Raw genomic sequence first — 115,343 nt, forward strand, 5'->3', positions numbered from 1 at the left:
CTAACAGGTAGCGGTTGTCCACCTGTAACTGCTCCATAAACACCGAAGCAGAAGTATTTTCCATCGCTCCCGAAACAAAGTCGCGCACAACTACCTGCGAGTATTTATCCCATGGATACGGATAGTCCAGCAGGTTGGAGAAAAATTCCATCATTTCGGGCGTGCGACCAAAAATGGCACGTGCATAAGGCGCATATTCAGGTTCAACATAGTAGCTCACTTCTTTATCGCGCCACTTGTCTTTAATAACGGCATATTTGCCAATGGCCATCATAAACAGATAAGGCGCATGAGGCTTATCATGTTTCCAGTGGTCGGTACGCGTACCGTCTTTGTTGATTTTGGAACTTATCAGGCGGCCGTTGCTCAGGCTGACAAAGGCCGAATCTACCGTGATGAAGATTTCCTGCGTAGTTTTTACGTTAGGTGCGTCAAAGGTCGGGAACCAGCACGAACTGGCTTCTGTTTCGCCTTGTGTCCAGATTTGCTGCGGCTTATTGGGCTCTTCGCCTGTGGGGTTAATGAAATACAGTCCGCGGCGGTCGGTAATGGCAGCGCTGCCTTGTGTTTGCAGCTCGTTGGGTTTGGCAGTGTATCGGATGCGTAGTGTCAGTTCCTCGTTGCGGGTGTAGGTTTTGTTCAACCCGATGCGAATTTGGTTGCCGTCGTAAGAATAGCCCAGTGGTTGGTTGATTTTGCCCGTCAGTTGGATTTCGTGGAGGTCAAAACCTTTGGCATCCAGAATGACGCTGTCCTGCGGGAAGAAATACGGCTGCATGGTAAGCGTGGCTATTCCGTTGAGATGTTGCTTTTGCCAATTAAAAGAAACCTCCAACTTGGTATGCTTCAACTTAAAATGCCGTGTGCGCTCGGGATTATACTTCCAGCGCGTAGGCGCCCATACCCCTGCCGAGCGCGACCACACCTTCATCAGGCTGTCCTCGAAAGCTGCATCGGGGTCGCCCCCATCGCTGACTACTTGCTCTGCCTTGACTGTGTTTCCCGGTTGTGTGATTTTAGGTTGGCAGGCATAGATGAAAAACACCGCTACAAGTCCTGCCAAACTTAACCTTACAGGTTGAATACTCATCATCATCATGTTTTTGTTATGCGCTAAATAAAAAAAGCCCTCAAAAGGGCTTTTGTGTTAATGTTTTGTTAATTACTGACTAACCGTGCAACATCTGTACCATTCCAACGTTAATCAGTTTGTTTTCATTTTCATATTTACTGTTGAGAAAACCCTATCGGTTTCCGATAGGGCTTTTTGTTGTTTGTTGGCTAAGGCTTGTAAACCTTTAACCGAAGTATTTTCACATTTACCGGTGAGAGCAATAAGTTTTTCAAATATAGCCACAATACCCAAAGATGCAAAACAGCCGTGAGGTAAATATAATGCCACTGTTATGAAAAAAATGTTAAAAACAGCGGTTGTATTGCAGAGTTATTGATAGTCGCTTGCCGGTACTAAAAAGTTTTCAATGGAAAGAATCTTTTTTTGTGAATCATCTAAATTTTTGCTTTTCTAAAAAAAGATGCAACCATTGGTCAGTAGCTCAAAGCGTTGCCTTTTGATGATTGAACATCCGGCTCTCGCACAAATCCGTTGATAATCAGATAACGCACTTTGCCGTTCTCCGCAAGCACAAGGTCGGGGTTTTGCTCCATACTGACCGCATCGTCAGGGCGGGTGTGGTTGCCTCGCAGCAGGTTAAAGGGAATATCTGCCGGAACGTCTTTTTCCTGCCAATCCTGCCCTTTGTAGCGCAAAGCAGTGTAGCCTTCCGCCAGTAAGCGGCTGAAATTCAGTTTCCTGATTTGGTCTAAACTGTACATTTCTTCGGGATAAACCTTGCCGAAACTCACCTGTAAATTGGTACAGTCTATTTCGCGATAGCCGTACAAGGTGCTCAAATCGCCGATGTCGTCCACAAAGCATTGGTAATAGAAACTGCGCCCGTCGGCTTTCATGCGCTCACGGATGTCAAAAGAGATATCGGCGCGGTAGGCTGTTCCGTTGAAATCCAGCAAAGCATTGCGCAGCACCAAATGGCGCAGTTGTGTGCGGTTTTCGGGAATCGCCCAATATTGCTCGGTTGTATGATGCTCATATTCTTTTTGCGCAATGGCATAAAGCGCCGAAAGAATGGCAATAAAATTCAATTGGCGGATATAAAATTTTTCAGGGTCATCGGGGTAGCCGCCGGACTCTATTAACACGGTGCTTGTGCCCCATTTTTGGATGTTATCACCAAAGGCACGCGGCTCAAATTCATCGTTATATTTGGCAACCTGCCCGGGGATGATGCTTTGCAGGTCGTCGTTCATGGCCGCAATGAGGCGCATGGCACGTTCTCGCACGGGATTTACCTCTTTGGCTACGTTATAGGCAGGCGCAAGGAATGAAATAGTGGCCGGCTTGGGCGTATAGTAGGCCGTGTAGCGCGTATGTTGGTCGTGCAGGTTAAACCCGAAATCGGCGTTCAGTTCATCGCGCAGGCCTTTGAGCAACCGCGACTCGGGATTGACTAACCGCAGGGCATCGCGGTTCATGTCTATGTCTAATGCTGTGCGTCGTTTGAACACCTCCGCCCCATCGGGGTTGAGCATCGGCACAAAGTGCAGGCTCAGGTTGTCTAATATAACCTTGCGGTAGCTGTCCAACTCATCGGAAGCGCTGAAAAAACGGAAAATATCGAACAGCGCCATAGTCGCCGTGGCTTCGTCGCCGTGCATTTGCGACCAGAGCATCACTTTGGTGGTGCCTTTGCCCAATCGGATGTGATGAATCACGCGCTTTTCGGTAGAAAGCCCCAACTCTTTTACCGAAAAACCTTTGTCGGGTGAAAGTGCAGCTATCAGCGGCTGAATATCAGCGTGTTTGAATCGGCGATAGGTAAAATAGGGTTCGCGGTAGGTTTCATATTGCCGTTGCAGGGCAGCAACAAACGCTTTTCTGTTCATGGTTCTTTTTTGGGCAAAAATGGAGGCGCTCAGGCAAAAGCACAAGCATAGAGGGAGGAGAAAGCGGTTAGTCTGCATTTTTAGTACACGGATTATAAGAACAAATTAAACTTATATCCGCTAATATATGCAACTGCTCTTGCAGGAAGCTAACCGTGCCGCGCAGGTGTGCGATTTCCTCTTTGAGTTGGGTGATAGTATTAATATGGCGCTCGTAGCGTTCACTGCGTTAAAGAATATTCTTCATCAAAATTCAGGTCTTCTAAAAAATTTTTTTAAAAAACGGGAACGTTTGTCGTTTAGCGATATTAAACCGTGAAGACAGACAAACTTTACGATTATTTTGATTTTTAACGCTGATTTATTTCCCACCAAATGATGACCGAAGAATTAAAAGGCTATTTCAAAAATCTTTATCGCATGATGCTGAGCGATGATGACATTCATGAACAGGAACTGTCAATGCTATATCAATTAGCTATTGATAAGGGATTTACCGAACAGGATATTGATAGTTTCCTTGGAGAGCCGATTGAGAGTGATGAAATGTTTGCGCCCCATGACACACTTATTAAAATAGAATACCTGTATGATTTGGCAAGGATGGCTTGGGCAGACGGAAATATAGACGACAGAGAGAAGGATACCCTTTTGCGCTTTTGTACCGCGTTTGGATTTGCAGAGGAGAATATTCCACTCATCATAGAATTCCTATTGGAAGAAGCCAAGCGTGGCGCAAGCAAGCAATCTGTTATGGAACAAGTCAAACAAAACCTATAAAAATTATGGCGAAGCTGTTTAAAGGAATTTTTAATACAAACGCTGCACAAGCACCTACACAGACCGTTGCATCTGACATAACAACAGGTATATCAAATCATATACCTGCAACATCTCACACACCTTTTGACAAAGAAGACCATCATCAGGAGGGCAAAAGAAAAGGTGAAAGCCTTCGTGGTTCTCATGTAGGTTTAAAAGTATGCCTTCAAAGGATAGCAGCCAAGCTTGTTGAACGTGCAGGTATAGACAAAACAGCACAGGAAAAGCACATGGCAGACCTCCGTGAAAAACTAAGCGGGCTTAAAGAAAAAACTAAGCATTTGCATGAGGAAAAGAATGAAATCATTAACCAAAAAATTCCTCAGATAAATGCCGCAATAGACAAATTGGAGCATGAAATCATTGAAATTAAGAAAGACCCTACACCATACCTTGAAGAAAAAGCAAGCAAATTGGGATTGTACATTGGAGCAGGAATTCTGTTTTTCCTCACGGTATATCTATTCGTCTTTTACAGTTCTGCCAGCTACTCTGCCTTTTTTAAAGAGTTTCAAGTTACCGATGACATAACCATTTCGCAGCAATTATTTGATGCACAGGCAGTTGTTCGGGCATATCACGATGGTATAACCGAACTCGTGCTGATTCTTACCATTCCTTTCGTTTTTCTTGGATTAGGCTATTTGATTCATAAGTTTCAGGAAGGCAGTGGGGCAAAGATGTACTTTAAAGTTGCAATGCTCATTATAACTACGTTTTTGTATGATACCCTGCTGGCTTACGGCATTACAGAAAAAATATACGACATTAAAAGACAAGGAGGATTTAATGATATGCCTCCTTACAGTTTCACACTGGCTTTTCAGGATGTGCATTTTTGGACAATTATTTTTTCGGGCTTCCTTGTGTACATCATCTGGGGTTTCATCTTCGACTTCACAATGGCATCTTATCAGGCATTAGACAAGATTAAACTGCTGATACAAGCCCGAAGAGAGCAGATAGCACTCAAAGAATACGACCGAAGAAAATTAGAAGAAAGAATCCAACAGATTCAGCAGGAAATCAACGGAATAGCCATTGACATAACGCATCTGGAGGAAAAAATTAAACATCCTTCTGTTACTATCAACATAAAAGAACTCGAGCACATCGTGATGCAATTTCTGAACGGATGGCTGGAATACATGACCTATGCCAAGATACCCTCACAGGAACAGGAAGAAGCTCATAAAATTGCTAAAGAATTTATTGAAAAATATCGCACCGTTAATTTGACCCAATTCAATTTAACTCACTAACCCTAATCCAAGATGAAACGCACTATTTTGTTCACTCTTGCATCTATGCTGTTTTTTGCTTCTTGCGGCAGTAGCGAGCAAAAGCAAGAGACAAGCGATACACAACCGTCTGCCGCGCCTAAAGACAAGCAATACAACATTACCATATTGCTTGACTTGTCTAACCGACTTATCAGATCTGTACAACCTTCTCAAAAAGAGCGTGATATAGAAGCTGTGAAACAGATTTTAGGAGTTATGCGCTCACATTTGTCCGGCAAAGGAACTTACAAATCCAAGGATAAAATACGAGTTATTTTCAGTCCTGCACCTGCTGACCCTAACATTAATAGTTTGGCAAAAAAACTCAGTGTGGATTTTTCTAAATTGGATAATGGCAGCAAGCGCGATGCTTACAAGAGCATGGAAGATAATTTCGCCACCTCGCTTTCAGAGATTTATGATTTAACCCTTCAAAGCCAAAAATGGGTAGGTTCTGATATCTGGCGATTTTTTAAATATGATGTCCGCGAATTGTGCATCGACAGAAATCCCGATTATGAAAATATTTTAGTTGTTATAACCGATGGCTACCTGTATCATGTCCAGTCCAAAGACCGAGTGAATAATCGCACAGCTTACATCCCCGACTGGTTTTTGAAAAAAGAAGGATTAAGCAACAATCCGAAATGGGAGCAAAAATTCAAAGAACAAGATTACGGGTTAATTAGCATCAATCAGAAATTGGACAACCTGTCTATTCTTATGCTGGAAGTAAATCCTGTAGATAGCCAGAAAAATGATGAGGATATCATTAGGGCATATATTGCCAAGTGGTTTGATGAAATGCAGGTGAGCAGATACAGCATCTATAACACCGATTTGCCACAAAACACCGCTAATCGGATAGAAAATTTCTTTCGTTAATTCAACGCTCTAAATTCAAACATCATGTATCATTTCCTCTTTTTCCTATTAGGAAGCCTGCTGACTATTTCCATAGCTCAGGCTCAATCGGCAGAACTGCGCATTAAGAATACTTCTGACAGAATGCTAACTGTTAAAGTCATGAACTCAAATAATGGCAGACTCTTTAAAAAATTTATCGTTTATCCACGCGCGAGTTATACCGAGTACTTTGCAACAACGGGTAGTTTTTTCCTCAAAACAAAGGCTGAATATCCGGGGCGTGAACCAGTCTATGAGAAAGGAAATCCGTTTAGAGTTTATGTCGGCACCGACGGCTATTCCGTACTGACCATTACGTATGCCATTCAAGAAAGCAATGTAGCCAATCCGTTGGAAGGCAAAAGTATCTCCCGACAAGAGTTTGAGCGCGATAACTGATTTATCTTGAATTTTATCATCTCCTAACCTTCATAAGAAGAATGGCGAGATGATAGAATTTCTTTCCTCCTCCGACATCCTTTTGTCGCATCGGGCTTGCCGAAAAGCACAGGGATTGAAGGGGCTGTCGGGTGCCTTGATTTGTTGATGCGGTTTGAACCTTCAATCAGTCAAAAAACAGCCAATTGATGCCCAGTTCTAACGAGCGTGGTTGGGCATAGTAACGGGGCGTGTTGAAATAAGCCTTGCCTGCGATATCTTGCAACAGATTAGTAACCTTGACGAACAACAGCGCTTTGCTGATTTTGAAATTAAAAAACAGGTCTAATACGGGAAATCCGTCGGTCAGATAGCGGTCATTCAGGATGAACTGTTGGGTAGAAGGCATAAAAGCATTGGCATAAAAAGCTGATTTCCAGTGAAAATCAACACCAAACTGCCCATCCAGCTCGTCCCTGAAAAACTTTTTCTGTACAAACAACTGTGAATTAATCAGCAAGGGTGGTACGCGGAACACATCTTCTCCCATGTTGTAGCTGTACATAATTTGCGTGAGCCATTGCAAATAATTCCACCGCGCTCTCAAATGCACACCTGCATGGAGGATACGTACCCCTTCGGTTGTTTGGCGGGCAATGCCGGCGGTGTCGTAATAAACCATATTTTGGATGTTCTCAAAGCCGGCAAACCGCGAAAATGACAGGTATTTTTTGATGAAGGGAACAGGAATGAAGTCTGTTTCATAGTTTAGGCGGTCGGAAACAGTACGGTAAAAATCAGCATTATCCCACTTGAAAAAGCTGCCGAATACGTGGCGTTGCGTCAAGTCGGGGCTGAATACCGTGCGCAGCCAAGTGCCTCTGAACCACTTGTTGATATACACCAATTTGGCGCGATAGTCGCGCATGGGCAGTTGCAGTTCGCCCTCTGCCTCTAACTTGTGATGTTTGTAAACGGGAATATTGGCGGCAAATCCTGCAAACCACTCCGGAGCAATATTCACCCGCTTAACGGAATCGGCAAGCGTGCTTACGTCTGTATAATTGGCTTCAAAGCCATACAAGCGGCTGCGCAAATAGGCGCGATAACGCAAGGCGTTCCACTGTCCTTTGATGCCTGCCCGATTGTCCAACTGTTGATAATCTGTCAGATAGGTGAGTTGTTGCCCGCGAAAACGGTTGATGTCAAAAGGAAGACGGCGGTAGAAAGTAGCAACATTGCCGGCAAGGTTTTCATCGGTGTATTCATTGATTTGGCGCAGCCACTCCAACTGATGGAACAACTGCGTCGTTAATTTCGCCTGTTGGGTAGAGTCTTTTTTCAGGTCAAACTGTTGATAGAGATGAAAGGTGCGCACTTTCTCACGACTGACAACCTCTTCTAAACTGTAAGCCAACTCCTGCGGACTAAGGTTGGCGAGCGTTTCCGAATTGGCAGGAGAAAGTTCGTCGGTATTGTATCCGCCGTTTTCCTGCACGGCATGTTCCGAATAAAGAAAATGCGCCAACAACTTGTAGCGCAAATCCTTTGAGAAAAAGCGGGTCATTGCGCCATAGTTTTGGATGCTCAGCAGCGGATCGTTGCGGCGCGAATTTCTGCCCAGAATTTTATTGGCTTCTTGCCGTTGAAAAAAGATAGCCGCGCTTGCATCGGGCGTAATGCTGCGGGCGTGCGTAACGCGCAGGCGGGTGCGCCCTTTACCGCCCTGAATATAGTCCAAATCGGTAACGGGCGAGTAGCTGTCAAAATAGCGCACTTCATCCCGTTGCAGGCGATAAGGAGCGAGCGCATTATAGCCCAAACGCGTGCCGATTTGTTCTGGCTCCCGATAAAAAATGGGTTGGGTTGCCGTACCAAAAATCCCCAAGTCTTGCCAAGTGTTGCCATTGCGTTGCACCATATTATACCTGTGGCGATTGGCATAGGTGGTGTCAATGTACAGCGTATCGGTAATGTTGTTGTAGAGCGTGTGCCAGTAGTAATAGCGGGTCGTATTCGGCCCGTAGCGGATAGAGTCTTTTTTGGCGGGGGGTGTATTGCTATTGTTAGGGGTGTCTTGTGCCCATGCGCCGGATATTGCAAGCAGGAAAACTGCCAAACCAATAAATATTGTTGGAAAAGACTTTTTTGGATGGTAATTTGCCGCCTGCAATGTGCTCATTAGCGATGGATTCATACTTTTTGCGGCTGCAAAGCTATGTAAAAAAGCCTATTGAAGCTGTGAAGAGTTGTTAAATGCCGCATAGCAGCCATTTATCGTCAATAAATTTTATATTGTTTCATTATTTTACCCCTCATGCAGAGCTTAGGCTTTAGGCTGTTTTTGTTCTTCCTCCTCGCAGATGTGGCACTTTTTGCCATGTTGGTGATGCCGGAAGATTATTACACGCCTACGCCTGCCGTTATTGTTTCAGAAGCTCCTCCAAAGGCTACCGAAAGAGGATTTATTTCTGCTGCGCCTTCGCCCAATGCACGCCAAACCGCAATATCTGCCGATACAACACGGCCTGCCATTCGCTATCGGGAGCCTGCGAAGTAGCTTTTTTGCTAAGCAACACCTTACCAATAATTTCAATCATATGAAAAGAATCACTTGCTTTCTGATGGGTTGCATGGCGATAATGACAGCCTATGCACAAGATTTTGCTATTGCGCAATTAGAAAAATCGCCGCGCCACCACGAATGGGTTGAGGTAAAATACGGCAACCGCACGGTACATTGCTTTGTGGCCTTCCCCGAATCGCCCGTGAATACGCCTGCTGTGGTGGTTATCCACGAAAACCGAGGGCTGACCGACTGGGTGCGCAGTTTTACCGACCAACTCGCTGCCGAGGGCTACTTAGCCATTGCCCCTGACCTGCTGTCAGGATTTTCGGAAGATAAAAAGCGCACCTCGGACTTTGCCAACTCCGATGATGCACGTACTGCACTTTCGCAACTGAAACCCGAACAAGTAAGTGCAGACCTTGCGGCCGTGCAAGCGTATATTGCCAAAGCCCCATCTTGCAACGGAAAAACGGCTATCATCGGCTTTTGTTGGGGCGGCGGCCAGTGTTTCCGTGCCGCAACCAATATCCCCTCTATTCAGGCAGCGTTGGTTTTCTACGGCGGTGCACCCGAAAGCGCTGAGGAGGTAGCCCGTATCAAAGCACCTGTGTACGGTTTCTATGCTGAAAATGACCAGCGCATCAATGCCGGCATTCCAAAAATTGAAAGCCTGATGAAAGAAGCGAACAAGCCGTTTGCCTACGAAATTTACAAAGGAGCAGGCCATGCCTTTATGCGCATTGGCGATGACCCCGCGGGCAGTGCCGAAAACAAGCAAGCCCGCGCCGACTCATGGGTACGCATCCGCAAGATTCTGGCGGAGTTGAAGTAAGAAATGTTATCTTTGTTCATATCAATGCCAATAGGGGAAAATCATGACGGCGTCGGCAATAAATAATGAAATGATATGCTTTCAGCTTCGCAACAACTTGTATCACTCGCTGGATGAGGGGCTGCGAACTGCGTTAGACAAAGTTTCCCAAAAAATTGAAAGACGATTGCTTCTGGTCAATCAGGGAAGGGCAGAGATAACAAGCGAAGGTATTTTAGCGGAGTTATTCAGTCTGCGTCTCAAAGCATTTCAATGGCTGACCCATAAGGCTGATTTTGACTACTTACATGCTATTGAACAGGTGGTTCCGCAAGTAGAATTATGGAAAGCAAATGAGAGGATGCGGGAGTTTGCAGAAAATATTCTATTTGCGCTGCGTTGCAATCAACGGGTTGCATATGCATTGGCCAAACAAGGAAGTTTTACCGGAGAGCAAATGGCAAATCAGGCGCAACAAGCAGCCCATATCAGTTACAGACAGTTTGTTACGGCACTGCACGTTGCGTTAGCCCCGGAGACAGCGCAAAAAATAGCCGACCTTACTCGGGCATCGCTCCAAATAGAATTGGTGATGCTTGCATTTGATATTATCGCTGATAAAAAAACGGAATTATCTGATAGAACCATCCGTAAGCTAAGTTTTCTTGCCGCAGATGCCGGACAAGAGTATATGGCCACGGCTCTTGATTTAGGTATTATCAAACGACGCTCAAAACCTATGGATTTCAATCAGATGTGCGTACCCGAACCATCTGATATAGCAGAAGAGCACAAGCTGGCAAATCTTGATTTGGAAGCATCGGCAGACTTGTCTTGATTATCTATGCAATCGGCATTCACCAAAAGCGATATTTTGCTCGTAAATTTCGGTCAACCGCCGACAGAGATAAAGGGACATGAGCAGGGCTATGAACGCCCTTGTATTGTCATCAAATCTCTGAATCATTTACAACTTGCAATTGTAGTCCCCTTAACAACCAAAGAGCCGGCCTACTTGGGTTATTCAACCGTAAAGATTGCCAAAGGTACATCTGTATTGCATCAGGATAGCTATGTTTTGTGTCATCAAATCAAGACCATTTCCTTTCAACGCATTACCAAAAAATTAGGCAGTATAGAACGCAAAACCCAACTCAAAATTGAGGCAGTACTGATAGATTTATTGGAATTGTGAAAAATACACCACTTCAAATCGCCTTGCTGAATTGTGCTTGGGCTTCGTTGCGGTACAGGTAGGCATCAAAAGCAGCGCAAATGTGCCGCACCAACAGTCTTCCTTTGGGCAATACCTCTATGGTGTTGCCCATTATTTTTACAAGCCCGTCGGCAGCGAAGGCGGCAAGTTTGTTGCCGATGTGCTCGGCAAAATCGGCACTGAAATCTTCGGGTGCAAAGTTGGTGCGGTCGGTACACATCAAATCCAAAATATGGCGACGGATGCGCAGGTCTTCCTCGCTAAGCAAATGCCCGCCAACTAAGGGCAAACGCCCTTCGGTAAGGGCTTGTTGGTAGCCTTCTACGGTTTTATCGTTTTGGGCAAAGGCTGTCCACGTGTCGCTGATGGAAGATGCGCCCAGCCCGATGACCAATTTGTGGTTGGTGGTGGTGTAGCCCATGAAATTGCGGTGCAGTGTGCCGCTGTGATAGGCTTTCAGCAACTTGTCGGAAGGCAGCGCGAAGTGATCCATGCCGATAGCTTCGTAGCCCATGGCGGTCAGCAGGCGGTTGCCAAGGCTGTACATGCTGATTTTTTCATCGGCTTGCGGCACGTCTTCGTCGGTGTATCGGCGTTGTCCTTTGCTTTTCCAAGGCACATGCGCGTAGGAATAAAACGCGATGCGGTCGGGTTTGAACTCTGCCAGCCTGCCGATGGTCATTTCAATGCTATGCAGGGTTTGTTTGGGCAGCCCGTACACCAAGTCCACATTAACGCTTTCATAGCCCAATGCCCGCGCCCAAGCTACCACCCGTGCGGTTTGTTCAAAGGTTTGCGGGCGGTTGATGATGTACTGCACTTGCTGGTCAAAATCCTGTACGCCAAGGCTGATGCGGTTAAACCCGACTTCTGCCAAGGCTTGCAGATGCGCCTCGGTGGTGTAGTTAGGGTGTACTTCTACGCTGAACTCGTGGTCGGCAGCGCGCTCGGCATGTTGCATGATGCCCTCAATTAGCCGTTGCAGGTTTTGCGGGGAAAAGAATGTGGGCGTTCCCCCGCCCAAGTGAATTTCTTTGATAACAGGCTTTGCCTCAAAGAGTTGCAGGTACATTTGCCACTCCTGCAATACGCTTTCCAGATAAGGCGTTTCTACGGCGTGATTTTTTGTAATGCGCTTGTTGCAGGCGCAGTAAGTACACAATTCTTCACAAAAAGGCAGGTGAATATAGAGGCAAACTGTTCGGTTTTCTGCCGTGAATCGCTCCCGAACGGATGCAGCCCATAGTTGCGGCATAAGGCTTGCATGGTTCCAATAAGGTACGGTCGGGTAGCTCGTGTAGCGGGGCAGCGCCACATCGTAGCGATGCAGCAGCGCCTTAAGTTCGGCTTCGTTCATGGCAGCGGTTTGTCTGTTGTGATGCAAAGATAGTTTTGCAAACCGTTTTTACTGTAAAGAGAACATCGCTCTTTACTCATAAATCTCTCTGCGATGCCCCACAGCAATTACTTCAACCGTGAGCACATCATCAAAAACGTCATAAATAACGCGATAATCACTTATGCGAATGCGGTATCCGGCTCTGCCTCTAAGTTTTTTGCAACCGGGCGGACGCGGGTCATTTGCAAGCTCATAAATAGCAGCTTTTATCTTGGTATAATAAGGTTCGCGGACAGTTTCAAGTGTTTTGATGACCTGCTTTTTTAAGACAACCTGATAGGGCATCACTTATTGCGGTTTGCTTCAATTATTTTAAAAGCCTCATCAATGGGAATAGACGGCTCATCGGACTGTTTTGCCTCGTCATAAAGCCTGATGTCTTCAAGTTCTTCAAGTTCTTCCATGATTGCCTCAAAATCTTTCATGGAAAGCACGACAGAGAGCTTGTTACCCTCACTGTCGGTGATATACTGCGGTTGAATCGTAAGCATGGCACACTTTGTTCAATAGTACAAAAATATACGTTAATCGGTTGATTATTTGCGCCTTGTGCCGCCGTTTTTTTACACGGCAGCACCCACCACCACCACAATTTCACCTTTCACGGCTTTTTCGCTAAAATGGGCAAGCAGTTCGGCGACTGTGCCGCGGGCGATTTCCTCGTGCAGTTTGGTCAGTTCGCGGGCGACGCATACGGGGCGCTCGGCTCCACAGTGTTCTTTGAGCTCTTCCAGCAGTTTGAGCAAGCGGTGTGGCGATTCGTAAAGCACAACGGTATGCTCCGAAGCGGCTATTTGCGCAAGTTGGGTTTGTCTGCCTTTTTTGTGCGGCAAAAATCCCCAGAAGGTGAAAGTATCGCAGGGCAGCCCCGAAGCCACCAACGCAGGGACAAAAGCCGTCGGGCCGGGCAGGCACTCCACTGCAATGCCTTCGCGCACGCAGGCACGAATGAGCAAAAAACCCGGGTCGGAAATGCCGGGCGTGCCTGCATCGCTGACCAATGCGCCCTTTTGCCCCTGTTGCAGGCGGGCAACAATGCCTTCTACGGCTTTGTGTTCGTTGGCTGTGTGAAAGCTCAGCAGCGGCTTTTTGATATCAAAATGTTTGAGCAGGTTGCCCGAAACGCGGGTGTCTTCCGCTACAACAAAATCAGCCTCGCGCAACACGCGCAAGGCTCGCAGGGTAATATCTTCCAAATTGCCGATGGGCGTAGGTACAACGGTGAGCATGGCGGGTTACAGGTTTTCCCCCAATTCCAACACCTCCCACGTGTGGTCGGCAAGCAGGTGTACTTTGGCAATAAATTTTGTGTATTTGCGGCTGCGTCCCCATTCGTGCGGCGCAACCAAGGAAAGGGTATCTCTTTGCCCTTCGCGCTCGTAGAGGTAGTAGATGCGCCCAATGAGCGGATTAAAGCGCATTTCTGCCTGATAGATGCGCTCCGATACCCAAATGCGCTCCTGAATTTGGCGTGCCTGTTTTGCCAACGTTTGCATTTGCTCGTAGAGTTGCCCCATTTGTGCACTGGTTTGTTGGCGCATGGCTTCCAGCGCATTGGCTTTGATGCTTCCTTCATCTTCGGGCTTGATGACAGCACCGCCTACTGTGTGCGCATAGGGCAACAGACCCGGGTTAGCGGCTATTTTCTCCCGCATTTTTTCCAAGTCTATGCTGTTTACGTCAATGGCTTTTCCGATATGTTCGTTTTGCGGTTCGGGCATGTTTGGCAATCAGGTTAAAACACTGCACACGCTCAAAAGCATGTGCTACATCATTAACAAAAAAATCGGGTGTTTGTTCACACCGCCACCGGTGCTTTGATAGCCGGGTGCGGGTCGTAGTTCAAAAGTTGAAAATCTTCGTATTTGAACGCAAAAATATCCTTTACCGAAGGGTTTATCAGCATTTGCGGCAGCGGGCGTGGCTCGCGGCTGAGTTGCAAGTTTACTTGTTCCAAATGGTTCAGGTAGATATGCACATCGCCGAAGGTGTGGATAAACTCGCCCGGTTGCAGGTCGCAAACCTGTGCAATCATCATTGTGAGCAGCGCATATGACGCAATGTTGAACGGCACGCCCAAGAAAACATCCGCACTGCGCTGGTATAGTTGGCAGGAAAGTTTGCCTTCCGCCACATAAAACTGAAACAGCACATGGCAAGGCGGCAGCGCCATGCGGTCAATATCGGCTACGTTCCACGCACTCACCATCAGGCGGCGCGAATCGGGGTTGCGTTTGATTTGGTCAATCAGTTGCGATATTTGGTCAATCGTGCGCCCGTCAGGGGCTTGCCAACTGCGCCACTGCTTGCCGTACACGGGTCCTAACTCGCCGTCGGGGGCTGCCCACTCGTCCCAGATGCTTACGCCATTAGCTTTCAGGTAGGCGATGTTGGTGCTGCCTTGCAAAAACCACAACAATTCATGAATAATGGATTTGAGGTGCACTTTCTTGGTTGTAACCAAAGGAAAGCCCGCGGCAAGGTCAAATCGCATCTGATAGCCAAAAATGCTGATTGTACCCGTTCCCGTGCGGTCGGTTTTGCGCACCCCGTGCGTTAAGATGTGCCTAAGCAGGTCGTGGTATTGTTGCATGGTGCAAAGTTAGCAAAACCCGTCCCTACCGCAATTAGAAATCTGCCCGAATTTTGCACGGTAATAGCAATGCAGTGCAGTTGCAATCCATTGAATATATGTAATAAATTGCCTGTGCCAACGTTCATTCATGAACGCCATTACTCCAAATCATCCGCTTATTATTGTCAAAAGTCTTACGTTACCAAGTTTTTGGAGTGGTGCTATCGTTTGTAAATCCGCATATACTTTTTGCAAAACAGATATCGGCAATACTGTTTTGTGGAACTTGCTGCCTGTTGAGTCATGCGGCAAGTGCTCAAAAGCGCTGGTGGGGAAAAGTAGTGCAGGATACCTCATATATTCAGAGCTACTATAACCATTGGTGCATAACAGCATCGGGCACGGCCAATAATGCACTGCTGAATTTTATTGCATTGCGCAGCGGCAATCGGGCAACCTACCAAACCGATATACCGATTTCCGGTGGTTTGAGCATTGACTACAAATGGTTTACCTTGGGCTTCAACAGCAACCTGACGTATATCAATCTCTACACGGAAGGTGCGGAAAAAGGCATCAGCACGCATAGGAGCTTGCAGGCAGGCATCACAGGCAAGCGGTTGTGGTTGCAATCTTCTTTACAAGAGTATGACGGTTTCTACTTGATTGACGTAAGAAGCAACAACGGCTATCAGTTGCCGCGGGTAGAAAGCCGCAGCGACGTACAAGTTCGTGCACTTTTTTCTTCGGTGCAGTATGTATTTAACCCGCATCGCTATTCGCATGTAGCCACATTGTGGCAGTTGGACAGGCAAATCAGAAGTGCGGGAACGCCTACGGTGGGCATTCTGGTAAACTACTACACGACTTCTGCCGACTCTTCACTGGCTCCCCGCGCCATTCGCTTTGCATTTCCGCGCAGGCAGCAAGGGTTTCGCAGAAGTTTTATCAATGCTTTTGTTACCGCAGGCTATACCTACACCTTTGCATTGCCCCATTCCTGCTTTCTCAATGTGGGTTCGTGGATTGGTTTAGGCATTCAGCGCATCAGCAATGACCCTTCACCCGATGATATGGCCATCAGCTTGGAAAACAACCTGACACTGGGCTACAACGGCAAGCGCATGTATTCCGGTTTGCAGCTAAACGGTAAAGCCTTTGTGGATAACATACTGTCGGGAGAGCCTTATAACCACATTTTCGGGCAAGCAAGGATATTTGTAGGCTATCGTCTGCCCAAAAAAAGCCTTAACCGATGATTGCCGCATCCTCTGTTGCACCGCTACGCACAAGCCTAAAAATGCCTACATTTGAACTGTTTCCAAGCTATTACAACAGTGGCAGTCAAAAAATTATTGCAGGTTTTCAGGCAACGTCTTACCAATCTTTCAGGCAACAATCGTTCGTTGATACTCACGCGGCTGTACATAGGCCAACATATTGATTTACAGCAATATGACTTTGTGCTTGGGAAGCCTGCATTTGATATTGTCCGCCAACTGTTAGCCCATAAGTCGTGGATTCCGCTTTGTCAAATAACCGATGCCCGCGATGCTGCCAATAATCGGGTGAGCTACCTGACGCGGCAACTATACCGCACCACGCAGTCTGTTTTAGAGGAACAAGGGGCTGAAAACCTCTGTGTCGGTTATCCATTTGTGCAGGGCAAACTGAATAACGACACCCTCATCCGCTGCCCGCTGTTGTTTTTTCCTGTTCGTTTGGCCATGCGCAACGACAAATGGGGGCTTGTGCTGCGCGAAGACGTGCCCGTTTCGTTCAACAAAACCTTTCTGCTGGCCTATGCGCACCACAACGGGCAAGCACTCAATCAGTTGCTGAACGAATGGACGTTAGAAAATCCTGCGGAAGATGTTACGGTATTTCTTACGGCACTCTATCGGTTGCTGGAAAACGCCGCGCTGGAAGTGCACTTTAATGCAGAACAGTTTGGTGAGCAGTTGCAGCCTTTTACCTCATTTACCAGAAAAGAACTGGATGCAGTTACGGCTACGGGCAAACTGAAACTTGTACCGGAGGCCGTTCTGGGGCAGTTCCCACAGGCCGACTCTTACTTAGCTCCCGACTACGACGTACTGCTGGCAGATGAGCAGGTGGCAGACTTAGAGATGTTTTTTAACAAAGCGACCGTGCGGCAAGCACCGCGTGAAGAAGAGATAGTAACGCCCTACGAGATAGACGCTGCACAGGAAAAGGCTCTGCGACTGATTAAAAGCGGGCAGTCGCTGGTAGTGCAAGGCCCGCCGGGTACGGGCAAGTCGCAACTGATTGTCAATCTGATTGCCGATGCCATTGCTTCGGGGAAGCGCGTGCTGGTGGTTTGTCAGAAAAAAGCCGCCTTAGATGTCGTTTACAACCGTTTGCAGGAGAAGGAGTTGCACCATTTTGCAGCCTTAGTGCACGATTTTCAGCAAGACCGCGCCCGCATTTACGCCAACATTGCCCGTCAGATTCAGCAGGTGCAGGAAAGGCACGAGCAGCGCGTAGATGTAGAAACCCTGCAAAACGAGCAGCAATTTCTGCAACTGGCACGTCAAATCACACTGCAAGAGCGCGAACTGGAAGATTTCCGCAAAGCATTATTTGATGAGAGTGTGTGCGGCATCAGTGCAAAAAATCTCTACCTGACAAGTTCGCTGCAACAAAAACACATAGCGCTGCCCGATGCTATCCGCGACTATTTTCATGCGGAGAAGGCACAGGCATTTTTGCTTACTTTACAACGCTACATCGCTTATGCGAAGCATACCGATGCGGCAGTTTCGCTGTGGCGCAACCGGTTATCATTTGCCAATCACTCCATCCGCGAGCAGCAGCAAATCCGCCAACTATTGCCGCTTGTACCCGGGCAAATAGCCGCCATTAAGCAATCACTTGCCGAAAAACCGTTGGCGACCTCCTTTGTGCAGAACACATGGGCTACGGTCAATCGCTTGTGCGAGGCTGCAAACGAACTTCGGCAGGAACTTATGCCCCAAACCGATTGTACGCAGTGGGAGGCTTTCAATCGCATTGCTGCCCAATGGATAGGCGAAAGTAAGGCCAAACTGTTTGATGAATGGCATTCGCACGCAACCCATGCGGTTGCTGCTGCGGCAGCATTAGTCCCTCAGCAATTGGAAGAAAACAGCATCCCCCAAGCAAAAGCATTGCTGCAAACCTATCTGCAAGACCATCAAAGCTGGACAGGAAAAATCAAGTGGCTGTTTTCAGGCAAAAAGAAACAAATCGGGGCGTGGCTGGCGCTTTATGGGTTGCCGTTTACCCCCGAGGGCATAACGGCCATGCTGCATCAACTCAATTATTATGAACAATGGCAACGGAGCAAAGCCGCTATGCAATCCCTGTTGCCGTTTTTGCCCTATCCCGAATCGTTCAGAGGAGATGCGTGGGCAGCATTTTTAGTCCAAGCTACGGCTTATCGGCGTTTCCTTCAATCGTGGAAAAAATTTGCCGAACAATGGCTGCCCGATTTTGATGTAAAAAATACTGACTGGCAGCAATTGCCGCTTCTATGGGAACGGCTGGCAAGCGTTTTGACGCAAATCAGAACCTTGCAAACCGCATGGCAGCCTTTCCTTGCACCCGCACAACAGGAGTGGCTATGGGCATACCCCGAAGAAGCCGCCGAGATGCTCCGACAAGCAGAGGAGTGGTTTGAAGACCTTTGTGCGTTGGATGCACTCAAAGAACAATTGAGTGCGGAGGAGCGGCAAACCATTGACTTATTAACTGCCGAAGCCCCCGAACAGTGGGACAGTTGGGCAGCTGTTTTTGATAATTCGTGGCGGCTGGCATGGTTGATGGCATTAGAAAACCGATTTCCCGTGCTGCGGAAAGCAAGCGGCCAGTCCTTATTGCAAACGGCTGCCGAACTCCGCCAAAACGTGGTGCAAAAACAACAACTCAGCCTGCAAATTGCACAGTCGCGGGCATGGGAACGTGCTTTCAGCAATTTGGAATACAACCGCCTGCAAAATCTGGTGAGCTACCGCGATTTGCTCCATCAGGTGAGCAAAAAACGCGGCATTTGGCCGCTGCGCAAGCTCATTGCCACTCACTGGGAAGAATTGGCCAATCTGGTACCTTGTTGGCTGGTATCGCCCGAGTCCGCATCGGCACTTTTTCCCATGCAAGAGTTATTTGACATGGTCATTTTTGATGAGGCTTCGCAGTGCTTTGCCGAAAAAGGCATCCCTGCCATGTACAGAGGCCGACAGGCAGTCATTGTCGGCGATGATAAGCAACTTGCCCCCTTCGATTTGTACCGTCCGCGCTGGGAGGAAGTAAACCCCGAAGAAGAAATTGCCACCGAATTAGAGGTGGAATCGCTGCTCGACTTAGGCAAGCGCTACCTGCCGCAGATGATGCTAACGGGGCACTACCGAAGTCGTTACCCCGAACTCATCGGTTTTTCCAATCGCTATTTCTATCAGGAAAAATTACAAATGTTGCCCTACAAAACCGACTGGCAACCGCAGCAAAGTGCTATCCGCTTTGTCAAGGTAGAGGGCATCTGGGAAGATAAAACCAATCGGATAGAAGCTGAAACCGTTGTACAAACCATCCGCAAACAACTTGCCCGGCAACCCGACAAAAGCATCGGCATTATCACTTTCAATATTCACCAGCAGCAACTCATCATGGATTTGCTGGAACAGAGCGATATAGTTCTGCCCGAATCACTTTTTGTCAAAAATATTGAAAATGTGCAGGGCGATGAGCGCGATTGCATCATTTTTTCGGTGGGATATGCCCCGACCGCTTCGGGCAGAATGCAACTCAACTTTGGCAGCCTGAGTCAGGCAAAAGGTGAAAACCGCCTGAACGTGGCCGTTACGCGTGCCCGCGAGCAAATTGTAGTAATAAGCAGTATTTACCCGCAACAATTACAGGTAGAAAACACCGCCAACGAAGGCGCCCGTCTGCTGCGGGCTTATCTGGAATATGCCTTTGCTGTATCGCAACAAGGCTTTCATGCCAACCAAGTATGGAATGCCGCCACCCGACCTACCTCTGCCCCTACACTTGCACAACGTTTGCAGGCAGCCGATGAGCGTTTGCGACCGGGACATCCCTTTGCCGACCTCATCGCAATTGATACGGGCGAACATCCGACAGAGATGATTATGACCGATGATTTGACACTTTATCGGGCTGTTTCTGCACGAAGTGTATTTGTTTATCAACCGCTGCACTTTACCCGCAAGCTGTGGCAGTATCGGTATGTATTTAGCAGAAATTGGTGGAAAAATAATTAAATTATTTGCAAATATTCGCCTAATTGGTATTTTTAACACAATAACCGACCTAATCCTTCTTTTACTACTCTCTTATTTGCAAAACAGGGGTAATGGTGAAGGTGAGTGTCGAATGAACCTTGTACAAACATCTATGTCAGCAGATTTGGTATCATTGCTTACCCCTCGTGAAAGAGAGGTATTAAAACTTATTGCCCAAGGTATGCGAAACAAGCAAATTGGCGAAAAATTAGATATATCTGAGCAAACCGTAGAGACACATCGCAAGCATATCAAACGGAAACTGCAAGCTAAACATACTACCGATTTGGTGAAAATGGCAGAATATTTGGGTTGAGCGGTTCGCTGAACTTAACCCGTAAAAATCAGGAATGTTTTATGCAAAAAGCCACCTCACGCATACTGAGGTGGCTTTTTGCATTACTCCTGCAAAGGAAGATTACGTTTTTTATACTCTTACCAATTCAAAAGTATATTCGGGTTCTGTTTTATCCACATTGCGAGGCAATTTGAAGCGGATACGCAGGCTGTTCTCGGTAGATTCCAGCACGGTCAGCGTGATTTCATTGGGTGTACCTCTGTCCAAAATAATCTGGGTATTATTGGCTCCCAGCGCCCAAGTGCCGGTATTGGCCGGATTAATGTTGGGGCGGGCAGGTGCGTTGCCGGGGATTACGTTGTAATTGGTCGGATTGCCGGATGCACTTTGGAAGGTAATGCGAAATGCCGTATAGTTACCTGTATTGTCGGGGTTACCGTTCAACAAAACTCTTGATACGCGCCATGTTCCGGAAATAAGTTCCAGAGGTGTTTTTGCAGTTGCACCACCCCCGCCACATTTGGACGACATGAACACTAAGCCGGCGAACATCAACAAGAGTGTCAGAAAAGAAGCATGTTTTTTCATCATAATCGGACAAAGGTCATTAGTAAACAAATATACTGAAATATCACTTAAAATCTGCAATAGCGAGCGAATCTGTACAAAGCTCTATTTCTGCGGGCAGATTGGATGCTATGATAATCGTGCGATGCTGTTGTGTCGCAATTTGTTCTTGAAACCACCGCGTATTGGCTGCATCAAAGTTGGTTGTCGGCTCGTCCAGCAATAGTACAGGCGTGCGGCTGAACAGTGCCAGTGCCAGTTTGAGTTTTTGTTTCATGCCCGACGACAGAAAACGAACCTCCCGATTGCGTGCTTTTTCAAGTTGAGTAATTGCCAGCAATTCATCAGCTTGTACGCTCAAAGGTTTTAACAGATGGTGAAGCCGAATGGTTTCTGCAACGGAAAATTCTTCTATCAGCTCCATGTAAGGAGCGGCAAAAGCAATCTGCCGAAAAATATTTTCTTCGCTTGTTGCCCCGTAGCTCACGGTTCCTTCCGAGGCAGGGATGATACCTGCCAATATTTTCATCAAAGTGGATTTCCCGCTGCCGTTGGCGCCTATTATCGCATAGGACTGCCCTGAGCGAAAAGTGGTTGTCAGGCGGCGGAAAATCCACTCAAAGCCAAAGCGTTTGCCTAAGTTGTCGGTGGTAATCTGCATGGCTATTCGTCCGAATCGCCGGAGGTGCTTTTAGCCAATCCTTTCATAAGCCCGCGTGTGGCGTTTTTAACAAACGCCAGCACTTCATCGCGCTCGGCGGAAGGGGCTATTTCTTGCTCAATGGCAGCAATGGCGCGGGAATTGTTCAATCCACTCAGGTAGAGCAGGCGATACACGTCCTGAATATCGCTAATTTGCTCAGGGGTAAAGCCGCGGCGGCGCAACCCAATGGAGTTGATGCCAATGTAACTCAAAGGTTCACGACCGGCTTTGGTATATGGCGGTACATCTTTGCGTACGAGCGAGCCGCCCGAAATCATGGCGTGTTTGCCGATTTTGACGAACTGATGAACGGCACTTGTACCGCCGATAACGGCATAGTCGCCAATTTCAACATGCCCTGCCAATTGTACTGAATTGGCTATCACGCAGTTGTTGCCCACAATGCAGTCGTGGGCAACGTGTACATATGCCATCAGCAGGCAGTTGCTGCCGACAATGGTGGTGTATTTATCTTTTGTACCGCGGCTGACAGTTACACACTCGCGGATGGTGGTGTTGTCGCCAATAACGGCGGTGGTTTCTTCGCCCTCAAATTTGAGGTCTTGCGGTATGCCTGCAATCACTGCACCGGGAAAAATCCGGCAGTTTTTGCCAATTCTTGCACCGGGAAAAATAACCGCATGAGAGCCAATCCACGAACCTTCGCCAATTTCAGTATTATCATGGATGACAGCAAAGGGTTCAATGGTTACGTTCTCGGCTATTTTGGCACCCGGATGAATATAAGCCAAAGGTTGATTCATAAGGAGCTATTGGAAATTCAAAAGTAGTAAGTTTTTATACTTCGCGGGCATCTTTCTTGAAAAGGCTGGCTGTCAGTACGGCTTCGCACACAAGGTTGCCGGCCACAAATGCCTGTCCTTTCATTTTGAAGATACCGCGTTTGATAGGTGCAGTCAGCTCGCAGCGGATGACAAGCGTATCGCCGGGAAGCACCATTTTCTTAAATCGGCACTCGTCTATGCCTAAGAAATAAGTCCAGTAATTGTTGGGGTCATCTACGGTGCTGAGCGCAAAAATGCCACCTGTTTGTGCCATCGCTTCAATTTGGAGCACGCCCGGCATAACAGGGTTGCCCGGGAAGTGCCCTTGGAAGAACGATTCGTTCATTGTGATGTTTTTTACGCCGATAACAGATTTGTCGTCCAAGTGGATGATTTTGTCTATCAGCAGCATGGGGTAGCGATGCGGCAGTTTTTGAGTAATCTGATTGATGTTCAGGATAGGTGTGGTGGCAGGGTCGTAAGCAGGTGCTTGGTCGGGCTGTATTTTCTTCATTGCCCGCTTAATCTTGCGTGCAAATGCCACATTTGCTGCATGTCCGGGGCGCGCAGCAAGGATCTGTGCACGGAGCGGCTTGCCTACCAGCGCCAAATCGCCTACCAAATCCAACAGTTTGTGGCGGGCAGGTTCGTTTTTGTAGCGCAGTTCAATATTGTTCAGGATGCCTTCCTGTTTTACTTCTACTTTTTCTTTGTTGAACAGTTTGGCCAAGTGCTCCAACTCCTCATCTTTTACTACTCTGTCCACAATCACGATGGCATTGTTCAGGTCGCCGCCTTTGATGAGGTTGTTTTTGTGCAGCATCTCGAGCTCGTGCAGGAAGCAGAACGTGCGACAAGAAGCGATTTCATCGGCAAACTGGCTGATATCGTTCAGGTAGGCGTGTTGGCTGCCCAGTACGGGAGAGTTGTAATCAACCATTACCGTCAGGCGGTAGTCGTTCAGCGGCAGGGCTGCCAGTTCAACATTGCGCTCCGGCTCGGAATAAAAAATACCGCTTGGCACATCAAAGAAATCGCGCATGACGTTCTGTTCTTCCAGACCTGCCTCGCGCAGTTGCTCGATGAACTGAATAGAGCTGCCGTCCATAATTGGTGGCTCGGGGCCATCTATCTGAATCAGCACGTTGTCTATTTGCATACCTACCAAAGCTGCCAGCGTATGCTCAACGGTATTAATACGTGCTCCGCTTTGCTCTATGGTTGTACCACGCGATACGTCTACCACAAGGTCTGCATCTGCATCTACGGTGGGCATCCCGGGCAGGTCGGTTCGCTGGAATTTGATACCGTGCCCAGGCCTTGCAGGAAGGAAGGTCATATTAGACACAACACCTGTGTGCAGCCCAACACCTGAAACAGTTACTGATTTTTTAATCGTATGTTGTCTGGTTTCCATTTGATTTATTCCTGAGACTTATTGGCAATTGTTTTTTCTATCGCATCTAATCGCTTAACCATTTCAGGCAGCTTTTTGAATACGGCAAAAGAACGCATGTAGTCTTTTACGTCTATCACCGGCGAGCCTACCAATACCTGATTTTCTTCTTTGATGCTTTTGATGATGCCGGCTTGCGCGCCTATGTTCGTGCGGTTAGCAACCTTAATATGGCCTGCAAAGCCGACCTGACCTGCTATCATACAGCTTTCGCCGATTTCGGTAGAACCGGAAATGCCTGTGAGTGCAGCAATGACTGTATTTTTGCCGATTTTTACGTTGTGTGCCACCTGAATCAGGTTGTCGAGTTTCACACCGCTGTGGATGATGGTTTCGCCCATTGTGGCGCGGTCTATCACTGTATTTGCGCCAATATCCACATTGTCTTCAATCACAACGCTGCCTACTTGCGGAACGGCTACATAGGTGCCGTCGGCCTGTGGAGCAAAACCGAAACCGTCGCTGCCGATAACTGCGCCCGAGTGGATGGTGCAGTTGTTGCCGATGGTGCAGTTGTGATAAATTTTCACCCCTGCGTAAATGGTGGTATTATCGCCTATAACGGTGTTGTCTCCAATATGCACCTGCGGGTAGATTTTCACATTCCTGCCGATTTTTACACCATGCCCGATGTAGGCAAATGCACCTACGTACACATCGCTGCCTATTTGTGCGGAAGGGGCAATGTAGCTGGGTTGTTCAATACCTATCTTCACGCCTGCGGCCTGCATCAGTTTTTGATATTCGCTCAAAAGTTGGCTGAATGCCACATAGGCATCATCTACGCGAATAAGTGTAGCACTGATTTCCTTTTTAGGGACAAAATCTTTATTGACTATGATGGCAGCGGCTTCGGTAGTGTAGGCATAAGGCTCATAGAGCATGTTAGCTAAAAATACAATGTCGGTTGCGGTGGCTTCCTGTATTTTGGCTAATCCTTTGATGATGCGCCGGCTATCGCCTTCTATCTCTCCGTTCAATAATCCGGCTACTTGTTGTACCGTGAATTCCATTTACATTCAGACACTTAGATGTGTGCTTTAAAAAAAATTTTACAAAGATAAACTTTTATTTAGGATGGCATAAAAAGTACTTCTTAACAATTTTCGAGAGAGCCTTAATGTTGGGTAAATCGGAGGCTTCGGCAACGTCTTTCAGTTCGCCGCGCCTTGTGGCAATCAGAATCCCCTCGTCTTTGGGTTGGTAAGCTGCATTGGTCAGTCTGCCGTAGGTAACAAAGTATTCCGCATCGGCAAGGCTGATGCCCAATTCCTGTGCCCATTTTTTGCGCTCGGCTTTAATTTCTGCTTCGGGGATTTTCTCATCGCCCATGCGCACTTTGTACAGTTTGCGGTTGAGCAGCATGTTGCTCAGGCGCGAAAGCACGGCATCGGATTCATACTGCCACATTTTAATACAAGCCCAGATGTCGTGGTCGTCCAGTAGGGCAAAGGCTTCTGCATATTTTTCATGGCTTATGAATACTTCCCAACTGACGCTTGTTTCAAAAAACAGCCGCAGCGCAGGGCTCGCAAATACGGGCTTGCCTTCTGCAAACAATTTTCGGGCACGGCGGATGGCTTGGATGAGCATTTGCTCGGTGCTGACAGTGGTTTTGTGCAAATACACCTGCCAATACATCAGCCGACGCGCTACCAGAAAGTTCTCGATGCTGTAAATGCCTTTTTCCGCCACTACGAGCTTGTCGTCTGCCACATCAAGCATTTTGATGATGCGTTCGGGATTGATAGCGCCTTCCTGCACGCCCGTAAAGAAACTGTCGCGTTGCAAGTAGTCCAGTCTGTCCATATCTAACTGGCTGGAAACCAGTTGATGGAAGAACTTGCGCGGATAAGAACCTTTAAATATTTGGAGCGCCAGCGAAAGTGCACCGTCCATCTGTTCATTGAGGCGCTCAATCATGAGCAGGGAGATGTCTTCGTGGTGTACTTTTTCCAGCAAGGCGGTTTCTAATGCGTGCGAAAACGGCCCATGCCCGATGTCGTGCAGCAGGATAGCTGCCAGTGCGGCTTCGTATTCTGCATCCCAGATGTAGTGCCCTTTGGCGCGGAGGTTGTCTAAGGCAAGTGTCATCAGGTGCATAGCGCCCAGTGCATGATGGAAGCGGGTATGAATGGCGCCGGGATAGACCTGTTCGGTCAGCCCTAATTGTTTGATACGGCGCAGGCGCTGAAACCACGGATGGTTGATTAAGTCAAATACCAACCTGTTGGGGATGGTAATAAACCCGTGTACAGGGTCGTTGATGATGGTTTTGCGGCGTAGTTGTGCTGTCATTGACCGTCTTTATCGTCTTTGAGGCGGGCTTTCAGTTCTGCCAGTTCGTTGGCGAAGGGTGCATTTGCATCCGGTTCGGCCTGTGGGTTGAGCGGGCGCTCGGGCGTAGCCTGTACCTGCGATTTGAGCCTTTGGAGGTCGTTATGTACAGAGCCTTTGCTGTCTAAGCCCAAAATGCGGTCAATTTCGGCATCCAGGGAGGTTTGGCTGTTGGACAACTGATGGTAGGCATCTGCCATGGCTTCCTGCTCGGTTACTTTTTCTTTGAGGTTGTCTAACAAGGCAAGCGTACCTTGTGTGTCGGTGCGGGAGAGGCGCTCTTGCAGCGAGCGTGTTGCCTGACTTACCTGTGCCCGTGCTTTGAGTGTTTTTACTTCACCTTCCCACTGGTCTATCTGCATTTTGAGCTGCATGGTCTGCTTCTCCAATTGCTTAACCATTTGCTCGTAGGTTTGCAGCCCTTTTTCGCCTGCCTGCACCCGACGCATGATTTCGTCTTTCTTCATCAGCGCTTGGGTTGCCAACCGGTCGGCTTCGGCTTCTGTTATCAGGCCGTCGCGGGCTTTTTCCAGCAAAAGAATGGCTTTGCGCTCATATTCGTTGGCAACGCGCTTTTGGGCATCGCTTTCATGTTTGGCGCGGATGTAAATAGCTTTTACTTCTGCAAGGCTTTTCAGGCTTTCGCTCAGGTCGCCTTTCAGGTCGCGTATATTTTGCTCTGCGAGCAGGATGGGGTCTTCTGCCTGTTCAACTTTTTTCCCTACAAGGGCTTTTATCACGCGGATGATGCGGGCTAACAGTTCATTCATTTGCCAAATTTTTTCTCGAAGTAGCTGTATGCAATATTAATGCGTTGTGTGATTTGTATGGCAGTTTTTTGTTTGTCCGGTTCGTTAGGGAAGCGGTCGGGGTGATATTTTTTTACCATTAGTTTGTAGGCAGCCTTAATTTGCTCAAAAGTAGCCCCGGGTTGTACTTCCAGCGCCTGATAGTAGCCCAATTCTTCGGCAGAGTAGGCAGGTGGCGGAGGGGTTTGCTCATAAGCAGGTTCGGCGGCCGCTTTCCGCATTTGTTCTTGGTATTGTCTGTACAGTTCGCGCTCCAGCGAGTCCATCTGCGGCTCTTGCGACAGGGCATCTCCTATATTGGCGCGAATGATTTTAAAAATGCGGTCAAACATGGGTTGAATTTTTTAAGTGAGCATATTTCTATCGCTGTTTTACTGAATCTCCTCCTCATCTGTCGGAATGTATATCCGGCTGTCGCGGTAAGGGATAACAGATTTATCTTTCTGTTTGGATTTACGACGTTTCTTTCCAAAAAGTTCCGATACGTGGTTGAAACTTCGGGTGTACATCATGCTTGCGCCTGTGGTGGCGTTTGCACCCAGCAGTGCAGCATTGAACGTATTGGAAATATTGCGGCGATACATTTTCATGCGCACCCTGCCGTCTTGTGTGAGCAGGTATTCTACCGTCCAGTCGCCGGCGATGCTGCTGATGTTGGCCTGATTTTGCACGTTGGTAAAACTGCCGTCGCGGGTGATGCGCATCCGACCGTTCAGGAAGCTGTACGATAATCGCAATTGCATGGTATTCAGTGCATTGGCATCAAATCCGTTGAGGTCTATGTCCACCTCCAAGTTGTCATCTACTTGCGACATCCACGCGCTTAGTTGGTTGGTAATCAGTTCGCTGAGGCTGTTGCCCGCCGACTGCCCAATGCCTTCAAAGGCATTTTCGGGCAATAGTTTCCGCAACATTAACAGGCTGAATACCTGCTTTTGGAGTTCCTGCTCATCGCCTGCCAGCCTTGCCTTAAATGCGGCGATATAGGTTTCTAATGAAATAGGAACGCCACCGGCAACGATAGTGCGCGGATAGTCAAAAAATACGACATCGTATTTGATGAGGGGTTTCAGCAATTCGCCTGTCAGGAACAAATCTACCCGCACGGGATAGCGACGTTTCAGCTCGGGGCGGTTCAGCGTGGCACTGTCTAACTGTGCACCCGATAGAATGGGAGCAAGCGCTACTTTTTGGTCGTAGGAAGCAGTGATGTTCATTTTACCCTTAAACGGGTCGCCGTTCCATGCAATACTGCTGCCCTGATTGATGTCAAAAGACTTATTGAACAGGTTTTGGAAAGTGAATGTGTAAGACCCCTTCACAATTTCCACGTCGCCAAACATGGTGAAGTCACCTTTGGTATCTAAGTCCATCTTCAACTTGCCTCGTGCATTGCCGCGTATAATGTCGCCTGCTTTGCGGTCAAGGATAATTTCCATGTAGGCATCGGGGGTAATGTCCAAATTGAGGGTAATTACCAATTTGGACAAATCCAGCGCGCGTTGGGTTTGCAGTTCGGCCACTACGGTATCTTGTGTTGCCGTGTCGGGTTTTAGCGATACAAAGCGGATGAAGTTTTTTTCCTCGGCGCTTGCATAGCCGTCTAAGGGCATAAAAATGCGCGTTCCCCGTTCACTGGTTGCATTTACGGTAATTTTCAGGTTTTCGGGCGGCCCGAAAATTTCCATTCTGCCCGTTCCGATGGCTGTTCCGTAGTATAGCGCATCTTCGGTCTGTTGGGTGTCCAATACTTTAAAGCGACGAAAATCGCTTGTTACGTCTATGATAAAATTCGTAAAGCCGTAGTGGTAAACACCGCCGTCTACAAATGCTACGTTTTGTTCGTCATCGCGCAGGCGCAGTCGCTTTACGGCAATGCGGTCGTCATCAAACAGGATTCTGTCATCAAAAAAATAGGTAGTGTTCAGGTAATTAACCTTAAATCGGCCGCCCGTAACAAATACCTCTCCCGAAATCTGTGGTGCATCTGCCTGCCCGTACACGCGTAGTTTGCCTTCTGCTCTGCCGCCAAATTGGGAGGCAATTTCCGAAAGGAATGATTCCAATACGTTGATTTCGGTTTGTTTCAGGTCAATATTCAAGTCCAGTTCATTGTCGGACTGCTTGTAGGTGCCGTTGAGCAACAAAACTTCGCGGCTGTCGCGCAGTATCCGCGATTCCATGGCAAGCGATTGTGCCTCCTGATTCCACTTTACAAAGTTGCGGATTTCGCCCAAGAGGAATCCTTCCATTTTAACGTTGTGCGCAAATACAAATCCGTTGGCCTGAATTTGATGGTAGAGGTCTTTCAAAAACACTTTGCCATCGGCTTCGCCCTCTATTTTTTTGCCGACAAAGTTGCTGAGCAGTTCTATGCCTATGCGCCTGATTTCTACTTCCAGAGTAGTTTCCGGGTCTTCCGAAATGCCACCTTTTACGCTGATAAAGCGCTGGCCGTCAGAAAAGTAAAAATCCTTAACGGCTATTTCGCGCCCCTGAATGGTAACGGTTGCCGTGTCGGTATTTTCCCATTTGCGGTTGCTGAGTATGGCAAAAGACGGGTGAAACGCTGCCATGTAGCGTTTTTCGGGAAGGAAGCGGAAATCGCCGCTGATAGCGCCGTGGTCATCGGAATGGGCAGCCTTTGCCGATAGCGTATAGGCTATTTTGTCGCGCAGCCATTCGGCATCTGTCCACAAATTTTGCAACAGTGTATCTGTTTGTCCGCGCTCGGCCGTTTGGTTAAGGTAGGCGGCCTGTATGTTCAGCTTGGCGTTGATTTGGTTAGCGTCCGCAACTTTTACCGTTTGGTAGGCTGCGGCTATTTTCTTTAAAAAGTAGCTGCCGTAGCGCAAGGTGTCGGTAGAAAGCAAAACATCAAAATCTTTGGTTTCGCCGCTGCGAAATTGACCTTTCAGTTCTGTGTTGCGGGCAATGTAAAAATCAGGTACGAAAATTTGTATAAACGGGCTCAGATTTTTAACGCGAATCAGGTAATCTACCGCATAAGGCGTTTCAACAATCGGCTTGCGGGCTTTGAGTTTCTTTGCCAGTTTTTCGCTGTAATATTTTTCTATTACCTCGCGGTCGTTGCCGATGTAGAGCATGTATTCATCTATCAGTTTGCTCAGGTCATCAATGGTGGTCGAGGGTCTAAAATTACCCTCCGACTCGAGGTCTATCAGGTCGGAGCGGATGTAGAAAGTGCGCATTGCGCCATTGCGTTCCGAGTGGAAGTTGAGCGTATCAAAAAGAATGTCCTTTTTGTCGTAGGCAAAGTAGAAACTGTCGAGCCTGATATCACCCGTGAGGTTGTCTAAGGTAAGGCCTTTGAAATTGCAGTCTATACCGGCGCGAGTAACGGAGGGCTTGTCGGTAAAGTTGAGTTTTTCTAAATCTGCTTTTTCCAATGAGGCTTTCAGGCGAATTACACTGTCTTTCAGATTCACCTCTCCCGAGCCGTCAAAAGTAAAGTTGGGGTCATTTACTTTCAGATAACCTTCGGCAATGCCTTTTTTGAGGAAAACATCGGTTTGAATGTTTTTGTAGTTGTAACCGCGAAGCCCCAGCCGACCGATTCGTCCTGCAATGTCGGTTTCCATTTCGTCAATGGAAAAACCTTTCCCTTTGATGCTCACATCCGCATCTATCAGCCCCAGCAGAGAAACCTCCGCCACCTGCCCCAAATGGAAGCCTTCCGTGATAATCTGCCCGCTATATGACTTTTGGTCTAATTTCAGGTTAATATCGGGTTTAATAATACCCAAGGCAGTTTCAAACTGACCGCGTGCCACAAAATCGTTTACATAGCCAACAAATTGCCCGTTGAAGCGCACATCCCCGAATTTTTGCACCGTAGCAAAGTTTTCTTCCGACAGAAACGGCTTTACGTCGTTCATATCCAGCCGCGATTGCCGGAACTGAAACTGCATCAGGGTTTGGTCGGTTTCGGGCAGTCCGTCAAAAGAAAGGTTGCCGTTGATATTGGTGTTCTGTCCGAAATACAGGCGCATATTGCGCACGTTCAGGCGGCTGACATGTCCGTCAATGCTGCCGCTGATATTGGCGCTGATGTCCCAACTTTTCAGTGAAGGGGCAAAATGTGCGATATCGTCCGTATGCAATGTAGTAGAGTCCAGCTCGGCATTGATTCGCACCCGATTGTTAAAGTCGTCCATTGCATCGGGGGTGTCGTAGGTAAGCGATATACGGCGGCGCAAATAACTTTTCCCGATGCGCATATCCAAGTCATCAAAGAAAATACCCTTGTCGCAATAGAGAAAAGAGGTATTGAAGCGGTGAATAGGCCAGTCCAAAGCCAATTCATGAGCCGATAAGTCTTTGATTTGCAACAGAATAGAGTCTTGCACGCTGACAAAATCGCGCACTTCGCCGTTGATTTTGTCTAAGACAAAGTGGTAATAATCAAACTCGTCTTTGCCTATGCCGGCATCTTTTTGCGGGCGGTTATAGCCAAAAGTGCAGTTGTTCAAAACAGCTCTTTCAATAATAAACTTGGCCGTAGAAGGCGTTGTATCGGGCTTGCCGCTGCTGAAAGCATCAATCAATTCGTTGATATTCAGTTCGCCGTCTTTGCCGTCCGAAATCAGATGGAAGGCTACGCTGTCTAATCGGGCGCGGTTCAATACAATGTCTTTGCCTTCTATCAGTGCCATTAAGTCGTAGTCCACTCCTAACTCGGAGGCTGCAATCATTACAGCACCGGCACGGTCTTTCACAAGCACGCCGCGCAGTACCACATTGTCTAACCAACGGATAGCCAAGCGATTGATGCGCATTTCAAAACCTGTCATATCGCTCAGGTAGCGCGTAGCATGGCCACCCAGCCATGTTTGCACAGTGGGGAACTGCAAACCCAGCAAAAGCAGCAATACCAAACTGACCAATGTAAAAAAAGCACTTACCGTGCCTCTCAATACACGGCGCAACAGGCTTTCTCTCGGTGTTTCGGGTACTGCCGACTCGGGCAATATGTCTTTATTGACCTCCATTATTTATGTTTCCATCACTTTTGCCACCGCAAATGTCAAGATTTTTACTCTTGAACCCTTTGCTTAGGTTTACTATACCTGCCAGTTGCGCGGCTGTATGAATTGCCACGCCTGTTCGTTATCGGTCTGTTGTGTTACAACTTCCATTAGCACAGCGCTGTCTGCCGACAACTGAGGCAGCAATTCGGCAAAACGCTCTTTATTATTTACGTAAAGATACGTAAAACCCGCGTCTTCGGCTGCGGAACGTGCGGAAAGCGCCTGCCGCGTTACGAAATATTCGTCGGTTTCGGCGAGCCCGCGTGGCCCGTCTATCATGCGGAAAATACCGCCGCCGCCGTTGTTCAACACGACGATGCGCAAGTTGGGCAGCGCGTAGTTGTGCCATAGCGCATTGCGGTCGTACATGAAGGCAATATCGCCAACCAGCAGCACGTGCAGTTTATCGGGTGAGGCCAGCGCATGTCCCACGGCGGTGCTTACACAACCGTCTATGCCGCTTGTTCCGCGATTGCAGAAAACTTCTACTGCCTGCCAACGTTGCAAACCTACGGCTTGTGCATAGCGTACAGCCATGGAGTTGGCAAGGTGCAACGTTGTGCCCTGCGGCAAAACCTGCATTAACCGATACACAACGGCGGGCTCATTCAATGCGGCCGTTTGCCACAGTTCCTCAAATTGGCGGTCGCCTTTGTGCATATCCACAGGCGGGAAGGGTTGCCATGCCGTTGCTTTTTGTACAAAGGCAGATTTTTCGGCAAGTGTTTGGAAAAACAATAACGGAGATGTTCTGATAATCCGCGTTAAAGACTGGAACACATCGGGAACGCTGCCTGACTCCTGAATGTGCCAATGCTCTTGCGGCGGAAATTTGCGCAGTCGGTTTTTCAGAGCTTTGGATAAAACGGATTGTCCGAAAGTAATCAACAAATCAGGGGGTTGCCATTCGGCCAAATTATTTTCGGTCAGTTGCAAACCTGCCTCATAGCGAAAAACGGCATTGGTTGCGGTGTGAATATTAGAAAAAATATCCCCAAACAGCGGAAAAGGCAGGCGATTGAGCGCTTCTATCAGCGGTTTTTCCATGCGATTTTGCCCTGCTACAAGTAATATTTTTTCTGTTTTTGACAATTTTTCAACAATTGAACACCATGAAGCCTCCGATAATTGCATAGAGCCGCGTTCTTCCGAAAAAATTTTTACGTCTTCATCAAAAGCAATTTCATGCTCGGGTTTGGGGTAAAAAGGCTCGCGAAAGGGCATATTTACATGCACTGCACCGGGCGGAAAAGCAGTGGCGGTATGTATAGCCTCGCTCATTGTGCGATAGATAGCCCACACCGAATCGGGGTGCGAATAGTCTGCGGGGATTTCGTAAGCTGCCTTGCAGTGTTTGCCGTACATATCGCGCTGGCGGATGGTCTGCCCGTCTGCTTGGTCTATCCATTCGGGCGGGCGGTCGGCGGTCAGCAACAGCAGCGGCGCCCTGCTGAAAAAGGCCTCAGCCACAGCAGGCGCATAATTCAACCCTGCCGAGCCCGAAGTGCAAATCAAAGCCACAGGTGCACCCGACTGTTGTGCCATACCCAAAGCAATGAAGGCGGCAGCACGCTCATCGCTAACGCTGTAACATTGTATATCAGGGTGGCGGGCAAAAGCAATGGTCAGCGGCGCATTGCGCGAACCCGGTGAAATAACTGCACGGGTTACACCCAAACGGGCACAAACGGCGGCAATATTAATAATGGGGTAATGAGAATATCGCATGTGCTTTGTTAAATAGTTTCGGGCTTTCTTGCAAAGCTATTTTGTTGATTCAATTACAGATGTAAGACAATAGGCGGATTTCCATGAAATATTTCGCGCTTTTAGCGGTTATTTGTTTGTAACAACTCAGACAAGAATATCACGAGGAGTTACAGAACCGTTTGTCTCATCAAAACTACATTTTATTATGATAACGGAAGTTACCCAAGGCGTTAAAGTATCTGTCAGAACGGAGTATAAGAGTGAGTATTCACGCCCGATGCAAAATCATCACGTATTCACGTATCATATCACGATTGAGAACAACAGTGATTACACCGTGCAACTGATGCGTCGCCATTGGGAAATTTATGACGGAAACGGTACGGTAGCAGAGGTAGATGGCGATGGCGTAATTGGTGAGCAGCCTGTTTTGGCACCCGGTGAAGTGCATGAATATGCTTCCGGTTGTCATCTGAAAAGCGGCATCGGCAAAATGCTGGGCTACTATACCATGGAACGCATCATGGATGGGCAGGAGTTTCCGGTAGCTATCCCTGAGTTTTCGCTGATAGCACCTTATTTGTGCAACTAAATCGGGTGGAAGCGGCTTAATTTGCGCTCAATTCTTTGTCGCTATGTTAAGCTATCTGCATTACTTGATTTCAGCTAAAACCCTGCACGATATTCATTCACCTTTTGTATTCAAACTACATAACGAGGTAACCCTTGCAAGTAAGCACTACTACGACTTTGACGAAATCGAAAGATTTTTTCACCCACTAATAACAGATAAATCTATGGTAAGCAACTTAGGCGCGGTTCACGCGTCTAAGTTTTTTTTTCGCCCTACCGTGGCGCAGATTATCCGAAATTTTGAGCCTTCGCAGCAGATAGCGCACCTGCTCTATAAATTGGCTGATTTCTTTCACCCACAAACGATTGCCGTTATGGGGGGCAATGTAGGTTTGGCAACGCGCTACTTGGCCAAAGGCTGGCATAAAAGCCGCCTTGTGAGCATTGAACCTTGCAAAGACTTGGCACAAATCTCCGACAGCACTGCTCAGGGCTTGCCGCAGTTACGGATTGTGAACACCGACTGGCAATCGGGGGCAGCGGCTATTACAAAAGTTTTCCCGCAGTTAGATTTTTTATGGCTAAACACGCGTCATGCAGACAGCATGTACACCGCATGGCAAAGTTGCCTGCCTGCGCTGCACAGCGGGAGTGTGGCAGTATTCCATTTGCGCTATCGGAGCAGCACCATGGAACAAATGTGGCAAAAGGTCATTGCCGATGAGCGCGTGCGTTTCAGCATTGACCTTTGGGAAACAGGCTTGGTTTTTATGGACGAAAAGCAGCCTAAGCAACATTTTGTTTTGCGTCGGTAATCAACCGAACAAGTCGGGGTCGCGTTCCAGCAAAAGGATGGCGTGTTGCGGTACGATGAAATAGCGCTGCCCGCCATACATAACCTCATAAGCCGATTTTTGCAAAAAGATGGCCAAGTCGCCTTCTTTGGCTTGCAACGGAATGTATTTAACTTTTTCCCCGGGTTCTTTCCATGGTTCGTCTTCATCGGTAGGCAGCGGAATAGGGATGCCGGGGCCTACTTTCATAACATAACCGCTTTGCACGCGTTCGTTCTCCTGTACGCTTGGCGGCAGGTAAAGGCCGCTTTCAGTACGGTCGGCAGGCGATTTGGGTTTAATCAGCACACGGTCGCCTACTACAATGATTTTATCTAAGTTTACTTCCGCCGTTGTCATAGAAGGGGTTGGGGCGATATTTGTTAAGTCAATCATTGGTTGTATAATTATACTTTTGAACACCAATTGCGTTCCTGACTGATTGAAAAACTGTTTTTGATGCGATTGGTTTTCTAACCACAATAATACCACAACCCGCAAACTGACAAAAAGTCATATGACAGAGCCGCTTTTGGAATGTATCCCTAATTTTTCGGAAGGGCGCGATGAACAAGTGATTCGCGCTATTGCAGCTTCTATCACTTCGGTAGCGGCAGTAAAATTATTGGAAATAGATTCGGGTTATGATGCCAATCGGACGGTAATGACTTTTGTAGGCACTCCCGAAGCAGTTTGTGAAGCGGCTTTTCGGGCAATGGCAACGGCAGCCAACCTGATAGATATGCGCCGCCATCGCGGAGCGCACCCACGCATAGGCGCTACGGACGTATGCCCGCTGGTGCCGTTGCACCATGTGAGCATGGAAGAAACCGTACAGTTAGCGCACCGACTTGCCCGACGAGTGGGCAGCGAACTGCAAATTCCGGTGTATTGCTATGAGTATGCGGCCACATCGGAAGAACGCCGCAGCCTGCCGTTTTTGCGCAAAGGAGAATATGAAGGGCTGGCGCGCCGCATGTTGCATTTTAAACCCGACTTCGGCCCTAAAACGTTTCAGCCCAAACCGGGGGCTACGGTAATCGGTGCGCGCAAAATTCTGGTGGCGTGGAATTGCAACCTTGCAACCAAAGATATAGCCATTGCCAAATCAATTGCGGCCGAGGTGCGCACTTCGGGGCGCAAGTTACCCGGCAACTCTTATCCCGAAAAGCAGTTTATTCCGGGCAGGTTGCCCGCCGTGCGTGCCATTGGCTGGCTGATGCCCGAATACGACTGTGTACAGGTTTCTACCAATCTGATAGATATTGATGTTACGCCCATTCATACGGCTTATGAAGAAATCAGCAAAACGGCACTTCGCTACGGCACAAGAGTTACAGGCTCCGAATTGGTGGGGCTGATTCCCTTGAAAGCTATGCTGGAAGCAGGCCGTTACTTTTTTGCGAAGGACAAACAGCCTGTACCCAACGATGAAGGCGCACTCATTGCCAAAGCCGTACAAAGTATGGGGCTGGATGAACTGCGGCCTTTTGAACCCGACAAGAAGATTATTGAGTATGCCATGAAACGTTAGCAGCCTATGCGCCCTTTCTACGATTCATTTTTTCAACCATAAAACAACTTTGCGCCCCATCAGAAACTTGGCCAAGAGGGTTAGCTGCGGCCAATTGATTCCCAACAGGCGGATGGCTTGCAACATATAGCGGATGCTGTCTCTGTAACGGTGGTCTAAGTAGCTGTGAATGGCACAGAATCGGTAGGTGTTGCCCCACAGAAGTGCTTTTTCCTGCTCACTGAGCGTTGTTTGGGAAATAATAAACTCCGTAGCTGCTATACGTCCGGCGATAACGTGGCTGTGGTTGGTCATGGAGCGGTTGTTATGCACAACTACCACATTGGTAACTTCATCTATCAGCAGCAATTGGCGACGGCGGTAGTTCAAAAGGTGAAAAATCCAGTCTTCGCAAAAGTTGAACTGCGGCGGAAAGAGGTGAATATCAGGGCATTCTTTTCGCACGCACACAAATATACCTACCGGATTGCCGCTCAGAAATAGGCGGTAGTCATACCTCCCCCCTGCCAGTTGATTGATTTCATCTTCTGCAATGCCTTCATCGGTTTGCAGCACAAATTTGGTAGCCAGAAAGCACACATCGGGGTTTTCGGTAATGGCACGGGCAAGCGTTGCCAAGTGGTTGGGCTTCATCAGGTCGTCCGAATCATGAAAAACCACGTAGCGACCTTTGGCCAGCAAGAAGCCCGTATTGCGGGCAATAGAGCGTTCTTCATTTTTCTTGCGATGGTAGCGGATGCGCTCATCACGCCGCAACCACTGCTGCATTAGCTGCAGGGTATCGTCAGTACTGCCGTCATCTATCAGTAAAAGTTCAAAATCTGCATAGGTTTGCGCCAGAATGGTTTCCAACACCTGCGGCAAAAAGTCGGCACGGTTATAAGCCGGTATCACAACGGAAAAAAGTGGGGTTGGAGCAGGCATGTCCGTCAGTTATTTTCTTATGGGTTAATTTTCCGAAGGATTTCCGTTACTCTCTCTGCACTGATGCCGACCTGTGAGGCAATTTCGTCTGTTGTTTTCCCTTCTTTACGTAGATTAAACACTTGGAGAACAATCTCAATACCTTGTTCAACCCCCTCTTCCCTTGTCGTATCCAGAGAGTTTTTTAAATCTCTGTACGATTTCAAGCTGTCTTCGTAAGCCTCTGCCTCTTGGCGGCTGAATCGTGCGATTTCGGCTAATTCAAACAGTTTCAGGAAAACCCCCTCACGCAACTCATCAGGCACTCTGTTGAGTTTATTCAAGTTCCGAAGTACATACATCCACTTATCAAAGCGCGTAGTCAGCTCCGTTAGCGGCTTGCTGAATTTGGGCATTTCCAAATAAATAAACGTGAGTTTATCATAAAATACTTTGCACGTTTCTATGTCGGTAAGTTTGACATCATAACGGAATTTATCCGGTTCGGCTTTGTCTTCATCAAACACAAAGTCAAGAATGGCAACGGTATAAACAGCATTGAGTTCAAAATTCCAGTCAGAACCGCGCTGTGCCTGTTCGCGGATGGGGAAGGTGGAGTAGTAAACTGTTCGGTCTTTGAAAAACTTCTGCTTGGTTTTTTGCAGTTCTACGATGAACTTTTCGCCGCGCTCGTTTTCGCAATACAAGTCAAATATCGCCCGCCTGTCGTCTTCGCTGCCGCCTAATCGGTCAGATTTCAAGTAGGTAAGACTTACGATTCTGCCTTGTTCCTGCTTCAACAATTCATTGAGAAAATCCAGCAACAACTCCTTGCTCGGCTCTTCGCCAAAGAGTCGCTTGAAACCGTAATCGGTAAACGGATTGACATATTTTTCTGCAAATTCCATTGTATCTTCCACGGAAAAGAATGGTCAAACGTTGTCCATCAGCAATATTTGAGTAGTTTTTCAGACTTGGTCAGTCATTTGATGTATGTTTGACCGGCCAACGAACGCATAACAAAGTTTCAAAATAATTTTAAGATATGCTACGAATCTATTGCCTCATTGCGCTGCTCTTATTTGGGCATACAACTTTTGCCCGGCAAAGACTCTACACCCGTGCCGATACGCTTCGCGGAACATTGCTGCCCGAGCGCGCCTGCTACGATGTAACCTATTACGACCTAAACCTGAAAGTAAAACCCGCGGAGAAGGCCATTGCAGGCTATAATGCGATTACCTTCCGCGCCGTGCAAGATTTCAGTATCATGCAAGTGGACTTGGCTGCCAATATGGTAATTGACCGCATTTTATACGAGGAATATCAGGTGCGGTTTCGTCGTGATGGCAATGCGATATTTATCAATCTGAATAAGACTGTTCCGGCAGGTAAAACAGGCACAGTAAAAATTTACTATCAGGGGCAGCCTCGCATAGCACCCAACCCACCGTGGGACGGCGGCTTTTCATGGGAAAAAGATAAACAAGGGCGCCCTTGGATTGGTGTGAGTTGCGAGGGCTTAGGGGCAAGCACTTGGTGGCCTTGCAAAGACCACCCCTCCGACGAGCCGGACAGTATGCGCATCTACTGCGAAGTACCCGAGCCGCTTATGTGCGTAGCTAACGGCAATCTTTCGGGAGTGGTAAGTGCGCCGGGCAATTACAAAGGGTATGACTGGCGCGTCAGCTATCCTATCAACAACTATAACGTAACACTGAACATTGCCCACTACGCGCATTTGGAGGATGAATATACGGCTGCCGACGGAGAAAAATTGGCAGTGGATTATTACATCTTGGACTATAACAAGGACAAAGCAAAAAAGCATTTTGAACAGGTAAAACCCATGCTCGCCTGTTTTGAAAAACGTTTTGGCAAATATCCCTTCTGGCGCGATGGCTTTGCATTAGTGGAAACCCCTTACTGGGGCATGGAGCATCAGAGTGCTGTGGCTTACGGCAATAATTATCGCAATAATGAGTTTGACTTTGACTTTATCATTATTCACGAAAGCGCACATGAGTATTTTGGCAACAGCCTGAGCGCAAAAGACCACGCAGAGTTATGGATTCACGAATCGTTTACTACCTACGCCGAGGTACTCTATCTGGAATGTTTGACGGGCAGCACCGAAAAAACGATTGAATACCTCAAAAAGCAGCGCATCCGCATCCGCAACTTAGACCCGATGGTAGGGCAGTTTGGCATTAACTACAACTACTGGCGCGATTCCGACATTTACTTTAAAGGCACTTGGATGTTACATTCTATCCGCCACACCATCGCCAACGATACACTTTGGTACAATACCATCTACGACTTTGCGCAACAATTCCGCATTCAGAGTCTTTCTACCGATGAAGTGATTGCGTTTTTCAACAAGCGTACCCGCAAGAATCTGACCCCGATTTTCCGTCAGTATCTGTTCCATACACAGGTGCCGCAGTTAGAGTACAAGTGGGAGCAGAAGGGTAAAAAAACAATCCTCAGCTACCGATGGAATGCGGCAGAAAAGGATTTTAACATGCCGGTATGGGTGCGCACCAACAAGGCCGCCGATTGGGTGAAAATATTCCCCAAGGCTCAATGGCAAACCCTGACCGATAGGAAAAACAAACAGCCCGACCTGCAATTCAATACCGACTTGATGTATTTCAAGCCGGTAGAAGCAGTCAGCAGATAAAATGGCAACATTCAGCGCTGTCGTTGCTCGGCGGCGCTGATGTTTTCAATGCCTTTGAGCAGTGCATCGGGCGTGAATGAAATACTGTCAATGCCTTGCTCTACCAAAAACTGCGCAAAGGCGGGGTAGTCGCTTGGGGCTTGCCCGCAAAGCCCGATTTTGCGTCCGGCAGCCTTGGCCGCCTGAATTACGGAGGCAAGCATCGCCCTGACGGCCTCGTTGTTTTCGTCAAATAAATCGTTGATGATGGCAGAGTCGCGGTCTATGCCTAAGGTCAATTGTGTCAGGTCATTAGAGCCGATGGAAAACCCGTCAAATATTTCGGCAAACTCCCGTGCCAAAATCACATTGCTGGGGATTTCTGCCATCACATAAACTTCCAGCCCGTTTTTACCGCGCTCCAAACCGTAGGACTGCATTGTTTCCAATACCTTTTTGCCTTCGGCTATGGTGCGGCAGAACGGAATCATCAGTTTAACGTTGGTCAGTCCCATTTCGTCTCGGACAATGCGCATGGCTTCGCACTCCAGCCCGAAGCCTTCGCGGTAACGCTCGTGGTAGTAGCGCGACGCCCCCCGAAAGCCCAGCATTGGGTTTTCTTCTTCGGGTTCAAAAGGTTTTCCGCCGATGAGTTGCGCATATTCGTTGCTTTTGAAGTCGCTCATGCGCACAATCACATCTTTGGGATAAAATGCCGCTGCCACCATCGCCACCGCTTCGGAAAGTTTTTCAATAAAATACTTTTTCTTATCGCTGTATTGTGCCGTGATGGCCTCAATGGCTTTTTTGTCGTTAAAACTTGCCAGTTCATGGAATTTGACCAAGGCCATCGGGTGAACGCGGATGCTGTTGGAGATGATGAACTCCATGCGGAGCAACCCCACACCTTTGTTGGGATAGCGCGCCAAGTGGAACGCGCGGTTGGGGTCTGCCAAAATGAACATTGGCTCGGTACACGTTTCAGGAATTTGCTGAAAATCAATCACTTTTTCTTCCCATTCCAATTGACCGTCGTACACGTAGCCCTCGTCGCCTTCGGCACAGGAAACAGTAACAATTTGTCCGTCGTGCAGTTTATGGGTAGCATCGCCCGTCCCTACCACGGCATGGATGCCCAATTCGCGGGCAACAATAGAGGCATGGCTGGTTCTGCCGCCTTTGTTGGTAACAATGCAAATGGCTTTGCGCAGCAGGGCGTTCCAATCGGGATTGGTAATGTCGGCCACAATGATGTCGCCCTGTCGTATTTTGCCTGCATCTGCCAGCGAGTGTACGATACATACTCTGCCGCTTGCAATAGCACTTCCTACGGCTTTTCCTTTGCAAAGCGGTTTGGCCTTGGCGCGCAGCTTGTATTCTTTGATGTTGATGGCCTGTTTTTGTGCGTGTACGGTTTCGGGGCGTGCCTGAACGATGAACAATTCGCCGGTAATACCATCCTTTGCCCATTCTATGTCCATCGGCATTTGGTAGTGTTGCTCAATGGCATAGCACCAGCGCCCCAGCATTTCCACATCGGCATTGCTGATGGAATACACGCCGCGCTCCTGTGGTGAGGTTTCTACGTTGGTGATGGGGCGTTCAGTTCCCCGCGAATAAATCATCTTGTTTTCCTTTGCGCCTAACTTTCTGCTAATCAGCGCATTTTTACCCTGCGCAACGGAAGGTTTAAATATGTAAAATTCATCGGGATTGACTGCCCCCTGTACAATATTTTCGCCCAATCCCCAAGCAGAAGTAATATAAATCACCTTGTCAAAACCGCTTTCGGGGTCTAAGGTGAAAGCAACGCCTGCGCTGCCTTTGTCGGAGCGAACCATGCGCTGCACGCCTACCGAAAGAGCCACGTGCATATGTTCAAAGCCGTTGTCCACGCGATATTTGATGGCGCGGTCGTTAAAAAGCGAAACATAACAGCGGTGAACGGCTGCTATAACGGCCTCTTCGCCTTGCATGTTTAGAAAACTGTCGTGTTGGCCGGCAAAACTTGCCGTAGGCAGGTCTTCGGCGGTGGCGCTGCTCCGAACAGCAAACGATAACTCTTCACTACTGCCGAGCGCATTCAGCGAGTGCCGCACTTGCTGTGCAACTGCATCGGGTATTTTACCTAAGGCTACCAACTCGCGGCACTTCTGCCCTACCTCGGACAAGTTTTCAAGATGTGCCGTATCTAATTGTGCCAGTGTTTGCGCAAGTTTTTCTTTCAGGCCGTTTTGCTCTATAAAATACCAATAGGCCTCTGCCGTAACGGCAAAACCGTCGGGAATTTGAATACCCAGCGGCGCGAGTTGATTGAACATTTCACCCAAAGAGGCATTTTTACCTCCGACCAGTGCCACATCGGTATTGCGGATGCGGCTGAATGGAATGCAAAAAGTCATAATTGTTCCGTATCGTTTGTTTGTTGGTGAATAAAGCTATAAAAAGTACGGCTGTTGCCCAAATTTTCACGGAAACTTAATCATTATCAAGGCTTTGCGCTTCGGTAGTTTTGACGTACCTTTGCGCCTCAATTGAGGGCAAAGCCCTTGTGTATCATTTAGTTTCTTATGCAAAACATCCGCAACATCGCCATTATTGCCCACGTTGACCACGGCAAAACAACTCTGGTGGATAAAATTATTCACACCTGTCAGGTCTTCCGCGAAAACCAGCAAACCGGCGAACTTATTCTGGACAACAACGATTTGGAACGCGAGCGAGGCATTACCATTGTTGCCAAAAATGTATCGGTGCGCTACAAAGGCGTAAAAATTAACATCATAGACACTCCGGGGCACGCCGACTTTGGCGGTGAGGTAGAGCGTGTGCTGAAAATGGCAGACGGCGTATTGTTGTTGGTGGATGCGTTTGAAGGGCCGATGCCGCAAACCCGCTTTGTATTGAGCAAGGCCATTGGCTTAGGATTAAAACCGATTGTAGTAATCAATAAGGTAGATAAAGAAAACTGCCGCCCCGACGAAGTGCACGAGTCGGTGTTTGACCTGATGTTTAACCTTGGCGCAACCGAAGAGCAGTTAGATTTCCAAACGCTGTACGGTTCTTCTAAGCAAGGTTGGATGAGCCACGACTGGAAGGTGAAAACAGACAGCATTTTGCCGCTGTTGGACACTATCTTGGAGGTTATTCCTCCGGCACCTGCACCCGACGGTATTCCGCAAATGCAGGTAACATCGCTGGACTATTCGGCTTACGTAGGCCGCATAGCCATCGGTCGCGTATTCCGCGGCGTGCTGCGCGAAAATACGCCGATGGCACTTTGCAAACGCGACGGCAGCATCCAGAAAGTGCGCATCAAAGAGTTGTTCGTATTTGAAGGCTTGGGTCGCGAAAAAGTGAGCGAAGTACGCGCCGGCGATATCTGCGGCGTCATTGGTCTGGAAGATTTTGAAATCGGCGACACGCTCACCGATGCGGAAAATCCCGAGCCCTTGCCACGCATTGCCATTGACGAGCCAACCATCAGCATGGTGTTCAGCATTAACAACTCTCCTTTCTTCGGCAAAGAAGGCAAGTTTGTTACCTCACGCCACCTGCGCGACCGCCTGATGAAAGAAACCGAGAAGAACCTCGCACTGCGCGTAAAACCGACCGATTCGGAAGACCGCTTTTTAGTCTATGGTCGCGGCATTCTCCACTTGTCGGTGCTGATTGAAACCATGCGCCGCGAAGGTTACGAGTTGCAAGTAGGCCAGCCGCAGGTAGTATTTAAGGAAATTGACGGACAACGCCACGAGCCTATGGAAACATTGGTTGTGGACGTTCCCGAAGAGTTTGCCGGTAAGGTAATTGAACTGGTAACGCAGCGCAAAGGCGAACTGCTGATTATGGAGCCCAAAGGCGACTTGCAGCATTTGGAGTTCAATATTCCGGCACGCGGCCTGATTGGCTTGCGCAGCAATATGCTGACCGCCACACAAGGAGAAGCCATTATTTCACATCGTTTCAATGGCTACGAACCTTTCCGAGGCCCTATCCCCGAGCGCATCAACGGTTCGCTGATTTCTATGGACAACGGCCCGGGTACGGCTTATTCCATTGATAAATTGCAAGACAGAGGTATCTTCTTTGTTGACCCGGGCGAGGAAGTGTATGCAGGGCAGGTAATCGGTGAGCACAACCGCCCCAGCGACCTGATTATCAACATACAAAAAGGAAAAAAACTGACCAACATGCGCGCTTCCGGCTCCGATGATAACGTACGTATTGCCCCTAAGCGCCAGTTCTCGTTGGAGGAAGCCATGGAGTATATCCAGAAAGATGAGTATGTGGAAGTTACGCCGCTCAGTATCCGCATGAGAAAAATCATTCTGGATGAGAATGAGCGCAAACGTCAGGAAAAACGCGAACTTGAAACCGCTTAATGCATATCCACAGCACGCCCGAATGGATGCACCGTTGGTTTAGCGGATTTACTTGGCGCAAACCAACCGACCGAAAGGTGCTTTATATCACCTTTGACGACGGCCCTATTACCATGACAGAGTGGATATTGGACGTGCTGCGCGATTACAACGCAAAAGCCACTTTCTTTTGTGTCGGTGAAAATGTGATGCGCAATCCGCAAATTTTTCGCCGCACGCTTGCCGAAGGGCACGCCGTAGGCAATCATACATACAATCATTTAAGCGGTTGGACAAACTCTTTTGACCGCTACATGGCCAATGCAGCCCTCTGCCTTTCCGAAATGGAGAAGCACGGGGCTGTTTGCCGTTTATTTCGCCCACCCTACGGGCGCATTACTTCGCAAAAAGCAGCAGCCCTGCGCAATCGTTACGAAATTATCATGTGGGATGTGCTTACTTGCGACTACAGCCCAAGCATTCGCCCCGAGGACTGCCTGAACAACTCTATCGCCGTTACTCGTCCCGGTTCCATTGCGGTATTCCACGACAACCTCAAAGCAGATAGAAATATCCGCTATGCCCTGCCCCGTTACTTAGCACATTTCGCCGATTTGGGTTTCACTTTTGAGGCATTGTAATAACAGGTATCTGCCAAACCATTTGGGTATTGCAACATTCATTTGGCAGATATTACGAGGAAAAATCGGGGATATGTACCTCATCATCGGTAAGCCCGAGGCAACGGTGGGCTTTCCCGATATTTTCCACAGTGTCGGACAAAATGATGAGTTTATCGCCGGCCTGCAACTGCGTAGAGCCATTGGGGATAATAAACTTTCCTTCGCGCTTAATCATGGCAATAATAGCCGCATGAGGGAATTTCAAATCTACTATCTTTTTGCCTACGGCATACCCGTCGGGTGCAAGCACGGTTTCATCTATAATGGTTTTGGCCGTTTCCGAAAGGAATAAATTGAGCGGGCTGCGAGGCTTGACCTTTTCGGGTAAGGCCACACGCAGCCAGTGCGCTACAAGTGAAAGAGATGAGCCTTGTATCAGCACAGAAGTAAGGGTAATGAAGAATACGATGTTGAAAATCATGTGCGATTTTTCAATCCCTGCCAGCATAGGGTAAGTGGCAAACACAATCGGCACAGCACCGCGCAAACCTACCCATGAAATATACAGCCGCTTGCGAATGTGCACCCTAAAAAATACTAATGCAGCAAACACTCCCAAAGGTCGGGCAACCAACATCAAAAACAGCGAAATGACAATACCTACGCCCATAATCGGGATGATTTGAGAAGGGAAAACCAGCAGTCCCAATGTCAGGAATAAGATAATCTGCATCAGCCACGCCAGCCCGTCAAACATCTTCATGATGGTATTCTTATGGATTAAGTCCTGATTGCCCAGATACACGGCACACAGATACACGGCCAGAAACCCGTTGCCTCCTATCAAATCGGTTGTTGAAAAGGTGAGAAACATGATTGCAATCACCAGCACGGGGTAAAGTCCTTCAAAATCCAGTTTGATGCTGTTGATTATCCATTTGCCAAGCCGCCCGAATAACAAACCGCTGATACCGCCAAAGGTCATTTGGCGCAACAGCATAATGATGATGGAAAAAATATCGGTTGAGGGGTTTGTTACCATCCCTAAAAAGGCCAGCGTCAGCACGTAGGCCATGGGGTCGTTGCTGCCACTTTCCATTTCCAGCACAGGGCGCAGGTTGCCTTTCAGTGCCAAGTTTTTAGAGCGTAAAATAGAAAAAACGGCCGCCGCATCGGTAGATGAAACCACTGCCCCCAGCAGTAGCCCTTCGTAAATGGTAAAGTCGGTAATTTGGGTAACAAAAAGCCCTACCAAAACGGCGGTGAATAAAACGCCAATGGTTGAAAGAGAGATGCCTTGCCAAAGCACAGGGCGAATGGCTTTCCAGTCGGTATCCAGCCCGCCGGAGAACAAGATGAAGCAGAGCGATACAATGCCGATAAACTGCGCCACGCGGGCATCGTCAAAATAGATGCCGCCGATAGATTCCGAGCCTGCCAGCATACCAATCAGCAAAAACAACAACAAAGTAGGTATGCCTAATTTGAAAGAGGTTTTGCCTGCCAAAATGCTGATAAGCAGCAAGACAGCGCTAATCAACAAGCTGTTTTCTATGGTGAAGTTCATGGTCTATCGGAATTATCGGTGAAAATAAAATTGCATGGCAAAAGTTATGTTTTGCCATGCAATTAGACGAATGTAACCAAAATTATTTACCCAATATTTTGCGGAATCGGGCAGGGTCTTTAAACAGTGCAAGTGCTGCCTGAATATCGGGGTCGTCGTCAAAAGAGGCTTCCATGCTGCCTTTTTCCAGATAGTAGCGCGAAACAATTTCACGCTCGAGCAATTCGGCAATTTCGGATTTGAATTTGATTAAATCTTGTTCTTTGTTGTGCGAAACTTTGCTGCGCAAATTGTCCAACTGTGGCTTAATGTCTTCATAATATTTTTCGGCTTTCGCGGTTTTGGCCAATTCGTCAATGGTTTTTTCTACTTGTGTGGTGTAGTCATAGTCTTTACCGGCAAGCCATTTAACAAAGTCGCCATATGCGGCATCTGTTAGCTTGAAGTTTCGCGGAGAAGGAAGCGTAGGGTTCTTCTGACGATAGAAGGAAGCATAATCAAAGATAAACCCTTTGTTGAGCAGGCTACGTGTAATGGGAGCGTAGTTGGGCTTTTCTACCTCTACATCGGGTTTTACGCCGCCGCCATCGTAAACGGTGCGTCCGCCCGCTGTTTTAAATTCCCTGCGCAACGAATCGGGTATTTTACCCACGCTGCCGTCGGGGTTGCGGTGGCTGTAATCAATGGCCTGAATGCACCTGCCGCTTGGGATGTAGTATTTGGCAACGGTTACTTTCAGTTTTGAATTATGAGAAAGGGAGCGCGTAGCCTGCACCAAGCCTTTACCGAAACTGTTTTGCCCTACAATTACGCCTCGGTCATAGTCCTGAATCACGCCGGAAACAATTTCTGCTGCCGATGCGCTGGTGCTGCTGGTCAGTACGATTAACGGAATCTCCGTATCGTCGGGGTTGTTAAGGGCAACATAGGTTTTGTTCCATTCTTTCACCTTGCCTTTGGTGCTTACTACATCCTTTCCTTTGGGAACAAATATATTGGATACGTTCACCGCCTCGCTCAAAAGCCCTCCGGGGTTGCCGCGCAAGTCCAAAATGATGTTTTTGGCTCCCTGCTCTTTGAGTTTATTCAATGCATCCCGCACCTCCTTGCCTGCATTCTGCGTAAAGTCAGACAACTGAATCATGCCGACTTCGGGCGTAACCATGCCGTAGTAAGGCACATTGGAAATGGTAATTTTTTCACGCTTAATGGCAAATTCCAGCGGCTTATCTACTCCTACGCGTCTGATGGCAAGTTTGATGGTGGTACCTGCCTGACCTTTGAGCAGTTGGCTTACTTCTTCGCTGTCCTTGTTTTCAATATTGATGTCATCAATTTTGATGATTTCGTCGCCAATGAGCAAGCCTGCTTTGTGGGCAGGAAATCCTTCCATCGGCATCATGATAACGGCTTTTTCTTTTTTGGTAACAGGGTCTGTTCGCGTGCCTACGTTAGCGCCAATGCCGCCGTATTGCCCTGTGGTCATTACGCGGTAGTCTTCTATCTGTTCTTCGGGGATGTAGTTGGTGTAAGGGTCTAAGTTGTTGAGCATAGACTCTATACCCTGTTGAATGAGTTCCTGCGGGCTGACCTCGTCCACATAAAACATGTTGATTTCCTTGAACAGACTGGCAAATATTTCAAGGTTTTTGGCTATCTCAAAATATTTTTCGTCGGGATTGGTAAAGGCGAATGTTAGCACCAAAAGAGAGCCGACACCTGCGAAGATGGCTTTTTTGCGAATACTCATAAGCAATTCATATTGAGAATAAGCGATTTAAGAAGCAAGTAGTAGCTTACACAGTTATTCAGTAAACAAGCAAAACAAAACAGCATGTCAGTATTCGGATTTACGATTTCGGATTGAAGAAATCCGCGAAAACCATATCTCATCCGCAACAATCCGCGTACTTGTGTCATGCGTTTTTAATTGCTCAACTGCTTGCAATCTTTTTACAGAACGCAAAAAGGCTGAGATTAGTTTAGCGGCGGAAACTTTGTCCGACAAACTTTAATCCTTCAATCAGATAAGTGCGCCAGTAAGTCCATGTATGAGCGCCGTCGTGTATGCGGTATTCATGCGGAATGTTCATATCGCGCATGGTGGTGTGCAGTGCATCGTTGCCTTTGTAAAGAAAGTCATCGTCGCCGCAGTCAATGTACCACCGCACCGATTTGAGCTTTTCGGCAGGAACGGTTTTCATCAAGTCCAACACACTGTATTTGCGCCAATGGTCAGTCAGGCGTTCTTTGCCTTCGCCCGGCCCGTAAATCCACGCAAAAGTCTGGTCATAGCGGTCTTTGGGTGCGTCAATGGCCTCTTGGTCGGTGAATACCGCTGCACTGAAAGCAGCTACGGCAGCAAAAAGTTCCGTGTTTTTGGCTGCCAAATGCAATGAGCCGTAGCCCCCCATGGAAAGCCCCGCAATGGCGCGAAATTCTTTTTGTGTGCGGGTGCGATAGGTGGCATCAATAAAAGGAATCAGTTCTTTGATGAACATGTCCTCGTAGCGGTTTTTGCCTTGGTAGTCGTTGGCGTACCAATCGTTGCGTCCGTCGGGCATGACGATAATCATTGGCGGTATTTCGCCGGCAGCTATTGCCTTGTCTGCCGTATGGTTGGCTTCACCAAATTGTACCCAGTCCGTATCGTTGCCGGTGTAGCCGTGCAGCAAATACAATACAGGGTAGCGCCTTTGCGAGGTAGCATAATCAGGCGGCAGATAGAGTGTGTACTTCACATCGCGCCCCAAAATTTTGCTGTTCATTTTGAGACTTTCCAAAACTTGCCCGTTTTGGGCAGATGCAGTCGTAGGAACAACAGCAAACCAGAAAAGGATTGCTCCAATCAGTGTGTGTAATTTTTTCATATCGCAGTTTTTATCCTGCGAAAGATAAGCAAGAATGGTTAATTTTTCTCACGGTCTTTCATGCTCATATAGCGGCTGCGACAAACAACAGCCTCTCCGAAGACCGAAAGCCCCGCATTGAATACTGCCAAACTGAAAGTTCCGTACAGAAACCAATCCCAAAAATCGGCTTGGGCATACTTGCGCATGGCTGCCTCCCCAAAAAGGCTCAACCCCAGCCCGATGAGTACTAACCCCAGCGGCGCCATGAGCAACCATTTGCGATACAGTTGGCGGGCAAGCGGATTCATCGTTGTTTAAGCAGGAAAAATTCGGTAGCTGTAATCTTCCATAATCAGGTTGGCAAGCAGCTTTTGGCAGGTCATCTCAACTTCTTCGCGGGCTGCCGCCTCATCGGCCACATCCAACTCCATGCGGATGTTTTTCCCGATACGTACATCGGCTACATTCTGAATCCCCAGATTTTTCAAGCCCAGCAATACGGCTTTGCCTTGTGGGTCTAAAATCTCTTTCTGTGGCATTACCTGAATTTCAGCGATAAATTTCATGAGGCAATTTTTTTGATGATGGAAAGACCGATGTAAATAAGAATAATCAGCGGTATGGCTGCAAATTTAAAAGTAAAAAGCAAAACAAGCCCTGCCAACAACAGGATGTATTGAAATTTGTATTGTTGCCAGTTCCATCCTTTAAATTTAAGTGCCAGCAGCGGCAGTTCTGCCACTAACAGCAACGACATCACCACCGCCACTGTCGCCAAAACAGGCAGGCCGAGCAAGGCAGGGAAGTGTGCGCCTGCAAACGGCAATGCGCTGATAAGCAAGGCATTGGCAGGCGTAGGTACGCCAATGAACGAATCGCTTTGACGCGGGTCTATATTGAATTTGGCAAGCCGCAGCGCAGAGAATGCGGGCACGAGCATCGCCAAATATGCCCATTCGCCGCCTTGTGCCTCGTTCATCAGGCGGAACAGGATGAAGCCGGGCAGTACGCCAAAACTCACCACGTCGGCCAGCGAATCCAACTGTTTGCCCAATTCGCCTTGTACGTTGAGCAGGCGAGCCGCAAAGCCATCGGCAAAATCAAAAAGTGCAGCAATGTAAATAAAATAAGCAGCCCACTCCAATGAACCCTGAAAAACCGAAATAATGCCCAAACATCCGCAGATTAAATTGGTGCAGGTCAGTGCGTTAGGAATTTGTTGTTTGATTTGTTCAATCATATTCGGCACGTTATTTTCGGGCAAATTACAGATAGTTCGTACAACCCTCCAAATTTACCCGTTATGAAACTGTTCAATCACCTGACATATCGCAGCGTGCTGATGCTGCTTCTACTCAGTCAGCCGCTTGCGGCACAAGAGCGTATTGCCGGCTGTTTATACGACCCCGCCAAAGCCGATAGCGTCCCGATGGCGGTGGAATTAGTGCGCGGCAACTATATTGTGCCTGTTACCGCCTCGCTGAAAAAATATTGTCCTACGCCACAAGACCAAGCAAATACGGGCACTTGTACCGCATGGGCAACTGCTTATGCCGCACGCACCATCCTGATGGTGCAGCGGAGAAACATATCCAACGCTACGCTGGTCAATCAGACTGCCTTTTCCCCTTCGTTTATCTACAATCAAATCCGACGCGACCAAGGCTGCATCAAGGGCACATTTCTGGTGGATGCACTGTTTACGCTCAAATCGGTGGGGGCGGTGCTGCACAGCGACTTTGGCTTTGATTGCAGCAAGCAGGTTTCTTTTGACTACAAACTGCGTGCGCGCAGCAATGCAATTCAGGACTACCGCAAGTTATTTAACGCCAACGAAACAGCAGACCGCAGCAATATTATCAGGTACGTGAAAAAGGCATTGGCAGAAGGTAAACCTGTGGTTACTACCATTCGCTATCTGCGGTCTTTGGACAATGCCAAAGGGTTGTGGTCGCCGCTGCCATATGAAAACAGCAGCTATTACCACGCTGTAACGATTGTGGGATATGATGACAACCGCTACGGCGGCGCATTGGAAATTATGAACAGTTGGGGCACGGCATGGGGCAACGACGGTTTTATCTGGGTAAAATATGAAGACTTTCAGCGCATATGCATGGAAGCCTACGAAATGGTGGATTTCCCCACAGAAAAGCCCTTGTTGCGGGAGACTTTCGGGGCTAACATAGTACTTAAACAAAGCACGGGCAGCACCATGGAGATAGGCGGCACCGGCGGACATTATCGCACCAACCAGACCTATCAGGCCGGTACGCGCTTCCAGATACAGGTAGCCAACCGCGAGCAAATGTACTTTTATGCTTTTGGTTTGGACATTAATAACGAGTGTACGCAGCTTTTCCCAAGCAACAGCAATCAAAGTCCGCTGTTGAGCTATGAGCACTCCAATATCATTCTGCCAAGCGAAGGCGAACATATCATCATGGACAACGCCGTGGGCAATGAATATTTGTGCATGATTTACAGCAGTACGCCTGTAAATTTATGGGGCGTTATGCAGCGCGTAAAGCAACTGAAAGGGCTGCCGATGGAACGACTGAAACAAGCGCTTCGGGAGTACAACCTCCTCACCGACGTTGTCAATTATCGCTACTCAACTGCCGATTTCTCGGCGTTAGGTACGGCAAAAGCCGTTCCGATGGTGATAGAAATCAGAAGGCCTTAATGGTCTTGTTTTTGGCTGTTAATCCATGCTGCCAATACGCCCTGATGCCCGCAGGCAAATGTACGGTGCGTGCAAAGACTGCCTAACAAATCGGTTAGTTTTTTCATGTAATGCGGACGAATGACGCGGTCATACTCACCCGTAACTATCTGCACCTGAGGCCTGTACAGATGCACCAACCAACTGATAGCCCGCAAGCTCGGCTCTAAGTAGCGATACAGCATCCATGTATTGTACACCCGTTTGCGCAGTGCAGGCGTGCGCATCTGTTGCTGTGCCAATTTGGCAAGCATCGGGTGCAGCAGGCGGCGTTTCTCGAGTGCCCGAACGCTGTAATGAAAAATATTGGCATTTTCGGATGTGATATACCGAAACAGGCCGTGCAACAGTCTGTTGCGCGTAGCTACCCGATACCAAGCGTTGGTTTTAATGCCGTCGGGCGCTAACAACCACATCCGACCAATTTGCGGTGCAAACAACTCATAAGTTACCAGTGCAATGCGCCCGCCCATAGAAAACCCAATCAGGTCAAACCGGTCAATATTGTGTTTGGCCAAAAAATCAGCGACTAATTGCTGCCAATTTTCGCGCAGTAAAGGTTGAGAAGGTTCAGGCCAGTGGCTTTCTCCGTGAAAAAAAAGGTCAATTGCATAAACCGTGTATTGGGGGAAGGCATCGGATAGAGGCGCAAAGAAACTGCTGTCCTGCCCGAAACCGTGAAAAGCTATTAAAACCTGCTGCCCTGAACCAAATGTTCTGTAATGCAGATAAGGCTTTGCCATTTTTTTTACGGCAAATATAAACCTACTGACCTTATCCTGCCATTTTGTTAATCCGTTTGCGCTTTCGCACAGCCGGTTCCCCTGTGCGGCTTTGCACGTAGAGGTCGGTCATATCGTCCTGTACGCGGACATACTGCTTGTTGCGCATGACAATAATTTGCTGCCGCTCGGCAACCGTACGCTCTTTTTCGGATGAATAAACAGTCTTCATGGTTGTTTAAATATTGATATAAAATGTTCATTTTCGGCAAGAAATACAGGCAGTTAGAAGCCCTCAGACTTGCGTATATTTAATTATTTACTTATTTTTGTCCGACAAACTTAATTATTAAAGATTTAAAAATCAATTTTTATTAATCAAATATTTAAAAATTTATGGAGGGAGCAGTTAGTCAGCGGTTGATAGAAATTATCGGGCACTTTGCCGATGGGAACGAAAAGCGCTTTGCAGAATCGATAGGTGTAAAACCTGCGGTTATCAATAACTACACCAAAGGCAAGCAACAGAGCAAACCCGGATTTGAAGTGCTGCAAAAAATGGCTGCTACCTACCCCACGCTTAATATTGAATGGATTTTGAGCGGCAACGGGCACATGCTCAAACGCACAACAGAGCATGAGCGAATTATGATGCTGCCGCAGCAAACATCGGCTGATATTGTGGCCGTGCCTGTAATTAACCGCCGAGCCGCTGCCAACTATTTGTCAGGTTATCAGACACAGGAGTATTTTGAAGAATTGGACGTTATCAACCTGCCCCGCAGTTTTGTCAAAGGCAAGCAATGTTATGCACTGCAAGTAACCGGAGACAGTATGGAGCCAACCTTATATGAAAACGACTATCTGATTTGCCACCTGATAGACCGCAGCGAGTGGGAATATTTGGACGAAGGGCAGGTTTGCGTAGTGGTTTCCGAACGAGGTTTGCAGGTAAAACGCATAAAAAACAAACTCCACAGCCAATACCTTACCCTTGTTTCCGATAACCCCAAACATCCGCCGTTTGATATGGAGCACAGCGAGGTAATGGAGATATGGAAGGTAAACTGGCGGCTTACCGACCAGTTAAGCCCTGCCTCCGAAGACCTTAACAACCGCATAGCACAGTTGGAGGCACGATTGGAGCGGGTAGAAAAACAACGGGCAAATGGCTGATTTTGGTTAATTTTGCCCTTTAAGCCGGCATCCGATTATGCAACAATCTCCAGCGGCAAACTATGCCGACTTAACTATCTATCTGGATTCCAAGCACTTGAAATTCGAGAAAAGGATAGACCTTTTTTTTCCGCACGGTCATCGGGCAGATGCACCCGCCTGCCTGCTGATTGTTAACGACGGACAGGATGCACAAGCCTTGCATCTTCGCGAAACTTTACACAAACTGACAGCCAAAAAAGCCGTCCGACCTACCATTATAGCCGCTGTACATGCCACAGAACGCATTCAGGAATACGGTACAGCCAACATCCCCGATTATGCCAAGCGCGGCAGCAAGGCTCATCTGTACACTGCCTTTTTGATAGAAGAATTGATGCCGGCACTTGAACAGCGTTTTGTGCTTGCTCAACAAGCCGACTGTCGGGCTATATTCGGCTGTTCGCTGGGTGGCCTTTCCGCATTTGATATTGCATGGCATCATTCGTGGCTGTTTGGTCGCGTGGGCGTTTGCTCCGGTGCTTTTTGGTGGCGCAAACACTCCGCCAATGACAGTTTTGCCAACTCCGACCGCATTATTCATGCAGTTGTGCGCAATGGTCATCATAAGCGCGGGTTAAAATTTTGGTTTGAAGCCGGCACGGACGATGAAAAGGAAGACCGCAACAATAACGGAATTATTGACGCCATAGACGATACGCTTGACCTGATTGGCGAATTACATCACAAAGGATATAATACCTTGACAGATGTGCGCTACTTAGAAATACAAGGCGGGCAGCACAACCAGCGCACATGGGCAAAGGCTTTCCCCGATTTTATGCTATGGGCTTTCGGATATTTGCCGACTACCTGACGATTTGTCGCAAACTTATTTACCTGCACAATTGTTGTATTAGGAGTTTTGAACTTAAAATAAAAAAACATCTTAAATTATGGCAAAAGCTATCGAATTAACGGACAGCAATTTTGAACAATACATCAATGGCGACCGGCCTGTATTGGTAGATTTTTGGGCAGAGTGGTGCGGCCCCTGCAAAATGATTGGCCCGGCTATCGAACAAATGGCTGCTGAACTGGAAGGCAAAGCCATTATCGGTAAGGTAAACGTAGATGAGCAATCACGCATTCCCGCTATTTTTGACATTCGCAGCATCCCTACCCTGATGGTGTTTAAAAACGGTCAGGTAGTAGCCAAAAAAATAGGTGCTGCTCCCAAAAGTGAGCTGGTAAAATTGCTCGAGCCACATATGTAGTTCTTGCTCCCCGATACAAAACATGAGTCATCCCGAAAAATTCAGGATGACTCATTTATTTTTTATCGTCAGACTTCGTAAAATCTTAATATGCCCGCGCAAACAATACGCGCTCTTTGGAAGGTTTGCCCGTCAGGATGCACTTGCCTTCTTCCTGCGGATTGTCTAACGGAATGCAGCGGATAGTTGCTTTGGTTTCGGCTTTGATGCGCTCTTCGGTTTCGCCCGTGCCGTCCCAGTGCGCGCTGATGAAGCCGCCTTTGGTTTCCAGCACTTCTTTAAACTCTTCGTAGCTGTCCACGCGGGTAATCATGCTGTCGCGGAAATTTTTGGCGCGTTGGTAGATAGAGTCATGAATGGTGTCCAGCATTTTAGGCACATAATCGTAAATACTGTCCATGCCGATGATTTCTTTTGTTTTCGTATCGCGGCGGGCTACCTCTACGGTGTTGTTTTCCAAATCTTTCGGACCGATGGCAATGCGCAACGGAACGCCTTTCAGTTCCCATTCGGCAAACTTGAAGCCCGGCTTGTGCGTGTCGCGGTTGTCGTGCTTTACGGAAATACCCGCTTTGCGCAACTGCTGTGCAATGTCGGCGGCTTTGGCATTGACGGCGTTCATTTCCTCATCGCTGCGGTAAATCGGTACGATGACTACCTGAATGGGGGCAAGGTTCGGCGGCAGTACCAAGCCGTCATCGTCCGAATGTGCCATAATCAGCGCACCCATCAGGCGCGTACTCACGCCCCACGAAGTACCCCAAACAAAATCTTGCTTGCCTTCTTTGGTTGTAAAGCGCACGTCAAAGGCTTTGGCGAAGTTTTGACCCAAAAAGTGCGAAGTGCCTGCCTGCAATGCTTTGCCGTCTTGCATCAGTGCTTCAATACAGTAGGTATCTACCGCGCCCGCGAAGCGTTCGTTGGCAGTTTTTACGCCTTTGATAACAGGCATTGCCATGTGTTTTTCGGCAAATTCGGCGTACACGTTCAGCATTTGTACGGTTTCTTCAACAGCTTCCTGCGCGGTGGCGTGTGCCGTGTGTCCTTCTTGCCAGAGGAACTCTGCGGTGCGCAAAAACAAACGCGTGCGCATTTCCCAGCGAACCACGTTTGCCCACTGATTGATGAGCAGCGGCAGGTCGCGGTAGCTCTGAATCCAATTGCGGTAGGTGTTCCAGATAACCGTTTCCGATGTGGGGCGCACAATGAGTTCTTCTTCCAATTTGGCTTCGGGGTCAACAATTACGCCGCTGCCGTCGGGTGCATTTTTAAGCCTGTAATGCGTAACAACGGCACATTCTTTGGCAAAACCCTCTACGTGCGAAGCCTCTTTGCTCAGGTACGACTTGGGGATGAAAAGAGGGAAATAGGCGTTCACGTGTCCGGTGTCTTTGAACATTTTATCCAACGTGTCGCGCATTTTTTCCCAGATGGTAAAGCCGTAGGGCTTAATCACCATGCAACCTTTAATGGATGAATGTTCGGCAAGGTCTGCCTTTTTGACAAGTTCGTTGTACCAGCCCGAATAGTCTTCGCTGCGTTTAGGTAATGCTTTATTATTGCTCATAGTGGCGTGCTTTCTTTGCGTGCAAAACTAAGTCGCAAAGTTAGGCTTTGCGGGGCAGATGCTCAAACAGGCGGCGGAATTACCGAATGGGCAAGTTTTCCGATACAAAAAGTTGTTCAAGCAGCGTGTCAAAAGTTTTATTGACAGTTACTTCTTGACGAAGGCTAATTGCGGTTGCCAATTGTATGGAATCAAGCGTGCGCAGCCCTTGGTGACCGTATTTTTTGAGTAAAGCCCATGCATTCTCAATAATGGAATTACCGATATCCACTATTTGATAATGACGCAAGTCAAACATAAACGATGCTGATAATGCTTCGGCTTCGGGTTGGGTAAGATGTCCCGTGCGAACTTTTTTGCGAATAGCAGACTCAAATTCCAACAAACTTATTTTTGATAAATATATTCGGGTAATATTTTTGGAAAAAAGCAAATCCATTTCAGCAGTACCTGTTTCTGGACTGTACAGTTTGACTAATGCTGAAGTATCCAAAAATACAATCATTGATAGCTGCGTCTTTCTTCTATGACTGTTTCACCCAAATGCAAATTTTTGCCTGCCAGCAGGCGACGGGTTTTTGCAAATGAAAACTCATGAGCAGATAAGGCAGCGGTTTCTTTTGCGGGTACGGCTTCTTCCATACTTGAAGCCGATGAGCGCATAAGCATCTTGCGGATTTTTTGCTGTAAATAATCCCAAACCGCCCATAATTCCGCCGTATCCAATTTTTCTAATTCCTGCAACAAAAAATCTACTCTTGACATAAGTTTATTGCTTTGAGTCTTTCATGTACAACAACTTTTCTAAGGTACGAATTCCTAAGCGGATTAGTTGACGGCATAAATTTATCGGTGAGTTTTTTTCATAAAAACGGCATTTGACGGGGCAGATGCTCAAACAGGCGGCGGAATTACCGAACGGGCAAGTTTTCCGATACAAAAAGTTGTTCAAGCAAAATACAATCATAGCTGCGCCCATATGCAGATTTTGCCTGAAAATTGCTTGACTACCTTACCTCAAAGCGCCAACCTTTAGATTTTCGGAAGGCACGCTTATTATTTTGGATACTTCTTGTGGTAGAACTTCCAACACCCATTCCTATTACAAAGCCTTGCATGTAATTGAACTGCCTGCTGCCAAATAGTGGACTACCATACAATGCAGCAACCCCGGCTCCGACCGCAACATTGACCGTACTCCATAATAATGCCCTTCCTACCGGATTTTTACGCGGAAGAAAAATAGCTTGGGTATATTCCAGATTAATGGCATGTGATGATGTCTCTGCACCGCCAAATGCCAGTACAGGTTGTCCTTCCTGAGTAAACTGTAATATTCCCGATATACTTAAACCGGGTCCATACTGCACTTCCAACAAATCCCCCTTAGGTATAACACGAGTTCGCTTACCTTTGGTAAGAATAATAGACTCTTGTGCTAAGGCAGAGAAGCTAAGTGTGATGATTAACATCACGGCAATGGATAACAAAACTTTGATTTTCATAAGATTGATTGATTTGAAGCAAAATATCAGCTTTTTAACAGTAAACCAATAATTATCCAACCGTTTTGATGTTTTTTTTTATAAAGTAGTTTCTATATATATTTCAACAATCTACTCAGCTATGCTGTCAATCATTTAAAATCGTCCACCCATTTACCAATCAAGACTGATTTCAAATTGCGGCATTTTTTGCAATACAGGCGCGGAAGTCCGTAAATTAGCCGCGCTGATTAGACATATTTTTTTGCAAATCGTCAATCAACAATCACCACTTGTCAATCACAAACGTTCATGGATGCAATCATTGCATTTTCGGTGCGCAACAAACTCATCATCGGTTTGCTGATGCTCATCTGGGTAATTTGGGGGGGCTATTCGGCTACTAAAATTGCGCTGGATGCCGTACCCGACATCACCAACAATCAGGTGCAGGTTATTACCCAATCCCCTTCGCTTTCCCCGCAAGAGGTAGAAAAATTTATCACTTTTCCCATAGAATTGGCAATGGCAAACGTGCAGCGCAAAGTGGAAATCCGTTCCATTTCGCGCTACGGGCTGTCGGTTGTTACCATTGTTTTTGAGGAAGGCATGGATATTTTGCAGGCGCGCCAATTGGTAGCCGAACAGTTGCGCATTGCCGAAGCCAACATTCCGCCCGAATTCGGCAAACCCGAAATGATGCCGATTACTACGGGGCTTGGCGAAATTTATCAGTACGTTTTGCAGGTGCAACCGGGCTACGAAAGCCGCTATTCGCCTATGGAATTGCGCACCATTCAGGATTGGTTGGTGAAACGCTACTTGGCGGGCATCCCCGGCATTGCCGACGTGAGCAGTTTCGGCGGTTTTGTGAAGCAATACGAAGTTTCCGTGCTGCCCGACCGCCTGCGCAGCTTCGGACTAACGCCTATGGATTTGTTCCGCGCTTTGCAGATGAACAATCAGAACACGGGCGGCAGCTACATGGAACGCGGGCAGCGGGCTTTCTACATCCGCGCCGAGGGGCTGGCGCAAGGCATCGCCGATATTGAAAAAATTGTCGTTACCCGAAAAGGCAACCTGCCCGTGTTGGTGCGCGATGTGGCAACCGTACAGTTGGGTTTTGCCCCGCGATTCGGTGCCATGACCAAAGACGGCAAAGGCGAAGTCGTGGGCGGCATTACGCTCATGCTCAAAGGCGCAAACTCTTCCGATGCCATTGCCAACGTGAAGGCACGCGTGGCACAGGTGCAAAAAATTCTGCCCGAAGGCATCCGCATAGAGCCTTACTTAGACCGCAGCATTTTGGTAGAAAAAACCATCCGAACGGTGGCGCAAAATTTGACCGAAGGCGGCTTGATTGTCGTTGCCGTGCTGGTGCTGATGCTGGGTAACTTGCGGGCGGGCTTGGTCGTGGCTTCCGTGATTCCGCTGTCGTTCCTTTTTGCGCTGGGCATGATGGACTTGTTCGGCGTTTCCGCCAATCTGATGAGCTTGGGCGCGATAGACTTCGGGCTGATTGTGGACGGGGCAATCATCATTGTAGAGGCGATGATGCACCGCCTGCACGGCGGCGACTTGCCGCATCGGCTTAGCGCGGCTCAAATGGACGAGGAAGTGATTCTGACCGCTGCCAAAATTCGCCGTTCGGCAGCCTTCGGCGAGCTGATTATCCTGATGGTTTACCTGCCGATTCTGGCACTGACCGGCATTGAGGGCAAAATGTTCAAGCCGATGGCGCAAACCGTAGGCTTTGCCATTTTCGGGGCGTTGTTGCTCTCTTTTACCTACGTGCCGATGGCTTCCGCGCTGTTTTTGTCTAAACATACGGTCAAAAAGGTTAATTTTTCCGACCGCATGGTTGAATGGCTGCACGGCTTTTATCGCCCCGTGCTGTTGCTGGCTTTGCGCCACAAGGCACTTTTCCTCACGCTGATTGCGGCAATATTTGCGGGCTGTTTGTGGCTGTTTTCGCGCATGGGCGGCGAGTTCATCCCGACGCTGGACGAAGGCGACCTTGCCTGTCAGCAGGTAGTTCCCGTCGGCACGTCGCTGTCGGAAAGCATACGCACCTCGCTGGAAATGCAGAAAATCCTGCTCAAACATTTTCCCGACGAGGTAAAAACCATTGTTGCCAAAACGGGTTCGGCAGAAATTCCCACCGACCCGATGGGCGTGGAAGATTCCGACATTGCCATTGTGATGCACCCGCGTTCGCAGTGGAAAAAAGCCCAAGACCGCGAAACCATTTCCAACCTGATGAAAGCCAAACTTGCCGAATACATGCCTTGGGTGAGCTACGAGTTTACGCAGCCCATTCAGTTGCGTTTCAACGAACTGATGACGGGCGTAAAAAGCGATGTTGCCATCAAAATTTTTGGCGAAGATTTGGACGTGCTGGCAGAAAAAGGCGCAGAGGCTGCCCAACTGATTGCCAAAATTCAGGGGGCGGGCGACGTTCGCGTGGAACAAACCGCAGGTATGCCGCAGTTAGTCGTGCGCTATAAGCGCGATAAAGTGGCACAATACGGGCTTTCCATAGAAGAACTGAACCGCACCGTACAAATTGCCTTTGCAGGGCTTGCCGCGGGAACGGTCTATGAAGGCGAGCGGCGTTTTGATTTGGTAGCAAGGCTGCCGCAACAGATGCGCCACCGGCTCAACGACATTGCCAATTTGTACGTCAATTTGCCCGACGGCAATCAGGTGTTGCTCAAAGAAGTAGCCGATATTGTGGAAGAACAGGGCGTTTCGCTCATCACCCGCGAGGATACGCGGCGCCGCATCGTCATTGGCGTAAACGTCCGCAACCGCGACGTGGAATCGTTCATTGGTGAGGTGGAAAAAACGCTGGCAAGCCGTCTGAAACTGCCGCCCGGGTACAGCATCGTGTACGGCGGTCAGTTTGAAAACTTGCAGGCAGCAAAAGCGCGTTTGAGCGTTGCCGTTCCCGCTGCGCTGGGGCTGATTCTGATTTTGTTGTATTTTACTTTTACTTCTGTTCGGCAGTCGTTGCTCATCTTTTCCGCCGTTCCGCTGGCGGCTATCGGCGGCATTTTGGCGCTGTGGCTGCGCGATATGCCTTTCAGCATTTCGGCGGGTGTCGGCTTTATTGCCCTGTTTGGCGTTGCCGTACTGAACGGCATTGTGCTTATCGGGCAGTTTAACCACCTCAAACACGACGGCATCGGCGATATTCGCAGCCGCGTGCTGGAAGGTACGCACATCCGTTTCCGCCCGATTCTGACTACGGCAATGGTAGCGGCTTTGGGCTTTCTGCCGATGGCAACATCCACACAGGCGGGGGCAGAGGTGCAAAAACCGCTGGCAACCGTTGTTATCGGCGGGTTGATAACCGCTTTGTTACTTACTTTGTTGGTGCTGCCCGTTTTGTACGAATGGGCAGAGCGCACTTTTGAACGCTCAACAGAAAAAAATTAATCCGTACTGACAACCATGCGTAAAATTTTGTATGTATTGCTCTTGCCTGCCGTTTGGGCTTGTTCCGATAAGCAGCAAACCGACACTGCCGAAACAAGCACCCCGCAAAAAACACCCGCAACATCCGTAACGCTTAGCCGACAGCAGGCAGAGCAGGCAGGCATCCGTTGGGATACGCTGCAACGGCGCAATATTGGCATTGCCGTAGCCGCCAACGGCACGTTGGAAGTACCGCCTTCGGAAAATATTTCCATTACGGCAGTAATGGGCGGAATTGTTAAAAAAACCGACCTTTTGGCGGGTATGACCGTCAAAAAAGGTGATGTATTGGCGGTATTGGAACACCCCGATTACATCCGCCTGCAACAGAACTATTTGGAAGCCCGCAACCAACTGACCTACGCCGAAAAAGAGTTGCGCCGTCAGGAAGAGCTGTTAGCCGCCAACGCCACCGCCGCACAAAAGCAGGAAGCGGCGGAAAATGCCTATAACGCTGCCCGCATACAGGTACGCAGCTTGGGCAGCCAATTGGAAATGCTGGGCGTGGATATGGCAGCACTCAATCGCGGCGATATTCAGCCACAGGTGGTCATCAGAGCACCCATCAGCGGCAATGTTACCGAAGTGGGCATCAATACGGGCAAGTTCGTAGCCGCCAACGAAATGCTTTGCAAAATCATCAGTCAAGAACATTTACACATTGTGCTGAAAGTTTTTGAGCGCGATGTGCTGAAAGTTCGCGTAGGGCAGCCCGTAACAGTGCGCATTATGGGCGCTGAAAAAGAATACAAAGCAAAAATTATTTTGGTCAATCGCGCATTTGACAACGCGACCAAGAGTGTGGAAGTACAGGCACACTTTGACCGCGACGATGTTACACTCAAACCCGGCATGTTCGTAGAAGCACAAATCCATACCAACGACATGCCGCACGAGTCGTTGCCCGACGATGCGCTTGTCAAAGAAGACGACCGTTGGTATGCCTTCGCCTTGAAGGAACAAGTGTCGGACAATCTCACTTTTGAAAAAATTCCGGTAGAAAAAATAGCTTCCGAAAGCGGCTTTTCGGCAATCGTCGTTCCGCCGCAGTGGAAAGGCAAGCCTTTTGTGCAGTCGGGTGTATATTACCTCACCTCTACTATGGACAAAGAGAGTGAGTGATTTTGTCGTATTTTAGCGGGATAAATGTAGGGACACGGCGTGCCTTGTCCCTACATACGTTAGGTCAGAAAATAAAAAACGCAAACCAACGTGTGGACGATATTTAAAAAGGAACTGAACAGTTTTTTCGGCTCATTGGTCGGTTATTTGGTCATCAGCATTTTTCTGGCGGGTGTGTGGCTGTTTGTCTGGCTTTTTCCCGATACAAGCATTTTGAGCTACGGATATGCAAGTATGGACGGCTTTTTTAACACTGTGCCGTTCGTATTCCTGTTTTTAGTTCCTGCCATTTGCATGAGGGCTTTCGCCGAGGAAAAGCGCAACGGCACACTGGAATGGCTGCTCACCAAACCATTGAGCGATTTGGAAATTGTGCTGGCAAAATACTTCGCCGCATGGGCTTTGACAGGCATTGCCTTGCTGCCAACGCTGGTTTACTACTATTCGGTTTATGAGTTGGGTTCGCCCAAAGGCAATATTGATACCGCAGCCGTTGTTGGGTCGTATGTCGGGCTTTTCCTGCTGGGCGGTGTTTTTGCCGCCATTGGTGTGTTTGCCTCTTCACTTACCGATAGCCAGATTGTAGCCTTCATTTTGGCTGTATTTTTCTGCTTTGTGGCGTATTTCGGGCTAGGTGCGGTGGCTTCGCTGGATTTGTGGTCAGACAGTGCCGTTATTTTGGCGCAACTCGGGCTGGACTACCATTACAGCGCGCTCGGTCGCGGACTGATTGATTCGCGCAATGTGCTGTACCTGTTGAGTGCTGCGCTTATCTTCAATTATTTAACATGGCTGGTTTTGCGCAGCCGCAAATGGTAACGGCGATATATGCACGCGGATTTTGGCAGACGGCACGGATAAACGCCGATTAAGCTATTTTATCCAATAAAAATCCGCGTAAACCCGCGTTATCTGCCTGAAATCAGCGTTCTTCTAAAAAAGATACACAATGGCTGCCAAACTCAAAACCTCCTATTTCTGCCAGAATTGCGGCTATCAGTCGGCCAAATGGATGGGTAAATGCCCCTCTTGCCAACAATGGAACAGCTTTGCCGAAGAAATTATTGCCAAAGAAGACAAAGCCAAACCTACATGGCGCAGCGAAGGCAAGCAGTCCGTAGCCCCGAAGCCTAAGCCCATTGCAGAGATAGACTACACCGAGCAACCGCGCCACATCACGCCCGACAAAGAACTGAACCGCGTACTCGGCGGCGGCATCGTGCCGGGCAGCATCGTACTCATTGGCGGCGAGCCGGGCATTGGCAAGTCCACACTCTTGCTGCAAATCGCCCTGAATATGCCCCTGAAAGTGCTGTATATTTCGGGCGAAGAAAGCGAACAGCAAATCAAGATGCGGGCAGAGCGCATTGAACTGCCCGAAAATAAATCCATCACACCTGCGACGCAAAGCGAGTGCTTCATTCTGACCGAAACCAACACGCAGCATATTTTTAAACACATAGAGCAGTTAGAACCCGAACTGCTCATTGTGGACTCCATTCAAACAATGGCAACTTCGCACATTGAGTCGGCGGCAGGCAGCGTGTCGCAAGTCCGCGAATGTACCGCAGAGCTGTTGCGCTATGCTAAAGAAAGCGGCACACCTGTTTTTCTGATTGGGCACATCACCAAAGAAGGCACACTGGCAGGCCCCAAAGTGCTGGAACACATGGTGGATACCGTGCTGCAATTTGAGGGCGACCGCCACCTGACTTACCGCATTTTGCGCACCATTAAAAACCGCTTTGGTTCTACTTCGGAACTCGGCATCTATGAGATGCGCACCGGCGGCCTGCGCGAAGTCGGCAATCCTTCGGAAATCTTACTCTCGCAGCGCGATGACCACCTCAGCGGTATCAGCATCGGCACGACGCTGGAAGGTAACCGCCCGCTGTTAATAGAAGTACAATCTTTGGTGAGTGCAGCCACCTACGGCACGCCGCAGCGCAGCAGCACGGGTTTTGACGCCAAACGACTGAATATGTTGCTGGCCGTGCTGGAAAAACGCGGAGGCTACCGACTCGGCACGCAAGACGTTTTTTTGAACATTGCCGGCGGTTTCCGCGTGGAAGACCCAGCCATTGACCTTGCCGTCTGCCTTTCCATCGTTTCATCGTATGAGGACATTGCCATTCCGCCGCACACCTGTTTTGCGGGCGAAGTGGGACTGGGTGGCGAAATCCGCGCCGTGAGCCGCATAGAAAACCGCATCGCCGAAGCCGAAAAGTTGGGCTTCCGGCAGATTTTCATTTCCCGCTACAACACCAAAGGCTTGGAAATGAGTCGCTTCAACATGAAAATCCATCCTGTTGCACATGTGGGCGAAGTGATTCAAAAACTTATAGTGTAGCTTTAACAAAAATATTCTAAGCCTTTTATTTGCAGTTAGTTAGCTTTTGCCTAACTTCGTTATACGATGCGTGCGCACATGCAGCGGCACGCTGTTGCATAACGAATTGAGGAATTGCTGTTCAAACGACACCGACCATGAAATCCCGCATATTATTTTTTCTGGCATTAACTGTTCTATCGGGCATTATTCGGCCATTAGATGCACAAACGCCGCCCAAGGATGGTAAAAAGATAAAATACACCGTTAAAAAAGGCGACAGCGTGAACGGCATTGCCCGCAAGTTTGGCATGAAGCCGCAAGAGGTGCTCGCACTGAATAACATCAAAAATGCCAACCACATCCGCGAAGGACAGGAAATTCTCGTTATTGACAATCAGCGTGCGGCAACCGATGCTATACCGGTGGTGGCGGCCTCGTCTGCTCCGGCTGCGGTAACAAAAGTGGAAACCAAGCGCTACCATGCCGTTATGCAGGGGGAAACACTCAACAGCATTGCTCGCCTCTACGGCACTACGGTAGCTAACCTGATGCAATGGAACAACCTGACAACAGCCAACACGGGCTTAAAACCCGGGCAAAAGTTGGTTGTGGGAGATTTAAGCAACGAAGTCAAGCAGGAACAGTTTCTCACCGGCAAAGGGCGCATCATCAACGAGCGCGGCATGGGCATGATGATTAGCGGGGTAGATGCTAAACTCAACGTTGCGCTGCATCGCTCGGCACCCGAAGGCAGTATGATTCGTATCTACAACGAAAGCACCAAGCGCGCCGTGCTGGCAAAAGTTATCGGTAAAATCCCTAACGTGGACAGCGATAAAAAAGTAATCGTTAAACTTTCCGCAGGTGCATGCCGTGCATTGGGCGTAATGAACGACCGATTCCCCGTAGAGGTTACTTACGAGAAATAAAACCGACATAGTGCCAAAATCAGTAGATTTGTGTAAACCAAATTACTACTGATGATTATTTTCCGCAAGCGCTACTGGTTAGTCGGCATTGTCGGCATATTGTTCTTAGCCGCCGTTGCGCCAATAGTCGTTATCCACTTTTATCAGGATAAAATCCGTGAGTACATTGTTTCAGCGTTAGACAGACAGTTTAAAGGACGCACCGAGCTTGCCGGTTTTCATGTAGCACCATTCGCCAATTTTCCCTATATATCGGTAGATTTGGAAGGCTTGCAATTTTTTGGCAGCACCGCCGATACTCTCCCGATTTATCGCTTCAACGATTTATACGTCGGTTTTGATGTGGCCGAGTTGATGCGCGGTAAATTGGATATCAAGCAGTTGCGTGCAGAAGGCGGCTTGTTGCATATCGTCATAGACAAAGACGGGCGCATCAACCTGTTGGAAGCAAAAAAATCAAAAGAAGAGTTGCAAGCCGACACTGCGGCAAGCGAAGCCCTGCATTTGGATTTGCAAAAAATACAACTGTCGGATTTTACACTCAAAGTAGATGACCGCGAGGGTAACAAATTTACCCATCTTGCCGTCAGCAATGCCAAAGGGAATTTCCGTTACACAGCGCAGGCCATTGACCTGAAGTGGGACATGGCGGCCGAACTTGCCGAATATACCGGCGGCACGACAACGCTGTTCCGCAATAAATACTTTGAGTTGCACAACAACATCAGCTACGACCTCTCCCGCGATTTTCTGGAAATTCGCCCCGGCAAGCTGACCCTGAAAAACGGTGAGTTGGATTTCAGCGGCACCATTGATTTTGCCAACGAAATGGATTTGAACCTGACATTCAACGGACGCAAAGAAAACTTTGACCTGTTTGTTTCACTTGCACCGGAGGCCGTTGTTCAGGCAATGGAACAGTTCAGCTCGCGCGGCGATATTTACCTGAAAGGCAGCATTACGGGAAAATCGCTGCATACACCTCCGCACATTGAGGTAGAACTTGGCTGTGCCAACACCTTTTTTGCACGCAAAGACACCCAAAAGGACATTATCCGCGACCTGTCATTCAAAGGATTTTTCAGCACAGGCGACTCCAACACGCTGGCAACTTCGGTTTTCTATCTGGAAAGCCTTTACGGCGCACCTGAAAACAGCTTCGTAAAAGGCACCCTGCGCGTGGAAAACTTTGAAAATCCGCTGATTAACATGGATTTTCACGCCGATATAGACCTGCGCTACCTGCCTGACTTTATGCCCGTAGGGATGCTGAAACAAAGCAGCGGCAAGGTGAAAATGGATATCGCCCTCAAAGAGTATGTTACACCCGACAACGTGCTGGAAGTTGCCGGCCAGTTACAGGACGGCACCGCCAGTCATATTGACTTTCAAAATGTCAGTTTGCTGCTCAAAGACTACCCCAACCCGATTCAGGACATCAACGGCAGTATTAGCTTAAACGGCGACCACCTGATTATTAAGCAGTTAAAGGCCAAAGTAGGCGACAGCGACCTGCAACTTTCCATGGAATTGGACGACATGCTCCACTTTTTCCATGGCGACGATGTACCCGTGGCTTTCAAGCTCAAAGCCGATGCCCGCAAAATATTGCCCGGTCAGTTGGTGCCTGCCAATATGCGCCCTGCTTTGGACAGTACGCTGGCGGCAGTTTGGCGCGATGAAATTTATGATTTCCATGCCGAATTGGACGTAAATACGACTTCGCGCACTTTGGATACATTCCACTACCTGCCTACACTGGCCATAGATTTTCATGATTTTCATTTCCGCTCTAAACTGTACCCGAACGACATCAAAGAAATCAAAGGGCATTTTGATATTAACGACCGCTACATTCGCCTGACCAACTTTACATTCCATGCAGGCGAAAGCAAAATGTACGGCAGTGCCGAAATTGCGCCTGTTGCACCGCTGCGCGTGCCTTCACGCAGAGAGTGGGTAAACTTCAAAGCCGATGTCAAAAGCCCGTATTTTGACGTAAAGCAATTGGTCTCTTACGATGGCAAGTGCCTGCTCAACGACCAGATTGAGCGCGAAATCATCCACGAACTGGATTTTAAAGGGCACGGACGCTTTTTTGCTAATGTTTTCAAAGAAGACGGGTTTGTTTCTGAACTGGAAATTGACCGACTGCTGCTCCAACTCAACGATTTTCCGCAGGTAGAACGTGTATCGGGCAAAATCACCACCGATACACTGGGCAGTGTACATATTCAAGATTTTACCGCTTCTGTCGGAAAAACCGACATCCGCACAACGCTTGACCTGCTGCATTTTCTGGATAACGACCTGAAAAACAAGAACATCAAAGGCTCGTTTGCTGCCAATTGGATTGATATGGACGAATTGATGGGTTATCAGGAAAAGGCGCAACCGAAACCTGCCGCTGCTACCCATCAGAACCCGCACGAAGAGGCATTCAACATCTTTGCGCTGAACTTCCCGAACATGAGCCTTGACGTACAAATCGGGCATTTCCGACACCATAAATACCTGATTGACAATATCAAAGGGCGCATTCGCACCACACCGCAACACTACGCCTACGTGGACAGCCTGCACTTAGACGCTGCCGACGGGCACATGGTTCTACATGGCTATTTCAACGGCTCTAACCCCAAGGATATTTACCTAACCGGCAAAATCCGCATGGAGCGCATTAATTTGAACAAGCTCATGTATAAGTTTGACAACTTCGGGCAGGACTATCTGGTAAGCAACAATGTGCGCGGCTTCCTCAGCGGAACGGTACAATCTACGGCGCACCTCTACCCTGACTTTACGGTAGATTTGGCAAAAACAAAAGCCCATGCCGAACTGACCATTCGCAACGGCAGGTTGCTGCGTTTTGCTCCCATGCACGCCATGGCGGACTTTATGGGCGATAAGAATTTGGATGACATTGCCTTCGGCGAAATGACCAACACACTGGACATCAAAGACGGGCACGTGTATATCCCTGCCATGAAATTAGCTTCCAGCATTGGCTATATGTACATCAGCGGCAGGCAGAATTTTGATGACAAATTGCAGATGGATTATGAAATCCGCCTGCCCCTGAGCCTGATTAAAGAAGCCTCTTGGAACTTCATGAAAAGCAAACTGTTCGGCAAAGGGAAAAAATCGGGCAGCGAGTCTGCCGCAACCACTCCCGAGCCACCCGCCGCCGATGAACTGCTGGAAGAAGAAAAGGAAATTATAGACGGCCAAAAAGGACTGATTCGCAAGTATGTGAATGTGCGCATTGCCGGAACAACCGAGGACTTCAAAATCAACTTGGGCAAGAAAAAGCAATAGGTTCAGCACAGCCTTGCGCCAATGACCAAAATATCATCAATTTGTCGGTAGTCGTTACCCATCCATGTATGGAGAGCCTTCGCAAACAGTTGCCGTTGTTCATCGGCAGAGCGCAACAGGCAGGAACTGTACAGTTCTTTAATTTGCTTGGCAAGAAACTTGCGCCCATGGCTGCCGCCAAACTGGTCTTGCAGGCCATCGCTGCAAAGCAATATTTGCGTGGGTTCATCAAGTGCAAATGTGTGGGTAAAAAACGACTGGTCGGGCGCGGTTTGCATCCCCCCCAAACTGATGCGTGAGGCTTTAACGGTAGTAAGCCCCGAATTGCGCAACAGATACAGCGGCATACGCGCACCGGCAAACGACAGCGTCCGCTCCTGATGATTAATCACGCAGATGCCCGCATCCATGCCATCGCGGTTGTGGGTTTCATCTTGTCGCAGTGCACGCATGATGCCTTCATTCATCGCCTGCAAAATGGCGGCTGGGTCGGTCAGGCGGCGGGCTACCACCATCTGCCGAAACATGTTAATGCCCAACATGGACATAAAACCGCCCGGTACGCCGTGTCCTGTACAGTCGGCTGCAATAATAATGGTGCAGTTGTCAATTTGCTCCACGCAGTAAAAATCGCCGCCTACGATGTCGCGGGGCTTGAAAAGCACAAACGAATCGGGCAGGTATTGGCGCATTTGTGCCAGTGAAGTCAGCGATGCTTCCTGTATGCGTTTGGCATAGTTCAAACTGGCGGTAATGTCGCGGTTTTTGTCTTCAATCTCTGTTTTCTGGGCATTGACCACCTGTAAAGTCTGGTTGAGTTCGTCCACTGTATCGTTCAGTTCTTTGGTGCGTTTCCATACGCGCTGTTCCAGTGTGGCGTTGGCTTCCTGCTGAATACGCAACGCTTCCATTTGCGCTTCTTTTTTCTCTTGTTCAATGCGGTTGCGTTCAAGGCGCGTTTTATCTGCCAAAGCGATAGACAGCGTAATGGATTCCAGCAAAATGGCTATTTCAAAACCATGCACCGTTACAAAGTTTTCGGGCAGAATGTTAGAGGTTTTGAGAATAAAGGCGGCGGCAAATATCAGGTAAAAGCAATAGGCAGCCAGATAAAACCGCGCTGCTTGGTTGCCCTTGCGCCATACCACAAAAGCAACTACTATCAGAAAAATAACGGAAAGAAGACTCAACGCCTTGATAACAGGCATGGCAACGTAGTAAGGAGCCGCAATAGAAGCCAGCAGCATCAGGCACTGAAACAACATGGCAACAACCGTAATGCGGAAAGTGCGCACCGAATAGCGGCGGATATCCAGAAAAACAAAGGCAAAAGCAACACCCATCAGAACACCCGATGTGGTAAAAACAGCAACCCATTTATTCTGCCAGCCCGCCGCATCGGTCAGGAAGTACTGGAACACATGCCCGCTAAGCGAAGCCTGAAATACCAAATTGGCAAGCACAAAAGAGATATACCACAAATAGCCCCAGTCTTTGATGTAAAAAAAGTAGAGCAGGTTGTTGAAAACAATGAGCAGCAATACACCAAAGAAAACACCGTAGCCCAACTCTTCCTTTTGCAGGATTTCGTAAAATGCCGATTTTTCAATCAGATTCAGGCGGGTATTTGTAGTGGTTTCGGAATACAGCCTGATATAGTAGGTCTGTGGTGCTGCCGTGATGCGCACAGGGAAAAGCGCCGTGCGATGCTCTATCAAGCGAATGTTGAAAGGTCGCATGTCGCCGGCCTGCAACTGCTGCCATTGGCCGTCATTTTGGGTGTAATAAAAATCAATTTCATCAACAAGCGGATAGCTGATTTGTAGAAAATATTCATCGTTCGTGCGTGTACTGTCGCCTTGTATGGCTATCCGCAGCCAGTAATTGGTTTTTATCCGATTGAAGTTGAATTCATCTTTTGCATAAGTAGCAAATTCGTTTTGCAAGGAGGCTATTTCGCCAATGTTCATTTGGTTAGTGGTATCGGCAAACACCTGCACATAGGCAGTTATGTTTTGTTTGCCGGGCTTCCCGACTATGGGAGTCTGCCCAAGTAGCGCACTGCCCCACAAGCAACACCAGCAAAGTGAAATAATTTGCCAAAAGCCGTTCATTCTCAATACCATAATCAAATTTAAGCCAAATTATTTCATTTGCAAGTTTTCGCTCAAAAGCGTAGAGTCAGTTCAGTATTTGCCCAGTTATGAAGCAATGCCCCCCGAAATTCAGGGCTTGCCAATACGTGGAACAGTCCGATGCCAAACTTGCCGTGCGCAATCAAAAAACCGCTTTTCACCAGTCCCATTGCCATATTCATTTGCCGCCAAGGTTGGGCAAAGCGATTTTGCAACCCGAAATATCCGCCTTGCAAGGTGGCATCGTAGGCACGCAGTACAACCTGTGGATTAACAAATACATACGCCTGCAATCCTTCGCCTGCACGGGCTTTGGAAGCAAGTATCCAATGTTCATCAAACGGTATTAATTGCCCGAAGCGATAGTAGAGACCGGCTCCTGCGGCAACTTGCAGCAGCCCTGCCGAACCGATTGCCTGCCAACGCAATTCAGAACTTTTGCGCAAACGCAGCTCTTTTTCGTACAGGTAATTGCCTTGTACAAACAAGGCCTGCCCCAACTGATTGCCCCATCCCTGTACCTGAACGGCAGGCGTAATGCGGTGAAATGCCTTTTGTATGGCTTCTCCGAGCGAAGCTGCGCCCATAACGCCGACCTGAATGGAAACCGATTCTCGTATTTGTTTTTCAGAATTGGCCGCTACCCTGAAAACACCTGCCGAAAGATGTGCGGCATAGGGTCGGTCATCCAATAGGAAATCGCTGTTTTTCAAGTCGTTGGGCGTAAAAATATGCTGCTGTATCGCAATTCCTTGCCAAGCAGTTGTACTGTTCTTACTGAATGGCGTAAGCCTGTGCAACGGAAGTTTGTTAAATACGGGTGCTGCATAAGCCAGTTGCAGCCCGCTGGTATAATAGCGGTCGGTTTGAAAAAACACATCGTTGGCAGCACCGAAGTGTACGTAATGGTCATTCGGCTGAGCCAAAGTAACGGTAGCAAAAACTGAAAGACAGGCGCACAACAGCCCGAAAAACGTTCTCATCAAAATCAGCAAGTGTGGTTTAGTGGTGTTCACTGCCTATTTCTTTGCCGCAGTGCGGACAAATTTGCGCCTTCTTTTTGGTTTTCTTGCTCAACTCTTCGGAAAAGCCGGAAGCAAGCAAACCGGCAGGCAGAGCAAAAAGCCCCACACCGATAATGGCAATCATGCCGCCCAGAAATTTTCCCAAGCCCGTAACCGGATATACATCACCGTAGCCTACGGTTGTCAGCGTAGCAATGCCCCACCACATTGTTTTGGGGATGCTGGAAAACTGCTCCGGTTGTGCATCGTTTTCAATATAATACATAAACGTGGAGGTAATCAGCAGCATGAAGAACATCAAAATAGTAGAAACGGTCAGTTCTTCTTTGCGGTCTTTGAGCACGGTCGTAATCAGTGAAAGTGCCTTTACATAGCGCACGATTTTGAAAATTCGGAAAATACGCAGCACCCGCAGAATGCGCAACAGGCGCAAATCAACTCCCAGAAAGGGCAAATAGAACGGTACAATTGCCAACAAATCAATTATCGGCAGTGGTTGTACGGCATAACGCAGGTTGCCCGTAAACGGCTTCCCGTAAGCAGGGTTTTCGTTGGCTGTCCACAGGCGCAGTACGTATTCAACGGAAAATATTGCCACGGAAAACACTTCAAATCCGTTGAAAAAATGCTCATATGCATTGCGTATTTCTGCTTCCGACTCGAGCACAATGGCGATTACATTGGTGCTAATCAGCACAATCAGCATCACATTCACCACACGACCGAGTGCGCCTGCACCCGACAGTACTTCGTACACATATTTTTTCATGGCTGCCCCCTGAATTTCTTGGTGTGAAAGCAGTTACAAGGTATGAAATCGCAGCCATTTGTGCACCTTCCGTAGGGCAACAAAAAGCCCTCAACAGTTTTCCTGCCGAGGGCTTTTCATTACACTTTGCGCAAAATGTACGTGAGAAATGCGGATGCCGATTAGGCTTTTTTCGCTGCAAATGATGCTTTGATAGCTTCAATATCTACATTCTTAATCGCAGGCAGCTTAGTGAGCAACTTAATGTCTTTGATACGTTGGTTTGCAGCATTAGAATTGCGTCTGTCTTTCCGCTTCAATCTGGTAACACCCATGGTTGTAACGATTTTAATGAGGCGCAAATGTAGCTCATTTTTAGCTTTCCGCGTATTTTTGAGCGATTTTTTTATCCCGCCATTGTTTTAGCCGTTATATTTTCCAATCAACACATCCCAACACTATGTCTTTTTTTCGTTTTGGTGAAGATACGCTCACCCCTTCCATCGCGCTTCAAATAGCTCGCGGAACCTGCAAAGGAATTATTTCGGAAACCGTTCGCCGGAAAGTGGTCGCCAGCCGCGCAGCCGTGGACAGTATGGTAGCTGCCGAGAAGGTAATCTACGGCATCAACACAGGCTTTGGCCCGCTTTGTACCACCATCATTTCCCCCGAGCAAACAGCCTTGCTGCAATTCAACCTGTTGCGCAGCCACAGCGTAGGCGTAGGCGAACCCCTCGCCGACGATATCGCCAAACTGATGCTTATTCTGAAAGCACATTCGCTGGCTATGGGCTTTTCAGGTATTTCCATGCAAGTAATTGAGCGGATTTTGCTGCACATAGAAACCAATGCGATTCCGTTAGTGCCTTCGCAAGGGTCTGTCGGGGCTTCGGGCGACTTGGCACCGCTGGCGCATCTGTTTCTGCCGCTGGTTGGGCTGGGGCATGTCAGGTGGCAAGGCAAAACGCTGCCCGCCGAGGAGTGGTTGCAAACCATGCAACTGCCACCAATACAATTGCAGGCAAAAGAAGGACTGGCGCTCATCAACGGCACACAGTTTATTGCCGCCCATGCCGTAAAAGTGGTGGAGCAACTGCACAATTGTTTGGATAATGCCGATATCATCGGTGCTATGACGCTGGAAGGCGTACTTGGCTCGGTCAGCCCTTTTGAGGAACAACTGCACCTCATCCGCCCCTTTGCAGGCACACAACATGTAGCTTATCGCCTGCGCACGCTGCTGAAAGATTCGCCGATGGTGGCCTCCCACGCCAACTGCGGCCGCGTGCAAGACCCCTACTCCATCCGTTGCATGCCACAGGTACACGGCACTTCGCGCAACGCATGGCTGCACCTGAAAGAAATGGTCATTACGGAAATTAATTCCGTAACCGACAATCCCATTATTCTGGATAGCGAACGCGCCATTAGCGGCGGCAACTTCCACGGTCAGCCGCTGGCATTGCCTTTGGACTATGCCACGCTTGCCGCAGCCGAATTAGGCAACATCTCCGACCGCCGCACCTATCTGCTGCTCGAGGGGCCTGCCAGTCTGCCCGTGCTGCTGATGCGCAATACGGGCATCAATTCAGGTTTTATGATTCCGCAATACACCTCTGCTGCTTTGGTAAGCGAAAATAAATCGCTGTGCTTCCCTGCAAGTGCCGACAGCATCCCGACCTCTCTTGGGCAGGAAGACCATGTGAGCATGGGCAGCATCAGCGGTCGCAAAGCACTGAAAGTGATTGAAAATCTGGAAAATATTTTGGCCATAGAACTCCTCTGCGCAGCGCAGGCATTTGATTTCCGCCGTCCTTTACATTCCACCCCACTGCTGGAAGCCTGCCATGAACTGGTGCGCAGCCGAATAGACCACGCCGAGAGCGACCGGTTATTCTACAACGATATTTTGCAGGCGCAGGCCATTGTTCGGGAACAATGGCTGCCGCAAACAGTAGCAGCCACCGCACAGGAGCGGCAAATCCCGTTGGAAAGCCCTTGGGAAACGCTGTTCAGTTGCTAATCATCGCTTGCGGACATACCATGCCCAACCTATGAGCAGCGGGTGGATAACAAGCAGGCGCACCCAAGCTACCCACGGCGGCACGCAAAGCCCTCCTGCCACACAACTTCCGATTTGGATGAAATAGACATGCGAAGGAATAAACGCAACAAGCAATGCAACAATGCCCCACGCAGCCCATTGCCTGAGTGGGGCTATTAACAGCCCGACACCCAGCACCACTTCGGCAACCCCGGCCATCACGTTAATGCGGTCAGGAAAGGGCAGATAGTCGGGTATCAGCGGCAAATAAAACTCCGGCATAACAAAGTGATTCAGCCCTGCCAAAGCAAAAAAAGCCGCCAGCAGATTGCGAGCTATATACCTTTTACTGTCTGTCCATTCATTACGCATGGGTTAAATTTAATGGGAACAGCGCAAAACTCTCCGTTTTTTTGCGCTGTTTTTTTGTATCATACAATAAAATGATATCTTTGGCAGCCAACCAAAAATGAATTAGGAACGTGGAAGACTTCAAAGAAAACGGTGAAATCTATTCTCAACGCATCAGAGCAGGAAAGCGGACGTATTTTTTTGACATCAAATCTACACGCAGTAATGACTACTACATAACCATTACTGAGAGCAAAAAAAGAGCAACTCCCGACGGTTTCGTTTTCGACAAGCACAAAATTTTCCTCTACAAAGAAGATTTCTTCAAATTTGCCGAAGCGCTGAATCAGGCAATTGACCATATCAAAAACGACCTGATGCCCGAAGTGGATTTCAGTCAGTTTGAGCAATCGGAAGTAGAGGAATCCCTTGACGGTCTTTCCGAAGACGGTTTGAAGTGGGACTAAGCACATCCGCCAAGCTAAGATTATACAGGCAGCATTTTGTTATTGTGCTGTAACTGTATTTTTTTGCAGAAAAATTAAGAAGCGGTGTCCGATTCACTCATCATCATTCCAACCTACAACGAACTTGAAAATATAGAGCCCATTATTCGCGCGGTAATGGGCTTGTCTTTTTTACCCGACCTGCTGATTATAGACGACGGCTCGCCCGACGGAACAGCCGACAAAGTGAAAGAACTGCAAAAGGAGTTCCCCGGCAGGCTGCATTTGGAACAACGCAAAGGCAAGTTAGGATTAGGCACGGCTTATATCCATGGTTTCCGCTACGCATTGGCGCGGCACTATGAGTATATTTTTGAAATGGATGCCGACTTCTCTCACAATCCCGAAGATGTGCCGCGTCTTTACAGTGCCTGTGCCGATGAAGGTTATGATTTGGCTATCGGTTCGCGTTATATCAATGGCGTAACGGTTATCAACTGGCCTATCGGGCGCGTACTGATGTCCTATTTTGCAAGTACCTACGTGCGCATGATAACAGGTATGGAAATTATGGACACCACTGCCGGTTTTAAATGCTACCGCCGTGCCGTGCTGGCCAATATAGAATTAGATAAAATCAAGTTTGTAGGCTATGCTTTCCAGATTGAAATGAAGTTCAATGCTTGGAAACTCGGCTTCAAAATCAAAGAAGTACCCATCATCTTCAAAGACCGCGAAAAAGGCGTTTCCAAAATGTCCAGCAAAATCTTCAAAGAAGCCTTTCTGGGCGTATTGCAAATCAAAATCCGCAGTTGGTTCCGCACCTATCACCGGAAAGCATAGCTCGACTCTTATCCCACAATTTCCCCTTTCAGATACTCCGGCATCAGGTCGCGGTTGAGGAAGTTCGGGTAGATGCTGAAATACTTTTTGGCAATTTCCTGCATCATCATTTGCCGCAGTTCGTCAATGTTGATTTTTTGCGCTGCCGAAATGAATACGGCACGCGGCATTCGGTTCAAATAAGTAGCTTTGAGTTGTTCCAAAGTTGGTTTGCCGCCGTGCTCTTCGAAAGGTGCGCCGTCTTCCAATTCGGGGTTTTGGTAAGCATCAATTTTGTTAAGCACCAAAATCACGGTTTTGTCGCCTGCCCCTATTTCGGCAAGCGTCTTGTTCACGACCTCAATCTGTTCTTCAAACGACGGGTGCGAAATATCCACCACATGCAGCAAAATATCTGCCTCTACGATTTCTGAAAGCGTGGATTTGAAACTTTCTACCAAGTGCGTAGGCAATTTGCGGATAAAACCGACCGTATCGGTCAGCAGGAACGGGATTTGGTCTATCACCACTTTGCGCACCGTAGCGTCCACGGTTGCAAAGAGTTTGTTTTCGGCAAAAACATCGGCTTTGGTGAGCAGGTTCATCAGCGTGGATTTGCCTACGTTGGTGTAACCCACAAGTGCCACGCGCACCATCGTTTCCCGCGATTTGCGCTGGGTTTCGCCCTGTTTTTCAATGCGATTGAGCTTTTCGCGCAGCAAAGCGATTTTATCGCGTACAATCCGTCGGTCGGTTTCCAGCTCGCTCTCACCCGGGCCGCCACGCACACCCACACCGCCCTGTTGGCGCGAAAGGTGCGTCCACATGCGCGTCAGGCGGGGCAGCATGTACTGCATTTGCGCCAGCTCTACCTGTGTGCGTGCCTGTACGGTCTTTGCCCGCAACAGAAAGATTTCAATAATGAGCATTGTGCGGTCTAAAATCTTGCACTTCAACTCTTTTTCCAAGTTGCGCATTTGCGAACTGCTCAACTCGTCGTCAAAAATGACCATCGTAGGCTTTTCTGCCTGCACAAATGCCTGAATTTCTTCCAACTTGCCTTTGCCCACAAAGGTGCGCGGGTGCGGACGCTCTAACTTTTGGCGAAATTTTTTCAGCGTGCGGATGCCCGCAGTTTCAGCCAAAAATTCCAACTCGTTCAAATATTCGGTTGCCTGCTCTTCGGTCTGTTTTTGGGTAACAACAGCCACCAGCACAGCCGTAGGCTGCACGGGGGCGGTATCTATCATTTTTTGCTTGTTTTTTTGCATCACTTGCCTAACAAATTCTTTATCTCGTTTAGTTTCAACAGCGCCTCAACGGGCGAAATGGTGTTGATGTCCAGTTGTTGCAGCATTTCTTTCACTTTGGCATAGTTGGGGTCGGCAGGTTCAAACATGCTCATCTGATAGACTTGCGGCTTGGGCACGCGGCTCATTTTTGCCTGTATCTGCTTGCGGTGGTGTTCGCGGGAACTGTCCTTTTCCAAATGCTGCATGATTTCATGAGCGCGAATGACCACCGAATTGGGCATGCCCGCCAACTGCGCCACGTGAATGCCGAAACTGTGCTCGCTGCCGCCGGGCATCAGTTTGCGCAGGAACACGACCTTGCCGCCCGTTTCTTTAACGGCTACGTTGAAATTTCGGATGCGCTCGTGTTCGGCTGCCAGCGCGTTAAGCTCGTGGTAGTGCGTGGCAAAGAGCGTCTTGGGGCGAAATTTCGGGTGATTGTGCAAATGCTCTACAATTGCCCAAGCAATGGAAATGCCGTCGTAGGTGCTTGTGCCGCGCCCGATTTCGTCCATAATCAGCAGGCTGCGCTCGCTGAGGTTGTTCAAAATACTTGCCGTTTCGGTCATTTCCACCATGAAGGTGCTTTCGCCGCGGGAAAGGTTATCGCTTGCCCCTACGCGGGTAAAAACCTTGTCCACCAATCCGATTTTGGCTTCGGCGGCAGGCACAAAACAGCCCATTTGCGCCATCAGCACAATCAGTGCGGTTTGTCGCAACAGAGCGGATTTACCCGCCATGTTCGGACCCGTGATGATGAGAATTTGCTGACTTTCAGTATCCAGAAAAATATCGTTCGGTACGTATTGCTCGCCCGGGGGCAACTGCCGTTCAATAACGGGATGCCTGCCCGCGCGAATATCAATTGCCTGATGTTCGCCGATGACAGGGCGCACGTAGCCGTTGGCAACCGATACTTCGGCAAACGACAGCAAACAATCCAACATTGCCAATATTTTGGCGTTTTGTTGAATGGGAAGTACATAATCGGCAGCTGCATTGACCAATTGCTGAAAAATCTGCACTTCCAATGCCGCTATTTTTTCCTCTGCCGTCAGGATTTTTTCTTCGTAAACTTTCAGTTCTTCGGTGATGTAGCGCTCGGCGTTGGCAAGCGTCTGTTTGCGAATCCAATCGGCAGGGACTTTGTCTTTGTGCGCATTGCTGACCTCAATGTAGTAGCCGAAAACCTTGTTGTAGTTGATTTTCAGAGAGTTAATCCCCGTTCGCTGTATTTCGCGGTCTAAGATTTGTTTGAGGAAATCCTTGCCCGAAAAGGCAATAGCCCGCAACTCGTCCAATTCGGGATGTACGCCCGGGCGGATGAGATTGCCTTGATTAATCAGCGCGGGCGCGTCTTCGTTGAGTTCCGCCCCGATTTTATCCAACAAAAATTGACAAGGGTTGAGTTGGTCGGCTAATTGTTTCCACACAGGCAAGCGCGCGTTTGACAAAAGCAACTTAACGGGCTGCACCTGCAAGAGCGAACGGCGCAGTTGCTGCAACTCTCGCGGATTGATGCGCCCCGCAGCCACTTTGGAAACCATGCGTTCCAAGTCGCCAATGGCGGCAAAATGGCGGCTCAACTGTTCGCGAAAGTCCTCATTTTCACCCAAGTAGGCTACGGCAGCCAAACGCTCTTCTATTTTTGCCTTGTTGGTCAGCGGCAGGGCAACCCATTTTTTCAGCAAGCGCGCCCCCATCGGTGTGCGGGTGCGGTCTAATATCTGAATCAGCGGGATGCCGCCCTCGTGTTGCGGATAAAGCAGTTCCAAATTGCGCACCGTGAAGCGGTCTAACCACACGTAGCCCTCTTCCTCAATGCGGCTGACAGATGAAATATGACGAATTTCTTTGTGTTCGGTGGCTTCCAGATAGTACAGTGCCGCACCTGCCGCCACAATTCCCTCGGGCAGATTTTCTATGCCGAAACCTTTGAGCGAAGCGGTTTCAAAGTGCCTCGTCAGTTTTTCGTAGGCATAGTCATACTGAAAAACCCAGTCATCTACGGGATAACTGCTGATTTTATCGGCAGCTCCCGTAGATACAAAATGTTCTTCCCAAATTTTTTTACAAGACTTGCTGAAAATAACTTCGGCAGGTGCAAAGTTTTGCAGCAACTTTTGTATGTGCGGCAAATTGCCTTGTGTTGTGAGAAACTCGCCCGTGCTGATGTCCAGAAACGCAATGCCGATGGCGTTGTTGCCGCCTGCAAGGTGCAGGGCGCAAAGGTAGTTATTGCGGCGCGTGTCCAACACTTGGTCGTGATAGGCAACACCGGGCGTAATCAGTTCGGTAACGCCGCGCTTGACCAAACCTTTGGCAAATCGGGGGTCTTCCAACTGGTCGCAAATGGCGACGCGCTCGCCTGCCCGCACCAATTTGGGCAAATAGTTGTCTAAGGCATGGTGCGGAAAGCCCGCCAAAGCCACTTCCGCCGCCGCGCCGTTGGAACGCTTGGTAAGCACAATATCCAAAATGCGGCTTGCCCGCACCGCATCTTCGCCGAAAGTTTCGTAGAAATCACCCACGCGAAACAGCAGCAGCGCACCTGGATACTTTCCCTTAAAGGCATTGTACTGTTGCATCAAGGGGGTTTCTTTTTGGCTCATGGGCGAAATTTGTGGTGAGTTGATGAGTAAAAAGCTACTGCAAAATCCAATTTACACATTCGCCCGCAACTGGCGCAGCAAGGCGGCAATATCTTTCGGATAGGGGGCTTCTACGCGCAGCGGCTCGCCGTTCAGGGCGGTAAATTCCAGCCCGAAGGCATGAAGTGCCACGCGGTTAATCAGCGGTTGCTCTTCGGTGAACTTTTTCAGATTGAAATTGCGCTTCAACTCGGAAAGGTACAATTTATGACCGCCGTACAGTTCGTCGGAAACAATGGGGGCTTTGAGGCAAGCCAAGTGAATGCGGATTTGGTGCATCCGCCCTGTCAGCGGCAGGCACTCTACCAGCGTATGCTTTTTGAAAACCTCTTTGGTGTAGAAAATCGTTTCGGCTTCTTTGCCTTCCTGCTTGTCTATGCGCACGCCGCCGCCCGAAGTTTGAGCAATGGGCATGTACACATCCACGCCGTCAAACTGATGGATGCCTTCCACTACCGCGTGATAGACTTTTTTCACTGCGCGGTCTTCAAACTGAATGGCAAGGTTGCGGTAGGCTTCGGGATTTTTGGCAATTGCCAGAATGCCGCTCGTTTCCTTGTCTAAGCGGTGGCAAACCTGTGCATCGCCCCAATAGGCTTTTGCCATGCGGATGATGCTTGTGGTGTCAATGGTTCGCTCGTCTAAGGTTGAGACGTAGGGCGGTTTGTTAATCAGGATGTAATCACTGTCTTCATGCAGGATTAAATCTTCAAATCGGATTTTCATGCGGCAAAGTTACGCCACTTGCCTAAAACTTATACAAAAGCCCGCCACCGAACGAAATCCACTGCGGATTCGCCTGTAAATGAGGGCTTTGATAAACGGAAGTCAGGCTGCGGCGATAATTGGCATCTACGTGAATGCCTACATGCGGGGTGATGTTGTAGAAAAGTCCCACACCTGCCAATCCGCTGATATTGAAGGGTTTGTAATTGCCGAATGTGTATTCTACGCCTTCCACGCGGCGGCTGCTGATATTGTGGCTCAAAGTCAAATCGCCTGCAATCCCTGCTGAAATCTGATAGCCGAATTTGCCTTCGGAAACGTAGGCTAATTGCAGCGGCACGCTCAGCATCTGCATATTGACCTCTATGCTGTTGGCTTTGGCGGCACTGCCTTGCAGGAATGGCGGCAAAATCAGTTCGGCGGAACTGTTGATGCTGTATGAGTTGCGTACGAAAGCCAGCCCCGAACGAATCGCCCACTTGCGACCGATGAAATATCCGCCGTCTATGTGCAAACTCACCGACTTTTTGTTGAAAAGGCTGTCGGTCAGGTCGTTATGAATAACGGAAGCCTCTGCATATTGCCCCACGATGAAGGGCGTAGGCTGCATATTGCTGACCCGCGAAAAACCCGGGTTGAAACTGTTTCCGCTAACCACTAAACCCACCCATCCGCGACGGGATGCCGCAGTTTTTTCAGCCGGCACATCTTCTGCCAAAAGGGCTGCAACCGCTGCTTTTTCAGGTGTTTTTGCATGGAAAGAATAGCCGCTTACGGGCAGCATTTGCAACTCTGCCAAAGGCAAGAAAGCAATTGCAGAGGACTTTGCGCCCTGTGTATCGGCTAAGGGAATCGCTGTTGCTTGTCGGCGCGCTGCACCTGCAATGACGGCTATGCGCTTGTTGGCTTCGCCCGTAACTTTTACATTGGAATTAACAACGGGCGGCTGGACGGCAGCCCCATCAGGATTGGCAAGTGCCGTTTGCGGCGCATCTTTTGCCGCTGCATGGTCTTGCGGTTGAGGAACGGCAACACTTGGGGTTGTCGTAACGGAAGGTTGAGTAGTCGTATTTTCAATAGCAACAGTGGTTTTGGGGGTAAAGTACGATTGATAGACAAAATAAGAAGTTGAAAGCGCAAATAAAGCAATAGCCGCCGCGATGCCAATTTGCTTCAGCCTTGGCATGACAATCAGGCGCGGCTTTTTAGCCACTTCTTTCTCAATCCGTTCCCAAACCTTATCTGAGGGAATCAGTTCGGCGTTTTCAAACGCATCCCTGAAAATATCCTCAAATTCTTTCCCTGTGCTTTTCATAGACCTTTTCCTCGTCTTTTGCCAGCATTTTTTGTATCAATGCTTTAGCCCTTGCGTATTGCGACTTTGATGTTCCTTCAGAAATGCCCAACATTTCTGCAATTTCGTTATGCTTATAGCCCTCTATGGCATACAGGTTGAAAACCGCCTGATAGCCGGGCGATAATTGCTGAATGATTGCCAACAGTTCTTTAAAGTCGTAGGACTGGTCTGCAAAGACTTCGGATGCAGGCTCTTCCACCATGTCATCTACATCGTCCATGTGCATTTTGTCAAGGATGCGCCGATTCTGTTTGAGCGCCGTGTTGATAACGATGCGCTTAATCCAGTAATCAAGGGTAGAATCCTTTTTGAAGTTTTCTATAGCCCCAAAAACCTTGACAAAAGACTCTTGCAAAATGTCTTCGGCTTCAAAGGTGGTTTTGGAATAGCGCAGCGCGACTACATACATTTTTTTGTAAAAACGTTCGTATAGAAGCCGCTGTGCCGTACCATTGCCTTTGGCGCACATTTCAATCAGCTTTTCTTCCGTCCATTCTTTCGGCTGCATCATTGTGTAGTCGTCAGGTTAATGGTGAGAAGAATTGCTGCTCGTTCAAAAGACCCCGCAAGACGTAGATTCGTTGCATGGTACAACAAAGATTTTTTTGAGTGAACGTAGCGGTTTGCTGAATATTCGCGGTAAAAATTGCCGATTGTCGGCCTGCAAACGTTGTCGGAAAAACAATGACTGTTTCGGTGGCAAGGGGTGTTGAAGACTTTTCAGGGGTTTGGTTCAACCATAAGGATGTAATTTTTCAGTCCAAAGATACAAAAAAAGCTATAAAGACCTACCGATACCCAAAATAAATCTGTTGAGGTTCAAGTAGCGCCCTTCCAAGGGTCGGTTTGCCCAAAAGGGAACATCGCAGCGCAAAATAACGGGCTTCGTTGCGCGATACTCGCCGCCCAAATTGAGCGTAATGTATGCACCTAACCCTGCATCAGCCAGCCATTCGCCCCGATTGAGGCGACTATACAACAGCCCGCCATCGGCGAAAAGGTAACTGTTTACTTGGATGTAGTGTTTTAGTTTTTTTGAACGAACGGCAATTAGTTTACTGAAATCCCACTCTGCATTGGCGCTGATGCCGTGCCTGCCGATGAACGAACGCCGCAACGACCCGAAAGATTGCGGGGCAAAACCGCGAATGTTCATGCCGCCTGCCATGTGCAGCCTGTTCCACTCGCTGTCTTCGGTAATGAAAAACAAGGGCGAAAAAACAGCGGCTTCCGTGAAGCGGTTGCTCAACAGTTGTTCGGGGTTTGCGCCTGCCGCGTACAAATCGGACTCAAAATGCAGCAGCGAACCTTGCGTAAAGCGTGCATAGCCGCGCAGCCGCAAGTCCGATTTTTTGCCCGTAACGGTGTGTTTCCATTCGGCTTCCAAATAGCCGTAATTGTCGGGCGTTACCCAAAATGGGCTACGCAAGAGCAGTTTTGCCTGCCCGTTGCTTTTGCTTTTTTGATAAAAGCGCGTCAGGGAAGTATTCAGCGTGCTGTTGGCAACGCCCGTGCGCCAAAAAGCGGGATAAATTAAATAATTGCGGTCTGTTTCGGCAGGGCGATAGAGCAACAACTGGTTGATTTCCAGCAGGTAGTAGTTGGGGTTGTATTGGTCGCGGCGGCGGATGATGCGCGAAATTCCGATTTGATGTCGGTAAATGCCGGCGTTCCATTTGGCGTTCAGGTGTTGCTGCCAGCGGGGCATCAGGGGCAGATAGTAGCCGTTGATGCTCACCTGCGCCGACCAGGGGCGATGAAACGGGCGCTGCCCTTCGGGAATGTTGTTTTGCAGCAGCCCCGTATTCCACCAAAAGGCGACCAACCAGTTTTTTCTGCCGTCAAAATAATCGCCCGAAAGCCGTGCGCCTATCTGAAAGCCGTCGTAGTTGTTGTACCAAGGGTCGGGGCGCCAGAAATATTGCCAACCGCGCCAATAGGGCAGGTTTTTCACCTTGTGTTCCCATTGAAGGGGGGGCAGTTTGCGCTGCCAAATGTTGTTGCTGCGGTCAATATCGGCAAGGGTTTGCGAAGTGTCTATCTCGGCGCGAATCGGCGGTACTTCTAACCGAACGGTGGCGGTATAGCGACGGTTCAATACGCTGCCCCAGCCCGTCCATTTGGGCAAAACGGTTGCCTCGGTCGGTTTTTGAAACCAATCGTTGGGAATGTGAAAATTTTTTACTTCGCCGTTGCGCAGGGTGATGCTGATGTCCAAAGGCATTTGCATCTCGCCTTTTCGGGTGAGTTCCAAGCGGTATTCGCCCGATTTTTTGCCTTTGCGCAAGCCCGTAAGGGCGTAATCGGTAGTTTTGACGGTTTCCAACCATTGGTCAAAAAACCAGTTGAGGTTTTGCCCCGTGGTGGCAATGACGCTTTGGCGGAAATCTTCGGGATAGGGATGTTTGAACTTCCAACGCTGCACATAGTCGGCAATGGCGCGGTAGAAAAGTTCATCGCCCAGCACATAGCGCAACTGCATGAGCATCGTACCGCCTTTGGAATAGGCAAGCCCGTAGCCGCCCGTTTGCCCGATGCCGCCGTTGAAATCGTTGGAATGAGTGTTCAGCGGCTTGTCAAAACCCTGATGAACGGCATCCAAATACGGATACAGCAGCCGCGCATAGCCGAAGTTGTAGGGCTGCAAACGGCGCGTAACGGATTTGTTTTTCACACTCTGCGGCACTTCTTTGCTGCCGTAGAGTTGTTCCAACATCCAAACCGTCAGAAATTCGGCGAAACCTTCGTCCATATAGGCGCGGTAGGTTTCGTTGTTGGCAAGCATCCCGTAGAACCATTGGTGCGCCAACTCGTGCGCAATCAACCCGACATTGCCCGGATAAAAGCCGTTGACAATTGCCATCATGCCATACTCGGTGCCGTCTTGCGCATCGGCAACCACTAAGGAAGGGTATTCATACGCGCCGAAGCGTTCGCTGTACAGGCGCATCATCAGTGCTACAAGCCCGGGGATTTCCTGCCAGCGGGCGGCATGAGGTTCGCGTGCCAGCACCTGAATTTTCGTGCCGCGCAGTATCACCTCGCCGATGCGGTAGGTCGGGTCGGCAGTGAAGGCGAAATTATGCACGTTCCGCGCCGAAAAATGCCACGTTTTGGTTTTTCCGTTTTCTTCGGCAACAATAACGGAAGGCTTTTCATAAAGCGGCTTGTTCTTGAAATTGCTCAATTGCAGTCGCTTTTTGAGGGCAGGCGGCAGCACTTCGGCTTCGTTTATCAACAAACCCGTCGCCCCGACGATATACTGTTGCGGCAGGGTAATTTGCACGTCAAAATTGCCAAACTCGGCGTAGTATTCTTTGTCCAAATGTTGCGGCGTATGCCAGCCATAGCGGTCAAAAACGCACACAACGGGATACCAATGCACGGCGTTGTAGTGTTTCACGCCGTATTGGCGAAACATTTTTTGTCGGCGGCGCATCGTTCCCCCGTCGTCAAAGAAGGTGCGAAAGCGGATTTTTACCTGCAAAGAGTCGCCCGAAAGTAAAGGTCGGTTCAGGCGCACTTCCATAATGGTGTTGTCTATGACGTACTGCACAGAGTCGCCGTTGACGCGCAGCCCGTCTATGAGTGTGCCCAAACCTGCCGCCTCGTTCGTGCCGAAACGCACGGGCGCACGGTTGGCTTGGTAGAGGTGATGGTAGTAAGATTCGGGTTGGAAAGCATTCGCATAGAGGTGAAAATACAACCTGTCTAAGGTGTGCGGCGAACGATTGTAGTAAGTCAGCGTTGCCTCTGCCATGATGCAGCCGGCACGGTCGTCCAATTCGGCTGTTATTCGGTAGTCGGCTTGCTGCTGCCAGTATTCGGTCTGTCCGAAAGTTGAAGAAGCGATGAAGAAGAGCGTCAGCCACGCGCCCGTTAAAGAAATGATGCGATACATTGCCGCAAAGTTACAAGATGGCGGCGTAAGTAAGGAAAGTGGACTTCGGAAGTGCGGATTGGGGAAGGCGGATTTCGGATTTTTGGGGAATGAAGGATTTTATCCGTGAAATCCGCTAATATCCGTGAGCTGATGCAGTGCATTTAAATTTGTTCAACTGATTATCTGCGGGCTATCCATAGCAAAGGGTTCGCAGACCTTTTGCTATGGGTGGATTTGTAAAGCGATAATTGGGGATGAGATTTTTATTGCGGAAATGCAATCTGTTGGTTAATCAAACGGATTTATAACAGCAAGCCCTGCAATTTTGTTAAAATCCTTTACATTTCGCGTTGCCAGTGCCAGATTATGAGTCAATGCCGTAGCCGCAATAATTGCATCGGCAATTGTAATGCGATTCACTTGCCTAATATGAGCCGCTTGCCTGATAACGGTTGAATCAATTGGAAGATTATTGACCAGCGAAAAAAATTCTTCAAAAAAATCTTTATCCTCTTGGCTAAGTTTAGAAAAGCCAAGCACTTCTACGTATGAAAGCGCCGACACATAAAGTTCTTTGTCGGACAGCCATTCGGCTATCTTATCGTCGGTATCAGTAGCTGCATAGATGATAATATTGCTGTCTATCAATACCTTACTCATAGTTCACGGAAGGGCATGGGTCTGTCTTGCCGTTCTTCTGTTTGCCATTGAACAGCATCAGGAATTTGTTGCACCAAAACCTTGCGTTCGGCTATTTTTCGCAAAGCGGCAAGTGCTTTGGGGGTATCGGCTGCAACAGGTTTAGCCTCAAACTTTACCTGCAATCGCCGTAGTACCTGCTCTACGAATAACAACTCTTCGCGGTCTTTTACTTCAAGCGTAAACTGATACACAAACATGTTGCATCTTTGTTTTTACCAATTTACACCATTTTCCGAAAACCCGACCAAACGGCTTCCAGCATTTTTTCGGTGAGTTGTTCAATGTAGTAGGCACCTGCGGCGGGGTCTATGTTTTTGCCGAAATAGGCTTCTTCTGCCAAAATGTTGGAAACGTTGATGGCGATGCGCTGCCCGAAGCTGTCCACAGGCTCAATGCCTTTTTGGTGCGGGGTAACTTCCAGCGTGTTGCAGCCGCCAATGACCGCCGCCATTGCTTGTGTGGTGTTGGAAATCATGTTCCAATACGGGTCTTTTTGGTTGCGCTCGTTGATTTCAAAACCCGTGCAGGCGGCAATGTGCAACGCGGCAGGGCTGTAGTCGGGCACAAATTCGGCTGCCATTTCGGCAAAGAGCAGGCGAAAAGCCCGCATCCCCGCAATTTCGGCGAAGTAGCTGTTCGTAAGCGTATGGCTGACTGCCATGTGCGGCAACAAGGCGGCAGGCTGCGGGGCATGGTTCAACAGGCGATAGGCAGCGGCAAGAGCAGTTGCCCAGCGCGCACTAATGGTTTGCCCTGCGGTAGCTACAACGGCAATATGCAGCGAAGAGCCCCGCGCAACATCGGCAAGGGCAAGGTACAAATCATCCGAAGCGCCGATGATGTCCAATCTGCCCGTGAGGTTTTCGCGGGCGTAGCCTTTGCCCTCGGCATAGGCAATGTATCGCTGCAAAAAGTCCGCTGCCTCATTGGCGTTGAGCCGCCAACTGACCGCACAAAAAGGCAGCATGATTTCGGCTAACAGCGTTTCCAAGTTCACTTGTGCGGCTTTGCCCGCTATGTCAAACGCTATTTCGTTCACGTTGCGGTTCAGCATATCCAATGCCAAGGCATTGGCAGCCTTTTCGTCGGCTACCTCAACGAGCAGGCGGTTGCGCCAGTTTCTGCCGAAAGCATCGGTAGCGGCAACCATACTGTCGGTCAGGTAGGTTTCCCAAGCCGGTGCGGGCAAATCGGTAAAGAAAGATTCTATTTCAAAGCCGTCGGGCGTTTGCCAATTGAGTTTTTCGGCAAGGTCTGCACCTTTGAGTTCTTTCTTTGCCTGCGCTTCCCACGCGGAAAGGGGCTGCATCGGAAATTCGCTGAACAGGTTCATATATGATTGAGCGATTGAATTATTTGTTGATTGAGCAATTTAAAACAGAACGCGGACTTCGGGCGGATAACGCGGATTTTTGAATCCGAATTCCCGAATCCGAATTCCGAAATAATTACTTGTCCCCCAAAATATGCCATTTGGCAATGCCCATTTTGGCAAGCATGTAGCGGAAAGATACGCCCAGAACGCCTAACCCATACTCAATGCTGTTGCGCAAATTGATGGATGAGGCTTCGTCAAAATATTTGGTCGGGCAGGTAACTTCGGCTATCTCAAAGTTATGATAAAATATTTGTGCAATCATCTGATTGTCAAACACAAAATTATCCGAATTGCGCTCATAGGGCACGGTTTCCAACACCTTGCGCGAATAGGCACGATAGCCCGTGTGGTATTCCGACAACTTCTGATTCATCATCAGGTTCTGCGCCAGCGTCAGGAAGCGGTTAGAGATGTACTTGTACATCGGCATACCGCCTTTGAGCGCACCTTTGCCCAAAATCCGTGAGCCGAACACCACCGGATACAGCCCTTGCCCGATGATGGAAACCATCGCCGTAATCAGTTTGGGGGTGTATTGGTAGTCGGGGTGCAGCATCACCACAATGTCCGCACCTATTTCCAGTGCCTTGTTGTAGCAGGTTTTTTGGTTGCCGCCGTAGCCTTTGTTGCGCTCATGGCGAATAACGTGGCGGATACCCAACTTTTGGGCAAGTTCGGTGGTGTTGTCTTTGCTGGCATCGTCCACCAGCACCAATTCGTCCACAATATCAAAAGGAATTTCTTTGAGGGTGCGTTCTAATGTTTTTTCGGCATTATACGCCGGCATCACCACTACTACTTTCTGATTGAGATACATGTTTCAAAAGTTAAACCTGACCGACAAGCGACGCAAATAAGGGTTGCGTCTTGTCTTTGGCAGAAATAATTTGCAGTTCGGCAGGAATTTGCCAATCAATATTCAGTTGAGGGTCGTTATACAAAATGCCGCCTTCGTGCTGAGGGGCATAAAAATTGTCGCATTTGTAAAAAAATTCCGCCGTTTCGCTTAATACGGCAAAGCCGTGAGCAAAACCCCGCGGGATGAACAATTGCAGGCGGTTGGCTGCGGAAAGTTCAAGGGCGAAATGTTGCCCAAAAGTGGGCGATTCGGGGCGAATGTCTAAGGCTACGTCCAGCACCCGACCGCTCAGCACACGCACCAACTTTGCCTGTGCGTAGTCGCCGCGTTGGAAATGCAGCCCGCGAATTACGCCATAACCTGATTTAGACTGATTGTCCTGTACAAAGCGGACAGGATGCGCTAAGTGTTCTTCAAAAATCTGTTGATTAAAACTCTCAAAGAAATAGCCGCGTTCATCTTCAAATACACGCGGTTCAAAAATCCACAGACCGGGCAGCGGCGTTTCGCGAAAAGGCATTTTTTTGTTGATTTATGAAATGCTGCCGCAAAGGTAGGTAATTTTGAGCGCCCCTTGTATAGGTGGGTGTCTTAAACATGCAAACGTCTTTTCTTGTGCTTTCCAAAAAACAACTGCTGACTGCCGCGCTGATTGTCGGTTCTGCGCTTGCGTTAGTCAAATTTGTTGCCTATTACCTGACCTCATCCGATGCTATTTTTACTGATGCGCTGGAATCCATCGTCAATGTAGTGGCGGGGGCAGTAGCCTTATACAGCGTAACCATTTCCGCCAAACCCCGCGATAAGGGGCATCCTTACGGGCACGGCAAAATAGAGTTTCTCAGTTCGGGCTTTGAAGCAGTACTGATTATGCTGGCAGGCGCGGCAACCATCGGCAAAGCCATCTATGGGTTTTGGCAAACCGATACCATTGCTGCGTTGGATACAGGCATTGCCCTTACCGTTGTTACGGGCAGCATTAACTATGGCATGGGCTACTACCTGCGCAGGCAAGGGCGAAAAATGCACTCACCTTCGCTGCAAGCCGACGGCGAACACCTGATGAGCGACGGCTACACCAGTTTGGGGCTGATTATCGGCTTAGCACTGATTATCCTGACCGGTTGGGAATGGTTAGACGGCACTATGGCGATTATTTTCGGCGGACTGATTATTTGGAACGGCTGGCAAATATTCCGCCATGCTATTTCGGGGGTGATGGACGAAACCGACGAAGCACTGGCAACCGAAGTAATTGCCGTGCTGCAACAGGAACGTCGCCCCAATTGGATTGACGTACACAACCTGCGCATCATCAAATACGGCCCTCAACTGCACATAGACTGCCACCTGACGCTGCCATGGTACCTGAACGTAGAACAGGCGCATGACGAAGTAAAGGCAGTGGAAGACATTGTGAACGTAGCCATGGAAAACCGCGTGGAAATTTTCATTCACACCGACCCTTGCGTCAAAAGTTCTTGCGCGGTTTGCACCATTGCCGACTGTGCGGTCAGAAAAGCCGCATTTGTCAAAAAAATAGAATGGACAAAGGAAATCGTCATGCAAAACAGCAAGCATGAGGTGTGAACTTTGAGGGATATGCAAAGATTTGCAAAAGTTTTTTGACCTTTTGTTCGGATAGGATTCAAACCGAATTGCCGGAAAAATCCAAAACTGTCAGCTAAAAATCAGTTCTATTTTAACCTCATCAACCCTCATTGTGGAAATGAGTATTGCATTGGTTCATTTCTCTATCAAGTAAGTCTAATGAACTTGTCTTCAAGTTTTACATTGAAGTGAATTTCTGCCTTCAATGCTTTAAACACTTTGATAATGGTATCAATTGTTGCACTGTTAGCACTGCTTTCAAGTTTTGAAATCTGAGATTTTTGAACGCCAACAAGTCGGCCTAATTCCTCCTGTGTAAGGTTTCTTTCTTGTCTGACGGCCTTAATCATTTTTCCTAAAACATCCATGCGAAGTTCATACTCGTATTCATCACGCTCTTGTGTTCCAATTTTACCGATGTACTTATCCTTCATCTCGGCAAGTGTGTACGTTTTTAGCTCTTTGGGGGGCATACAATTACTTTTTTTGTTTGTTGCTGAAATACTTATCTCTCAGTCTTACAGCTCGGTCAATTTCGTTTAATGGTACCTTATCAACCTTTTTTATAAAACCATGAGTTGCTATCACCAAAGTTTCTTTACCGTCTGTTTTGTCCCAAAATGCCAGCAACCTGATTTGGCTGCCTGCGAACCTTGTCCGAAACTCCCAAATATCATTTTGCAGTTTCTTAAAAAGTTTGGGGTCATTGGTTTGTTCTGCAAGGTCAATATTGTAAAGGATTTTCCTGATTGCCTTGGGGTTTAGTTGTGAAATAAACTCATCGGCTTCTTCTAAAAATCTGGTCTCAAAGTACCTCATCTACTACTCTTGTGTAACGATACAAAAATGCAACAGGTTTCTAAATTTGGAAACATTTTTTGTATTTAACATGCCTGATTATGCTAAAAAAGCAGCAGCCCGTACTTATACGAACTACTGCTTTTTATGTAAGGCATTGATTAACAGCAACTAGTGCTCTTCTGCCGCTTCGCCTTTGTATTTTACGCCGCCGAAGAAGTAAAGCATCATAATCCGCGAATAGCGGAAATTGACGGGAATCATCAGCAGCACTGCCACCACTACCGAACCGATGAATACACTCAAACTGGCCTTCGGATACAAAATATTGATGGCGGTAAAAACCGTAATAATGGTAGCCACGCTAATGGCATAGCCCACATACATGGCACCGTAGAAAAAGCCCGGCTCTATTTCAAACTTAAAGCCGCAAACCGGACAGTTTTTATGCATCTCCGTAAACTTGGTCGGATTGAAGATGCTGTATTTGTACATGTTTCCTTTGCGACAGCTGGGGCATTTGCCCTGTGCCAATGCTTGCCAATAATTTAATGCCATAGCTGATTGAGATTATTTTGCAAAGTTCGCAAACTTATCAAAATTGCATGTAACAAAAGTAACATCGGGACTATTCTTTGTAAATCGCGATTTTCTTTTGCCCGTTGGTGTAGATGCAAGCGCGGTACATTCCTTCCGAATTGAACGGCATGGCGATATTGCCTTTGTTGTCTATGGCAATAATGCCGCCTTCACCACCCATTTTGACTAATTTTTTCATCACAACCTCATCGGCTGCTTTTTTAAGCGGCATTTTCTTGTAAGCCATCAGCGCGGAAATGTCATGTGCTACTACGGCGCGGATGAAGTATTCGCCGTGCCCCGTTGCCGAAACAGCGCAGGTTTCGTTATTGGCGTAGGTTCCCGCCCCAATGATGGGTGCATCGCCTACCCTGCCGTAGCGCTTGTTAGTCATGCCGCCGGTGGAAGTACCCGCGGCAAGGTTGCCGTATTGGTCTAAGGCCACGCAGCCGACCGTACCGAACTTGCGGTCTTTGATGAACGCATCTTCATCGGGCAACAGTTCGGGGCGGATGCGGCCTTCGCCGATGCTGTCGCGGGCTTTTACTTTCAGCCATTGCTGGTAGCGGCGCTCATCGCGGAAGTAGCTGTTGGGCACAATTTCCAGCCCCTGCTGTTCGGCAAAAGTTTCTGCCCCGCGTCCGGTCATCATCACATGTGGCGATTTCTGCATCACGGCAATAGCCGCCATAATCGGGTTTTTAATCGTTGTAACGCCTGCAATTGCACCTGCCGCTAATGTCTTACCATCCATTACGGAAGCATCCAATTCATTTTTTCCTTCGTTGGTGAACACTGCGCCCTTGCCTGCGTTGAACAGCGGCGAATCTTCCATGATGCGAATAGCGGTAGCAACAGCTTCCAGCGAAGTACCGCCTTTTTGCAAAATGGCATAGCCCGCTGAAACGGCTTCATCCAATTTGTCGGTGTATTGCTTTTCCAATTCGGGGGTCATGTTGGCTTTCAGAATAGTGCCCGCCCCGCCGTGAATGGCAATAGCAATGCGTTGTTGCGATTGCGCCATAAGGCCGGTTGCCATACAGCAACATGCCAGCATTATATAAACGATTTTCATATTACTTGTGGTTTGCACTAAAATTAGCACAAAAGTTTATTTTTGTATGCTACACACTTGCGAAGACCTATGCAATCTTTTTTACAAAAAAGCCGTCCGGTAAGCTATTCGCGCACAACCATCACCGAACTGATGATGCCGCACCATGCCAACTTTGAAGGGCGTGTACATGCCGGTGCCTTGTTGAGCCTGATGGACCAAGTAGCGTTTACGTGTGCCAGCCGCCATGCAGGGAACTACTGTGTAACGGCTTCGGTAGAGGAGGTTGAGTTTATGTTTCCCGTACAAGTAGGGCAGTTGGTCATTGTCAAGGCTTCCGTGAACTATGTAGGGCAAAGCTCCTTGATTGTAGGTGTGCGCGTGGACTCTCAGGATATCCGCAGCGGCGAAATGAGGCATACAAATACAAGCTATTTCCATATGGTGGCTAAAGATGAGCACGGCAAAGTAACTTCTGTACCGCCGCTGTTGCTGGAAGACCCCGAAGATGTGCGTCGTTTTTTTGAAGGCCTGATGCGCAAAGATGCCCGCACTGCCATGCGTACCAAAATCAAAAAAGAGATTGAAAGCTATAACTTTGACAGTGCATTAGACCGTCTGCGTCGCGAACGCTGTGAAATCGGTTTTGATATCAATGCCATAGAATAAATGCTAACTTTTTGCGGCTTGCCGCGTTTTATCAGGCATGGAGCGGTTTTCAAAAACCAAAGAAATTGTTTCCTTTCAACATAAACCCGAAATATGGCAGCATTTCGGCAGTGAAACCATCATAGGGGTGCTTTCTACCTGTGTAGCTGTTTATTCGGCAAGTGTTTATTCACGAGTAGGATTTTTCTTAGGAGCTACGGGGGCTTTCTTCTCTTTTCGCCACTTGTATTTGGATTGGCAAAAAAAATTCATCAATAGCCTGACCCTGACACCCCGCAAATTGATTTTTTCTTTGGGTACGGCAAAACAGCAGCGAACCGTAGCCCTCACTGAAATAGCTCAAATGGAAGTGCGTTATGTACATCCGCGCAAGGAAGCTATCATAGCCAATGCCGGGCATCATGAGTTTGAGCGCATATTGCAACTCATGGAAGGTGAGACAAAAATCAGTGCCGACTGCCTTTTACAACTGCATAACGGCGAAAAAATCACGCTGCGTGCTGCTTATTTCCCCGAAAAAAGTTTCTTTGACTTTATCAGCTATCTGAACAAATTTTTAACAAATCGCCTACAAAACAAAGGCGCATCGGGTTTGCAGGCAGATGCAGTATCGCCTGAAATTCAGGAAATTATGGATGAAAATCAGGCTTATTTGCAGGCTGATACGGAGTTGAAGGCGCAGTTGGAACAAACCCGTCGGGCAGCCTACGAGATGCTCTACGTGCCCCGCGACGAATTTGACCGCCTGCGCATGGTAGGCAAAACCGTTATTGCGCAGTTTACGGGGGCTGACAAAAAAAACGTCTATTTTTTCAAAGACGACTACAAAAAAGACCTTGACCCCGACGAGATAGAAGCAGGCGAAAACCTGATTCAGTCTGCCAACGAAAATCTGGCATTGGTCAATGCACGGATTGAGTCCTATCAAAAAGTAGCGCAAGAACTGCAACGATTGGCGGAAAAGGAACTCAAACGGCAGCAACTCAACCAACTTGCCGATAACCTCAAAGAGTTACAGGAACAAAATACTGCCCGCAGCATTGAACAGCAAAGCCTTTCGGAAATCTGTTTACCCGATGCCGACAAATCGCTGCTCAACGAGCTGGCACAAATCAATGAGCAAATCGCCGGCGCCGATACGCTGGAAAAAACGCTCTTTTTGAAAGAACACATTGCCCTTTTTAAGAAGTGAAGTACTACCTGATAGCGGGCGAAAAATCAGGCGACCTGCATGGCGGCAACCTGATTCGCGCCCTGAAAAAATACGACCCCGAAGCAACTTTTCGCGCATGGGGCGGCGATGAAATGCAACAAGCCGGTGCCGAATTGGTGCGCCACATCAAAGAAACCGCCTTTATGGGTATTGGCGAAGTGGCTGCCAACCTGCGAAAAATTACCCGCCTGATGGCTATTTGCCGCCAAGACATGCAACAACACCAACCCGAAGTAGTTATTCTGATTGACTATGCAGGCTTTAACCTGCGCATGGCTGCTTTTGCCAAAAAATTGGGCTGCAAGGTTTTCTACTACATTTCGCCCAAAGTTTGGGTGTGGAATAAAAAGCGCGTACAGCAAATCAAGGCAAATGTGGACAGAATGTTTGCCATTATGCCTTTTGAAAAGGCGTTTTACGCCAAAGAAGGCTACAACAAAGTAGATTATATCGGCAACCCGTTGTTTGATGCCGTGGTCAAGTTTCGCCCCGATGCAGCTTTTGAGGCGGTGATTCGCAAGGACAGCCGCCCGTTGGTAGCCCTTTTGCCTGGCAGCCGCGTGCAGGAAGTCAGGAAAATTCTGCCCGTGATGGTCAAAGTTGCCAAGCAGTTCCCCGATTATCAGTTCGCCGTAGCGGGAGTGCTGCACTTGCCCCCGCAATTGTATGCGCCCGCGTTGGAGGCAGGTATCCCCGTCTATCCCGAAAAGGCTTACGACCTGTTGCACCTTTCGCAAGCAGCACTGGTAGCTTCGGGCACTGCTACGCTGGAGACGGCACTTTTCCGCGTGCCGCAGGTGGTACTCTACCGCACGGGCTGGATTTCGGCACTGTTTTTCTGGTTTTTTATTCGCTTGCCTTTTGTTTCGTTGGTGAACCTGATAGCGGGCAAAGAAATTGTCAAAGAATTGCTGCAAACCGACTGCACCCCCCGCCGCGTAGCCGACGAACTGCAAAAAGTGCTGACTTACAAGCGATTATACACGCTGAAAGCCTACGATGAACTCATCGGGCAAATTGCCATGCCCAAAAGCGCATCGGAAGTGGCTGCCGAGTTGATGGTGCAGTATGCCAAAAGCTGATTTTTGCTTGGTTTGATGCCACATCAGCGTATTTTTAACGCCGCGTGCCGCGTGGTAGCTCATCAGCAGCACAAACAGCCCCGCGGCTAACTTTTTTGCCTTGATTGCCTGCAAAGCCCTGATTATCAGCAGCAGAAAAAACGGAAACAAGGGCAGAAAATAGCGGTCGTTTTCGGTGGGGATGTTCATGCGAAGTGCCCAAGTGCCCGCAAGATAGCATCCGAAGGTGAGCAATAGCACTGCGGCAATCGGTCGGGAAGCGGGAGGCTTGGTTGCAACAACCATTGCAGCAATAAACAAAGTCATAAAAACTGCTATGCGCACAAGCTCAGGCACTTGCAGCGGCAGCAGCCACGTACTCATGGCAGACAGGCTCAGCCGGAAACTTTCCGCAAAGTCAATCAGTGCGATATTTTGGCGGAAATCCTGCGCATCCGTAACCCATAGGAAATTGCGCAACTGCCAAGCGATGAATGAAACAGCAGCAAGCCCGCTTTCTAAGGCGATAGCCCCTATCACACGCCACCGTAAGCCCTTGATAAAAAATTGCGCAACAGCCCAAGCCATGATGAAGAAAATACCCGCATTGCGCTGTAAACACATCAAATTTGCCAAAATGATATACAAAATCAGTATAGAGGGCTTTTCTTTGCGCAGAAAGGCGGCAAAGGCAGCCGTCAGCAATGCCATAAAAACAATTTCCGACCACAGGTAAATGCTGCTTGCCAGCAAGGGCGCATAGAGCGCGTAGCTCAACAAAGCAGCATTCCGAATCAGTGGCGGAGTTTGTACCGGCAGCCAACGGGAGAAAAAATAAATGCTTGCCGGCAGCGCAACGCCGTGCAGCCATGCGGCAAAAGGCAGCACTTGCGGCGCACCCAAAGCCAGCAACCAAGGATAGAGCGGCGGCCAGTTGGCATATATATTCCCTTGATGATCAATGAGTTGTTTATGTTGCGCCCAATTTTCGGCAGCTGCGAGGTAGTAGTAGCTGTCTAAGGTTAGCCCCAAGTGCCCGCCCGATGCGACCCAATAGCAAGCCAAGCCCGAAATAAAGGCAAGCCATAAGCCCCAATCATTGCAGCAGGCTTTGTAAATTCGCCACATGCTGTCAGAAAATTATCACTTGTTTCTTGCCGCTGCCTACATGCGCGGATGGCTGCAAGATACGCAAACGGCGGTTGATGCGCCGATTCGCGGATTGGTACAAAAGCCTTTTGCCGAACTTTCCAAAGCAGAGCAGGAAACACTTTTGCAGGAAGGCATTCGGCGCGGGTTGCCGGAGTTGGCGCGTTTCCGAATAGTTGAACAGGCTGCCATTTTTCAAAAAATCCTGACCTTGCTCAACGGCATTCGCCCCGATAATATGCTGGAAGTAGGCTTTGATTACCTGCAATTTACGATTTGTTGGCTGCAACATTTCCGCTACCTTTCGGCAGCCATGACCGAAACCGACCCGCGCCATTTGGCAGTTGCCTATGCCCTGCAAAAAGGCGGCATGGGATTTCTGCAAATTCAGGAAACAGTTCCCGAAAATATTTTTGACACCCAACAACAGTTTGACGTATCGGTAGCGTTGGACTTGCACAGAAAAACAGAGGACATTGCCGCAGCATTCAATGCTATTTGCAAAGCAACCAAGCGGTTTGCCATTTTCACGTTTCCCCTCTATTCGCTTCGCAGGGAGCTGCCTTCAGAAGCAACCGTCCGCGAGTGGCTGGCAGCCGCCGACATGCCCTATGTAAAAATAGAGGAGGCAGATAATCGCTTATTGGTGGTGGCAAGGAAGTAACGATTTTCGGAAGGCAAGGTGCTGATTTCGGAATAGAGCACGGATAGCCAATTATGCAAAAGCACAAGAGATTTGCGAAAAATGCTTTGTTTAAATTGCTGAAATACAGGCATTTAAACCTGAAAGATATTCAAAATCTGTCAGGTCTATGTATAAAAAAGCCACCCCGATAAACGGGATGGCTCATGCTTTGGCAGCTAACAATCATTTTATTGCCCCACAAAGAATATGGCATTGCTGAACAGCAAGTAACCATTTTGCCAAGAGTGGCGATAAATCGGGCTGTCGGCGAGGTAAATCAGCGCACCGCCGCCAATGTTTTCTACACCAAATACAAGGCTGTTTTTCAGTTTTTCTTTGGCTTTGCTGCCTACAAATCCATCTACATAAGCGTCTGATTTTAGCACACCTACGTTCCAGCCTCCGTTGAGGTATTCATAGAAATTATTGATGTGTTTCAGGGTATGGTAGTTTTCCTGATAGCCAAAGGCCAGCGGATGAGTAACGTCCATATTGGCACGGAAAATACTTCCCTCTACGCCATTGGTAAGAGAGTTGCGCTCGCGCTCACCGTATTTTTTCAACATTTCTTCGGGCTTGGGTTTTTCGTCTTTGCCCTTGTCGTCTTTTTTGGTTTTCAGCAAGAAGCCCTCTTTATCGGCAAAAACATTCATGGCGTTTTCCATGGCAATCAGTCGGCCGCCGTTGCGCATCCATGACTTAACTGCATTGATATCCAAGCTGTTATAGCTGCCTGCGGGTAAAATCACCACGTCGTATTTGTTCCAATCAATGCGGTTAAGCATCGAGCTGTTGATAACCGTTACAGGATATTCCAGCAAATAGTCAAAGTAGTTCCATGCTTCACCGAAAGAGGTAGGATACACCCCATCACCCGATATGAGCGCAATTCGCGGCGCTTTCATCAGTTGGAAACTGCTTGAACCAAGGTCAATACCTGTGGAAGAAAGACCCGAGGCAGTTCCTTGAACGGCAACTTCTACTGCATTGGCCACATCCGTTACTACTTTGTCAAAATTCTGGATGTGGGTATTGTCTGCTCGGCTAATCATTAGCGCACCGCGGTCGTAAGATATGCCGTTCATGGAAAACGGTTGTTCGGCAAAGCGTACGTTTATACCTGCCTTCATCAGCGCTGCCAGCAGGCGTGCATGACCGAAGTTTTTCCATGCCGACAGGTAGGCATAAGCCCCTCCCTGTACAGGTGTATTTTTGGTAAATGCAGGTGCGGTATAAGCCGTCTGCGCAATACGCTCGGCGGAAGCATACGCCTGCAAGCCCATTGCATACGGCAACGACCAAGCGGTTGCATCGTAAGTAACCGAATCGGCAAGCACGGTGCGCGGGTTGAACAGTACTTTTACCAATACCGATTTGGGCTGCACTGTACTGATAACCAAATCGTTGCGACTCAGTGTTACCGTTTCTTCTTTGCCTGTCTGGAAATTGAATGCTTTTACGGGAGCGGCCGTACCGGCAAGGCCATAGCGAATTTGGTTGCGGTCTAAGTAATCGGTCAGCATTTTTACTTTGTAAGCATCATTGCCAGCGGGAATAATGAACGATTTGTAAGTGCCTCCCGGGTTGGTGCGTGCCTGTTCAAAATAGTTTTTGAACTCTTGCATCATGCGGCTTTTTTGCTGTGCCGCCGCTTCAATGGTGGCAATACCCGAAGTGTGCTGATGGTCAATGCGTTTGCGGAGGGTAAGCGTATCGCCGTTGTTCAGCAAAATGCCCAAACCTGCACGTCCGGAGCCGCCCTGCTCGTAGGTCATGCCGATAGCGCCGTTGTAGGTAGGCCATGTATCGCCATAGCTGGGGTAAAGCAAGTCAAAAGTTTCGCGGGTGAAATACAGCCACTTGTTTCGGTCAAAATAGCGGGCAGCGTTTTTGCCAACCACTACCTGAAACTCGCGCTGCCAGTTGGTAATTTCTTTGTGATAAGGCTCGGCAGCCGGTGCGAAATAATAAGGTTGTTCAGGCCCCATTTCGTGGAAATCGCCGTGTACTTGCGGCATCCATTGTTGATAGAAAGCCAGACGCTGGCGCGTTTCCTGCTGGCTTTGCCATGCCCAATCGCGGTTCAGGTCAAATATGTAATGGTTATATCTGCCGCCCGGCCATGGCTCGTAATGTTCGCGGGCATCAGGCTGTACGTTATGAGTTGCCCCCTTCATTTGTATATACCAGTTCACATAGCGCGAGTGGCCGTCGGGGTTAGCGCAGGGGTCTAAAATCACTACCGCATCGTTAAGCCATTCGCTGCGCTGTGTCAGCAGTTCGTGCAGCGTGAGCATAACGGCTTCTGTGGAAACTGCCTCATTGCCGTGCACATTGTAGCTCATCCACACAATAACGGGAGCGTTTATATTCCCCTGTCCTTCCAGCAAGCCGGTCAGTTGCAGGTTGTTGCGGCGAATTTCCTCTAAACGCGACATATTGGCTGCCGAGCTGACAATAGCGGCAATCAATGGGCGGCCTTCATAACTGGTGCCGTATTCCACCAACTTTACCTGATTGCTTGCCTGCGCTGCCACATGGCGGAAATAATCTACCACGCGATGGTGCGGAGTAAACTTGTCGCCTATGCGGTAGCCCAAAAAGGCATCCGGCGACTGCAACTGTGCCACGGCGGCGAAACTTACCACCACGCACAGCAACGTGATAAAAAAGTGTTTCATGAGTATTCGAATGGTTTGGGTACAATGCTAACCAATTTTTAAAAGATGATGAACCTTCGCAACAATGATTGTGCGGATTGTTGCAGAAAAATTATGAAACGAGGCGGGCAGATTATCTCCGTTCTACAATTTTCCACGATGTAAGCAGGTGAGCAGATTAACGCGTTCTTTTTTACTGCGGAGTGCGCAAAGGTTTTAACCACAGTGTAAACAAAGAAAAGATACTTAGCCTGCTTGCGTAAAACTTAGCAAACTTTATAAATAAAAAAGCCGCTCCACAAATTGGAACGGCTGATATTTTTGAGGGGAGAAAGATGGGATTCGAACCCACGACCTCCAGAGCCACAATCTGGCGCTCTAACCAACTGAGCTACGATCTCCGTTTAGGACTGCAAATTTAGCGCAATGCGTTTGTAAAATCAAATACTACGCGCAAACAAAATTCTTTTACCTGTTTTGCTGTCGTTAATAACGCCGTTGGCAAAAGCCAAATGCCCCGAAACGATGGTATGCGTAACGGTTGAGCCGAAAGTATGCCCTTCCAAAGGCGACCAGCCGCATTTGTAGAGAATATTTTCCTTGCTCACCGTGTAAGGGCGGTTCAAATCCACCAGCACCAAATCGGCCCAATAGCCTTCGCGAATGAAGCCGCGCTCTTCTATCTGAAAGCACACGGCGGGCGCATGACTCATTTTTTCTACCATGCGCTCCAAAGAAAGTTTGCCTTGTGCGACAAAATCAAGCATCATTTGCAGGCTGTGCTGCACTAACGGCAAGCCCGAAGGTGCTTTCCAATAGTTCTGCATTTTTTCCTCCCACGTGTGCGGCGCGTGGTCGGTTGCGATGATGTCTATGCGGTCGTCCAGCACGGCTTGCAGGATAACAGGCTTGTGGCGGGCATCTTTAATGGCAGGGTTGCACTTGATTTGCGCACCCAGCGTATCGTATTGCGAAGCATCAAACCACAAATGGTGTACGCAGGCTTCGGCAGTGATGCGCTTTTGCGCCAATGGCAGGCTGTTGTCAAACAGCTCCGTTTCTTCGGCGGTAGAAATGTGCAGGATGTGCAGGCGCGTATTGTGCTTTTTCGCCAACTCAATTGCCATAGAAGACGACTTGTAGCAGGCTTCCACATTGCGGATTTCGGGATGGCAGTGCATCGGCACATCGTCGCCGTACTTTTCGCGGTAGATGGCAGATTGTGCGCGAATGGTTGCCTCGTCTTCGCAGTGCGTGGCAATCAGCATGGGGCATTGGCTGAAAATGGTTTCCAGCGTTTGCGGATTATCTACCAGCATATTGCCCGTTGACGAACCCATGAAAATCTTCACGCCGCATACATCGCGCGGGTTGGTGCGCAGCACTTCCTCAATATTATCGTTGGAAGCGCCCATGAAAAACGAATAGTTGGCAGGCGAAGTACGGGCTGCAATGGCATATTTTTCTGCCAGCAGTTCCTGCGTGAGTGCATTGGGAACGGTGTTGGGCATTTCCATGAAGGTTGTGGTGCCACCCGCAACGGCAGCGCGGGATTCTGTACCGATGGTTGCCTTGTGTGTCAGCCCGGGTTCGCGAAAGTGCACTTGGTCGTCAATTACACCGGGAAGCAGGTGCTTGCCCGTTGCGTCAATGACATGCGCGGCTTTCAGGTATGCCAAATCGCCGCCGATGCGCTCAATGCGCCCGTTGTTAATGAAAATATCCATTTCGGCGGTTTTGCCTTCATTGACCACCTGCGCGTTCAGAATCAGGATAGATGACATGATTTTGGTTGTATGATGTGGGTTGCCGTGAAAATCAGATGCAAATGATTGGGTACCGTAGAGACAGGGCGCGCCCTGTCCCTGCAATTTCGTCAATCGCTGCTAATTTGCAGACAAAGTAACTACTTTTGCGTGAAACTGGTACTATGAGCGAACTCATCCGCACACTGATTGAAGGCTATCCTGCACAAGTTGTGCAGGCAATTGCATTGGGCAAATCGCAGCAACTCACTGCGCCCGCCAACGAAATCCGCCAAGTAGTCATCGCAGGGCTGGGCGGCTCGGGCATCGGCGGCAGCATCGTTAAAACGCTGACCGCGCAGATGCTGCCTGCACCGCTGGAAATTCTGAAAAGTTATGATTTGCCCGCTTGGGTAGGCAAACATACGCTGCTGTTGGCTTCGTCGCATTCGGGCAATACCGAAGAAACGCTGACGGTTGTACAACAGGCGGCGCAAAAAGGTACTAAAATAGTTGCCATCACTACGGGCGGACAATTGGCAGACTTGGCAAAATCCAACGGCTGGGACTTGGTGCTCATGCCCTTTGAAAAGCCTTGCCCGCGGCAGTTTTTGGCTTATTCGCTCATTCAGCAATTGTATGTGCTTATCAATCTGGGGCTGGTGCCTGCCTCGCTGGCTGCCGATATAGACGAAGGTGCGGCATTGGTACAGGCTTCGCAAAGTACCGTTCAGGAAAGTGCTCGCGAAATTGCTGCCAAATGTGTCAATCGCTTGCCGTTTATTTATGCCGACGAACGGCTCGGTGCGCTTGCGCTGCGTTTTCAGCAACAAATCAACGAGAACGCCAAGCAAATGGCGCATGTGAACGTTTTCCCCGAAATGAACCACAACGAATTGGTCGGCTGGCGACTGCCTGCCCTGCACTTGCAGCAATCGGTCGTAATTTTGTTGCGCTCTGCTCACAACCACCCGCGGGTGGATATTCGTTTGGCGGTTTGTGAGCCGATATTCCGCAAGCTCACTGCCGATGTGATGCATTTGCAACTGCAAGGCAATTCTTTGGCGGCGCAAACGCTGCACTTCATCCACCTGACCGATTGGGTGTCGTATTTCCTTGCCGAAATCAACGGCGTAGATGCCTACGAAATTGACGTTATTAATCACTTGAAAAACGAACTCGCCAAAGTAGCTTCATGACAGACCGCATCCGACAGGTGATTGAACAGGTAGAAAAAAATCCTGTCAATGCTTTTCCCTCGCCTTTGCTGACGGGTTATTCAGGCAAACGCATGATTGCCGCTTTGCAGGGTTTTACCGCGCTTCTGGAAGGCAAAGACGATGTTTGCTATTTGGAAATCGGTGTTTTTCAAGGGCTTACGCTGCTTTCGGTAGCCGGTGCAAATCCGAAAGTGCCTTGCTTCGGCATTGATAACTTTCAGGCGCACGACCCCGAAAAGAAAAACATGAACATTTTGCTGGAACGCCGCCAAAAGTTAGGACTGGACAATGCGCACCTGATTAACATGGATTATGAAGATGCGCTGGAAAACCTGCCGAAATATACGCAGGGGCGCAAAATCGGCGTGTTCTTCATTGACGGGCCGCACGACTACCGCAGCCAACTCATGTGCCTGCAATTAGCCATGCCCCACCTGACCGATGATGCCGTTATCATCGTAGATGACAGCAACTACCTGCACGTGCGGCAAGCCAACCGCGATTTTCTGGTAACGCACCCCGAATACAAGCTGATTTTTGAATCGTACACGCCCTGCCACCCAACCAACATGAAGGCGGCACAGGAAGCCGAAGCCCGCGAAGGCTGGTGGGACGGGGTGAACATCATCGTGCGCGACAAGGCAAACGCACTGCCTGCACAATACCCGCCAACCCGCCGCAACCGCGTGCTGTTTGAAAACGACCACCTGACCCATGCCTCGCGCATCGGTGAATTGGCGCCGCGTGCACTGACGGTGCTCAATCTGCTGTTCACGGGCAGATTCCTGCGCGCTGCCAAAAACTTGCAAGCAGCTTACAGAGAATATAAAAACCTGCGATTCAAAGGGCAGTTTGATGATGCCAATACGTTTACGCAGTAGCCATGCGATTCATCGGATTTTTACAATTGGGGATATAGCCTTACAATCACATCACTAATCCAACCAACCAATCTATCAGCGAAATGAGCGCCCAAAGCGCAACTATTACGCCTGCAAAAGCTATGGGATAGACCGCAGCGATAAATGCGCCTCTGTATTGCGCCTTGTTGAAGCGCGACCAAGTGGCAAACAATGACCAAATAATGAGTGAAGGGAAGCCGATTCCTGCAACAATGACAACAATGGTCTCTATCCAGTTGCCTTCCAGAAAATATGTTTTGAGGGGTTTAACCAAGGCTGCAAGCGTTCCGGCAATGATGACAAAGGGCAACAAAAGCCCCATCAGGATGTTGATAACAATCAGTGCCGGCTTGATTTCAGGATTGAAAAAAGGATGGTCGTAGCGGTTCATGGTGCTAAGAAAGCAAAAAAATACCAATTCCCCGCAGCGGGTTGGTAACGGCTTGAAGGGATAGAAAAAGCGCCGTTACCGAAGGGGATTAAAAATCATAAACTCTTGCTAATCAGTTGTTTATTTGTCAGTGCTTCCTGCAATTGATTCAGTTTGCGCTGTACTTTTTTGTTGGCGCGAATGTAGTTTCCTTTTACTTGCTCTTCGTACACCACTTCGTTCTGCGCGTTGTAGATGCGGATGATAGAAAGATTAGGGTTTTGCTCGTTGGTTTCTACAACCCATGCGCCTTTGGCTGATTTGCTTTGAGGTTCGTCGGTGGCCATAGCCGCGCTGCTGAACAATACCATTGCTCCGGCAGCAATCATCAATTTTGCTTTTTTCATCATGTGTAAGAACTTGTTTTAGTGATTTATTAACGCAAATTTAACACAAAATTAATATTGCGCAAATAGCAAATCAAAAAAAGTTTTAGTGAGCGTGCCTGTTTGGGTTGCTCAAACATTTTACCTGCGTTCAAAGTTTGTAGATATACCTTTGAAACACTATCTTTTCAGCGACTATCAACCGCACCGTTTTTTAACCGGCTTTTTCGCATTATCTATTAACCTGCACGGAACTTCATGCAGCACCATTTACGACTTATTTTTTTGATAAGTATTACTGCCTGTTTATGGGCTTGTACCAACAAAGAAGGCTCATCTGAAAATATCAAATCGGTACCGACTTATACTGTAGAGCAGTTTCTGAATACCCGCAAAATATTCGGCAGCGCGTTTTCGCCCAACGAATTGAAGGTGATGTATTCCAGCAACGAAACAGGTATTTTCAATGCTTTTGAAATAGACACGGAAGGTATCGGGCAACCTAAGCAGCTTACCTTTTCCAAAGAAAATGCCATTTATGCGATATCTTATTTCCCTGAGGATGAGCGCATTCTGTTCAAAAGTGACCGCGGAGGAAATGAGATTACCAACTTGTTTGTCAAAGAAAAAAACGGCACACTGCGCAACATTACGCCCGACTCTACCGCAAAATCGGAGTTTCTGGCATGGGCTGCCGACCGCAAAAGTTTCTTCTATATTTCTAACCGCCGCGACAAAAAGTTATTTGACCTGTACGAAATGGACATTAACGGATTCAACGCCCAAATGATTTATCAAAATGAGGGCGAAATGACTCCCGTATGCGTATCGGACGACAAACGCTATGTGGCGCTGCAAAAAACCATTTCGCGCCGCCGTACAGAAATGTATGTGTACGACACTCAACTGCGTAAAACACTGCCTGTCAATCCATTAGAAGGCGATGTGGTGCAAAATCCGCTTAATTTTAAGCCGCGGTCTTATTTGCTCAATTTTGTAACCGACAAAGACGCCGAGTTTTTATATGTGAAAAGCTATGACTTGGCCACAGGAAAAACGGAAGAAATTGCCCGTGCCGATTGGGACGTTTATAAGATGTATTACTCCCGCACCGGAAAGTACAGGGTGGAATATATCAATCGCGATGCCCGAGTAGAAATTAAGGTTTATGAAACAGCCACCAACCGCCCGGTAAACTTACCCACACTACCCGAAGGCGAGATATCGTCGGTGAATATTTCGGACAGCGAGCAACTGATGGCATTCTATGTGAACAGCTCTAAATCGCCGAACGATTTGTATGTCTATAACTTTTCTACGGGCAAATACAGAAAACTGACCAATGCGCTCAGCCGCGAAATTAACCCGAATGATTTGGTGGCAGGGCGGGTTATTCGTTACCGCTCTTACGACAGCATGGAAATTCCCTCCATTCTGTACACGCCTCACATAGCAACACAGACAACGGCCAAACTGCCTGCCGTGCTTTGGATTCACGGCGGCCCGGGCGGTCAATCACGCCTGAACTATACGCCGCTGATTCAATACATGGTAAACAGAGGCTACGTCGTGCTGGCAGTAAATCATCGCGGCAGTTTGGGATACGGTAAAACTTTTTTTGCCGCCGATGACCGCAAACACGGCGACGTGGATTTGAAAGACTGTATTGCAGCCAAAGGGTATTTGCACAGTCTGGGGTATGTGGACACCGCCCGTGTGGCTATTGCCGGCGGCAGCTACGGCGGCTATATGGCCTTGGCAGCCTTGGCATTCAGCCCCCAATCTTTTGCTTTGGGGGTAGATATTTTCGGCGTATCCAACTGGTTGCGCACGCTAAACAGCATTCCGCCTTGGTGGGAGTCCGCACGCAAAGAACTCTACAATGAAATTGGCGACCCCAAAGCCGATTCTGTCATGCTTTATAGCAAGTCGCCGCTGTTTCATGCAAAAAACATCAGCCGTCCGCTGCTGGTGATTCAGGGTGCTAACGACCCGCGCGTTCTGAAAATAGAATCTGACCAGATTGTAGAGGCGGTGCGAAAAAACAATGTACCGCTTGAATACGTCCTGCTGCCCGACGAGGGGCACGGCTTCAGCAAACGCGAAAATGAACAATTGGTCTATGAAAAAATTGTTCAGTTTATGGACAAGTACCTCAAAAATGAGCCACCTGTGCAATAGTTTTGCATCACTATAGGCTTAAACCTCCTCCGTTACTTTTGGATACATCAACCAATAGCATATTACTCAGCATAGAAACTTCGGGTGCAACCTGTTCGGTGGCACTACATGGCAACGGGCAACCGATTGCCTACGCAGAGTTGCATCAGGAAAAGTCTCACTCGGGCAGGCTGACCCTGATGATTGCTGAGTTGCTCCGACACTGCGACCTGACCATGCAATCGCTGACGGCAGTGGCTGTTTCGGAGGGGCCGGGGTCTTACACAGGCTTACGGATTGGTATTTCCACTGCCAAAGGTATTTGCTTTGCGTTGGGTATTCCCCTGCTGGCCGTTGATACTTTGCAGGCCATGAGCCATGGTATAGTATCGCAAAGTATTGTATCGGATAACATATTACTTTGCCCATGCATAGATGCCCGCCGCATGGAAATTTACCGTTCGGTTTGGGATGCCGAAGGTAACTGCCTGCTTGCCTCAGAACCCCATGTATTGCAGGCAGATTCGTTTGCAGCTTTTGGCAGCCGTCCCTTGTGGCTGTTTGGCAGCGGTGCAGAGAAAACTTTTGCAACAATTGAGCATCCTGATAAACACTTTTTGCCCAATATTCAGCCATCAGCGCGCTTTGTGGGAGAAGTTGCCCTGAAGATGCCTCGTGCCGTGGATATTGCCTATTTTGAACCGCAATACATCAAGCCTTTTTATACACCCCAGAAGCAAGTAAAATAATTTTTAAGGTATGGGCAGAGTAAAATAGAATCGGCTGCCCTCACCCAAACGGCTTTCTATTTGTAATTCGCTGCCCGCCCGCCGGATATAGTCGCGGCAAATGAGCAAGCCGATACCGCCTCCTTTATAAGAACCGTCGGAAAGTTGTCCTAATAATTCCTGAGACATGCCCCTACCGTTATCGCTTACTTCTACCAAGGCTCGGCCGTTTTGCGGTTGTACTCGCAGCATAACGCTGTTACCTTCGCTGCAATGAGCAACCGCATTTGTCAATAAATTGCGCAGAATCGTTTTGAGCATAAATTCATTGGCTACAACTTCGGAGGCATTGCACACAGTAATAAGGCTGATGCGCTTGGCATCTATGGAAGGTTGCAAAGACAATACTACTTCGCCGATTAGCTCCTTGATTGCAACCCGTACAGCAGTGTTTTCCTGCATCCTAATTTCGGCAGCAGACCATTGCAGCAAATCTTCCAGCAGTTCAATGCTTTGCTGCACAGCCTCCCCAACCTGTCTGCTCATCTCCGGATAATTGCCGGATGCTCGATAGCTGATATAATTGCGCAGCCCGTACAGTGCATTGCGCATGTCATGCGACATAACCGCTATCACACGCTTATTCAATTGGTTCATTTGCAGCAGCTTTCGTTCGGAATCTTCCAGCTGCGCATGTTGTTGTTCAATTTCTTCTTTTTGTTCAAGAATAATGGCAGTGTAGCGTTCGTTTTCTTTAACAAAGCGGATGGTAAAAAAAACAATAAAGGCAAAAACCAATGCGGTATCCATCAGCGGCGCGGTATGCCATATCCGCTCACGGATGGCCATCCATTCGGGCGGATATTGCGGAAATCGCTCCAACAACAAAATTCCCATGAAAAATAACGTGATAATAAACAATGTATAAAGCCAGCGAACGTTAGGTTTTTCGTAGAGGAAATATACCAGCAATAAAGCTACATACAGCAACAACAGCGCGTTAGATGATTTATGCAGAATAATTGAGGCTGTGAAGAATATAAGCGCAGAACTGATAATCAGCAGCGCACGTGCAACGGAGTGTTTACCGTAATAATTAAGAGCAATCACTACAAAGCCGGTAAGAAATACGATAAAGTGTACAATAATACCGTTAAGAGGTACTTTTTGATGAAAGTAAAGCACCAGTATGTAAATAAATGCTACCGCACTTAACACACCGGCAAATATATTGCTGAGGCGGATGCGCCACTGAAAAGATGGTGAAGTATGAACAGCCGATTGCATAATAATTGTCGAAAAATTAGCGATTTATAAATCCTTTTTAAAAAAAGTGGGTATTGCATGATAGTATGTACACGCTATTACTTTGTATATGAACGCCACGCAGGGTGATTTATTGAGTGTAATTTTTTATGAAGATACTGATAGCAGAAGACCTGGCATTAAATGCGGACACATTGGAGCTGGCTCTCCGACAGGCAATCCCTACTTGTGAAGAAATTCGGAAAGTAGGGAACGGGGAACAAGTGCTGCAAATGTGGGCAGAGTGGCAACCGAACCTGATAATCATTGATTTGGTATTGCCTGTGATAGACGGTGCAGAAGTCATCCGTCGGATACGAAACAAGGACAGTAAAGTATTGCTGCTTGCTACTTCCATGTACAAAGACCGACGCATGATTAAGCAAGCACTGGATGCGGGGGCAAACGGATTTTTCTTCAAAGGCTCTAACTTTGATAAACTGATTCATGCCGTGCAGTCGGTTTTGGCCGGTAAGCCATACATAGACGATAGCATCATTGAGTTGCTCTTAACCAGCCAGCGCAACGACAGCACTCAACTAACCCCGCAGGAACTACGCGTTTTGAATTTGCTCGCTGCAGGTAAGAGCTCTGAACAGATTGCAGACTTGTTAAATATTTCTGTCGCAACGGTCAAATTTCACCGAAGCAACTTATTAAGTAAATCAGGCAAGAAAAATGTAGCAGAATTAGTCCATTGGGCAACCACTCAGCAACTGATTTAGTAACGAATTTACCTATCCAAAAGGATAGTTTTTTGAAGCTATTCTTTCGGATATTGCGGCCTGCACTATTAGTAGGTAGCTTTGTTCAGAATTTTGGCGCTTCACGCGCTCGTGTTGAAGCAAGTAGGTAGTTATAATTATTGATAAAGGCAGATGTAGTTTGTTACATCTGCTTTTTTATTGCCGGTGCAAAAAACGGTGTTCCACAACTCATTGTTTAGACCACATGGCCAGCGCCAAGCGAATTTGGTGGTAGCCGTATTGCCCTTCCAAGTGTTCAAAGAGCGGTTTGAGCGCATCGCCACGCTTCATGCCCAATTGCTCGGCTGCCTGCATGATTACCCCGGCGTCTTTGGCACTGATATAGGGGCTCAAATCGTTGATTTTCCCGTCTTCGTAGAACTTGGCAATGTGCGAATAAACAGTAACGGCACTCAAACCGCGCAGTTCGGCGATTTTTTCTACGCTGTGCCCGCGTTGCAACAACTCCCACGTTTGCTCGTAGGTAGAAACCTGTGGAATTTTTACCTTTTTCGGGGCGGGGACATCGGCAATGGTCAGCCCTTTTTCGCGGATGAAGGCTGCTATTTCCGCCAGAAACTCATCGCCGTACTGCTCGCATTTTTTGCGGCTCACCCCTGAAATGTCTGCCAATGATTCTTCGCTTTGCGGCATTTGGCGTGCTATTTCGGTGAGTGTGGCATCGGTAAAAACCACATAAGCGGGCAAGTTCTGCTCATCGGCAATGGCTTTGCGCAACTTGCGCAGGCGTTCAAACAGCTCATCGGTAAGCGAATCTTGTTGCGGTATTGCTTTCTCGGTGGCCTGTGCCTGCTTTTGTAGCGGTGAAATGAAATTGACCAACTGCACTTTTCTTTCACCGCGCAGCACTTCCCAACTCTGTGGCGTAAGTTTGAGTGCATGGGCTTGGTCATAGGCTATCTCCATCAGCCCCAGATTGAGCATTTGCGTAAGATAGTCCAGCCATTCCTCGGCTCGGCGGTCTTTGCCTGCCCCAAAAGTTTTGATGAGGTGATATTCTTTTTCGGTAACGGCGCGGTTCATGGAGCCTCGCAGAATATCAATCAGCAGCCCCATTGCTACCTACTCTCGCGTGCGGGCAATGGCAGAAAGGGCTTTTTGCGCCAAAACAGTGCCGTCAAACTTGCTGCGCGGGTTGTGGCAAACGTCGCAATTACCGCAGTCTTTTTCGGGCACTTCGTTGAAGTAGCTGAGCAAAATGCGGCGGCGGCAAATATCGGCTTCAGCATATTGCTTCATGCGCAACAGCTTGGCGTTCAGCAACTCGCGGCGCTCTTCGGGCAGGTCGTCATTCATCTGCCGCTGCGTTTCGTAGTCGTTGAAGCTGTAAAACAGCACGGTATCGGACTTTTGCCCGTCGCGCCCTGCCCGCCCGATTTCCTGATAATAGCTTTCCACGTTTTTGGGCAGATTGTAATGAATCACCCAACGCACGTTGGATTTGTCTATGCCCATACCAAAAGCAATGGTGGCAACGATAATCTGCAATTCATCTTTGATGAACGCCTCCTGCGTTTGTCGGCGGTAGTCGGCATCCATGCCTGCGTGGTAGTGTGCCGCCTTGTAGCCTGCTTTGTTGAGTTGCTCGGCTACCGATTCGGTGCCTTTGCGGCTCAGACAGTAAATAATGCCTGCTTGCCCTGCCCGTCGTTTCAGGAAAGCACGGATTTGCTCCATCCGCTTCAGACCGGGCAATACGGTCAGGCTGAGGTTCGGGCGGTCAAACGAAGCAATAAAAACTTCTGCCTCGGGGATACCCAATTGCTGCAAAATATCGCGGCGCGTTACCTTGTCGGCCGTAGCGGTGAGTGCCAACATCGGCACGTGAGGAAACTGCTCGCGCAGGATGTGCAACTGTTTGTATTCGGGGCGGAAATCGTGCCCCCAAAACGACACGCAGTGCGATTCGTCAATGGCAAACAGGTTGATTTTCAGCCGACGCAAAAAGCCAAGAAAACCTCCCGCAACCAATTTTTCAGGCGATACGTAGAGCAATTTCAATTCGCCGTTTTCGCATTGCTGTTCTACCTGTCTAATTTCACCAGCCGAAAGCGAACTGTTGATATAGGCTGCCGGAACGCCGTTGGCGCGCAGGTTTTGTACTTGGTCTTGCATCAGGGCAATCAACGGCGAAACAACTACGCAAAGCCCTTCGCGCACCAAGGCGGGCACTTGGTAGCAAACCGATTTGCCGCCGCCCGTCGGCATCAGTATCAGCGCATCGCGCCCCGAAAGCACCGTATCTATCACCTCCGCCTGCATCGGGCGAAAGCTGTCATAACCGAAATAGCGTTTGAGGATTTCTTCTTTACTTACCACAGAGAATCGGATGTGTTGGCTAAAATAGTGGACGCATGAGATTTTTTACAGTTTCCATATCCGCTCAACAGGATACGCATGGAAAGCACTGTCTATTGAAAGCAATGGCATCCGCTCAATCATAGCGGTTGCTATCAGGATTCTGTCAAACGGGTCTTTATGATATTGTGGCAAGTTGTTAAGATACCATATATGCTCTAACCTGATGTCTATGATATGAATTTCAGCGGGTATGTACGTATGAAGTGGCTTGGCTAAAAATAGCTTGCCACTATTCACTTTGAGAGCCATTTCCCAGACAGAAGCAACGCTTAGATAAACAGTTGTTGCACTGTCTTGTATGAGCAACCGATTTTGTTCACCCAGCAGGTCATTTCCTTCCATGTACCAGATGAATGCGTGTGTATCTAACAATAACCTCATTCTGTATAAGGTATAAACTCATCCAGAGGTTCGTTGAAATCGTCGCTCATGCTAATAAGCCCCTTAGCCGCACCAAATTGGAAAGGCATAGGCTTTTCTTTTTCATTATCAATGCTTTGCATGGCCTCTGGGTTACTGCTTTCATTCGATGTAACTAATCGGACATGCTTCACAAAAGAAATTTTCTTAAAAAATTCTTCTGCAAATGATATTTCATCATCAGCAATTTCTATTTCCAAGGTGTATTTCATCCGGAAATGTTAAAATAAGACAACCAAATATAGCCTAAAATCCGCAGCAATCCAACCCATTACCGCTTGCCTTTGCGGCGTTGTAGTTCGCGCTGAACAAGCAAGAACTCACGGCTGCTTTGCCCTGCTACCGACGTATTCTCCTGTGCGCGGCGGAACAAATAAGGCATTACTGCCTCCACGGGGCCATAGGGCAGATATTTTGCCACATTGTAACCTGCTTTTGCCAGATTGAACGAAATATTATCACTCATGCCGTAAAGTTGGGCAAAATACACATCGGGGTCGTTGGGCTTGATGTTGTATTTTTCCATGAGCGCTGTCAGGAAGTAGCAACTGTCTTCATTGTGCGTACCTGCACATAACGCAATGCGTTGTTTGTTGTCAATGCAGAATTTGAGTGCTTCGTTAAAGTCGCGGTCGCAGGCCTCTTTGTTGGGCTGAATGGGGTCAGGATAGCCCATTTGTGCGGCTCTGGCACGCTCTTTTTCCATGTAAGCGCCGCGTACCAATTTGGCACCGAGATAAAACCCCTGCCGCACAGCCAGTGCACGCGCCTGCCGCAATTTCTCCATGCGGTCGGTGGTGTACATCTGATAGGTATTGTAAACAATTGCCTGCTTGCGATTGTATTTTTCCATCATTTCATAGGCCAGCGCATCAATAGCATCCTGAATCCACGTTTCCTCACCGTCAATGAAAATGCGCACGTTGTTTTCCGCTGCCGTGCGGCAAATTTCATCTATGCGCTCACGCACGCGCTCAAAGGTTTTCAGTTCGGAGGGCAGCAACGGCAAACCTTCGCCTTTCATGCTTGCCGAAACTTTTTCCAACAAACGAAAAGGAGCAAGCCCTGTTACCTTAAATACGCAAAAAGGAATTTCTGTGCGGTGTTGGGCGGC

Annotated in this window: 107 protein-coding genes and 1 tRNA gene (2 of these 108 only partly in view); 40 read left to right on the forward strand and 68 right to left on the reverse strand. The window is 48.4% G+C overall.

The window, feature by feature from the left end; all coding sequences use genetic code 11:
* The 3 genes from NDK19_RS01405 to NDK19_RS01415 all read right to left on the reverse strand — a co-directional run.
* Positions 1-1,099 carry the 5' end (the start) of a M1 family metallopeptidase gene (locus tag NDK19_RS01405; protein ID WP_250630038.1) on the reverse strand. It extends 1,553 nt beyond the left edge of the window, so 1,099 of the gene's 2,652 nt are visible here — the first part of the coding sequence; its start codon is at positions 1,097-1,099; the stop codon falls past the left edge of the window.
* A 105-nt stretch (positions 1,100-1,204) separates the two neighbouring features.
* The gene (locus NDK19_RS01410; protein WP_250630039.1) at positions 1,205-1,402 is read right to left on the reverse strand and encodes a hypothetical protein; all 198 of its coding nucleotides are present in this window, start codon (positions 1,400-1,402) and stop codon (positions 1,205-1,207) included.
* Positions 1,403-1,548: 146 nt separating this feature from the next.
* A complete protein-coding gene (locus tag NDK19_RS01415; RefSeq protein WP_250630040.1) occupies positions 1,549-2,964 on the reverse strand; it encodes a M14 family metallopeptidase in 1,416 nt (471 codons plus the stop codon).
* Positions 2,965-3,339: 375 nt separating this feature from the next.
* On the opposite strand from NDK19_RS01415, the gene NDK19_RS01420 reads away from it, so the two are divergent.
* The 4 genes from NDK19_RS01420 to NDK19_RS01435 are packed head-to-tail and all read left to right on the forward strand — an operon-like array spanning position 3,340 to position 6,374.
* Positions 3,340-3,744 (forward strand): tellurite resistance TerB family protein, encoded by a 405-nt coding sequence (locus NDK19_RS01420; protein WP_250630041.1) that lies wholly within the window; start codon positions 3,340-3,342, stop codon positions 3,742-3,744.
* A 5-nt stretch (positions 3,745-3,749) separates the two neighbouring features.
* Complete coding sequence (locus tag NDK19_RS01425; RefSeq protein WP_250630042.1) at positions 3,750-5,048, forward strand: coiled-coil domain-containing protein; 1,299 nt, start codon at positions 3,750-3,752, stop codon at positions 5,046-5,048.
* A gap of 12 nt (positions 5,049-5,060) precedes the next feature.
* Positions 5,061-5,954 carry a hypothetical protein gene (locus tag NDK19_RS01430; RefSeq protein ID WP_250630043.1) on the forward strand — a complete coding sequence of 298 codons (894 nt, stop codon included), beginning with the start codon at positions 5,061-5,063 and terminating at the stop codon, positions 5,952-5,954.
* A gap of 24 nt (positions 5,955-5,978) precedes the next feature.
* Entirely contained in the window at positions 5,979-6,374 is a 396-nt protein-coding gene (locus NDK19_RS01435; protein WP_250630044.1) for a hypothetical protein, read from the forward strand.
* Between the two features lie 166 nt (positions 6,375-6,540).
* Here NDK19_RS01435 and NDK19_RS01440 read toward each other — a convergent pair whose 3' ends face one another.
* Entirely contained in the window at positions 6,541-8,472 is a 1,932-nt protein-coding gene (locus tag NDK19_RS01440) for a putative porin (RefSeq protein ID WP_250630045.1), read from the reverse strand.
* Positions 8,473-8,670: 198 nt separating this feature from the next.
* Between NDK19_RS01440 and NDK19_RS01445 the strand changes: the two genes are divergently transcribed.
* From NDK19_RS01445 to NDK19_RS01460, 4 genes are read left to right on the forward strand one after another with little or no spacing between them, the layout of a single operon-like run.
* Positions 8,671-8,913, forward strand: a complete 243-nt coding sequence (locus NDK19_RS01445) for a hypothetical protein (RefSeq protein ID WP_250630046.1) — start codon at positions 8,671-8,673, stop codon at positions 8,911-8,913.
* Positions 8,914-8,953: 40 nt separating this feature from the next.
* Positions 8,954-9,754 (forward strand): dienelactone hydrolase family protein, encoded by an 801-nt coding sequence (locus tag NDK19_RS01450; protein WP_250630047.1) that lies wholly within the window; start codon positions 8,954-8,956, stop codon positions 9,752-9,754.
* A gap of 43 nt (positions 9,755-9,797) precedes the next feature.
* A complete protein-coding gene (locus NDK19_RS01455) occupies positions 9,798-10,571 on the forward strand; it encodes a hypothetical protein (RefSeq protein WP_250630048.1) in 774 nt (257 codons plus the stop codon).
* 6 nt (positions 10,572-10,577) lie between these two features.
* Complete coding sequence (locus NDK19_RS01460) at positions 10,578-10,928, forward strand: type II toxin-antitoxin system PemK/MazF family toxin (RefSeq protein ID WP_250630049.1); 351 nt, start codon at positions 10,578-10,580, stop codon at positions 10,926-10,928.
* A 13-nt stretch (positions 10,929-10,941) separates the two neighbouring features.
* Here the strand turns inward: NDK19_RS01460 and hemN are convergent, their stop codons facing one another.
* The 6 genes from hemN to NDK19_RS01490 form a co-directional block, all read right to left on the reverse strand.
* Entirely contained in the window at positions 10,942-12,306 is a 1,365-nt protein-coding gene (gene hemN / locus NDK19_RS01465; RefSeq protein ID WP_250630050.1) for an oxygen-independent coproporphyrinogen III oxidase, read from the reverse strand.
* A gap of 72 nt (positions 12,307-12,378) precedes the next feature.
* The gene (locus tag NDK19_RS01470; RefSeq protein ID WP_250630051.1) at positions 12,379-12,633 is read right to left on the reverse strand and encodes a type II toxin-antitoxin system RelE family toxin; all 255 of its coding nucleotides are present in this window, start codon (positions 12,631-12,633) and stop codon (positions 12,379-12,381) included.
* Positions 12,633-12,839, reverse strand: coding sequence for a hypothetical protein (locus NDK19_RS01475; RefSeq protein ID WP_250630052.1), 207 nt, complete (start codon positions 12,837-12,839; stop codon positions 12,633-12,635). The genes NDK19_RS01470 and NDK19_RS01475 overlap by 1 nt, the downstream gene beginning before the upstream one ends.
* A 72-nt stretch (positions 12,840-12,911) precedes the next feature.
* The gene (gene rsmI / locus NDK19_RS01480) at positions 12,912-13,577 is read right to left on the reverse strand and encodes a 16S rRNA (cytidine(1402)-2'-O)-methyltransferase (RefSeq protein WP_250630053.1); all 666 of its coding nucleotides are present in this window, start codon (positions 13,575-13,577) and stop codon (positions 12,912-12,914) included.
* Positions 13,578-13,583: 6 nt separating this feature from the next.
* Positions 13,584-14,069, reverse strand: a complete 486-nt coding sequence (locus tag NDK19_RS01485; RefSeq protein ID WP_250630054.1) for a DUF2452 domain-containing protein — start codon at positions 14,067-14,069, stop codon at positions 13,584-13,586.
* A 77-nt stretch (positions 14,070-14,146) separates the two neighbouring features.
* The gene (locus NDK19_RS01490; protein ID WP_250630055.1) at positions 14,147-14,941 is read right to left on the reverse strand and encodes a thymidylate synthase; all 795 of its coding nucleotides are present in this window, start codon (positions 14,939-14,941) and stop codon (positions 14,147-14,149) included.
* Positions 14,942-15,219: 278 nt separating this feature from the next.
* Between NDK19_RS01490 and NDK19_RS01495 the strand changes: the two genes are divergently transcribed.
* From NDK19_RS01495 to NDK19_RS01505, 3 genes are all read left to right on the forward strand, one after another.
* Entirely contained in the window at positions 15,220-16,182 is a 963-nt protein-coding gene (locus tag NDK19_RS01495) for a DUF4421 family protein (protein ID WP_250630056.1), read from the forward strand.
* Positions 16,183-16,260: 78 nt separating this feature from the next.
* Positions 16,261-20,205: an AAA domain-containing protein gene (locus NDK19_RS01500; RefSeq protein WP_250630057.1), complete on the forward strand. Its 3,945-nt coding sequence runs from the start codon at positions 16,261-16,263 to the stop codon at positions 20,203-20,205.
* Entirely contained in the window at positions 20,171-20,542 is a 372-nt protein-coding gene (locus tag NDK19_RS01505; protein ID WP_250630058.1) for a response regulator transcription factor, read from the forward strand. The genes NDK19_RS01500 and NDK19_RS01505 overlap by 35 nt, the downstream gene beginning before the upstream one ends.
* A 111-nt stretch (positions 20,543-20,653) precedes the next feature.
* On the opposite strand, the gene NDK19_RS01510 is transcribed toward NDK19_RS01505, so the two are convergent.
* The 10 genes from NDK19_RS01510 to menD form a co-directional block, all read right to left on the reverse strand.
* The gene (locus NDK19_RS01510) at positions 20,654-21,115 is read right to left on the reverse strand and encodes a lipocalin family protein (protein ID WP_250630059.1); all 462 of its coding nucleotides are present in this window, start codon (positions 21,113-21,115) and stop codon (positions 20,654-20,656) included.
* A gap of 40 nt (positions 21,116-21,155) precedes the next feature.
* Positions 21,156-21,752 carry an ABC transporter ATP-binding protein gene (locus tag NDK19_RS01515; RefSeq protein ID WP_250630060.1) on the reverse strand — a complete coding sequence of 199 codons (597 nt, stop codon included), beginning with the start codon at positions 21,750-21,752 and terminating at the stop codon, positions 21,156-21,158.
* 2 nt (positions 21,753-21,754) lie between these two features.
* Complete coding sequence (lpxA, locus tag NDK19_RS01520; RefSeq protein WP_250630061.1) at positions 21,755-22,558, reverse strand: acyl-ACP--UDP-N-acetylglucosamine O-acyltransferase; 804 nt, start codon at positions 22,556-22,558, stop codon at positions 21,755-21,757.
* 34 nt (positions 22,559-22,592) lie between these two features.
* Positions 22,593-23,996 carry a bifunctional UDP-3-O-[3-hydroxymyristoyl] N-acetylglucosamine deacetylase/3-hydroxyacyl-ACP dehydratase gene (locus NDK19_RS01525; protein WP_250630062.1) on the reverse strand — a complete coding sequence of 468 codons (1,404 nt, stop codon included), beginning with the start codon at positions 23,994-23,996 and terminating at the stop codon, positions 22,593-22,595.
* Positions 23,997-24,001: 5 nt separating this feature from the next.
* On the reverse strand, positions 24,002-25,048 hold the full coding sequence (lpxD, locus tag NDK19_RS01530) for a UDP-3-O-(3-hydroxymyristoyl)glucosamine N-acyltransferase (RefSeq protein ID WP_250630063.1): 1,047 nt from the start codon (positions 25,046-25,048) through the stop codon (positions 24,002-24,004).
* 55 nt (positions 25,049-25,103) lie between these two features.
* On the reverse strand, positions 25,104-26,333 hold the full coding sequence (locus NDK19_RS01535; protein ID WP_250630064.1) for an HD domain-containing protein: 1,230 nt from the start codon (positions 26,331-26,333) through the stop codon (positions 25,104-25,106).
* On the reverse strand, positions 26,330-27,142 hold the full coding sequence (locus NDK19_RS01540) for a PspA/IM30 family protein (RefSeq protein WP_250630065.1): 813 nt from the start codon (positions 27,140-27,142) through the stop codon (positions 26,330-26,332). The genes NDK19_RS01535 and NDK19_RS01540 overlap by 4 nt, the downstream gene beginning before the upstream one ends.
* Complete coding sequence (locus tag NDK19_RS01545) at positions 27,139-27,513, reverse strand: J domain-containing protein (RefSeq protein WP_250630066.1); 375 nt, start codon at positions 27,511-27,513, stop codon at positions 27,139-27,141. Before NDK19_RS01545 ends, NDK19_RS01540 begins: the two co-directional genes overlap by 4 nt.
* Positions 27,514-27,552: 39 nt before the next feature.
* Positions 27,553-32,193 (reverse strand): translocation/assembly module TamB domain-containing protein, encoded by a 4,641-nt coding sequence (locus tag NDK19_RS01550; RefSeq protein WP_250630067.1) that lies wholly within the window; start codon positions 32,191-32,193, stop codon positions 27,553-27,555.
* 72 nt (positions 32,194-32,265) lie between these two features.
* Complete coding sequence (gene menD, locus NDK19_RS01555) at positions 32,266-33,960, reverse strand: 2-succinyl-5-enolpyruvyl-6-hydroxy-3-cyclohexene-1-carboxylic-acid synthase (RefSeq protein WP_250630068.1); 1,695 nt, start codon at positions 33,958-33,960, stop codon at positions 32,266-32,268.
* A gap of 187 nt (positions 33,961-34,147) precedes the next feature.
* Between menD and apaG the strand changes: the two genes are divergently transcribed.
* Together apaG and NDK19_RS01565 are read left to right on the forward strand one after the other, a co-directional pair.
* Positions 34,148-34,534 (forward strand): Co2+/Mg2+ efflux protein ApaG, encoded by a 387-nt coding sequence (gene apaG, locus NDK19_RS01560; RefSeq protein WP_250630069.1) that lies wholly within the window; start codon positions 34,148-34,150, stop codon positions 34,532-34,534.
* 43 nt (positions 34,535-34,577) lie between these two features.
* Positions 34,578-35,330: a hypothetical protein gene (locus tag NDK19_RS01565; RefSeq protein WP_250630070.1), complete on the forward strand. Its 753-nt coding sequence runs from the start codon at positions 34,578-34,580 to the stop codon at positions 35,328-35,330.
* Here the strand turns inward: NDK19_RS01565 and NDK19_RS01570 are convergent, their stop codons facing one another.
* Positions 35,331-35,708, reverse strand: a complete 378-nt coding sequence (locus NDK19_RS01570; protein ID WP_250630199.1) for a co-chaperone GroES — start codon at positions 35,706-35,708, stop codon at positions 35,331-35,333. It lies immediately after the preceding gene.
* A 157-nt stretch (positions 35,709-35,865) separates the two neighbouring features.
* Here NDK19_RS01570 and ftcD point away from each other — a divergent pair, with 157 nt between their 5' ends.
* Positions 35,866-36,882: a glutamate formimidoyltransferase gene (ftcD, locus tag NDK19_RS01575; protein WP_250630071.1), complete on the forward strand. Its 1,017-nt coding sequence runs from the start codon at positions 35,866-35,868 to the stop codon at positions 36,880-36,882.
* A 24-nt stretch (positions 36,883-36,906) separates the two neighbouring features.
* Here the strand turns inward: ftcD and NDK19_RS01580 are convergent, their stop codons facing one another.
* On the reverse strand, positions 36,907-37,806 hold the full coding sequence (locus NDK19_RS01580; RefSeq protein ID WP_250630072.1) for a glycosyltransferase family 2 protein: 900 nt from the start codon (positions 37,804-37,806) through the stop codon (positions 36,907-36,909).
* Positions 37,807-37,823: 17 nt separating this feature from the next.
* On the reverse strand, positions 37,824-38,705 hold the full coding sequence (locus tag NDK19_RS01585) for an Rpn family recombination-promoting nuclease/putative transposase (RefSeq protein ID WP_250630073.1): 882 nt from the start codon (positions 38,703-38,705) through the stop codon (positions 37,824-37,826).
* Between the two features lie 125 nt (positions 38,706-38,830).
* Between NDK19_RS01585 and NDK19_RS01590 the strand changes: the two genes are divergently transcribed.
* A complete protein-coding gene (locus tag NDK19_RS01590) occupies positions 38,831-40,471 on the forward strand; it encodes a M1 family metallopeptidase (protein ID WP_250630074.1) in 1,641 nt (546 codons plus the stop codon).
* Between the two features lie 11 nt (positions 40,472-40,482).
* Here NDK19_RS01590 and ppsA read toward each other — a convergent pair whose 3' ends face one another.
* The gene (gene ppsA / locus NDK19_RS01595; RefSeq protein WP_250630075.1) at positions 40,483-42,852 is read right to left on the reverse strand and encodes a phosphoenolpyruvate synthase; all 2,370 of its coding nucleotides are present in this window, start codon (positions 42,850-42,852) and stop codon (positions 40,483-40,485) included.
* A gap of 168 nt (positions 42,853-43,020) precedes the next feature.
* On the opposite strand from ppsA, the gene typA reads away from it, so the two are divergent.
* Complete coding sequence (gene typA, locus NDK19_RS01600) at positions 43,021-44,835, forward strand: translational GTPase TypA (protein ID WP_250630076.1); 1,815 nt, start codon at positions 43,021-43,023, stop codon at positions 44,833-44,835.
* On the forward strand, positions 44,835-45,455 hold the full coding sequence (locus NDK19_RS01605; RefSeq protein WP_250630077.1) for a polysaccharide deacetylase family protein: 621 nt from the start codon (positions 44,835-44,837) through the stop codon (positions 45,453-45,455). Before typA ends, NDK19_RS01605 begins: the two co-directional genes overlap by 1 nt.
* Before the next feature lie 52 nt (positions 45,456-45,507).
* Here the strand turns inward: NDK19_RS01605 and NDK19_RS01610 are convergent, their stop codons facing one another.
* The 6 genes from NDK19_RS01610 to pssA form a co-directional block, all read right to left on the reverse strand.
* Complete coding sequence (locus tag NDK19_RS01610; RefSeq protein WP_250630078.1) at positions 45,508-47,004, reverse strand: potassium/proton antiporter; 1,497 nt, start codon at positions 47,002-47,004, stop codon at positions 45,508-45,510.
* Between the two features lie 82 nt (positions 47,005-47,086).
* Complete coding sequence (locus NDK19_RS01615) at positions 47,087-48,754, reverse strand: S41 family peptidase (protein WP_250630079.1); 1,668 nt, start codon at positions 48,752-48,754, stop codon at positions 47,087-47,089.
* A gap of 232 nt (positions 48,755-48,986) precedes the next feature.
* Complete coding sequence (locus NDK19_RS01620) at positions 48,987-49,874, reverse strand: alpha/beta hydrolase (RefSeq protein WP_250630080.1); 888 nt, start codon at positions 49,872-49,874, stop codon at positions 48,987-48,989.
* Between the two features lie 38 nt (positions 49,875-49,912).
* Entirely contained in the window at positions 49,913-50,164 is a 252-nt protein-coding gene (locus tag NDK19_RS01625) for a hypothetical protein (protein WP_250630081.1), read from the reverse strand.
* A gap of 6 nt (positions 50,165-50,170) precedes the next feature.
* The gene (gene purS, locus NDK19_RS01630; RefSeq protein WP_250630082.1) at positions 50,171-50,422 is read right to left on the reverse strand and encodes a phosphoribosylformylglycinamidine synthase subunit PurS; all 252 of its coding nucleotides are present in this window, start codon (positions 50,420-50,422) and stop codon (positions 50,171-50,173) included.
* Positions 50,419-51,096: a CDP-diacylglycerol--serine O-phosphatidyltransferase gene (pssA, locus tag NDK19_RS01635; RefSeq protein ID WP_250630083.1), complete on the reverse strand. Its 678-nt coding sequence runs from the start codon at positions 51,094-51,096 to the stop codon at positions 50,419-50,421. The genes purS and pssA overlap by 4 nt, the downstream gene beginning before the upstream one ends.
* Positions 51,097-51,159: 63 nt before the next feature.
* Between pssA and NDK19_RS01640 the strand changes: the two genes are divergently transcribed.
* Positions 51,160-52,542: a C1 family peptidase gene (locus tag NDK19_RS01640; protein ID WP_250630084.1), complete on the forward strand. Its 1,383-nt coding sequence runs from the start codon at positions 51,160-51,162 to the stop codon at positions 52,540-52,542.
* Here NDK19_RS01640 and NDK19_RS01645 read toward each other — a convergent pair.
* Both NDK19_RS01645 and NDK19_RS01650 read right to left on the reverse strand, forming a co-directional pair.
* Positions 52,539-53,324 (reverse strand): alpha/beta fold hydrolase, encoded by a 786-nt coding sequence (locus tag NDK19_RS01645; RefSeq protein WP_250630085.1) that lies wholly within the window; start codon positions 53,322-53,324, stop codon positions 52,539-52,541. The two genes, NDK19_RS01640 and NDK19_RS01645, sit on opposite strands and share 4 nt — an antisense overlap.
* Positions 53,325-53,355: 31 nt before the next feature.
* Positions 53,356-53,535: a hypothetical protein gene (locus NDK19_RS01650; protein WP_250630086.1), complete on the reverse strand. Its 180-nt coding sequence runs from the start codon at positions 53,533-53,535 to the stop codon at positions 53,356-53,358.
* A 164-nt stretch (positions 53,536-53,699) separates the two neighbouring features.
* Between NDK19_RS01650 and NDK19_RS01655 the strand changes: the two genes are divergently transcribed.
* The 3 genes from NDK19_RS01655 to trxA all read left to right on the forward strand — a co-directional run bounded on the left by NDK19_RS01655 (position 53,700) and on the right by trxA (position 55,735).
* A complete protein-coding gene (locus tag NDK19_RS01655) occupies positions 53,700-54,479 on the forward strand; it encodes a LexA family transcriptional regulator (protein ID WP_250630087.1) in 780 nt (259 codons plus the stop codon).
* 37 nt (positions 54,480-54,516) lie between these two features.
* Positions 54,517-55,335 carry an alpha/beta hydrolase gene (locus NDK19_RS01660; protein ID WP_250630088.1) on the forward strand — a complete coding sequence of 273 codons (819 nt, stop codon included), beginning with the start codon at positions 54,517-54,519 and terminating at the stop codon, positions 55,333-55,335.
* A gap of 79 nt (positions 55,336-55,414) precedes the next feature.
* Positions 55,415-55,735, forward strand: coding sequence for a thioredoxin (trxA, locus tag NDK19_RS01665; protein WP_250630089.1), 321 nt, complete (start codon positions 55,415-55,417; stop codon positions 55,733-55,735).
* A gap of 85 nt (positions 55,736-55,820) precedes the next feature.
* Here trxA and proS read toward each other — a convergent pair whose 3' ends face one another.
* The 4 genes from proS to NDK19_RS01685 form a co-directional block, all read right to left on the reverse strand.
* On the reverse strand, positions 55,821-57,302 hold the full coding sequence (gene proS, locus NDK19_RS01670; protein WP_250630090.1) for a proline--tRNA ligase: 1,482 nt from the start codon (positions 57,300-57,302) through the stop codon (positions 55,821-55,823).
* Between the two features lie 79 nt (positions 57,303-57,381).
* The gene (locus NDK19_RS01675; protein WP_250630091.1) at positions 57,382-57,807 is read right to left on the reverse strand and encodes a type II toxin-antitoxin system VapC family toxin; all 426 of its coding nucleotides are present in this window, start codon (positions 57,805-57,807) and stop codon (positions 57,382-57,384) included.
* Positions 57,804-58,067 carry a hypothetical protein gene (locus NDK19_RS01680; protein WP_250630092.1) on the reverse strand — a complete coding sequence of 88 codons (264 nt, stop codon included), beginning with the start codon at positions 58,065-58,067 and terminating at the stop codon, positions 57,804-57,806. The genes NDK19_RS01675 and NDK19_RS01680 overlap by 4 nt, the downstream gene beginning before the upstream one ends.
* Positions 58,068-58,309: 242 nt before the next feature.
* Positions 58,310-58,807 carry a hypothetical protein gene (locus tag NDK19_RS01685; protein ID WP_250630093.1) on the reverse strand — a complete coding sequence of 166 codons (498 nt, stop codon included), beginning with the start codon at positions 58,805-58,807 and terminating at the stop codon, positions 58,310-58,312.
* A gap of 291 nt (positions 58,808-59,098) precedes the next feature.
* Here NDK19_RS01685 and NDK19_RS01690 point away from each other — a divergent pair, with 291 nt between their 5' ends.
* The 6 genes from NDK19_RS01690 (at position 59,099) to NDK19_RS01715 (ending at position 69,967) form a co-directional block, all read left to right on the forward strand.
* Positions 59,099-62,227: an efflux RND transporter permease subunit gene (locus NDK19_RS01690; protein ID WP_250630094.1), complete on the forward strand. Its 3,129-nt coding sequence runs from the start codon at positions 59,099-59,101 to the stop codon at positions 62,225-62,227.
* A gap of 15 nt (positions 62,228-62,242) precedes the next feature.
* The gene (locus NDK19_RS01695; protein ID WP_250630095.1) at positions 62,243-63,388 is read left to right on the forward strand and encodes an efflux RND transporter periplasmic adaptor subunit; all 1,146 of its coding nucleotides are present in this window, start codon (positions 62,243-62,245) and stop codon (positions 63,386-63,388) included.
* A gap of 90 nt (positions 63,389-63,478) precedes the next feature.
* The gene (gene gldF, locus NDK19_RS01700; RefSeq protein ID WP_250630096.1) at positions 63,479-64,207 is read left to right on the forward strand and encodes a gliding motility-associated ABC transporter permease subunit GldF; all 729 of its coding nucleotides are present in this window, start codon (positions 63,479-63,481) and stop codon (positions 64,205-64,207) included.
* A gap of 130 nt (positions 64,208-64,337) precedes the next feature.
* On the forward strand, positions 64,338-65,738 hold the full coding sequence (gene radA / locus NDK19_RS01705) for a DNA repair protein RadA (protein ID WP_250630097.1): 1,401 nt from the start codon (positions 64,338-64,340) through the stop codon (positions 65,736-65,738).
* A gap of 137 nt (positions 65,739-65,875) precedes the next feature.
* Positions 65,876-66,649: a LysM peptidoglycan-binding domain-containing protein gene (locus tag NDK19_RS01710; RefSeq protein ID WP_250630098.1), complete on the forward strand. Its 774-nt coding sequence runs from the start codon at positions 65,876-65,878 to the stop codon at positions 66,647-66,649.
* A 51-nt stretch (positions 66,650-66,700) separates the two neighbouring features.
* Positions 66,701-69,967, forward strand: a complete 3,267-nt coding sequence (locus NDK19_RS01715; RefSeq protein ID WP_250630099.1) for an AsmA family protein — start codon at positions 66,701-66,703, stop codon at positions 69,965-69,967.
* 2 nt (positions 69,968-69,969) lie between these two features.
* Here the strand turns inward: NDK19_RS01715 and NDK19_RS01720 are convergent, their stop codons facing one another.
* From NDK19_RS01720 to NDK19_RS01735, 4 genes are all read right to left on the reverse strand, one after another.
* Positions 69,970-72,093: a 7TM diverse intracellular signaling domain-containing protein gene (locus tag NDK19_RS01720; RefSeq protein WP_250630100.1), complete on the reverse strand. Its 2,124-nt coding sequence runs from the start codon at positions 72,091-72,093 to the stop codon at positions 69,970-69,972.
* A 41-nt stretch (positions 72,094-72,134) separates the two neighbouring features.
* Entirely contained in the window at positions 72,135-73,085 is a 951-nt protein-coding gene (locus tag NDK19_RS01725; protein ID WP_250630101.1) for a lipid A deacylase LpxR family protein, read from the reverse strand.
* Positions 73,086-73,104: 19 nt separating this feature from the next.
* On the reverse strand, positions 73,105-73,896 hold the full coding sequence (locus NDK19_RS01730; protein ID WP_250630102.1) for an ion transporter: 792 nt from the start codon (positions 73,894-73,896) through the stop codon (positions 73,105-73,107).
* A gap of 161 nt (positions 73,897-74,057) precedes the next feature.
* Positions 74,058-74,210, reverse strand: a complete 153-nt coding sequence (locus NDK19_RS01735) for a hypothetical protein (protein ID WP_250630103.1) — start codon at positions 74,208-74,210, stop codon at positions 74,058-74,060.
* A 125-nt stretch (positions 74,211-74,335) separates the two neighbouring features.
* Here NDK19_RS01735 and hutH point away from each other — a divergent pair, with 125 nt between their 5' ends.
* Positions 74,336-75,898, forward strand: a complete 1,563-nt coding sequence (hutH, locus tag NDK19_RS01740) for a histidine ammonia-lyase (protein WP_250630104.1) — start codon at positions 74,336-74,338, stop codon at positions 75,896-75,898.
* Here the strand turns inward: hutH and NDK19_RS01745 are convergent, their stop codons facing one another.
* Positions 75,899-76,291, reverse strand: coding sequence for a DoxX family protein (locus NDK19_RS01745; RefSeq protein ID WP_250630105.1), 393 nt, complete (start codon positions 76,289-76,291; stop codon positions 75,899-75,901).
* 110 nt (positions 76,292-76,401) lie between these two features.
* Between NDK19_RS01745 and NDK19_RS01750 the strand changes: the two genes are divergently transcribed.
* Together NDK19_RS01750 and NDK19_RS01755 are read left to right on the forward strand one after the other, a co-directional pair.
* Positions 76,402-76,737 carry a DUF3276 family protein gene (locus NDK19_RS01750; protein WP_250630106.1) on the forward strand — a complete coding sequence of 112 codons (336 nt, stop codon included), beginning with the start codon at positions 76,402-76,404 and terminating at the stop codon, positions 76,735-76,737.
* A gap of 84 nt (positions 76,738-76,821) precedes the next feature.
* Positions 76,822-77,559 carry a polyprenol monophosphomannose synthase gene (locus NDK19_RS01755; RefSeq protein WP_250630107.1) on the forward strand — a complete coding sequence of 246 codons (738 nt, stop codon included), beginning with the start codon at positions 76,822-76,824 and terminating at the stop codon, positions 77,557-77,559.
* A gap of 8 nt (positions 77,560-77,567) precedes the next feature.
* Here the strand turns inward: NDK19_RS01755 and hflX are convergent, their stop codons facing one another.
* The 11 genes from hflX to rfbC all read right to left on the reverse strand — a co-directional run bounded on the left by hflX (position 77,568) and on the right by rfbC (position 90,906).
* On the reverse strand, positions 77,568-78,788 hold the full coding sequence (gene hflX / locus NDK19_RS01760) for a GTPase HflX (protein ID WP_250630108.1): 1,221 nt from the start codon (positions 78,786-78,788) through the stop codon (positions 77,568-77,570).
* Positions 78,789-78,808: 20 nt separating this feature from the next.
* A complete protein-coding gene (mutS, locus tag NDK19_RS01765) occupies positions 78,809-81,442 on the reverse strand; it encodes a DNA mismatch repair protein MutS (RefSeq protein ID WP_250630109.1) in 2,634 nt (877 codons plus the stop codon).
* 51 nt (positions 81,443-81,493) lie between these two features.
* On the reverse strand, positions 81,494-82,207 hold the full coding sequence (locus NDK19_RS01770; protein WP_250630110.1) for an RluA family pseudouridine synthase: 714 nt from the start codon (positions 82,205-82,207) through the stop codon (positions 81,494-81,496).
* Between the two features lie 22 nt (positions 82,208-82,229).
* Positions 82,230-83,522, reverse strand: coding sequence for an outer membrane beta-barrel protein (locus NDK19_RS01775; protein WP_250630111.1), 1,293 nt, complete (start codon positions 83,520-83,522; stop codon positions 82,230-82,232).
* Positions 83,497-84,075 carry an RNA polymerase sigma factor gene (locus tag NDK19_RS01780; RefSeq protein ID WP_250630112.1) on the reverse strand — a complete coding sequence of 193 codons (579 nt, stop codon included), beginning with the start codon at positions 84,073-84,075 and terminating at the stop codon, positions 83,497-83,499. Before NDK19_RS01780 ends, NDK19_RS01775 begins: the two co-directional genes overlap by 26 nt.
* A gap of 267 nt (positions 84,076-84,342) precedes the next feature.
* Positions 84,343-87,465: a M1 family metallopeptidase gene (locus NDK19_RS01785; protein ID WP_250630113.1), complete on the reverse strand. Its 3,123-nt coding sequence runs from the start codon at positions 87,463-87,465 to the stop codon at positions 84,343-84,345.
* Positions 87,466-87,735: 270 nt separating this feature from the next.
* Positions 87,736-88,107, reverse strand: coding sequence for a type II toxin-antitoxin system VapC family toxin (locus NDK19_RS01790; protein ID WP_250630114.1), 372 nt, complete (start codon positions 88,105-88,107; stop codon positions 87,736-87,738).
* A complete protein-coding gene (locus NDK19_RS01795) occupies positions 88,104-88,346 on the reverse strand; it encodes a hypothetical protein (RefSeq protein WP_250630115.1) in 243 nt (80 codons plus the stop codon). Before NDK19_RS01795 ends, NDK19_RS01790 begins: the two co-directional genes overlap by 4 nt.
* 23 nt (positions 88,347-88,369) lie before the next feature.
* Positions 88,370-89,482, reverse strand: coding sequence for a methylmalonyl-CoA mutase family protein (locus tag NDK19_RS01800; protein WP_250630116.1), 1,113 nt, complete (start codon positions 89,480-89,482; stop codon positions 88,370-88,372).
* Between the two features lie 115 nt (positions 89,483-89,597).
* The gene (locus NDK19_RS01805; protein ID WP_250630117.1) at positions 89,598-90,344 is read right to left on the reverse strand and encodes a glycosyltransferase family 2 protein; all 747 of its coding nucleotides are present in this window, start codon (positions 90,342-90,344) and stop codon (positions 89,598-89,600) included.
* Between the two features lie 10 nt (positions 90,345-90,354).
* Positions 90,355-90,906, reverse strand: a complete 552-nt coding sequence (rfbC, locus tag NDK19_RS01810) for a dTDP-4-dehydrorhamnose 3,5-epimerase (protein ID WP_250630118.1) — start codon at positions 90,904-90,906, stop codon at positions 90,355-90,357.
* A 77-nt stretch (positions 90,907-90,983) separates the two neighbouring features.
* Here rfbC and NDK19_RS01815 point away from each other — a divergent pair, with 77 nt between their 5' ends.
* Positions 90,984-91,976 carry a cation diffusion facilitator family transporter gene (locus NDK19_RS01815; RefSeq protein WP_250630119.1) on the forward strand — a complete coding sequence of 331 codons (993 nt, stop codon included), beginning with the start codon at positions 90,984-90,986 and terminating at the stop codon, positions 91,974-91,976.
* Between the two features lie 167 nt (positions 91,977-92,143).
* Here the strand turns inward: NDK19_RS01815 and NDK19_RS01820 are convergent, their stop codons facing one another.
* The 4 genes from NDK19_RS01820 to NDK19_RS01835 form a co-directional block, all read right to left on the reverse strand.
* Positions 92,144-92,470 carry a helix-turn-helix domain-containing protein gene (locus NDK19_RS01820; protein ID WP_250630120.1) on the reverse strand — a complete coding sequence of 109 codons (327 nt, stop codon included), beginning with the start codon at positions 92,468-92,470 and terminating at the stop codon, positions 92,144-92,146.
* Between the two features lie 4 nt (positions 92,471-92,474).
* Positions 92,475-92,816: a type II toxin-antitoxin system RelE/ParE family toxin gene (locus NDK19_RS01825; protein WP_250630121.1), complete on the reverse strand. Its 342-nt coding sequence runs from the start codon at positions 92,814-92,816 to the stop codon at positions 92,475-92,477.
* Positions 92,817-92,966: 150 nt separating this feature from the next.
* Entirely contained in the window at positions 92,967-93,353 is a 387-nt protein-coding gene (locus tag NDK19_RS01830; protein ID WP_250630122.1) for a DUF983 domain-containing protein, read from the reverse strand.
* Between the two features lie 70 nt (positions 93,354-93,423).
* Positions 93,424-94,413: an isoaspartyl peptidase/L-asparaginase family protein gene (locus NDK19_RS01835; RefSeq protein ID WP_250630123.1), complete on the reverse strand. Its 990-nt coding sequence runs from the start codon at positions 94,411-94,413 to the stop codon at positions 93,424-93,426.
* A 105-nt stretch (positions 94,414-94,518) separates the two neighbouring features.
* On the opposite strand from NDK19_RS01835, the gene NDK19_RS01840 reads away from it, so the two are divergent.
* From NDK19_RS01840 to lpxB, 3 genes are read left to right on the forward strand one after another with little or no spacing between them, the layout of a single operon-like run.
* Entirely contained in the window at positions 94,519-95,097 is a 579-nt protein-coding gene (locus NDK19_RS01840; RefSeq protein WP_250630124.1) for an acyl-CoA thioesterase, read from the forward strand.
* A 37-nt stretch (positions 95,098-95,134) separates the two neighbouring features.
* The gene (locus tag NDK19_RS01845; RefSeq protein WP_250630125.1) at positions 95,135-96,289 is read left to right on the forward strand and encodes a hypothetical protein; all 1,155 of its coding nucleotides are present in this window, start codon (positions 95,135-95,137) and stop codon (positions 96,287-96,289) included.
* Complete coding sequence (gene lpxB / locus NDK19_RS01850) at positions 96,286-97,392, forward strand: lipid-A-disaccharide synthase (protein ID WP_250630126.1); 1,107 nt, start codon at positions 96,286-96,288, stop codon at positions 97,390-97,392. The genes NDK19_RS01845 and lpxB overlap by 4 nt, the downstream gene beginning before the upstream one ends.
* On the opposite strand, the gene NDK19_RS01855 is transcribed toward lpxB, so the two are convergent.
* Positions 97,288-98,499, reverse strand: coding sequence for a hypothetical protein (locus NDK19_RS01855; RefSeq protein WP_250630127.1), 1,212 nt, complete (start codon positions 98,497-98,499; stop codon positions 97,288-97,290). The two genes, lpxB and NDK19_RS01855, sit on opposite strands and share 105 nt — an antisense overlap.
* Between NDK19_RS01855 and NDK19_RS01860 the strand changes: the two genes are divergently transcribed.
* On the forward strand, positions 98,498-99,184 hold the full coding sequence (locus tag NDK19_RS01860; protein ID WP_250630128.1) for a hypothetical protein: 687 nt from the start codon (positions 98,498-98,500) through the stop codon (positions 99,182-99,184). The two genes, NDK19_RS01855 and NDK19_RS01860, sit on opposite strands and share 2 nt — an antisense overlap.
* A gap of 209 nt (positions 99,185-99,393) precedes the next feature.
* On the opposite strand, the gene NDK19_RS01865 is transcribed toward NDK19_RS01860, so the two are convergent.
* The 3 genes from NDK19_RS01865 to NDK19_RS01875 form a co-directional block, all read right to left on the reverse strand.
* Positions 99,394-101,886: a M14 family metallopeptidase gene (locus NDK19_RS01865; RefSeq protein WP_250630129.1), complete on the reverse strand. Its 2,493-nt coding sequence runs from the start codon at positions 101,884-101,886 to the stop codon at positions 99,394-99,396.
* Between the two features lie 305 nt (positions 101,887-102,191).
* Positions 102,192-102,267, reverse strand: a tRNA-His gene (locus NDK19_RS01870).
* Positions 102,268-102,305: 38 nt separating this feature from the next.
* A complete protein-coding gene (locus NDK19_RS01875) occupies positions 102,306-103,649 on the reverse strand; it encodes a dihydroorotase (protein ID WP_250630130.1) in 1,344 nt (447 codons plus the stop codon).
* Between the two features lie 146 nt (positions 103,650-103,795).
* On the opposite strand from NDK19_RS01875, the gene NDK19_RS01880 reads away from it, so the two are divergent.
* Positions 103,796-104,809 (forward strand): bifunctional phosphoglucose/phosphomannose isomerase, encoded by a 1,014-nt coding sequence (locus NDK19_RS01880; RefSeq protein WP_250630131.1) that lies wholly within the window; start codon positions 103,796-103,798, stop codon positions 104,807-104,809.
* A complete protein-coding gene (locus NDK19_RS01885; RefSeq protein WP_250630132.1) occupies positions 104,806-105,711 on the forward strand; it encodes a class I SAM-dependent methyltransferase in 906 nt (301 codons plus the stop codon). The genes NDK19_RS01880 and NDK19_RS01885 overlap by 4 nt, the downstream gene beginning before the upstream one ends.
* 46 nt (positions 105,712-105,757) lie before the next feature.
* On the opposite strand, the gene NDK19_RS01890 is transcribed toward NDK19_RS01885, so the two are convergent.
* Both NDK19_RS01890 and NDK19_RS01895 read right to left on the reverse strand, forming a co-directional pair.
* Positions 105,758-106,123, reverse strand: coding sequence for a hypothetical protein (locus NDK19_RS01890; RefSeq protein ID WP_250630133.1), 366 nt, complete (start codon positions 106,121-106,123; stop codon positions 105,758-105,760).
* 95 nt (positions 106,124-106,218) lie between these two features.
* A complete protein-coding gene (locus tag NDK19_RS01895) occupies positions 106,219-106,512 on the reverse strand; it encodes a hypothetical protein (protein WP_250630134.1) in 294 nt (97 codons plus the stop codon).
* 234 nt (positions 106,513-106,746) lie between these two features.
* On the opposite strand from NDK19_RS01895, the gene NDK19_RS01900 reads away from it, so the two are divergent.
* Entirely contained in the window at positions 106,747-108,669 is a 1,923-nt protein-coding gene (locus NDK19_RS01900) for a S9 family peptidase (protein WP_250630135.1), read from the forward strand.
* A 38-nt stretch (positions 108,670-108,707) separates the two neighbouring features.
* On the forward strand, positions 108,708-109,397 hold the full coding sequence (gene tsaB, locus NDK19_RS01905) for a tRNA (adenosine(37)-N6)-threonylcarbamoyltransferase complex dimerization subunit type 1 TsaB (RefSeq protein ID WP_250630136.1): 690 nt from the start codon (positions 108,708-108,710) through the stop codon (positions 109,395-109,397).
* Positions 109,398-109,400: 3 nt separating this feature from the next.
* On the opposite strand, the gene NDK19_RS01910 is transcribed toward tsaB, so the two are convergent.
* The gene (locus NDK19_RS01910) at positions 109,401-110,663 is read right to left on the reverse strand and encodes a sensor histidine kinase (RefSeq protein ID WP_250630137.1); all 1,263 of its coding nucleotides are present in this window, start codon (positions 110,661-110,663) and stop codon (positions 109,401-109,403) included.
* A gap of 128 nt (positions 110,664-110,791) precedes the next feature.
* Between NDK19_RS01910 and NDK19_RS01915 the strand changes: the two genes are divergently transcribed.
* Positions 110,792-111,406 carry a response regulator gene (locus NDK19_RS01915; protein ID WP_250630138.1) on the forward strand — a complete coding sequence of 205 codons (615 nt, stop codon included), beginning with the start codon at positions 110,792-110,794 and terminating at the stop codon, positions 111,404-111,406.
* 210 nt (positions 111,407-111,616) lie between these two features.
* Here the strand turns inward: NDK19_RS01915 and NDK19_RS16940 are convergent, their stop codons facing one another.
* The 5 genes in view from NDK19_RS16940 to NDK19_RS01935 are tightly spaced (at most 59 nt apart) and all read right to left on the reverse strand, a layout consistent with a single transcriptional unit that may run on beyond the window.
* The gene (locus NDK19_RS16940; RefSeq protein ID WP_317207143.1) at positions 111,617-112,504 is read right to left on the reverse strand and encodes an HRDC domain-containing protein; all 888 of its coding nucleotides are present in this window, start codon (positions 112,502-112,504) and stop codon (positions 111,617-111,619) included.
* Between the two features lie 6 nt (positions 112,505-112,510).
* Complete coding sequence (locus tag NDK19_RS16945; RefSeq protein WP_317207144.1) at positions 112,511-113,767, reverse strand: RecQ family ATP-dependent DNA helicase; 1,257 nt, start codon at positions 113,765-113,767, stop codon at positions 112,511-112,513.
* Between the two features lie 45 nt (positions 113,768-113,812).
* The gene (locus NDK19_RS01925) at positions 113,813-114,190 is read right to left on the reverse strand and encodes a type II toxin-antitoxin system VapC family toxin (protein ID WP_250630139.1); all 378 of its coding nucleotides are present in this window, start codon (positions 114,188-114,190) and stop codon (positions 113,813-113,815) included.
* Positions 114,187-114,441: a DUF2281 domain-containing protein gene (locus NDK19_RS01930; protein ID WP_250630140.1), complete on the reverse strand. Its 255-nt coding sequence runs from the start codon at positions 114,439-114,441 to the stop codon at positions 114,187-114,189. Before NDK19_RS01930 ends, NDK19_RS01925 begins: the two co-directional genes overlap by 4 nt.
* A gap of 59 nt (positions 114,442-114,500) precedes the next feature.
* On the reverse strand, positions 114,501-115,343 hold the 3' portion of the coding sequence (locus tag NDK19_RS01935; RefSeq protein WP_250630141.1) for a proline dehydrogenase family protein. The gene runs 384 nt beyond the window's last position; only the last 843 of its 1,227 coding nucleotides appear in the window; its start codon lies off the right edge, out of view — the gene reads right to left on this strand; the stop codon is at positions 114,501-114,503.

Source organism: Rhodoflexus caldus, from assembly GCF_021206925.1.
GTDB lineage: Bacteria > Bacteroidota > Bacteroidia > Cytophagales > Thermoflexibacteraceae > Rhodoflexus > Rhodoflexus caldus.

Excerpts from the sequence above, each read along its gene's own strand:
- NDK19_RS01795 (WP_250630115.1), bottom strand. The coding sequence starts at position 88,346 with ATGTTTGTGTATCAGTTTACGCTTGAAGTAAAAGACCGCGAAGAGTTG.
- NDK19_RS01450 (WP_250630047.1), top strand. The coding sequence starts at position 8,954 with ATGAAAAGAATCACTTGCTTTCTGATGGGTTGCATGGCGATAATGACA.
- hemN (WP_250630050.1), bottom strand. The coding sequence starts at position 12,306 with ATGAACGAAGCCGAACTTAAGGCGCTGCTGCATCGCTACGATGTGGCG.
- NDK19_RS01735 (WP_250630103.1), bottom strand. The coding sequence starts at position 74,210 with ATGGGTGTTACCAGATTGAAGCGGAAAGACAGACGCAATTCTAATGCT.
- lpxD (WP_250630063.1), bottom strand. The coding sequence starts at position 25,048 with ATGGAATTCACGGTACAACAAGTAGCCGGATTATTGAACGGAGAGATA.
- NDK19_RS01650 (WP_250630086.1), bottom strand. The coding sequence starts at position 53,535 with ATGAAGACTGTTTATTCATCCGAAAAAGAGCGTACGGTTGCCGAGCGG.
- NDK19_RS01580 (WP_250630072.1), bottom strand. The coding sequence starts at position 37,806 with ATGCCTGCTCCAACCCCACTTTTTTCCGTTGTGATACCGGCTTATAAC.
- NDK19_RS01930 (WP_250630140.1), bottom strand. The coding sequence starts at position 114,441 with ATGAAATACACCTTGGAAATAGAAATTGCTGATGATGAAATATCATTT.
- NDK19_RS01470 (WP_250630051.1), bottom strand. The coding sequence starts at position 12,633 with ATGCCCTATCAGGTTGTCTTAAAAAAGCAGGTCATCAAAACACTTGAA.
- proS (WP_250630090.1), bottom strand. The coding sequence starts at position 57,302 with ATGAGCAATAATAAAGCATTACCTAAACGCAGCGAAGACTATTCGGGC.
- NDK19_RS01900 (WP_250630135.1), top strand. The coding sequence starts at position 106,747 with ATGCAGCACCATTTACGACTTATTTTTTTGATAAGTATTACTGCCTGT.
- lpxA (WP_250630061.1), bottom strand. The coding sequence starts at position 22,558 with ATGAATCAACCTTTGGCTTATATTCATCCGGGTGCCAAAATAGCCGAG.
- hutH (WP_250630104.1), top strand. The coding sequence starts at position 74,336 with ATGTCTTTTTTTCGTTTTGGTGAAGATACGCTCACCCCTTCCATCGCG.
- NDK19_RS01805 (WP_250630117.1), bottom strand. The coding sequence starts at position 90,344 with ATGTATCTCAATCAGAAAGTAGTAGTGGTGATGCCGGCGTATAATGCC.
- NDK19_RS01590 (WP_250630074.1), top strand. The coding sequence starts at position 38,831 with ATGCTACGAATCTATTGCCTCATTGCGCTGCTCTTATTTGGGCATACA.
- typA (WP_250630076.1), top strand. The coding sequence starts at position 43,021 with ATGCAAAACATCCGCAACATCGCCATTATTGCCCACGTTGACCACGGC.
- hflX (WP_250630108.1), bottom strand. The coding sequence starts at position 78,788 with ATGATAGATACCGCCCCCGTGCAGCCTACGGCTGTGCTGGTGGCTGTT.
- NDK19_RS01435 (WP_250630044.1), top strand. The coding sequence starts at position 5,979 with ATGTATCATTTCCTCTTTTTCCTATTAGGAAGCCTGCTGACTATTTCC.
- NDK19_RS01845 (WP_250630125.1), top strand. The coding sequence starts at position 95,135 with ATGGAGCGGTTTTCAAAAACCAAAGAAATTGTTTCCTTTCAACATAAA.
- NDK19_RS01610 (WP_250630078.1), bottom strand. The coding sequence starts at position 47,004 with ATGAACTTCACCATAGAAAACAGCTTGTTGATTAGCGCTGTCTTGCTG.
- NDK19_RS01415 (WP_250630040.1), bottom strand. The coding sequence starts at position 2,964 with ATGAACAGAAAAGCGTTTGTTGCTGCCCTGCAACGGCAATATGAAACC.
- NDK19_RS01710 (WP_250630098.1), top strand. The coding sequence starts at position 65,876 with ATGAAATCCCGCATATTATTTTTTCTGGCATTAACTGTTCTATCGGGC.
- NDK19_RS01565 (WP_250630070.1), top strand. The coding sequence starts at position 34,578 with ATGTTAAGCTATCTGCATTACTTGATTTCAGCTAAAACCCTGCACGAT.
- NDK19_RS01690 (WP_250630094.1), top strand. The coding sequence starts at position 59,099 with ATGGATGCAATCATTGCATTTTCGGTGCGCAACAAACTCATCATCGGT.
- NDK19_RS01430 (WP_250630043.1), top strand. The coding sequence starts at position 5,061 with ATGAAACGCACTATTTTGTTCACTCTTGCATCTATGCTGTTTTTTGCT.
- NDK19_RS01485 (WP_250630054.1), bottom strand. The coding sequence starts at position 14,069 with ATGCCCGAACCGCAAAACGAACATATCGGAAAAGCCATTGACGTAAAC.
- NDK19_RS01645 (WP_250630085.1), bottom strand. The coding sequence starts at position 53,324 with ATGGCAAAGCCTTATCTGCATTACAGAACATTTGGTTCAGGGCAGCAG.
- NDK19_RS01620 (WP_250630080.1), bottom strand. The coding sequence starts at position 49,874 with ATGAAAAAATTACACACACTGATTGGAGCAATCCTTTTCTGGTTTGCT.
- NDK19_RS01715 (WP_250630099.1), top strand. The coding sequence starts at position 66,701 with ATGATTATTTTCCGCAAGCGCTACTGGTTAGTCGGCATTGTCGGCATA.
- NDK19_RS01525 (WP_250630062.1), bottom strand. The coding sequence starts at position 23,996 with ATGGAAACCAGACAACATACGATTAAAAAATCAGTAACTGTTTCAGGT.
- NDK19_RS01860 (WP_250630128.1), top strand. The coding sequence starts at position 98,498 with ATGCTGTCAGAAAATTATCACTTGTTTCTTGCCGCTGCCTACATGCGC.
- NDK19_RS01770 (WP_250630110.1), bottom strand. The coding sequence starts at position 82,207 with ATGAAAATCCGATTTGAAGATTTAATCCTGCATGAAGACAGTGATTAC.
- ppsA (WP_250630075.1), bottom strand. The coding sequence starts at position 42,852 with ATGACTTTTTGCATTCCATTCAGCCGCATCCGCAATACCGATGTGGCA.
- NDK19_RS01780 (WP_250630112.1), bottom strand. The coding sequence starts at position 84,075 with ATGATGCAGCCGAAAGAATGGACGGAAGAAAAGCTGATTGAAATGTGC.
- NDK19_RS01655 (WP_250630087.1), top strand. The coding sequence starts at position 53,700 with ATGGAGGGAGCAGTTAGTCAGCGGTTGATAGAAATTATCGGGCACTTT.
- NDK19_RS16940 (WP_317207143.1), bottom strand. The coding sequence starts at position 112,504 with ATGGGGCTGCTGATTGATATTCTGCGAGGCTCCATGAACCGCGCCGTT.
- NDK19_RS01615 (WP_250630079.1), bottom strand. The coding sequence starts at position 48,754 with ATGAGTATTCGCAAAAAAGCCATCTTCGCAGGTGTCGGCTCTCTTTTG.
- NDK19_RS01890 (WP_250630133.1), bottom strand. The coding sequence starts at position 106,123 with ATGAACCGCTACGACCATCCTTTTTTCAATCCTGAAATCAAGCCGGCA.
- radA (WP_250630097.1), top strand. The coding sequence starts at position 64,338 with ATGGCTGCCAAACTCAAAACCTCCTATTTCTGCCAGAATTGCGGCTAT.
- NDK19_RS01895 (WP_250630134.1), bottom strand. The coding sequence starts at position 106,512 with ATGATGAAAAAAGCAAAATTGATGATTGCTGCCGGAGCAATGGTATTG.
- NDK19_RS01915 (WP_250630138.1), top strand. The coding sequence starts at position 110,792 with ATGAAGATACTGATAGCAGAAGACCTGGCATTAAATGCGGACACATTG.
- mutS (WP_250630109.1), bottom strand. The coding sequence starts at position 81,442 with ATGAGCCAAAAAGAAACCCCCTTGATGCAACAGTACAATGCCTTTAAG.
- NDK19_RS01570 (WP_250630199.1), bottom strand. The coding sequence starts at position 35,708 with ATGACAACGGCGGAAGTAAACTTAGATAAAATCATTGTAGTAGGCGAC.
- rfbC (WP_250630118.1), bottom strand. The coding sequence starts at position 90,906 with ATGCCTTTTCGCGAAACGCCGCTGCCCGGTCTGTGGATTTTTGAACCG.
- NDK19_RS01625 (WP_250630081.1), bottom strand. The coding sequence starts at position 50,164 with ATGAATCCGCTTGCCCGCCAACTGTATCGCAAATGGTTGCTCATGGCG.
- NDK19_RS01490 (WP_250630055.1), bottom strand. The coding sequence starts at position 14,941 with ATGCAACAATACCACGACCTGCTTAGGCACATCTTAACGCACGGGGTG.
- NDK19_RS01885 (WP_250630132.1), top strand. The coding sequence starts at position 104,806 with ATGACAGACCGCATCCGACAGGTGATTGAACAGGTAGAAAAAAATCCT.
- NDK19_RS01460 (WP_250630049.1), top strand. The coding sequence starts at position 10,578 with ATGCAATCGGCATTCACCAAAAGCGATATTTTGCTCGTAAATTTCGGT.
- NDK19_RS01820 (WP_250630120.1), bottom strand. The coding sequence starts at position 92,470 with ATGCCCCCCAAAGAGCTAAAAACGTACACACTTGCCGAGATGAAGGAT.
- NDK19_RS01730 (WP_250630102.1), bottom strand. The coding sequence starts at position 73,896 with ATGAAAAAATATGTGTACGAAGTACTGTCGGGTGCAGGCGCACTCGGT.
- apaG (WP_250630069.1), top strand. The coding sequence starts at position 34,148 with ATGATAACGGAAGTTACCCAAGGCGTTAAAGTATCTGTCAGAACGGAG.
- NDK19_RS01695 (WP_250630095.1), top strand. The coding sequence starts at position 62,243 with ATGCGTAAAATTTTGTATGTATTGCTCTTGCCTGCCGTTTGGGCTTGT.
- NDK19_RS01510 (WP_250630059.1), bottom strand. The coding sequence starts at position 21,115 with ATGATGAAAAAACATGCTTCTTTTCTGACACTCTTGTTGATGTTCGCC.
- NDK19_RS01605 (WP_250630077.1), top strand. The coding sequence starts at position 44,835 with ATGCATATCCACAGCACGCCCGAATGGATGCACCGTTGGTTTAGCGGA.
- NDK19_RS01815 (WP_250630119.1), top strand. The coding sequence starts at position 90,984 with ATGCAAACGTCTTTTCTTGTGCTTTCCAAAAAACAACTGCTGACTGCC.
- NDK19_RS01835 (WP_250630123.1), bottom strand. The coding sequence starts at position 94,413 with ATGGCAACCGGCCTTATGGCGCAATCGCAACAACGCATTGCTATTGCC.
- NDK19_RS01745 (WP_250630105.1), bottom strand. The coding sequence starts at position 76,291 with ATGCGTAATGAATGGACAGACAGTAAAAGGTATATAGCTCGCAATCTG.
- NDK19_RS01515 (WP_250630060.1), bottom strand. The coding sequence starts at position 21,752 with ATGCAGATTACCACCGACAACTTAGGCAAACGCTTTGGCTTTGAGTGG.
- NDK19_RS01685 (WP_250630093.1), bottom strand. The coding sequence starts at position 58,807 with ATGAAAATCAAAGTTTTGTTATCCATTGCCGTGATGTTAATCATCACA.
- NDK19_RS01475 (WP_250630052.1), bottom strand. The coding sequence starts at position 12,839 with ATGCTTACGATTCAACCGCAGTATATCACCGACAGTGAGGGTAACAAG.
- pssA (WP_250630083.1), bottom strand. The coding sequence starts at position 51,096 with ATGATTGAACAAATCAAACAACAAATTCCTAACGCACTGACCTGCACC.
- rsmI (WP_250630053.1), bottom strand. The coding sequence starts at position 13,577 with ATGCTCACCGTTGTACCTACGCCCATCGGCAATTTGGAAGATATTACC.
- NDK19_RS01855 (WP_250630127.1), bottom strand. The coding sequence starts at position 98,499 with ATGTGGCGAATTTACAAAGCCTGCTGCAATGATTGGGGCTTATGGCTT.
- NDK19_RS01775 (WP_250630111.1), bottom strand. The coding sequence starts at position 83,522 with ATGAAAAGCACAGGGAAAGAATTTGAGGATATTTTCAGGGATGCGTTT.
- NDK19_RS01880 (WP_250630131.1), top strand. The coding sequence starts at position 103,796 with ATGAGCGAACTCATCCGCACACTGATTGAAGGCTATCCTGCACAAGTT.
- NDK19_RS01800 (WP_250630116.1), bottom strand. The coding sequence starts at position 89,482 with ATGAACCTGTTCAGCGAATTTCCGATGCAGCCCCTTTCCGCGTGGGAA.
- NDK19_RS01535 (WP_250630064.1), bottom strand. The coding sequence starts at position 26,333 with ATGACAGCACAACTACGCCGCAAAACCATCATCAACGACCCTGTACAC.
- NDK19_RS01675 (WP_250630091.1), bottom strand. The coding sequence starts at position 57,807 with ATGATTGTATTTTTGGATACTTCAGCATTAGTCAAACTGTACAGTCCA.
- menD (WP_250630068.1), bottom strand. The coding sequence starts at position 33,960 with ATGCGATATTCTCATTACCCCATTATTAATATTGCCGCCGTTTGTGCC.
- NDK19_RS01425 (WP_250630042.1), top strand. The coding sequence starts at position 3,750 with ATGGCGAAGCTGTTTAAAGGAATTTTTAATACAAACGCTGCACAAGCA.
- NDK19_RS01640 (WP_250630084.1), top strand. The coding sequence starts at position 51,160 with ATGAAACTGTTCAATCACCTGACATATCGCAGCGTGCTGATGCTGCTT.
- NDK19_RS01540 (WP_250630065.1), bottom strand. The coding sequence starts at position 27,142 with ATGAATGAACTGTTAGCCCGCATCATCCGCGTGATAAAAGCCCTTGTA.
- NDK19_RS01790 (WP_250630114.1), bottom strand. The coding sequence starts at position 88,107 with ATGAGTAAGGTATTGATAGACAGCAATATTATCATCTATGCAGCTACT.
- NDK19_RS01420 (WP_250630041.1), top strand. The coding sequence starts at position 3,340 with ATGATGACCGAAGAATTAAAAGGCTATTTCAAAAATCTTTATCGCATG.
- NDK19_RS01455 (WP_250630048.1), top strand. The coding sequence starts at position 9,798 with ATGACGGCGTCGGCAATAAATAATGAAATGATATGCTTTCAGCTTCGC.
- NDK19_RS01660 (WP_250630088.1), top strand. The coding sequence starts at position 54,517 with ATGCAACAATCTCCAGCGGCAAACTATGCCGACTTAACTATCTATCTG.
- NDK19_RS01505 (WP_250630058.1), top strand. The coding sequence starts at position 20,171 with ATGTATTTAGCAGAAATTGGTGGAAAAATAATTAAATTATTTGCAAAT.
- NDK19_RS01545 (WP_250630066.1), bottom strand. The coding sequence starts at position 27,513 with ATGTTTGACCGCATTTTTAAAATCATTCGCGCCAATATAGGAGATGCC.
- NDK19_RS01550 (WP_250630067.1), bottom strand. The coding sequence starts at position 32,193 with ATGGAGGTCAATAAAGACATATTGCCCGAGTCGGCAGTACCCGAAACA.
- NDK19_RS01865 (WP_250630129.1), bottom strand. The coding sequence starts at position 101,886 with ATGAAACACTTTTTTATCACGTTGCTGTGCGTGGTGGTAAGTTTCGCC.
- NDK19_RS01925 (WP_250630139.1), bottom strand. The coding sequence starts at position 114,190 with ATGAGGTTATTGTTAGATACACACGCATTCATCTGGTACATGGAAGGA.
- NDK19_RS01680 (WP_250630092.1), bottom strand. The coding sequence starts at position 58,067 with ATGTCAAGAGTAGATTTTTTGTTGCAGGAATTAGAAAAATTGGATACG.
- NDK19_RS01785 (WP_250630113.1), bottom strand. The coding sequence starts at position 87,465 with ATGTATCGCATCATTTCTTTAACGGGCGCGTGGCTGACGCTCTTCTTC.
- ftcD (WP_250630071.1), top strand. The coding sequence starts at position 35,866 with ATGACAGAGCCGCTTTTGGAATGTATCCCTAATTTTTCGGAAGGGCGC.
- NDK19_RS01830 (WP_250630122.1), bottom strand. The coding sequence starts at position 93,353 with ATGGCATTAAATTATTGGCAAGCATTGGCACAGGGCAAATGCCCCAGC.
- purS (WP_250630082.1), bottom strand. The coding sequence starts at position 50,422 with ATGAAATTTATCGCTGAAATTCAGGTAATGCCACAGAAAGAGATTTTA.
- NDK19_RS01445 (WP_250630046.1), top strand. The coding sequence starts at position 8,671 with ATGCAGAGCTTAGGCTTTAGGCTGTTTTTGTTCTTCCTCCTCGCAGAT.
- NDK19_RS01840 (WP_250630124.1), top strand. The coding sequence starts at position 94,519 with ATGCAATCTTTTTTACAAAAAAGCCGTCCGGTAAGCTATTCGCGCACA.
- trxA (WP_250630089.1), top strand. The coding sequence starts at position 55,415 with ATGGCAAAAGCTATCGAATTAACGGACAGCAATTTTGAACAATACATC.
- NDK19_RS01875 (WP_250630130.1), bottom strand. The coding sequence starts at position 103,649 with ATGTCATCTATCCTGATTCTGAACGCGCAGGTGGTCAATGAAGGCAAA.
- NDK19_RS01910 (WP_250630137.1), bottom strand. The coding sequence starts at position 110,663 with ATGCAATCGGCTGTTCATACTTCACCATCTTTTCAGTGGCGCATCCGC.
- NDK19_RS01825 (WP_250630121.1), bottom strand. The coding sequence starts at position 92,816 with ATGAGGTACTTTGAGACCAGATTTTTAGAAGAAGCCGATGAGTTTATT.
- NDK19_RS01725 (WP_250630101.1), bottom strand. The coding sequence starts at position 73,085 with ATGAGAACGTTTTTCGGGCTGTTGTGCGCCTGTCTTTCAGTTTTTGCT.
- NDK19_RS01720 (WP_250630100.1), bottom strand. The coding sequence starts at position 72,093 with ATGGTATTGAGAATGAACGGCTTTTGGCAAATTATTTCACTTTGCTGG.